Below are 115343 nucleotides of genomic sequence, written 5' to 3'. Positions count from 1 at the left end.
GCCTTGGCGTAGCGGTCGTAGCTCTTATATTGCCGAGTGGTACGCCGGCGTTGATTGCCATCCCGCTTGCGTTGATTGGTGGTATGATTATGGGCGCGATCTTCATCTCGCTCCCGATTTTTCTCCGCGTAAAACGCGGCGTCAACGAAGTTGTCGTAACGCTGATTATGAACTACATGGCGACGCTGATTGTAAGCGCGCTGGTTGTAGGTCCGTTGGGAAAGGTAGGAGCAAGTTATCCGTGTACAGAAAACTTTGGCGAACAATATTCATTATTTAACTGGAAATCTGTAGGCCATCTGCATGTCGGTATCTTTATTGCGATCGCGGTAGCGATTCTGGCCATCTACATGTTCTGGGTAAACCCGATTGGCCTGAAGGCGCGTGCGGCAGGGTCTTCTCCGGCAGCCAGCTTAACGGCAGGCATCAATCCGACGAAGGTATTCATTATCGGTATGCTGGTAAACGGTGCGTTCTGCGGCCTGGCAGGCGGCGTGGAACTCTTAGGACGTTATAACAACCTGCGCGGTGGTTATGCGGATGGAATCGGGTGGGATTCTCTGATAGTCGCCCTGCTTTCCGGTATGAATCCAAAGGGCGTGATCCCGGCAGGTATTTTCTTCGGAGCGTTGTTTACCGGCGTGAGTTCTTTGCAGCGTTCCATTGGTGTGCCAAGCGCACTGCTCTCCCTGATTAAGGGAATTATCATTGTCTGTGTGGTAACTGGAACCGCCATCGAGAAATATCATCTGAACAGATGGCTCACCAAGAAGAAAACTGTGAAATAAGGGGGGTTTAGAAAATGTCAGGAATTATTCTTTACTTTAATACGGCAATCGCACTGGCAGTTCCGATTCTCATGGTTTCGATTGGTGTATGTTATCAGGAGAAAACAGGCGTCTATGGCATGGGATCAGATTCCTCCATGCTGCTTTCATGCTTTACCAGTATTGTAACGCTGATTGCAACAGGCAATTATTTTGTCGCGATCGTTGTAGGTATCCTATCCGGCGGCCTGATGTCACTGTTCTTTTCCATCTTTGCCGTTCGGCTCGGTACGGATCAGACGCTGACCGGACTGGCTTGTAACTTTGCGGTTATGGGTCTGACCAGCTCTCTTCTGCGCCTGCTATGGGGGGTTGATGGGATTCCGATGATGGAAAAACCAGCGTCTGTACCAATTCCTCTGTTAAGCAAGATCCCGATTGTCGGGGAGATACTTTTTGACCAGCCGATCGTTAATTATCTGGTATACATCATTATTCCGATCAGCTGGTGGATTCTGTACAGAAGCACCGTTGGCCTGAAGGTTCGCGCTGTAGGTGAGAATCTGGAGTGCGCGGATTCTGTTGGTATCAATATCTTAAAAACACGTACGCTTGCCTGTATGGTAGCCGGTATGTGCTGCGGCTTTGGCGGGGCGATTCTCGCGGTACAGCAGGTTGGTACGTTTGCCGATGAGATGACCGGTTCCAAAGCATGGATGGGTATCATCGCCGCTTACTTCGGCGGCTGGAGCCCGATTGGGGCAACCGGCGCGGCCATGGTATTCGGCCTGGCGATGGCGCTGGAGAAGAGAATCCAGCTTATGAGTTTTATCAGCCTGAATTCTTATACGGTCCAGCTATTCCCGTATATCGCCGCGATTCTGGTTATCTGCCTGACAGGCAAGAACCGCAGGCATCCGGCGAATATGATGCATTACTATCAGAAACAGTAGCTTTTGTGGGGTAGGTGCAGATTTATAGCGATGCAATATAAATCTGTTCTATAGATTATTACAAAGAAAAGGAGAGGGAAAAATGAGAAAGAGAGTATTAAGCATTCTTATGAGTGTAACACTTGTTGGCAGCATGGTGCTTGCGGGCTGCGGAGAGAAGAAAGATGCAGCAACAGGCAATTCAGCTTCGTCCGGCGCTTCTTCAGCTTCATCCGGCGCTTCTTCAGCTTCATCCGACGCTTCTTCAGCTTCATCCGGCGCTTCCTCATCTTCATCCGGCAGCTCAAGTTCAGCAGATAAAAAGGATATGTCAGATATCAAAGTCGCGTTTATCCTGCCGGGCGAATACAACGACGGCTCCTTTAATCAAAAGGGTTACGACGCAATGCTTTACTGCCAGGAGAACTTAGGCGTAGAGGCTACTTATGTTGACAGAATCGATACTTCTCTGCAGAGCGAGACACTGTATGATTATGCAGAACAGGATTATGACATTATCGTTTCCTGGGGCGCTCAGATGGAGGATGATGTCGTCGATACACTGGCGGAAGAGTTCCCGGATACTCAGTTTGTGATCGCTTCCGGTACAAAAGCCAATGAAACAAACGTTGTAAATATCCAGATTTCAGGCAAGCATCTGGGCTATGGATATGGTTATATGTCCGCTATGAAATCTAAAGCGAACAAGGTCGCGTTCATCGGCGCGGGCCAGGGTTCCCAGGCTTATACGGATGAAGTCGGCGGCTTCATCGACGGCGCAAAAGCATACAATGAAGACTGTGAAGTTACGATCATGTATCTGAACAGCTTCAACGATATTGACGAGTGCGCGCAGGCTGCCGAGTTTTGCGCAGAACAAGGCTGTGACGTTATGTTCGCGGACGTTTCCGGAGCTTACAAAGGGTTGTTCGATGTTGTAACCAAATCAGAGGGCAAGATCCTGACCTTTGGACGTAACGCAGATCACACCAAGGAATATCCGGAAGGCTGCCTGTCCTACATTGAGAACGACTGGGGCATTAAGATGGCTGATGTAATCACCAACTATGCGGAGAACGGCAAATGGGGCGAGAACGTATTCTGCGGATTTGGCAGTATTGTTTCTGGCTGGACATACAACTTTGACGGTGAGCCTGGATGGAATCCCGCGCTTGTTTCCGAAGAGGAAGTCGCTGATTTCCAGAAGAACGTGATTGATATGATCGCTAACGGCGGCTGGGACCCGACCTTCACAACTGAGGATGCGAACCCGGGCACTTATTAATTGATTCTGTTTCACTCCTATGGGGTATCAGAAAAAATGCATCAAAGCAGTGGATTCATAAGTATTGACTTATGAAGTATCCGGCGGCGGCGCCGAATCACGCCGCCGCTGGAGCCCACTGTGAATCACTATACACAAGACGGGATAGTCTAACAGGCAAAAGAGGTGTGAAAAGTGGAGAAGTCAACACGTTATATCATGGCGCCTTCCTATTTATGGGACGGGACTGCCGACGAAGCAGAAACAGGTGTGTGTCTTTTGATTGAGGATGGCAAGGTTATCTGTAAAGAAACGTTGGGGCAATGCCGCCGCCAGGCGCCTGACGCGGAGGTATATGCGGGTGACTATCTGATACTTCCGGGTTTTACCGATGCGCATGATCATGGAAGAGGAGTTTCTCCGACGGGATATGGAGTAGCGGACAGGCCTTTAGAACTGTGGCTGCAGGATTTATGGAAAATTCCGGCAGTGAGCCATTATACGGCTGCTTATTATGATGGAATCCAGCTGGCCTCTTCCGGTGTTACAACTGTACTGCACAGCCATAATCCGAATGATTTCGGGCGTTTATATGAAGAGGTTATCGACGGCGCTAAAGGATATAACGACGCCGGTATCCGCTGTATTATGTGCCCTCTTTATATTGATCAGAATAAGGGGGTTTATGCGGAGAGAGATGAGTTTATCAAGTCATTGCCGGAAGATATCGGCGCGGCTTTTAGAAATAGTATCCACGATAAACTTTTTACAATAGATGAGTATCTGGAATTAATAGATGCGCTCAGGAAGGCGTTACAGAATGAAATTTCAGAAGAGCTCGTGGAACTTCAACTGCATCCAAACGGGGGACAGTGGTGCTCGGACGAAGCTTTGTTACGTATGAAAGAATACGCGCTGGCCCATGGCATGAAGATACATATGCACCTTCTGGAGACAAAATATCAGGCGATCTATGCACAGAAAACATGGGGCTGCAGTTTTATCGAACACTATGAAAACATTGGTTTTTTAGGGCCGTGGCTCAGCTGCGCACATATCATCTGGATCACTGAAAAGGATCAGCAGCTATTGCAAAAATACGGAGTTCTTTCTGTCAACAATCCCTCTTCTAATATTCGGCTCCGAAGTGGAATCTTCCCTTTACGCGGAATGGCAGAGAAAGAGGCGCTTGTGGGATTAGGGCTTGACGGCTGTGCATTCGATGATGATCAGGATTATCTCCGCGAGATGCGGGTTGTCTTTTATAACATGGAACAGGTCGGAATGGGCAGTATGATTGAACATACGATCCCCCTGAAGATGGCGACGGTGTGGGGAAGCCGCATTACAGACGGCCGTCTTTCGCCGGGCAGCCTGACGCCGGGTGCTGACGCTGATTTTGTCTGTATTTCCATGGAAGAGCTGCGCAGGCCGTATGCGGATGATTTTACCGATGTAATGGATTTGCTTTTGCATCGGGGGCGCCGGGAAACGGTAGCGATGACGTTTGTGAAAGGCAGAAAAATTTATGATAAGCTGGAGAGTCAGAAAAAACTGGCAGAAGCAGAACAGAAGATCGCTTCAGAAATCAAAATGCTTCGCAGAGAACAGCCGTTCCGGGATATCCCCTGGAAAAGGACTTTGATATCCAAAGCTGAAGATTTTTATAAAGGATGGGAAATGGAATATGAGAATTACAGTAATTGCACCAATTGCGCTGAAAAGAAAATCCTCGTATGAATCAAAACCCTGCTGTAAAGCGCTGCCTTGTGAGTTTGCCTTCACTTTCATTGATAAAGGGCCAATGCTTGTTTTGAATTCTTATGATCAGGCATTTGCCACACCGGGTGTTGTATTGAAGGCACAGGAGGCAGAAGCGAATGGGGCTGATGCAATTGTCATTAACTGTGCGGCGGATACAGGATTGCAGGCGTGCCGTGAAGCAGTCTCTATTCCGGTGATAGGTGTTTTTGAAAGTACAATGCTGTTTTCAGCACAGTTTGCGGATCAAGTAGCCGTACTGACTTTTTCAGACCGGATTAACGGCCGGTATCAGAATACCATAAGAAATATGAACATGAGCCATCGTCTGGCATGTACCCGCACGATCGCGCTTCCGGAAGGAAGCGGTAAGAGCCAGGAAGATGTGATTCATGCGATGTATGAAAATATCAAAGATATTTATGATCATACCCTCTGCGACAGCTTTATTCTGGGCTGCAGTGATTTTGAGGGGGCAGGTCTTATGATGGGATGCACCAGCGTGGCAGGCATTGATGAAGGATTGCAGGCAAAACTTGCGGAAAATAGTTTAAAGGTTAACATCTATAAGCCTTTTGATATAGGAATTCATACAGCTTACATTGCGGCACTAATGCATGTGCAGAACAGCCGGAAAACATATCCGGCGCCCCACACAGTTTTTAATAATTTTTAACAGCTTCATGTAAGGAGGAAGAATCATGAGTGAAAAAGTGTTTGATCTTTTGATCATTAACGGCAAAATTGTAAGTCCCGAAGGCATCAGGGAAAATTATCTGGCTGTTAAGGACGGAAAGATCGCAGAGGAGGGGGTAAATCCGGAAGGGTTGAAAGCCACTCGTGTCATCGATGCGAAAGGTAAATATATACTTCCCGGTGGAATTGACGATCACGTGCATTTCCGTGACCCGGGTGACGACCTGACCTATAAAGAGGATGCCCTGACCGGCTCCAGAGCCGCGGCGGCGGGCGGCATTACCACTATCTTTGATATGCCGAACGTGCATCCGTCCTGTCTGAATGTGAAAAATTTTGAATTTAAGAAATCCATCTATGAGGAAAAATGCCTGGTGAACTATGGGCTTTACGCATTTCTGGTGGAAGACCCGGAGCTGGTGGAGCCGCTGATGGACGCTGGCTGCGCAGGTTTTAAATGGGATATGGGCACGCCGGACAACGTGCTGCCGGATCATCACAGAATGCCGACCAACTCGGAAGCGGCAGTAGCTTTCCAGAAGATCGCGGCAAGGGATTACTGCATAACCATCCATGCCGAGGATATGGATCTGGTTAAATTCTATACCGCAGAACTGCAGAAATCCGGAAGAGATCCGAAAGACTTTCTGGCACATGAAGAAGCGCGTCCCGACGTGGTAGAGCTTTCAGCAATTGCGCGTTCGCTGATCCTGTCGGATCTGACGGGCTGCCGTATCAACATTACCCACCTGTCCTCCAAGAAAGGGTTGGAGATGATCGTTGACGCGAAGAGGAAAGGCTCCAAGATTACCTGTGAGGTTGGTCCGTCCTGGTATACATTCAGCACAGATGATTATCCAAAATATGGCGGAGCGATCCGCGTCGTTCCTGCAATCCATCATCCGGAGGACCGGGATGCCCTGTGGGAGGGCCTTGTAAACGGCGATGTGGATATGGTAGGCACCGACCATGCGCCCCACTCTCTGGAAGAAAAATTCGAGAAGTCCTGGTGGGATACCCTTCCCGGAACCATCGGAGTTCAGACCAGCCTTCCGCTGATCCTGGACCGCGCCAATAAAGGCCAGATTTCCCTGGAAAGAGTCGTAGAGGTGATGTCTGAGAAACCGGCTAAGGTGTGGGGGCTGTATCCGAGAAAAGGATGCCTGCAGGTGGGTTCGGATGCAGATATCACGATTGTGGATATGGATCTGGAATGGACCGTTACCCATGCGGAAATGAAATCTAAAACCCAGTACACACCCTTCGATGGTTTTCAGTTGAAGGGCAAACCGGTGATGACGATCGTTATGGGGCAGGTTGCTTATGAAAACGGTGAAGTTGTTGGGAAACCAGGCGTTGGCGTCATGGTGAATCCGAAGAAAGAATGGTAATTTGGAGGAAAGACGATGAAGATAATTGATAATCACAATCATCTGTGGGAAGGCAAAAAAGTAGATGGTTTTACAGATGCCAAAATGGGAATTAAAAGACTTTTGGAGGATATGGACGAAGCCGGCGTGGATATGGCCGGAGTCTGTACAATCGCTCAGTCTATGAATAATGAGTATGTGATTGAGTGCGTGAAGGCACATCCGGACCGCCTGTTTGGATTTGCTTTTGTAGACGCGACAGATCCGAATGCTGTAGATCAGTTAAAACGATATCTGGACCAGGGGTTCGTGGGCTTGAAGCTGCATCCCAGGCTTCACGGCTATCTCCTTGGCAATCATGATCTGGTAGATCCGCTGATGGAAGTATGTCGTGAGTACAAAGTTCCGATGTTCGCTCACGGAGGCTCTGAGGAGATGAACCATCCCTTCTATTTTGAAGAGCTGGCGAAGGCATTTCCGGACGTCACAATCATCATGGGACATATGTGCACACCTAATTACTGTACGGACGCGAAAATGATCGCAGCCCGTAACCCCAATATCTATCTGGACAACTCCGCAGCGGAGTACCTGAGCTGCAAGACCGGCGTCATGATGGAAGGAGTCGGCCCCGAGAAGATTCTCATGGGTTCTGACTGGCCGGGCAGCCATTTTTCACTTTCGATTCAGAAGACGAAGCTGTCAGCAAACTACGCGAAGGATCCTGAAAAGGCCTTTGAAATGATGGCTGGAGGGAATATTGCGAAGATTCTGAATCTCAAAGTGTAATCAGTGGATAGTACTAAGTGGGCGCTGCGGCCCGGGCCCGATGGTAAACAACGCTCCTTACACAGCCATTGCCAGCGCCCTGCATGCCCACTTAGATATTATTAATATATTTCATATAAGAAAAGGAGAAACGTTATGAACAAAAAACTATCTGTCGATGAAATCTTACAGATGAACCAGGATTATCAGTTTTTTACCTGGACACCACAGAAGAGTTCCCTGGAGCGTATTGCAGTTGCAGGTGGCAAGGGATGCTATTTCTGGGATTTTGACGGCAACAAGTATCTGGATGCAGGCTCACAGCTTGTAAACCTGAACATCGGATTCCAGGACGAAAGAGTTGTCAACGCTATTAAAGCTCAGGCGGATGAACTCTGCTACATCGCTCCGTCCTATGCGACTGAGATTCGCGGTCGCCTTGCTAAGAAAATTATCACCGACTGCGCACCCGGAATGGGTAAGGTTCTGTTTACCCTGGGCGGCACAGATGCTAACGAATATGCGCTTCGCATCGCGCAGGGATATACCGGACGCTACAAAGTATTTTCACAGTACATGTCTTATCATGGTTCGACCTATGGTTCCTCAACCCTGAACGGACAGGCTGCGCGCGGCAATATGGACCCGGGCATTGCGGGCTTTGTTCATTTCCTGGGACCGTGGTGGCGTGATCACGGACTGAAGTTCGAGACAGAGGAAGAGTATACCGAGTTCCTGCTGAAGATGCTGGAGCGCCAGATGATTCAGGAGAATCCGGACAAGATTTCCTGCCTGGTTACTGAGACCATGCAGGGCGGCGGCGGCGTCATCGAGATGCCGAAGGGATACCTGAAGGGTATTCGTGACCTGTGTGATAAATACGGCATCCTGATGGTCTGCGACGAGGTTATGGTTGGCTTCGGACGTACCGGAAAATGGTTTACTTATCAGCATTATGACGGAGTGATGCCGGATATGATCACTTTTGCAAAGGGCAGCACCTGCGGCTATACTCCTTTCGGCGGCGTTATCGTATCGAAGAAAATCGCAAAATATTATGATGATGTGGCGCTTCCTGCAGGACTTACGTATAACTCTCATCCGATCTGCTGTGCTACGGCACTGGCGACAATCGGCGTTTATGAAGAGGATAACCTCTTAAAGAACAGTGAGGAGCGCGGAAAAGAACTGCTCGCCGGCCTGATTGAACTGGATAAAAAACATAAGAGTGTAGCCAATCCGAGAGGCAAAGGGCTTCATACGGCACTTGATCTCGTTGGCGGAGCCGCTACCGGGGCAGCGCATGAAAAACTGAAAAATATGTACATCGACAAGGGTGTGATTCCATACATCCTTCCTCCGAGAATCGTTCTGTCACCGCCGCTGATCATCACGAAGGAAGAGGTTCAGAAGATTCTTGAAGTTACTGATGAAGTTCTGACATTCGCGGATACTCTGGTGTAATCCGCAATTGACGCCGTCCGCAGTACAGACGGTTTGACGCTCGGACTAAGAGCTCACGTTGCCGGGCCGGCGTCTTCAGACGCTGGCCCTGTTTCGATAAATGGAGTTGGTTTCCACGGGGCCTGTGATTGCGGAGGTTAGTGAAGCGTCTGGAAAACATCAGGTCAGAGACAAATACAAGAATATATATGGGGGATTTTATGGAAGAGAAGGCATATTTACTGGTACATTATAAAAGCCCAAACGCCAGGATTGAAGAACAGGTACATTTTGCGGTCAGCAGGGACGGCTATCAATGGGAAGCCGTGAATGGCGGCGCTCCTGTGTTCATAGCTGACAAAGGAGAACGGGGGGTGCGCGATCCATCGATTATCCGGACACAGGATAACCATTTCGTAATTCTAGGCACAGACCTGTGCATGTCGGAGAATTTTGAAAAAAAGTATCAGAAGCAGTGGGCGAATATGGGGCGGTACGGCAGCCGGAGTATCAGCATGTGGAAATCAGAAGATCTTATACACTGGTCCGGGCAGCGTCTGGTGCAGCTTTGTGATGAAAATTTTGGATGCTGCTGGGGGCCGGACGTTCTGTACAATGCCCATACCGGGAAATACATGGTCTATTGGGCCTCGTCTCACTCTTCCAACGATTATGGGGCTAAATCGATCTATTATGCGGAGACGGCAGATTTTGAAAGTTTTGGAGAAGTAAAATTCCTGTGCGCAAAGGAGGATGCCAGCGTGGTGGACCCGCAGATCCATCAGGTGGGCGGGACATACTTCCGTTTTCTGAAAAGCAGGAGCAATCCCTTTGCGGTCATTCTCGAGAAGGGGAAGACCATTGACGGTGCCTATGAACGTGTGAGAGGGTTTGATGAGTGGATGGGCAGGCTGACTGCCAATGAATATGAGGCGCCGTCGATGTACCAGCTTCCGGACGGGCAGTGGTGCCTGCTCTTGGATTATTTTGGAGAGAAGCGCAAATGTAAGGGGTATGTCCCCTTTATTGCAACAGATTTTGAAAATGGGGTTTTTGAAGAAGCATCTGACCGGTTCTCTTTTCCATACGGGATGAAGCACGGAAGCGTGCTTGAAATTACTGCGGAAGAATATGAACGGATCAGGGATTATTGGACGTGGGTTTAATCTTGAAAAATGGATAGGAGGCCAAATGATGAAATTTGATTTCAGCGGAAAGACTGTCGCCATCACAGGCGGAGGTTCGGGAATAGGAAAGTTATCCTGCCAGCGTTTTGCCGAAGCAGGAGCCAGAGTTGCAGTCATCGACATAAACAGCACGACGGCGCAGCAAACGGCAGACGAGATCACGAAAGCAGGGCTGGCAGCTCATGCGTTTCAGGCGGACATCACGGATGAGCAGGCGGTTGAGACGACGTTCCAGGCGATTGCCGATTGTTTCGGCAGCATTGATATACTGTTCAACCAGGCCGGCATCAGCCCCATGGGCAACCTGGAGACCACTTCCTATGAAGATCTCAAGAAAGTTTTTGCCATTGATACATTTGCTATATTTCTCACCTGTAAATACGCGCTTCCCTATATGAAACGGCAGGGAGGGGGAGTGATTGTCAACACAGTGGGGACCTATGCACTCCGGTATGTGCAAAATAAACTGGGTTACTGCAGCTCCAAGGCAGCGGCTCTCAGCATCACCAAGTCGGTAGCGGTTGACTACGCGCGAGATAATATCCGCTGCAATGCTATCTGTCCTGGATTTGTAGACACGCCGATTAACAAGGAGGTTCCGGAAGACAGGCGTGCCCGTTTCCTGGACAGAACGCAGCCGATGGATATTCTGATCAACGCAGAAGATATCGCACAGACGGCCATGTTTTTGGCCAGTGACGCTTCACGCGCGATTACAGGACAGGCCATAGTTACAGATGGAGGCACGGAAGCCACGCTGTTCTATACTAGCCCGAATCTGTAAGATTATCATGATTCAGACGGCGGGTCATCAACTTTATCAGGGGGAAATCATGGATATATCACAATTTAACCCGGGAATGGAATTAAAGGAGAAAAATCATCTGAGTGTCAGCAGAACCAGGAAAGAGCCGGGCGTGGTCTGCCAGATGCCTAAGATGTTTATTTTCTCTGATGAATTGCCGGGGTGGGACAAGACGGAAATATGGAATTATACAACCCGGAGGATGGATGCCTGTTTTGTAATGACGCGGATAGAGGTCCGAAAGGGCGGCGGAACTATGACGCCGGTGAATAACGGATGTGAGAATTTTTTTTACGTGGTATCAGGCACTGTGACGGTTAGCCTTCCCACAAAAAAATGCAGGCTGGAAAAGGACGGATATTGCTGGATTCCGCCGCAGATGAATTTTGAGATGTCACAGGAAGAGGAGGAGACGGCGACAGTCCTGTGGATTAAAAAGATCTATGAGCCTCTGGAGGGAATTGCAGTGCCGGAGGCGGCGTCCGGCAATGCAAAGAATCTGAAGGCAGAGGAAAGTACCGCAGAATTCACGAAGGAATGTCTGCCGGCCAGCTCAGACTTTGGGTTTGATATGAGCGTGAATATTCTCATTTATTATCCCGGAGTAACATCTGAGCGCACAGAGGTACATATGAGCGCCCATGGAGCATACATACTTGAGGGCAGAGGAGATCTGGCGGTGAATGGCACGCATTATGAGGCTCATGAAAATGACTATTTTTATATCGCTCCCTGCGCCCCTCATTATACGGCGGCGTATGCGCCGAAGCCCCTCTGTATCCTTCTTTTTGAAGAAGTGAACAGGGATTATGCCCTTTAACAGCTGCCGTCCCTTATCCGCAAGTCTGCGCATGCGGGCATGCTCCGCTTCACGGCTGCCGCACGGGTCTTTTATAGTAATGGAGGTAATAATATGGATGTTTCCAATCTCAATTTAAGCAACAGACAGATAGAAGAGGAGCATCATCTTGCTAACGCGAGAGCTTTCCTAGAGCCGGGAAAAGCATGCCTGATGCCTTATGCAGTCAGAGTGGGAAAGAAAATCCCCGGATGGAAAAAAACGCTGGCTGCTCACATGATCACGCCGAGGCTCGGAGCCGAATTCCTGGAATGTGAGCTCTGCATCGCACCGGGCGGAGGTGCGGAAGGAGCTGTAGTCAATTCCTATGAAAATTTCATGTTCGTAGTGGCAGGCTCCATTGAAGTGAAGATTTTAGGAAGACGATATGCGCTCGAACAGGAAGGGTTTTTCTGGACGCCTCCGGGGGCTGATTTTGAAGTGGACAATAAAAGCGGAGATGACGCAAGGGTTCTCTGGGTGAGAAAAAAATACATAGAATTGAATGGTTACCGGGTTCCGCGGCCGGTGGTGGGAAATGTAAAAAATCTGGACGGAGTCCAGTCGCCGGCGGACTATGAGCAGCATTGTCTTCCCTTCGACAATGATTTTGGTTTTGATATGGCCATGAATATCTGCACTTATTATCCGGGAGTGACCATGCCTCGTACGGAAACCCATATCTGTGAGCATTGTAATTATGTCATAAGCGGCAGAGGATTCATATGGATCAACGGCATCTACCATGAGGTATTCCCGGGAGACGCCTGGTATGTGGCGCCCTATACGCCTCATACGGCGACAGGGCTGGCGCCGGCGGCGCTGCGTTATCTGCTGTATAAAAACATAAACAGGGAATTCATGCTCTGATATACCAATATTCCCATGACGGACGCCTGCCGGCCGGGATAAAATCCGCTTATTGACTCTCTAGTAACTTGATACGTTACGATAATTCCGTAAGGGGCACAGCCGCTGATACCATTCAGGCGGCTGAAAAGCAAACAAAACTAAGGAGGTTTTTAGCATGCAGGATTTCTATTATTCTGTACCAACAAAGGTATATTTTGGCAAGGGTGTGGCTGGCAAGGCAGGAGAACTGGCGCGTCAGTACGGCACTAAGGCAATGATTCTTCATTACGGTGATGGCGTGGTGGAGAAGATCGGCCTGTATGACACGGTTGTTAAAAGTCTGAAAGAAAATGGCGTGGACTTTGTCGAACTGAAAGGCATCCTGCCGAACCCCAGAATTACAAAGATTGACGAAGGCGTGGCCATCTGTAAAAAAGAAGATGTCAAGGTGCTCATTCCGCTGGGCGGCGGAAGCTGCATCGATACCGCGAAGGCCATTGCCTCCTGCGTACACTATGACGGTCCGGCATGGGACGTTGTGCTGGATTCTTCTCTGGCGAAGGATAATCTGCCTGTGATCGCGATTCCGACACTGGCAGCCACCGGATCAGATATGGACAGTGACGCCATGGTGTGCAATGAGGCCACCAATGACAAAATGTCATTAAATATTCCGGAACAGTTCCCGGTGTATTCACTTTCAGATCCTACATACACCTGTACAGTTCCGCGCAGGCAGACTGCCGCCGGGACAGCGGATATCATGTCACATATTATGGAAGTGTATTTTTCTAAAACCCCGGGCGCTTTTTTCTCTGACAGGATCATGGAAGCCATGCTGAAAACCTGTGTAAAATATGGCACCATCGCCTGCTGTGAAGACCCGTCTAATTATGAAGCCCGCGCGAACCTTCTGTGGGCCGCATCCTGGGGCTGCAACGGTTTCTTTGACTGCGGCAAAATCGGCAGACGCTGGTCGGTACATCCGATGGAGCATCAGCTCGGAGCATATTATGATGAGACCCACGGCATCGGCATCGCAATTCTGACACCTCACTGGATGAGATACATTCTGAACGAAGATACCAAGGATATGTTCGCTACCTTCGGAATCAATGTTCTCGGACTGAGCGCGGAAGGCGATACTATGTATACTGCAAAGAAAGCAATTGATACTTTGGAAGCGCTGTTCCGTTCCTGGGGCATTCCGGAGAATCTCCGCGAAAGCGGTATCGGCATTACCGACAAATCAAAATTTGAGATCATGGCCGAAAAAGCCCTCGGTCCTGCAGGCAGAATCAACGGATTTGTTCCGCTGGACAAGCAGGATGTAATCAATATCTATGATGCAGCCTTTTAAATAACAGATCCTGGCAGCGTCCGTCCTGTACAGGGGCGGGCGCTGGTACACTCTGAAAGGAGTTTTTCATGAAACGTCAGTATTGTATCGGAATAGACAGCGGAACACAGAGCACCCGCGCGATGATGTTTGACTTAAGCGGAACATTTATCTGCGGTGCCACTGTCAGGCATAAACCGCTCATACACGGCGCCGACGGCGGTATCTATATGGATGAGGAAAATCTCTGGACATCCCTCTGCAAAGCGACACAGGATATGATGTCGCAATTTAAGGGGGATAAGAGAGAGATACTCGGCGTCGGGCTTTCGCCTCATAATGGTACCGTGTTTTTTATGAAAAATGACGGCACGCATCTGATGCATCCGATCTGTTATCAGGATTACCGGACTGCGGACCTGGAGCCAATGCCCGATGACTGCCCTGCCTGGGAGGCATGGCAGCACTTAAATTCCAGAGCCAATTTGCTGAAGTGCATTGCGCCGGACATTTTCGGCCAGGTGGAGAAGTATGCATCGGTGGGCGGCTATCTGGGATTCATGCTGACGGGCAATTTTGTGGACACGGTCAGCAACACGATTGGGAGCATGCCGCTGGACCGGGAACATTTCTGCTATGAGAAGAGAGAATGGGTGTATGACTGCGTCGGAATGAGGAAGGACCAGCTTTGTGAAGCTTTTTTGCCGGGACAGGTCATGGGCCACATTTCTTTGAAGGCGGCGGAGGCTACGGGCCTGCCGGCAGGCATTCCCCTGGTGGCCGGCGCCAGCGACAAACAGACAGAAGCCTTTGGAGCCGGAGCAATTCATGATGGCGATGCGTTCATCAGTTATGGAACGGAGGCCAATCTCACATTTGTATCCAACAGCTTTTATACCATGACGCGGTCACATTTCTTTTACAGTCTGCTGAGCGCCGTGCCCTATCAATGGAACTATACGGTGCCCATGGCCAGAGGATACTGGCTGATCACCTGGTTTAAGGAACAGTTTGCCCAGGACCTCATTCAGAGGTCGGAGCAGAGCGGGTTGGGGCGCTATGGCGCCGAGGATTTCCTCACGGAGGAGGCGATGAAGCTTCCGGCCGGCAGCGAAGGCCTTCTGGTGATGCCGGACTTTCTGGCGCCGCGGTCCCGCCCTTACAGCAGCGGAACAGTGATCGGGTTCCGGCCCATACATACCAGAGCCCATCTGTTCCGGGCGTTCATAGAAGGGATAGCGATGACGCTCCGGCTGAATTCGGAGTCTCTCAAAGAGAGCATGCCGGGCCTAGCCCCCATAAAATCTCTTTATGTGGGCGGCGGCGGTTCCAGAAGCGACCTGGGCATGCAGATTACGGCCGATATATTCGGCGTTCCCGCCACAAGAGCCGCTTATCATGAGACGGGCTCTCTCGGGGCAGCCATCTGTGCGGCTATAGGCGCAGGAGCATTCAGCGGGCCAGAGGACGCCGGGAAAATGACCGGAGGCAAAGCCCAGACTTTCGAGCCGGATGAAAAGAACCGGGAGCTGTATGAGGAAATATATCAGAAAGCCTTCAGTAAGCTGTATGCTTCCTTATTGCCGACTTTTGAAACAATGGATCAGTTGTATAAGTAAAAACATAAAAGAGGTGTAAAAATGAAATTATCTAAATATCTGACAAGCATGCCGGCCTATAGTCCTGCGCCTAATACCTATAAGGTTAAGTTGAATACGAATGAAAGCCCTTATGACTTGCCGGAAAATCTTCGTAAGGAAGTGGTCAGGAAGCTGGGCGAGATGCAGTTTAACCGCTATCCGAATCCAAGGGCTGTTGAACTCAGGGAGGTTGCCGCAGATTTCTTTGGCATTGATTCTTCCATGATTATGCCGGGCAACGGTTCCGGGGAATGGCTGAAAATGCTGATTTCAGATTTGATGGAGCATGGCAGCAAGCTTTTATTCCTCGACCCTGATTTCTTTATCTACCGCAGAAACGCAGGGTTTGCGGCCGTTGAGAAAAGTATCGTCTCCAAGGGGGAAGACGGTTTCATTACAGTGGAAGGTATGATAGAGATCATCCAGGCTGAGAAGCCGGATCTGTTCATGTTCTCCAATCCCTGTAACCCGACGGGACAGGGCTTTAATAAAGAGGAAGTAAAACGAATCATCGCTGCCTGCGGAGATGCAGTTGTCATCGTTGACGAGGCGTACAATGATTTCTATGGCGAGAGCATCATTGACTATGCGGTAACCACAGAAAATGTCATTGTTTTGCGCACCTGTTCCAAAGCAATCGGCCTTGCGTGCGCAAGAATCGGATTTGCCATCGCGAATCCCAGGATGATCGATCTTATCAATCACATCAGGTCTCCGTACAGTGTGAGCCAGTCCGCCCAGGTCATCGGGCAGGTGGTGCTGAAGGACAAAGAGTATCTGAGGTCAATTACTGCAAGGGTAGTGGAAGACAGAGAAATTACTTACAAAAAGCTTGCAGCGCTTGCGGAAAAATATCCGGAGGAGATGAAGATCAAGCCTTCTGTCAGCAATTTCTTCTTTGTACGCTTTAAAGATTCCAAAAAGATCTGTGATGCGCTGAAGGATCAATACAGCATCGCTGTCCGCGATTTCCCCACAGCACCCATACCGCACACAAGAATCACAGTCGGGACGTCAGAGGAGAATCAGGCGCTGGTAGAGGCACTTACAGAAATTCTTGCAGAGCAGAAATAATCAGGAGGAGATAAGAAAATGAAGGGTATTGATATGATAAAAGGAACAAAGGCTGTAGTAATGCTGACGGATAACGACCTGACGGTAGATCATGCCGCAGAGTTTTTTAATTCAGCAAAAGACGCGCCGATTCAGAACTGGGGCTTCAAAAGTGTGGGACAGCCCCATGACGTGATGTATGCGCTTGCTGAGACCATCAAAAGCGCCGGCAAGAATCTGTTCCTGGAGTCCATTACATATACAGAGGAAGAATACAAATTCCTTGCTGAGTTTTCCAGAAAGGCAGGCGTGGACTGTGTGCTCGGCACAATCTATAACCGGGGGCTCCATGACGCGCTGAATGAGGCAGGCGTGCTGTACTGCCCGTTTATCGCCAAAACGCCGGGCCTGCCGGGCACGATCATCAAGAGCCGGGAAGAGATCATGGCAGACCTGAAAGAAGCGACCGACAACGGCGTGGGGGGCGTTTCAGTTCCCGCCTACATGCATGACAAGATGAGCGGCAAGGAAATTCTGACGATGATCCGTGAAAAGGCCCCAGAGCTTCCGGTACTTGTAGCAGGCCGCGTCAAGACTCATAAACGTATTGATGAGATGTTTGAACTGAAGACCAGCTTTACCATTGGCGGCGCTCTGTTCAGAGCAGAGCTGGCAGAAGGCTCTTTCAGCGACAACGTGACCGCTCTGGGCAATTACATGGAAAAGAGCCGGTAAAAGGCATTGATGATGAAGAAATACGCCCGCATCAAATATGAAGGAAAAGTATATTTTGCACTCATGAGCGGAGAGGGAAAATGGCAGCTTCTTGAGGGGAGCGATCCCTGTACGTTTACAGAAACCGGCATCTTCCCGGAGAACCCTGATATCCAGCTCATTCCCTGTACCCCGACAAAAATTGTCGGGGTCGGGTTGAATTATAAGGACATGGATCTGAAGCCCGGTGAAAGCTTCCCCAGGAGGCCCAAGATGTATATCAAGCCACTGTCGGCCATGATCGGGGACGGTGAGGATATCATACTTTCGCCTATGGTTCACGATCCCTGCAGCGAAGTAGAGCTGGCGGTGGTCATGGGAAGGTACTGCTCCCATGTGAGCCAGGAGGACGCGGAAAAATACATCTGGGGATATATGCTTGCCAATGATATGACGGCCAGCGACCTTCAGAAAGAGGACGGCGTCTGGGGCAGGGCGAAGACCTTTGATACCTTCTGTCCGGTCTCGCAGTACATCGTTTCAGAGGTTGACGTATCAGATCTGGAGATTTCCACAAGGATTAACGGAAAGCTGGGACAGCACGGTTCCACAAAGGATATGCTGAAAAAAATTCCCTGGCTCATTTCCTATATTTCTTATGTTTATGCCCTTCAGCCCGGAGACTTGCTGCTCACTGGCACGCCCACCGGATACGGAGACAAGGTCCGGGCGGGAGACCTGCTGGAGATGGAGATAGAAACTATAGGGAAAATGCATAACAGAATCAAAGCAGCAGATTATAGCTGCGAGTTTTGATAAAACAAATATCTAAGGAGGTATTAAGATGGCTGTCAGAAGAACTGATCTTTATTTACCGGCTAATAACGAACACATGATTGAAAAAGCTCCTACGCGGGGGGCAGATGTAATCACCCTTGACCTGGAGGACGCGGTCCCGCTGTCCGAGAAAGCGGCTGCCAGAGAAATCGCAAAGAGATGGATACCTAAAATGAGCGTAAACGGCGCTGAATCATGGGTCAGGATTAACGCATGGGATACAGATCTCACGATGGATGATCTGGATGCGGTGGTGATGGAAGGGCTGGATGGAATTACGCTGCCCAAGTGTTCCGGCCCCGACGATGTCAAAAGGCTTGACTTTATGCTTACAGATCTTGAGAAGAAGCGTGCCCTTCCAGTAGGAGGGATCAAGATGGCGATTCTCATTGAGACGGCGATCGGCATCATGAATGTGGATCAGGCTGTGTGGTGTTCTGACCGGCTGGTAGCCGTGATATTTGGAGCAGTTGATTATACCCGTGATATGCGCGTGACCAGAACGGACGAGGCGGACGAGCAGTTTTTCGCCAGGGGAAAGATCGGCGTTGCAGCGAGAGCCGCAGGGCTTGTCGCAGAAGATGCGCCGTTCCCGAACTATGCGGACGATGCGGCGTTTGAGGCCAATACCCGCAGCGGAGCGCAGTTGGGCTTTGAGGGACGGCAAATCATTCATCCGCGCCAGATTCCTATTGCACACAAGGTGTATTCTCCCACTCCTGAGCGCGTAGAATGGGCGAAAAAGATCACTAAGGCGTTTGAAGAGGAAGGGCTTGCGAAAGGATCTGCTTCCGTGGGCGTGGATGGACAGATGATCGATACCCCGGTGTATCGTGACGGGTTGAATATTCTCGCCAGAGTAAAAGAAATTGAGGAAAAAGAGGCTGCCAAGAGAAAATAATATCTGAAAGGGACAGGAATTGATACGATGGATTATGCAAAAGAATCTCTTAAAATGCATTATGAGCTCAGAGGAAAGATCGAGGTAACTCCCAGAGCAGAGGTTAATACCCAAGAAGCACTTTCCCTCGCGTATACTCCCGGTGTTGCACAGCCCTGTCTGGAGATACAGAAAGATATCAGCAAAAGTTATGATCTCACCCGCAGATGGAATACTGTCGCAGTCATCACGGACGGAACGGCGGTGCTGGGACTCGGAGATATCGGTCCGGAAGCGGGGATGCCCGTAATGGAAGGAAAATGCGTGCTGTTCAAGGCTTTTGGTGATGTGGACGCCGTTCCGCTCTGCGTGCGCAGTAAAAATATGGACGAAATTGTTCAGGCTGTCTCTCTGTTTGCAGGTTCGTTTGGGGGTATTAATCTGGAAGATATCTCCGCGCCCCGCTGCTTTGAGATTGAGAAAAAACTCATAGAGAGCTGCGATATCCCTGTTTTCCACGACGACCAGCACGGAACGGCAGTCATCACTCTTGCCGGGCTGATGAACGCGCTCAAAGTCGTGGGAAAGAAGATTGAGGATATAAAAATTGTAACCAGCGGAGCCGGAGCCGCCGGAATAGCGATCATCAAGCTTCTGATCAGCTATGGGCTGAAAAACGTCATTATGACAGACCGAAGGGGCGCTATCTATGAAGGAAGAGAAGGGCTTAACCCGATCAAGGAAGAGATGGCGGGGCTTACTAACCCGGAACACATTGCTGGCTCTCTCGCGGATGTTATAAAGGGTGCGGACGTGTTCATCGGTGTTTCTGCCCCGGGCACTCTGACAGGCGATATGATCCAGTCTATGGCAAAAGATCCGGTGATTTTTGCGTGCGCCAACCCCACGCCTGAGATCTTTCCGGATGAGGCGCTGGCGGCCGGCGCCAAGGTGGTGTCCACAGGGCGCAGCGATTATCCGAATCAGATCAATAATGTTCTCTGTTTTCCCGGCCTTTTCAGAGGCGCGCTTGACGTCCGTGCCAGCCGCGTCACCGAGAACATGAAATTTGCCGCGGCTAAAGCGCTGGCCGGCCTGGTCAGTGAAGAAGAACTCTGCGCGGAATATATCATCCCCAAAGCGTTTGATCCGCGGGTGAAAGACGCAGTTGCAGCGGCAGTCGCTGAAGCGGCACGCAAAGACGGGGTGTCGCGTATCTGAAGAACGTGTTTCTAAACTCGAAGGAGATTGGAATGAAAAATATACTTGGTCGTGAAGTTCCGGACTTTATAGAAGGTTATGGCAGTGTGAAACATTACGAAGGCGCATTTGCCAGAGCCGGGAAACCTTCAAAACGTGCGGAGGTCCGGATTCCTAAAGGCGCTGCGCCCGGCGGCAGAAAGCTATGTGAAAATCTCGGAGAGGCGCTGGACAAGCTGCCCCTCAGGGATGGGATGACCGTATCCTTCCACCATCATTTGAGAAACGGTGATTTTGTAACAAATATGGTCATGGAGGAAATCGGGAAAAGAGGGTATAAGGATATTCATGTGGCGGCCTCCGGCCTGTTCGCCTGTCACGGGCCGCTGGTACCCCTGATCGAAGACGGGACGATTACCCAGATCTCAGTCAGCACCTTCGGAGCCGGCCCCGTGCCTCAGGCGATATCGGCCGGCAAGCTAAAAAAGCCGGTGATCCTCCGCAGCCACGGCGGACGGCCCAGAGCGATAGAAAACGGAGAAATGCATATAGATATAGCGTTTATCGCTTCTCCCAGCTGTGACGAAATGGGAAATATCAATGGCAGCCAGGGAAAGAGTGCCTGCGGATGTCTTTCCTACAGCTATGCAGATGCGGAATTCGCAGACTATGTGGTGGCTGTCACTGACACTCTCGTGCCTTATCCGAATACGCCGGTGGAGATTTCTCAGAACCTTGTGGATTATGTGGCAGTGGTAGATGCGATCGGGGACCCGGCAGGCATCGCCAGCGGGGCTACGAAGGTCACAGAGGATCCTGCCAAGCTTGCGGTTGCGGAGACGGCGGCTGAGCTGCTGGACAGAGCCGGCTATATCCGCCAGGGTATGAGTTTTCAAACCGGCGCAGGCGGAATCAGCCTGGCAGTGGCTGCCGGGATAAGGAAACGAATGCTCCGCGACGGAATCAGCGGAAGCTTCGGCTCAGGCGGCATACATGGGTATTTCACCCGTATGCTGGAGGAAGGGCTGCTTCGGGCGCTCTGGGATGTGCAATGTTTCGATCTTGAAGCCATAGAGCACCTTGCCAGACATGATCCCAGGCATCTGATCATGAGCGGCAGCCTTTACGGCAACCCAGAAAACAAGGGCTGTGTGGTGAATAATCTGGATATCATGATTCTCGGCGGCTTTGAAGTGGACACAGATTTTAATTTGAACGTCATTACCGGTTCCAACGGCGTGATCATGAGCGCTTCCGGAGGCAATGAGGACTGCGCCGCGGGAAGCAAAATTTCACTGGTAGTGAGCAGCCTCATGAAAAAAGGCGGACGCTGCATCATCCGGGAGAAGGTGACCACGATTACTACGCCCGGAGATACGGTGGACGGTATAGTGACCGATAAAGGAATTGCTATTAATCCCCGGCGGGCGGATCTCGTGGAAAAACTGAAAGACAGCGGACTTCCCATTGTCGATATTCATGAATTGCTGCGGATGGGCGATGAACTGGGAGCAGTGAAGGATCATCCGGAATTCGGTGAGCGGATTGTAGGCGTTGTAGAATACCGGGATGGCACAGTGATCGATGTGGTGCATCAGGTACTTTAACAGATATAGAAGGAGCATATGATGAAAGTAACATTTTTGGAACCCCTCGGCATTCCGCAGGAACAGCTGAAGGCTATGGTAGAAAGTTCTCTGGGAGAACTTGTTGAAGCTACATATTACGACACTCGCGCAGAGGATGCAGAAACCCTCACAGAGCGCAGCAAAGGAGCAGACTGTGTGGTACTGTCCAATATCCGGTATGGAGAGGATATTATCAGCCAGCTTCCGGACCTGAAAATGATCTGCGTGGCGTTCACCGGCGTAGATCTGATAGATGTGGAATACTGCAGGTCCAAGGGAATTATGGTATGTAACTGCGCCGGATATTCCACGGTGGCAGTCGCAGATCTTGTATTCGGATTCGCGATCAGCCTTTCCAGAAATATTCCCGCCTGTGACCGTGCAGTACGTGAAGGCGGAACAAAGGCCGGACTCGTGGGATGGGAGCTGGAAGGCAAGAAATTCGGGGTGATAGGGGCCGGAGCTATTGGCGAGCGGGTACTTCGGATCGCCCAGGCTTTCGGCTGCGAGACTTATGCCTACAGCAGGACCGTCAAGGACATCCAGGGGGTAACCTTTATCTCCCTGGAAGATCTGCTCAGCACCTGTGATATCATATCCGTCCATGTTCCGCAGAATCCCCAGACAATCGGGATGATCGGAAAAGAACAGTTTGACCTGATGAAGAAGGATGCCTTGTTCATAAACTGCGCCCGCGGCCCCATTGTTGACAGCGAAGCACTGGCAGATGCCTTGAACAGCGGCAGGATAGCCGGAGCGGCGGTGGATGTATTTGAAATGGAACCGCCCGTACCCCAGGATCATGTTCTGTTCCAGGCAGACAACCTGATCGCTACCCCTCACGTCGCATTTGCGTCTGCCCAGGCGTTTGAGAAAAGGGCTGTCATCGTCTGCGAGAATATTAAAGGCTGGCTGCAGAACAAGCCTGTGAATGTGATCTGCTGATGAAAGATAATCCAACCAGATCAGCGCTGATTGTAATAGACATGGAGAAGGGGTTTATCAGCGCTGAATCTGCCCAGTGCATCAGGAATGCGGAAAAGACGGTTCCCGCGTGTGCAGCCGTGGTGAACACTGCCCGCCAGAAAGGAATCCCGGTATTTTTCGTCAAGAGGATCTACAGGAACGATGGAAGCGACGTGGAAATGACGAGATATGAAGCGTGGAAAAACGGCGGCCGCGGCATGGGGCCTTCCAGCCGCGGCCCGATCAGCGCAGAGGCGCCTGAAGGCCTCCGTCCACAGGATGGCGACTATACGATTATCAAGCCCCGATGGAGCGCTTTTTTCCATACGGAGCTGGACCTGATCCTTCGCCGGCTGCACGTGGAGACTGTCATACTGATTGGAACTACAACTCCGAACTGTATCAGAACCGCCTGTTATGACGCGAACTCACTGGAATATCAAGTTGTGATCCTGGAAGATTGCTGTTCGTCCCAGACGGAAGAGATACAGCGGGTGAATATCGAGGATATGCGGCGTATGGGGGCGGTCATTTCCAACTCGGAAGAATTCCGGTCCTACGGCCCGGATACGGTGCCGCCGCTCAGCCGTAATATTTTCCGGGAGATCCTGCAGGGCAGCCAGGCGCCGGAGTATTTCACCAGCGATGGAGAGAGTACGGGATGGTTTGACAGATGGTAATTTTTTTGCTTATTTTGCCCTTGACTCTAAATCCACTGGAGATATTATACTGAATTTAAAATAAAACAAGGAGGTAGCGCATACATGAAAAGAAACCTATCGGCCGGCTTAAATGACATTACAGGCGCCAGGCTGGACCTGTTCAGCGAAGACAGCCTGGATCAGCTGCATCGGGCGACGCTCGAAGTGCTGTCTGAAGTCGGCATGGAAATCGGCAGCAAAGAAGCCCTGGAATGTTATGAAAAGGGCGGCTGCGCAGTGGACTATGACAAAAAAACGGTAAGAATTCCCCAGTATGTAGTGGAAGAAGCCATCCAGTCATGTCCTTCATCTTTTACACTGTATGGTAAAAGTGAGGAGTTCAATATGGAGCTGGGCGGCGGAAGAGTGTACCATTCTCCGTTCGGCTGTGCGCCGCAGATTGAAGACATTGAAACCGGTGAAGCGCGTATGGCGGTGAAAAAAGATATCATAGACACCGCGACACTGGTAGACCGGCTGCCAGAGTATGATTTCTGTTTTTCAACGCTGACAGCGAGCGATGTTAAAAGAGGGTTTACGAATATACATAGCTTTGAGATGCATTATACACATCTCCGTAAGCCCATGATGGCATCCTCCAGCAGGAAGTGGAACGTCGAGTATGATATTGAGATGGCGAGCGTTGAGCGCGGAAGTCTGAAGGCGCTTCAGGAGAAGCCGACAATCTTTTTTGGAGAATGTACGATCAGCCCGCTGTTCCTTCCGGAAGAGGCGTGCGAGGTGCTCATGACGGCGGCAGAATATGATATTCCCGTCGCAAATATGACAATGTCGATGGCAGGAGGTATGGCTCCGGTCACCCTTGCAGGATCGGCTATCATCGCCAACGCGGAGAATCTCGCGACTCTGGTTCTGTCGCAGCTGGTTCGTAAGGGAGCCAGATTTATCTGCGGAGGTTCTCCGGGAATCTCTGACATGCGTCACGGCTCCAGCGCTCTGGTAGGCTGTCCGGAGGCAGGTATTTTAAGCGCTACCATGGCTGCGCTTGGAAGGAAATACGGAATACCGACTCTGATCGGCGGGACATAGACGGAGTCAAAATTCTGTGACTTCCAGGCAGGTCACGAGAAGACAATGACGGGTTTACTTCCGGTGCTCGCAGGGGCAAATATTATCTATGGCGGCGGTATACTGGACAGCGGTATTGTGATGAGCTTAGGACAGCTCGTTGCTGATGCCGATGTGATCCGTATGTACCGTAAGGCACAGGAAGGAATACCGGTTAACGATATTACAATGGCGCTGGATGTGATCCGTGAGGTGGGAATCCGTGGAAACTTCTTAGGTGAGGAGCATACACTGGACCACTACAACGAGCAGAGTAAACCAGAAATATTCCAGCGTGGCGTTCCGACTGCCAATGCGAAGGACCTGAAGGAACTTGCTGATGAGCGGGCGCTTAAGATCCTGGAAGAGAACAGGGATAAGCTGTCAGTTTCACAGGAAGTGGCGGATAAGATCCATCAGATGGTTCTGGAAGCAGAGGAAAAACAGCTCAATATGAAATACGGAAAAGTTGATTAATAGCCGTTGCCTGCGGCAGGGGCGTTAAATCGATGTAAGCAGGAGCGCTGAATGATTTCAGCGCTTCTGTTTTCAAGTACGTTTTCGGCGTGCTTGCGAGGGCTGTGCTGCGGAGCGCCTTTTGCCGCGCAGCTCTGCGATCCGCCGGAAGTCATATACAGAGGGGAGTCACATTCCCTCCGATGTGAAGGACAATAGAAAAAGGAGCTTAGGAGATGGAAGTAATCAGTTTGATTGGAATTATAGCTGGAATTGCGTTCTTCATTCTGTGCTGCTGCAAGGGAATTCAGATGTTTTTGGCTGCGCTTCTGGCCTCTGTCATCATCATCGTATTCTCCGGCATGCCGGCCCTGGAGACTCTCACCGGAGCCTGGGCGAGTTCGGCAGGCGGTTTTATTACCAGCTATATTTTGATATTTGTCGGCGGCTGCCTTTATGGGCAGACGATGGCAGCCGGAAAAGGATCGCGCAGCATAGCGGTAGCATTTGCGAATGTCATCCGGAAGAGTAAGCGGAATCAGAAATTTATCTGTGTCATGTTTGTTCCTGTGATGTATATGATACTGACTTTTGTGGGGATCAATAGCTTTGTCATTGTCTTTACAGTATTATATACGGCAAGGGATCTGTATCAGGAAATCGATGTCCCATGGCGGCTGTACTGTTATGGAGGCGCCTGCAGCACAGCAACCTGCATCCTGGGCGGTTCCCTGCAGCTTGTGAATATCCAGCTATCTGAAATGTACGGAACGCCTCTGACGGCAGAAATGGGTCTGTCCATCGTTGGATTTGCCGCGTTCTGCCTGGTATTCGCGGTTCTGGCCAAGTTCGATATCCGGAAGGCAGAGCGTGCGGGTGAGACATTCATGGACAGCGGAGCCGCCTTTGCAAATCCGGAAATAGGCAAAAAAAGCGATGAGCAGGAGGATATGCCCAGCGCCTGGTATGCACTCATTTCCATGGCCGCGGTGGTCGTATGCGCGGTGACGTTACATGTGTTGGCGGGCATACTGATCGGCATATTGCTGAACCTGCTGTTTTTCAGAAAATATATGACAGATTTCAATGACAGTATAACCACCGGCATAACCTCCAGCTTTGGTCCGGCTCTGAACGCGGCGGCCACAGTGGGGCTTTCGACGCTGGTGGCCACAGCCCCCGGTTTTCAAATTGTGACAAACGCTCTGTCTAACCTGTCTCCCCTGTACTTCGGGCCCACTGTAATTGCCCTGGTGACCTTCCTGACAGCGGCGCCTCCCGGAGCAGTGAGCGCGTTCGGCACACAGATCCTGGAATCCATGACGGCAGCCGGATATTCTGCCGGAGTGACACACCGGATACTCAGCGCATCGATCTTCGCCTGTGTAGGTCCCCATTCACCAGGCGTTGTCAACACAACAATGCTGGCGCGCCTGGCATATAAAAAAGCGGTGCCCGTTTATCTGAAAATAAGCCTCATTCCCGGAGTGTGCAGTTTATTAGTTATGATACTCTGCGTGCAGTTCGGACTGTTTGTATGAATACGTTTTGCTTCCAATTTGGGCGGTGAGGGTATCCATTCCCGTCTCACTCTCCATTATCGGTTGACTCTCAAGTTACCTGAGGGTTTATGATTATTTTATATGGGGGGTGAATCGCAGTGATTATGCGGACTCTAAATCCGTACAGCCCGGGGCAGCACCGGGACTCTCCGTGACTAAGCTTTTTGAGAAGGTATCAGGTATGTCTGAAAATCTTGATAAGATATTAGAAAAAAGCATAGAGAAACAGGCGCTATCGGATGAAGATCTGCTTTGCCTGCTGCATAGTGAGGATGAGGACAGCCTGCAGAAAATCTTTTCGGCAGCCCGTGAGGTGCGCTGCCGTGAATTTGGCGACGGGATCTTCCTGTATGGATTTGTTTATTTTTCTACCTATTGCCGCAATGACTGCAATTTCTGTTATTACCGTTCTTCTAACCAATTACCGGAGAGATACAGGAAAAGCAGGGAAGAGATCATCAGGACCGCAGTGGACTTAAAAGAATCGGGTGTGCATTTGATCGATCTCACCATGGGTGAGGATGATTATTATCTAAAAGACGGAGAACGTCTTGCAGAACTTGTCAGTGAGCTGAAAGCAGCCTGCGGTATTCCGGTCATGGTTTCACCGGGGGTTGTGCCTCCGGCGCTGATCAGGCGGCTGGCAGAGGCGGGAGCCGACTGGTATGCATTATATCAGGAAACTCACAACAGGGATAGGTTCAAGGGACTGCGTCTGCATCAGGATTATGATACCCGGATGCAGGCCAAGCAAGCGGCAGCTTCCTGTGGGATGCTGATTGAAGAAGGGCTTCTTTCCGGGATAGGAGAAAGTGCCGAAGACGTGATACATTCACTACATATCATGAAAGAGATGGGGGTCTCCCAGGGCAGAAGCATGACGTTTGTGCCGCAGCAGGGAACGCCCATGGAAGGCCGGCAGCAATCGGGTTTCCTGAATGAATTAAAGATGATAGCGGTGCTGAGACTGTATCTTCCCGATATTCTGATCCCGGCATCGCTGGATGTGGACGGTATCCGGGGACTGGAAGAACGGCTGATGTCTGGCGCCAATGTGGTGACATCGATTATTCCTCCTGCTAAGGGATTTGCAGGGGTTGCCAACGCTTATCAGGATATTGACGAAGGGTTCCGGACGGTGCCGGGTGTAGCAAAGATATTAGATGAATGCGGACTTCGCCGGGCTTCTCTGGAAGAGTATGCAGAATGGATCGAAAAAAGAAAAAAAAGAGGATTTTAGTAGCCGGCGGAAGACTACAGGGGACAGAGATTGTCTATCTGGCTCGTAAGGCCGGTTATTGTGTGATTCTGATTGACCGCTCAGAGAATGCTCCCGCAGCCGGATTGGCTGATTTATTTGTGAGGGCTGATCTGTTTGAGGAGCAGATTGTGATGGATGCGCTGTGGGGAATCGATTACGTGATCCCGGCAATAGAGGATCTGGCAGTTCTGGACAGGCTCGGAGAGTATTGTGAGAGAGCGGGAGTAAAATATATTTTTGACAGAGAGGCATATACGGTTTCCAATTCCAAGAACAGGACGAACAGATTATTGAAAAACCTGGGGATCAGCCTTCCGGGGGAGTTTCCGGGATGCGGATATCCGGTGATCTGTAAGCCGGATTCTTCGAGCGGCAGCAGAGGCGTCAGAAAAATTGAAACGGAGGAGGAACTGGAACGCTGTGGAGGGTGCGGCCTCGTCGTTCAGCAATACCTGGACGGGCCGTCTTATTCATTAGAGGTATTGGGCAATGGCAGCGATTCGGTGTTTCCAATGATTACTGAAGTGGTGACAGACGCAGAATACGATTGCAAAAGAATTCTGGCACCTGCGGCAGTGAGTGACGAGCTGGCGGATGAGTTTTTGGGTATTGCAGAGAAGATTAACAGTGTGATAAGGATTCATGGAATCTTTGATATCGAGGTGGTGCTGAATGGCGGCCGCCTTTATGTGCTTGAGATTGACGCAAGATTTCCCAGCCAGACGCCGATAAGCATCTACCATGCGGCGGGAATCAATTTTGTGGAGCTTCTGACCGGGTTTGCCGACAGAAAAGCGGCTGCAGACGTGATGAAACGGTGCGCGGCGGGAAATGCAAGGACATGTGTCTATCAGCAGATTCTGGTTGATGAGGATACTGTCAGAGTATGCGGAGAGCATATCATGAGCGGTGCCGGGCTGCTTCAGATCATTCCGGGATTTTGCGGTGCGGACGAAATGATTACGGATTATCTGCCGGGTTCAAAACGCTGGCGGGCGATCGTGATTCTGACCGGAGCGGATGAAAAAGAGGCCGGCAGGAAATGGGAGCGCTGTATGCGCAAAATCTCCGGCATCCAGGGTTTCAGACAGATGAAATGTATAGAAGGGTGAATATGTCAAGATTAGTAAAGGATGATATCAAATCGATAAGCGGTGAAATCGAAGCGTATGATTTGCGGTTTAAAGAACAGACCGGATATTTTATGGATGAGGTGGCAAGGAAAACGGTACATCTGAGTGATGTGCCGTTACCGTACAGGACAGCTGTCATATCGGTCACAAGCGGGTTGGGGGTGATTTCCGGATTTGCGGAAGCGGTTTGTGCCATATTGAGGCATTGTTCCGCAGACGCTTTTGTGACTAAAGCCAGTGATGTGGACGGCATTTATGAAGGAGTTATGAAGGGGGCGGATATACTGTTTCTGGCAGATGACGCCAGATTCGTGGCATTGAGCGTTTCTGCCAGGGCGTTGGCCGAGAACGGAGAGTGTACAGGCGTGGGATTCGCGGAAGCGCTGGCATGTTGCATGGGCTGCCGGAGAGAAAAAGTCCTGGTGCTCGGCGCCTCTGAAGTGGGTGGTGCGGCTGCCGCCTATCTGGCGGGCAGAGGAATTCCTGTTGATGTATTTGATACGAATCCCAACGTGCTGAGGGGGATGAAGATACCTGGCGGTAAGATAACAAAGCTGGATGCCGCTCCCAGGCTGAGGGAATACAGATATCTGTACGATGCGACGACTGCGGCCGATCTCATAACGGCCGGAGATGTCAGAGGAGATACTGTGATAGCGGCGCCTGGAATGCCGCGCGGAATCACAGAAGAAGCCTGCAGGATCGCTACAGTCATACATAATCCTCTGGAATTGGGGGTTATTGCCATGTATTACAAATGTGCGAGTATTATGGAATCACGTAAAGGGGAATGTGACTGCTGATGGACGCGGATAAAATTAAAAGATATGTGTATAAAAATCAGCGGCTCTCGGGCATGGTCGGGACTATAAAGCTGTGGCCGTCAAGGAGCGGGGTCCTGCACGGAGTGAAGCAGGTGGAACTGAAGGGAAGCAGTATTGAGATCACCACATATTGTGGAGAGACATTCACTATATGGGATTCTAAAGAAAGCAGGAGCGCCAGATGGCTCAGAAACCGCTGGTTCCGGAAGCCGTGCCCCCATTGCAGAATTCCGGAGTGGAAGCTGGAGAAGTATTCTTCAACCGTTTTTACGGGAGACGTACGAAAGCTATAAAAGGAGGGAATATGAAGGTTGGTCTGACAACGGCCCAGCTGAACAGGCTGATTGAATTAGGGGCATCCCCGGCCCAGCTGTCGGAACAGTTTTGCGATGCCGGGACATGCAATCGGTACTTTCAGAAAACAGAGGAAGCGCTGATCAGAATAAACAGGGAGAAACTGCAGACACTGGTAAAAAGCCGGCGGCGGCCATCCCTGTGCAGTCTGGAAGAGGCCTTGGCAGCCGCTCTGCGCAGGGAAGGTTTTCTGCAGGTAACAACGCCGGTTATTCTGTCAGGGAAGTTTTTGAACAGAATGACGATTGACGGCTCACATCCCCTGAACGACCAGGTATTCTGGCTGGACAAGAATTCCTGTCTCCGGCCCATGCTGGCTCCAAATTTATATGATATATCCAAAAAGCTGATGCCGGTGATTCCGCTGCCGCTGAGGGTCTTTGAGATTGGCTCCTGTTTCAGAAAAGAGTCAGAGGGCAGGTCGCATCTGAAGGAATTTACGATGTTGAATCTGGTGGAATGGGGATTGAAGGAAGAAGACAGGATAGACCGGCTGAAAGAGCTGGCAAAGCTGGTACTGGACGCGGCGGAGATCACAGGTTTCCAGATGACGGAGGAAGATTCAGTCGTCTATGGAAGAGGCCTGGATGTTGTAGATGCGGATGGCCTGGAGCTGGCTTCAACATCGATGGGCCCTCACAGGCTGGATGCGGCCTGGAAGATATCCTGTACCTGGGTGGGACTGGGATTCGGCCTGGAGCGGCTGTTGATGTCCAGAGAAAAAGCGAATGGCATCCGCCGGTATTCCAAAAGCTTATCTTATCTGGACGGCGCTTGTCTGTCCATGAAATAGCACACGTTATTTTTCAGCAAAAGGGAAAAGTATGTATCAGGATGAGAAAAATGAGATAAAAAACGGTCTGTATTCAATTGGCGCGATTTCGGAGGTGACAGGCCTGTCGGTCACGGCAATACGGTATTACAGTGAGAAAAAGTTGATTGTACCCAGCTATATAGATGAAAGTACAGGATACCGGTATTTTTCAAGCCGGCATATCTGGAAGCTGGAAGTCATTAAAATGTATAAGCAGCTTGGCTTTTCATTGAGCGATATACAGGAGCTGCAGGAAACCAAACAGCTCAGGATACTGGAACAGATCATAGAGAAGAGTGAGCAGAGTATCTGGGAGAAAATAGAGGAATATAACGAAACGCTGGAGAATCTGAGCTGGCTGAAGGACCAGTGCAGCATTTACCAGCATGCTAAGTCTGAAAGCGGGTTCATGATACGGAATATTCCGGAGAGACGGGTTTTATATGCGCCATCCAGGTCGGAAACGGATATGTGGGACCTGGCCATGATTCATCAGAAAAAAATCACAAAAGAGCTGCAGATGCAGAAAACTATCCACAGATGCTATGGCTATGTGCTGAAGAATAATTTCCTGCAGCAGGGAGGGCTGAAAATAGAGGGGGAATATATTAAACTCGATAACTATTATTCCTGCAGAGAAGAAGAATTAAAGATACTGCCTGCAGGAAATTATCTGTGTTTGATTAAAACCTTCGTGGAATGGAATCAGGAAGATTGGATTCAAAAGATGTCGGAGCAGATCAAGATGCTGAAAATAGAACCGGATATTATGATATTAGAGGAAGTATCCCTCTACCTGCTGAGTCTGGAAGACACAGTCTATGAGCTTCAGATACGGATACCAGAATAGGACATTGCGGCGGAACAACAGATCGACGGTCTATTTCCCGATTGCCCCTTTTTGGGGCTTTCTCTTTTGTTATCAGAACAGTGGGGCAGTATACTTTTACTTGCTCCGGAACATTTTATATGCGTCATGCAGTTAAAAATACGGGATAATCAAGGACACAATCTGAATGATGACACGGTAAATCGCTGTCAGATAAAAATTTGCGCATGCTGCCGGGAATAGGCCTGATACAGCAGCAAAATCTGAAAAGAAACTTGCCTGGAAGAAAAGCTTATCCAGTTCGGAAAAGCCGCCCGGTAAGTTTTTAGCTCCTAAAAATGTTGTTTCATGTAAGAAAGTCGCCCATTTTTTGTATACTATAAGTGTTGAAAGGTGGGATGAATATGGCTGCTGTATATTTGAAACGAAAAATTGACGGGTATCTGGCAGCGTGGAAGTATGATCCGAACAGAAAACCGCTGATTGTGAAAGGACCGAGACAGGTCGGTAAAACCGAATCTATCTTGCGTTTTGCTGAAGATAGTTATAAGAATGTTGTATATATCAATTTCGTAGAGGAGCCGAAATACAAGCTTATTACGGAGGATGGATATAAGACGGATGATATTATCCGGAACATTTCACGGATGGATCCGTCCAAGCGGTTTGAGCCGGGAGAGACAATCATTATATTCGATGAATTGCAGGAATATCCCGAAATTGCCACCTCACTCAAATTTTTCAAAATGGATGGACGGTTTGATATAATCTGCTGCGGTTCTCTGCTGGGGATCCATTACAAACGAATTGAAAGCAACAGTGTGGGATATAAAACAGATTACGAAATGACCTCCCTTGACTTTGAGGAATTTTTGTGGGCCAAAGGGTATGACAGAACGGCAATCGAAGATATGCTGTGGCACATGGAAACACTGAAACCATTTAATCAAACTGAGATGAAGGTTTTTGGCAACTTGTTTTTGGACTTCTGTATATTGGGTGGTATGCCGGCAGTTTTAAGGGAGTATATCCAAAAAGGCACCTTTGAGGGTACGCTTGACATTCAAAAGCAGCTTTTAGAGGACTACCGGGAGGATATCCGGAAATATGCGGACGGAATGGATCAAACGAGGATTCTGAATGTGTTTGAACAAATTCCGGTCCAGCTGGCAAAAAATAATAAGAAGTTCCAAATTTCAAAGGTTGCAAAGGGTGCGCGGTTCAAAGATTATCGCGGCTGTATCGAATGGCTTAGAGATGCCGGTATCATTCGGATATGCTACTGTCTGAACTTCCCCGAACTTCCCTTGAAAGGAAATCATGGCGATACAAAATACAAAATTTATTTTTTTGATACCGGTCTTTTCGTTGCCCTGCTGGATGATGAGGCGCAGGAGGATTTGCGTGCAAACAAAAATCTCGGTGTCTATAAAGGGGCGTTGTATGAGAACATTGTCGGAGAAGCTTTATCCAAGTGCGGCTATGGATTGTATTATTACAAACGAGAGGATTCCACCTTGGAAGAAGATTTCTTTGTCAGAACGCAGCAATCTCTGATGCCGGTCGAGGTGAAAGCAAAAAGAGAAACTGCAAAATCGTTGAGGACACTGATTGAAAGTGATAAATATCCGGATATCCAGTACGGATTGAAGTTCACGGCTGGGAATGTGGGAGTTAGTGACAACATTTATACACTCCCGTATTTCTGTACATTCCTTTTGAAAACCTACCTGAAGCGTGCAGAGGAGCATCTTCCTGAACAGGAATATGCTGACGGTACCCCATAACAATTGAATATTAAGAAGTTATCTATTCTGTTAAAGATTCTTTTGATTTGAGATGTTGGGAGAAAATGTTTAACCGACAGACAGCTCCTTTATATTCAGAAACTGTCAAAGATGGAATTATAACATGGAACGGAGAAAAGATGGTTGTCGTTAGCCATCTTTTTCTTTTCCAGTGAAAAAACGCAGGAATCTGTCACGGAATTACATTTTGCAATCTGGGTGTATGAAGGAGAAAGATGTTGTATACTGTGTATGAATGGAAGCTGTATCTATGTAAGCGGCAGCGGATACAGCCGCAGCGCTGTTATTTTGAAAACAGACAGATTGTGAATTTACCCTGAATGTGTTATAGTTGCATCAATATTGTTTGTATTTAGAAAACGTGAATGAGGAGCGTACAGGATGTTATCTAAATTTAGTGTGAAGAAGCCGTATACGGTAATTGTCGGGCTTGTGCTGATTGTAGTGCTGGGGATTGTGTCTTTCCAGAGGATGACGACAGATTTACTGCCGGACATCAATCTTCCCTATGCTATAGTCATTACTGCTTATCCGGGAGCCAGCCCTTCCCAGGTGGAGGAGGCGGTGACGAAGCCGGTGGAACAATCCATGGCAACCGTCAGCAACATCAAGAAGGTGCAGTCTGTTTCCCAAGAAAACATGTCTATGGTTATTCTTGAGTTTGCCCAGACTACAGATATGGATTCTGTCAGCCTGGAAATGAGGGAGCTGCTGGATCAGATCGGGAGCTATTGGGATGATTCTGTGGGAAACCCGATCATCATGAAGGTGAACCCTGAAATGATGCCCGTCATGGTCGCGGCCGTGGAAAAGGACGGATCGGACAGCCTGGCGCTGACAGAATATGTGAAAAGCAGCCTGGAGGGAGATATAGAAAGCCTGGAAGGCGTAGCCTCTGTGGAAAGTTCCGGTGAAGTAGAGGAAAGCGTGCAGGTAATCCTGCGTCAGGAGAAAATAGATCAGGTGAACCAGAAAGTACGGGAGGCTGTTGCCAGCCAGTTCCTGGAGGGCGAAGCCCAGCTGCTGGACGCACAGACAGAATTGAATGATGCAAAGGACCAGCTGGAATCTGGAACGAGCCAGTTAGAATCCGGACGGGAAGAGGCGGGCAGCCAGCTGGCGGGAGCCCAGAGCCAGCTTTCTGCCAAACAGAATGAGCTGCTGAAGACGGAGCTGGATCTGGACAATAAAATTAGTGAGGCGACGAGTAAGAGATCGGAGCTGCAGGCGCAGAGAGAGAGCCTGGCTGCGCAGAGGGAGACTCTGCAGGATTCCCTGGCCGCGCTGGACGCTCTTCCGGGACAGATCACAGCCCTGGAGGAGCAGCTTGCGGCTCTGGACGGCGGAATCGATGCGATTGACAGCCTTTTGTCAGACCAGTCCCAGATCAGCCAGCTTGCGGCCCTGAAGGGAGAAATAGACGCTCTGAAGGCGAAGGGTGACAGTCTGACTCCGGAAGAGCAGGCCAGGCTGGCAGCGCTGGAGGAGCAATATGCCGCTGCCTCCGGGATTCTGTCCCAAATGGGGATCGGTGATTTTACAGATGCGGCTTCACTGAACGCGGCTTTACAGGCAAAGCGGGCGGAGATGACAGCTTCCAGGACAGTTCTTCAGGGAACTCTGGAGCAGATGCTGGAGCTGAGCCAGGACACGGAAAAGAGACAGCAGCTGGTGGACGGCATTGGAAAGACGGATGAGGGACTGGCGGCCCTGGACACCGGTCTGGAGCAGCTGAATTCAGCGCTGGGCCAGATGGAATCGGCCAAGCAGCAGATATCCGGCGGGCAGACAATGCTGAGCGACGCGCTGGGGGAACTGAACCGGCAGCAGATATCTGCGGTTGTGGAAATGGCCGGAGCATCTGCCCAGCTCGCGGTGGGGCAGGCTCAGCTGGAGGAAGGGCAGAGTCAGCTGGATACCGGCAGGGAACAGCTGGAGGAACAGAAAGAGGCGGCTCTGGACGGGGCAGATCTCAGCTCGAAGATCACTGTGGATATGATCACGCAGATTCTCACCGCGCAGAACTTTACGATGCCGGCGGGATATGTGACAGAGAATGGCATCCAGTATCTGATCCGGGTGGGAGATAAATTCCAGAGCCAGGAAGAAATGGAGAGCCTGGTGTTGATGGATCTGGGCCTGGACGGACTGGAGCCTGTCCGCCTGACTGATGTGGCGGATGTGGTGCTGACGGATAATTCTTCCGAGGTCTATGCGAAGATTAACGGGCAGGACGGCCTGCTGCTGACGATTCAGAAGCAGACCGGGTACTCGACCGGGGATGTGTCCGGAAGGCTGAACGACTTTTTCCGGGAGCTGCAGGAGGAAGATCCGGCCGTACACGTGACGGCTTTGATGGATCAGGGTATCTACATCGATATGGTGGTGAATTCTGTCCTTCAGAATCTGGGCATGGGCGCGGTCCTGGCGGTGCTGATCCTGTTTCTGTTTCTGAGGGATATCCGGCCGACGGCGGTGGTGGCGTGTTCCATACCAATTTCTGTGCTGACGGCCGTCGTGCTGATGTATTTCTCAGGCATTACCCTGAATGTGATCTCCCTTTCCGGCCTGGCCCTGGGTGTGGGAATGCTGGTGGATAATTCCATCGTTGTGATTGAGAATATCTACAGGCTTCACAATCTGGGTATCCCGGTGAGAAAGGCGGCGGTTCAGGGGGCAAAGCAGATGAGCGGAGCGATCATCGCTTCGACGCTGACCACAGTCTGTGTGTTTCTGCCAATCGTATTTACGGAGGGGATTACCCGGCAGCTTTTTGTGGATATGGGCCTGACAATTGCCTATTCGCTTCTGGCCAGCCTGGTGATCGCCCTGACATTCGTTCCGATGGCGGCCTCCGGCATCCTGAAAAAACAGAAAAAGAAAGCGCCGGGCTTTATGGAGAAGCTTCTAAAGGTGTACGAAAAAGCAGCCTGGTTCAGCCTGCGCCACAAGGCCGTAGTGCTTCTGGGAGCGGTAGCCCTGCTGGCGGTGTCCATGTATGCGGCTGTTTCCAAAGGCTTCAGTTTCATGCCTGAGATGGAGAGCACTCAGGCCAGCGTGACAGTCACCATGCCGAAGGGCACCTCAACAGAGGATATCGGAAAGATGACCGACGAAGTGATGAACCGGCTTTCCTCCCTGGAAGATGTGGAAGAGATCGGCGCCATGGTGAGCAGCGGAGGTTCCATGTCCATGATGGGCGGCGGAAGCTCTTCTGCGAACACCTCCATGCTGTATCTTATTTTAAGCGAACAGAAGCAGTTATCCGGGGATGAGCTGGAACAGGCCATACTGGATCAGACGCAGGATCTGGACTGCGAGATCGAGGTCAGCGCTTCCATGATGGATATGTCGGCTCTGGGCGGAAGCGGGATTTCCGTGGAGATCAAGGGAAAGGATCTGGATACGCTGCAGAAGATTGCCGGGGATGTGAGCGCCCTGATCGAAGCGACAGAGGGCACCCGGGAGGTAGACGACGGCCTTGAAGAGACTACAGATGAGCTGAGAGTGTCTGTGAAGAAGGAGGAGGCTGCGAAGCATAATCTGACAGTGGGGCAGGTATATCAGCAGATCCGGTCGAAGCTGGCTGAACAATCGGCGGTCACGTCGCTGTCCACGGATTCAGACGAATATGATGTGAATGTATATGATGAAGCGCAGAAGCAGTATGGGAGGGAAGATATCAGGAAGCTCACGGTTACTGCCGCGAAGCCTGACGGTACGACGGAGGAAATACCGATTCTGGAGCTTGCGGATTTTACTGACGGGAAGGGCCTGGCATCTATTACCCGGGACAGCCAGAGCCGCTATCTCACGGTATCGGCCATGGTGGATGAGGAACATAATGTGACCAAGGTATCTGAGGCGGTTCAGAAGGCACTGGAAGATTACGAAATGCCTGCGGGCTATACGTATGAAATGGCCGGCGAGGACGCGACGATCAGCAGTGCGATGGATGACATGATACTGATGCTACTGCTGGCGCTGGTATTCATGTATCTGATTATGGTGGCGCAGTTCCAGTCACTGCTGTCTCCGTTCATTGTGATGTTTACCATACCGCTGGCATTTACAGGCGGTTTCCTGGCACTCCTGGCCGCCCGGATGGAGGTGAGCATCATTTCCATGATCGGTTTTGTCATGCTCTGCGGCATCATCGTAAATAACGGCATTGTGCTGGTCGATTATATTAACCAGCTGCGGGCGGCCGGCATGGAGAAGCGTCAGGCGATAGTGACAGCCGGAAAGACCAGGATGCGTCCGATCATGATGACTGCGCTGACAACGATCCTGGGTCTGGCCACGATGGCTGTCGGTTTCGGGATTGGGGCTGATATGACCCAGCCCATGGCGGTGGTGGTCATCGGCGGCCTGCTGTACGGTACGCTGCTCACCCTGTTTGTGGTGCCCTGCATTTATGATATTTTCAACAGGAAGAGCTATCAGGTCATCCGGGACGAGGAACTGGACGCGGCCGATGAAGAGCTGGATATGATGAGCGAAATCAATCTGGCTGGGTATCTGGACGGCCAGGGCCGGAAGGAATAGGATCGTGCCCGGGCTGGGTCCACTTGCGCCGGAAATGTCTTTTCCGGTATTCGGTGGGCGTACAGCCGAAAGAGGCGCGGAACTGGCTGCAGGAACGGCTGTGGGAAGAGAAGGCCAGATATGCGGCGATTTCCTGGCTTGAATAATCAGAATGACACAGCAGGCTGCTGTGCTCATATCAGTTTCACGTTTAAACAGCGCACAGTAATAGGTGGGAGTCAGATGGATTTCCCGGCACAGTCCGGCCAGTGTGAGCCGTTCGTGAAGATGATTCTGAATATAGTCCATACCATAACGGACAGAGGGAGGCAGAGTTTTTTCTGCCTCCTTTTTTCGGCAGCTGCGGACTTGTGCGGCAAATGTGCGGACCATCTGATCCAGAAGCTCTTAAATCTCTTCCTGGGTGCCGCAGAGGTCCATGCGCTGGATAAAGAGGTCGCTGATGTTATAGGCTGTTTCCATGGGAACGCCGCCTTCGATGGCAAAACGGGTCGCCATGGTGGCATTGACGACAAAGAGGTATCTGGAATTCCGGAGGGGATTCCTGGAAAGATGGCTGTAGGTGTTCGAGCGGAAGGTGTCCAGGATCGGCTGTGTTCCGTCCGGCTCCCCTGCCCGGATGGCCGAGAAACGTGCCAGCTCCTCTTCATAGCTTTCATTAGTTTCCGCGGTTTCCCGCTGGAGGAACGTTGAAAAGCCCTTTACGCCGACAGCGGCAGAGGCGGAAGAGATTTTTACCCTGGCCAGGGAAAAGGGGCTTGTCTGTATGCCGAACCAGAACCGCCGGTTTGACGCGGATTTTCTTGCTCTGAAGAGTGTCATTGACAGCGGGAAGCTGGGAGAATTGGTGCGGCTGGAAAGCCATTATGATTATTTCCGCGAAAATGGCTGGTATGATCACCTGGGTACGCTGTATAATCTGGGTGTACATACCGTTGACCAGGTGATCAGTCTCTTTGGCTGTCCGGACTGGACGCATCTGGACGTCAGGAGCATTCACCATCCCGGACAGGGCGATGACTGCTATGACCTGGAATTCCACTACGGGAAGCTGAAAGTGTCGATCAACACCAGCATGTGTGTCATGATTGATTATCCCAGGTTCACACTGCACGGGACGAAGGGCAGCTTCACCCTTCCGCCGGTCATCCATAACTCCGGTCAGAAGAAGGCGCCGGGCCGCCACAGAGTCCAGCGGGAAATGGCGCCTGAAAGCCGCTGGGGCACGCTGCGCTGCCAGGCAGAAAACGGATGTATAAAAGAATTTCCGTTGGCTGCGCCCATTATGAGCGGGTATACGACAGTCTGGCAGAGGCAATCTGTGCAGGAGGAGAAAAAGGTATTCAGGACTGGGAGGTTCTGGAAGTCCTGGGGATTCTGGAGCAGGCCACGGAGGTAGCGAAAGGAGAGAGAAAGCCATGAGAATCGGAACCATTGGATCGGGAGTGATTGTCCAGTCTATATTGAATGGGGTGGCGGCTACGGAGGGCATCAGCTGTGAAGCTGTCTATTCCAGAAGCCGGGAGAAGGGGTGCGCCCTCGCGGAGAAATATGGCGTGCAGAAGGTCTATACGAAGCTGGAGGATTTGATGCGGGATGAAGCGATTGATTTTATCTATGTGGCTTCACCCAACAGCCTGCATTACGGACAGGTGAAGATGGCGCTGGAATATGGGAAAAACGTCATATGTGAGAAGCCCTTTACGCCATCTGTGGAAAAAGCCAGGGAACTGGTAGAGCTGGCGCGGAATAAGAGCCTGTATCTGATTGATGCGGTTCCGACGGGATTTCTTCCCAACCTTCAGGTACTGAAGGAGCAGCTGCCGGCCATAGGACGGCTCAGGCTGGTGATGTGTAATTACAGCCAGTATTCCAGCCGGTACGACCTGCTGAAGGAGGGCAGGGTGACGAATGTGTTCAGCCCGGAATTTGCGGGAGGCTGCCTCCAGGACATTAATTTCTATAATGTCTATTTTAATGTATACCTTTTTGGAAAACCCTGCTCCGCGGTTTACTATCCCAACATATATCCGGGGCTGGTCGATACCTCCGGTGTGCTGATGATGCAGTATGACGGCTTTGTCAGCAGCAATTCAGGGGCCAAGGATACCTGGGGCGTGAATTTTATCCAGATAGAGGGCGAAGCGGGATATATCTACGGCCGGGACGGAAGCAACGGGCTGACAGAGATACGGGTAGTGACAAAACAGGGGGAAATGGTGTATAATTTACAGGATCATCCAGACCGTTGGCTCTATGAAGTACGGGCTATTGCCAGGATGGTGGCGGAGGACGATTATGAGGACTGCTGCCGCCGCCAGGAAGTGATGCTGGATGTTGTTGATACTATAGAGAGCAGCCGTAAAGCGGCAGGCATTTATTTTTCAGACGAGAAAAGGTGAAGAATTATGATTTATGGTAATCCTAAAATAGACCCGGATGCCAGAATCGCCCGTGAAGCGGTGATCCTGGGAGACGTAGCCATCGGAGCGGGGAGCAGCGTATGGTATTTCAGTGTAATCCGCGGGGATGAGGCCTCCATCACGATTGGCCGTGGAACGAATATTCAGGAAAACAGTACGGTACATGTGACTACAGGATGTCCGGCTGTGATCGGAGATGGAGTCACGGTGGGCCACAACGCCGTGCTGCACAGCTGCACCGTTGGGGACGGCAGTCTGATCGGCATGGGCTCGGTGGTTCTGGACCAGGCGTCCATAGGAAAGGACTGCCTGATAGCGGCGGGGAGTCTGGTCACGAAAGGAATGCAGATTCCAGACGGTTCCCTGGTGATGGGAAGCCCGGCCAGGGTTAAGAGGCAGCTCACAGAAGAGGAGAAAGAGGATATGCGGAATAACGCGCAGGTCTATCTGGAAATTTCCAAAGATATGAAAGGCGAAAGAGGATGTTATATACCGCGCTGAAAATTATGAAACGGCAGATCACAGGGAGACTTTCAGAATGCCAGAGAAACTGAAGACCGTTGTTACACGGTGGATAGAAAATTTTGTTTTGGATTATCAGGATAAAAAGGGGATAAATTTTTGGAGGAAGCCGCTGGTGGGTTTTGCAGATGCTGAGAATCCATATATCCTCCGTTTGAAAGAGATCGTCGGGCCAGAACATGGCCTGCCGAAGGACGTGCTTCCGGCTGCGTCAATCGTGATCGCCTGCTTCGTGCCGTTTACCCGTGATCTGGCGAGGACAAACCTGGTGGGGGAACCGTATGCTTCGGAAGAATGGGCCCTGGCTTATGAGGTTACTAATGCCATGCTGGGTGAACTGAACCAGGCCCTGATCGTTTTTCTGGAAGGAAAGGGATATCAGGGGGCTGTATCGCCTGAAGCATTCACGTTCGATCAGAAACAGCTAAAAAGCAACTGGTCCCATCGGCATATTGCCTATGCGGCGGGGCTGGGGACCTTCGGCGTCAATAACATGCTGATTACAGAGGCCGGATGCTGCGGACGGTATACAACCGTAGTGACAAACCTGGATGTGGAACCGGATTCCGTTTGCGGTGAAGAGCAGTGCCTCTATAAAAAAGATGGCAGCTGCGGGGTCTGTGTGAAGCATTGTCCGGCAGGGGCGCTGACGCTGGAGGGCTATGACCGCCATAAATGCTATGATCTGCTGAAGCTTAATGCTCTGAAATATACGGAATTTGGCAGCTCTTACGTCAACCAGTACGGGGAAGCGAACAGCGTGGGCAGCGAAGTATGCGGTAAATGCGTGGTCTATGCGCCCTGCACCTGCAGGGGGGAAGAGAACCTCCGAAGAAGCTGACGGGAAACGGCGAGTGAAAGGAAACAAAGAGATTTTGAGGGGAAAGCACGGGAGATATAGAAGAATAAGGACGGCTATCTGTATGATGGCGCTGTCAGCCGCAGTCCTGAAGGGAACTGCGGCCGATTGCCGCGCAGAAATTGCGGGAGATGAAGCGTTCTCCCATATCACCTGGGAAAAGCTATTTGAAGACGCGCTGCTGACCCCTAATGGCGTGATGCAGTCTGTATGTGTCACAGAACATTATATTATCAGTATTGAAAATACCGCCGACGATCCGGGCCAGCCGGATACTGTATCGGCGTACTACCGGAATTCTGTAGATGAGAACGGCCAACCAGTCCAGCAGTATTCCCTGGCGAAGCGAGTGGCGGACACCGACTGGGAGCATGGCAACGGAATGGCCTACAATCCCAATACCGGGGAAATCTATGTGGCCCTGTATACAAATACACATGGGGACAACGGGGGGTGCCTGTATGTCATGGACCCCAATACGCTTGCTCTGAAGGGGAAAATCAAGGTGAGCGACAGCTACAATATCCTGGGAATCGGATACCGGAGGGAAGAAAATCAATATGTGATACAGACAGACGGGACGGGCGGCTACAGCATAAAAATACTGGATGAAAATTTCCAGCTGCTGGATGATCAGGGACCGGCCGATCCCTCGCCGGGATATAATTTTCAGGATCTCTGTGTGAGCGGGGATTATGTGATCAATTTTCCTCTCACTTATGGAATGAATATTGGAGAATATATGCATGTTTATTCCCTTTCCAGGAGAACGACAGTGGCATCTGTGCCTCTGGATTTTCAGCTGATGGACTATATCCAGATTGAGGCGGAATCTATCTGCGAGCTGGAACAGGGGGTTTTTCTGACGATAGTCAACGTGGTAGATAGCTCTGGCGGCAGAAGATGCTGTTTTTACCGGACAGTTTTGCCCTACTACTTCACGGTGAATGTGACTGGAGATAAGGGAACGGTCACCGAAGGCTCCACCCGGGTTTCCAGAGGAGAAAGCTATCCCATCACTTATACGCCGAATCCGGGTTATGAATTGTCCGCCCTCGCTGTGGACGGTACGCCTGTGGATATTGCCGCCTATCCGGACGGATATACGCTGGAGAACATTCAGTCAGATCATACGGTGTCAGTAAATTTCACTCCGGAACCGGTATCGAGCGAACCGGTTCCCACGGGAGCCGGGGAAGGGGAGGGAGATGATTCCGGAAAATCCGGCCCCCGTGTGCAGATGGCTCTGAAACCGGCAGATGCGGAACGGGGCTGCAAGGGAAGTCTGATTTTACCGGCTGTAGTCGTGTCCATAGCAGTATTAGTGATTTCTTGGTATTTGTTTGTGCTGCATGTGAGAAGAGAAAGGCGGCGCAAACAGGCCAGAGCGAAGCTGGCAAGACAAAGGCTGCAGTGGGAAATGGCTGCCGAAGAGGATTAGAGGAGGGTATATGGTACAGCTTTTATAAATTGGCTGAATGTGTAAGCCGTTTAATTTTTAAAATCCCTTGCTTTCCGGAGGGTTTTATTATATAATACAAAGCGTATGGAACGCAGATTCGATTAGAGTTTCCATGCAAATATTTTGGCAACAGCGTTGCCTTATTGATTGAGTTAGAAGCTCAAATTTTATAAGTTGGTTACTTCATAACCGGTGTTGGATGCAACACATCAACTTGTGAAACGGTCAATAAGAGTATTAAAAGTGAAATATTTGCTATATAGACTCTAATGAAAATATATCTGCATATCCGCCGGAGGCGGAAGGTCTCTATATGTCTACGGTACTCTGCCGCAGGCACAAGACCTTTTGATAGATAGATAATCAGAACGCAAGCAAGAATGTTGTCAGCATTCCTGCCTGCGTTTTTTTTACTATAAAAGCCCCGGACGGGCAAGCCGGTATGGCCGTGCGTCCGATATGGAAAGTGAGGGAGAAAATCATGTCTGAATTATCACAGAAGAAAGCGCCCATTTACGAGGCACTGGAACGTTTCCGCCGGATGCGGGTGGTGCCTTTTGACGTACCGGGACATAAGCATGGTCGGGGGAATCCGGAGCTGGTGGAGCTGCTGGGGGAGAAGTGCGTGGGGATCGATGTGAATTCCATGAAGCCTCTGGACAACCTCTGCCATCCGGTGTCGGTCATCCGGGAAGCGGAGGAACTGGCGGCAGAAGCTTTTGGCGCCAGCCATGCTTTTTTGATGGTGGGAGGGACCACCTCAGCCGTGCAGGCCATGATCTTATCCTGCTGCAAAAAAGGCGACAAGATCATACTGCCCCGAAATGTCCACCGGAGCGCCATTAACTCGCTGGTACTCTGCGGAGCGAAGCCCATCTACGTGAACCCGGACGTGAAGCCCAGCCTGGGCATTTCCCTGGGCATGAAGGTTTCTCAGGTGGAACAGGCCATCCGGCAGAATCCGGATGCTGTGGCGGTATTTGTGAATAATCCCACCTATTACGGGGTCTGTTCTGATCTGAGGACGATTGTCAAGCTGGCCCATGCGCACGGGATGAAAGTCCTGGTGGATGAGGCCCACGGGACACATTTCTATTTTGGTGAAAATCTCCCTGTCTCTGCCATGGAAGCGGGCGCCGATATGTCTTCTATCAGCATGCATAAGTCAGGCGGAAGCCTGACGCAGAGCTCACTGCTTCTGATCGGGAAAGGGATGAAGGAAGGATATGTCCGGCAGATCATCAATCTGAGCCAGACTACCAGCGGCTCCTATCTCTTGCTTTCCAGCCTGGATATTTCCAGGAGGAATCTGGCGCTCCGGGGGAGAGAGTCGTTTCAGAGAGTGGCAGCTCTGGCGGAATATGCCCGGGAGGAGATCAATAAGATCGGCGGATACTATGCGTTTTCACGGGAACTAATCAACGGGAACAGCATTTATGATTTTGATACAACGAAGCTTTCTGTACATACGCTGGAGATCGGGTTGGCCGGCATTGAGGTTTATGACATTCTGCGGGATGAGTATGATATCCAGATTGAATTCGGGGATATCGGGAATGTTCTGGCCTATCTGTCCATTGGCGACCGCCGGCAGGAGGTGGAGCGGCTGGTCAGTGCTTTGTCTGAGGTCAAACGGAGATATCAGAAGGATAAGGCCGGCATGCTTTCTCAGGAATATATCGATCCTCATGTGGTGACCACACCGCAGGAATCCTTTTACGCGGAAAAGGAGGCTGTGCCGCTGGAGCAGGCGGCGGGCAGGGTCTGCAGCGAGTTCGTCATGTGCTATCCCCCGGGTATACCGATCCTGGCTCCGGGTGAGGCGATCACACAGGAGATTTTGGATTATATCGTGTATGCCAAGGAAAAGGGCTGCTCCATGACGGGGCCGGAGGATTCTGACATCCGTTATCTGAACGTGCTGAAGGGAGTCATGAGCGCGGCGCGGTGAGAAGACTGTGAAATGGAAAAAGAGGAGGACTGACTATGGAAATGTGGTTTTCCGATATGCATACGGAAAATGTGAAGCTGTCCATCAAAATAGACAGGCAGCTATTCTCGGCCCAAAGTGAATATCAGCGCATTGATGTGCTGGATTCCCGAGAATTCGGGAAAATCCTTGTGGCCGACGGCGACCTGATGCTGACGGAGATGGATGAATTCATATACCATGAGATGATCAGCCATGTACCCATGGCTGTACATCCCAATGTGGAGCACGTCCTGGTAATCGGCGGCGGGGACGGCGGAGTGGTGCGGGAGCTGGTGAAATACGACGGGATTCAGCAGATCGACGTGGTAGAGGTGGACCCTCTGCTGGTGGAGGTATGCAGGAAATATTTTCCCCAGATGGCCTGCAGCCTCAATGACCCAAGAGTGCAGATTTACCACGAAGACGGGCTGAGATTTGTCAGGTCGAAGGCAGATGCCTATGACCTGATTATCATAGATTCACCCAATCCCTTTGGCCCGGGGGAAGGACTGTTTACGAAGGAATTCTATGGGAATTGCTACAATGCTCTCCACGAGGACGGGATCATGGTCAACCAGCATGAAAGTCCTTTTTACAGGGAAGAAGCATTCCAGTGCCAGCGGATGCATAAGCGGATCATAGAATCCTTTCCCATCAGCCGGATCTATCAGGCGCATATCCCGTCCTATCCATCCGGACACTGGCTATTCGGGTTCGCCTCCAAGAAATACCATCCGCTGGATGACATGGACGGCGTGCGCTGGAAGCTTCTGGGCATCCGGACGAAATACTATCTGCCGAGGCTGCATGCAGGTGTCTTTGCGCTTCCGGCATACGTGGAGGAGCTAGTAAAAGATGTTGAATAAAAATGTGCTGAACTTTATCGGCTGTGACTGTGGATATGATGAGGCGGAAACTGTACTGTTCGGCGCGCCCTTTGATTCCACCACCTCTTTCCGGCCCGGAGCCAGATTCGGCTGCCAGGCGGTCAGGATGGAGTCCTTCGGGCTGGAAACCTACAGTCCCTATCAGGACAGGGACCTGTCTGAGGCCGGAGTCTTTGACAGCGGGGATCTGGAGCTGCCGATGGGAGATACCGGCCTGTCCCTGGAGCTTATTGAGGAGCGGTGCGGCCGGATCCTGGAGGACGGAAAACGTCCGTTTATGATCGGGGGCGAACATCTGGTGACACTGGGAAGTATCCGCGCAGTCAGGCGGAAATATAGTGATCTGAGAATCATCCACCTGGACGCCCATGCGGATCTGAGGGATGATTATCTGGGAGTAAAATATTCTCATGCCTGTGTGATGCGGCGCTGCTGGGAGCTGCTGGGAGACGGGCATATCTTTCAGTTTGGAATCCGGTCCGGTGACCGGGAAGAGTTTGAATGGGCCAGAGGAGGCCATGTGGAGATGCATCCGTTCCGTCTGGAAGGAATCGGAGACGCTGTCCGGCGTCTTTCCGACTGTCCCATTTACCTGACGCTGGATCTGGATGTCCTGGACCCGTCAGTATTTCCGGGTACCGGTACGCCGGAGGCCGGAGGCGCGGGTTTTATGGAATTGTTGGAAGCGTTGCTGGAAATCTGCGAAAACAGCACGATCGTCGGCTGCGACGTGGTGGAGCTTAGCCCTCATTATGATGCCAGCGGGGTTTCAACGGCGGCTGCCGGAAAGCTGATCCGGGAACTGCTGCTCGGAATGCAGCACTGAATAGTAGAATAAGAAAGAAAAAGCTAAAATAGAGATAGAAAGCCTGTAACAGGCGAAACAGAATGAGAAAGGATGGATGAAGATGGGAAAAGCGTTGATTATCGGCTGCGGGGGCGTGGCAAGTGTGGCGATTCATAAGTGCTGCCAGAACAGTGGAGAATTTACAGAGATCTGCATAGCCAGCCGGACGGTGGCCAAATGTGAAGCGTTAAAGGAGAAGCTGGAAAAGACAACGGATACGAAGATTACCACTGCTCAGGTAGACGCTAACGATGTGGATGCCCTGATCCGGCTGATACAGGAGGTAAAGCCCGACGTGGTGCTGAATCTGGCGCTGCCGTACCAGGATCTGACGATCATGGATGCCTGTCTGGCGACAAAGACTCATTATATTGATACGGCTAATTATGAGCCGGAGGATACGGCGAAGTTCGAATATAAATGGCAGTGGGCGTACCGGAAGCGGTATGAGGAGGCGGGGATCACTGCGCTTCTGGGCAGCGGCTTTGATCCAGGAGTGACAGGGGTGTTCAGCGCGTATGCGCTGAAGCATTACTTTGATGAAATAAATTATATTGATATTCTGGACTGCAATGCGGGAGACCACGGTTACCCCTTCGCGACGAATTTTAATCCGGAAATCAACATCCGGGAGGTTTCAGCCAAAGGCTCTTACTGGGAGGATGGACGCTGGGTGGAGACGGAGCCCATGGAGATCAAGAAAGTCTACGATTTCCCTGAGGTGGGGCCAAAGGATATGTATCTGCTCCATCATGAGGAGATAGAGTCTCTTGCGCTGAACATACCAGGCATCCGGAGAATCCGTTTCTTCATGACCTTCGGGCAGAGTTATCTGAATCATTTAAGATGCCTGGAAGATGTGGGAATGACCTCCATTGAACCAATCCTTTACGAGGGCAAAGAAATCGTGCCGCTGCAGTTCCTGAAAGCAGTGCTGCCGGACCCCTCATCTCTGGGGCCGAGGACAAAAGGGAAGACCAACATCGGATGCATTTTCCGCGGGAAAAAGGACGGGAAAGAAAAGAACATCTATATTTATAATGTCTGTGACCATCAGGAATGCTACCGGGAAGTAGGTTCCCAGGCAGTTGCTTATACCACAGGCGTTCCGGCCATGATCGGAGCCATGCTGGTGATGAACGGAACCTGGAGAGGGCCGGGAGTTTATAATATCGAAGAGTTTGATCCCGATCCTTTCATGGATGCGCTGAACCGGTTCGGGCTGCCCTGGAAGGTCAGCGAGACGCCGGAGCTGGTAGAGGACTGACAGCGGATGAGAAGAGAGGAACTGCCAACACCCTGCTATCTGATATCTGTAAAAAAAATCCGTGAAAACCTGGAGATTCTGAACGGAGTCATGGACAGGACCGGATGCCGGATACTTCTGGCGCAAAAAGCCTTCTCCCTGTATGCGCTCTATCCTCTGATCGGGAGCTATCTCTCAGGGGCGACGGCCAGCAGCCTGTTTGAAGCACGGCTGGGGGCGGAAGAGATGGGAGGGGAAAATCACATATTTTCCCCCGCTTACCGGGAAGAAGAATTCGATGAAATCCTGAAATACTGTGACCATATCGTGCTGAATTCTCCGGGACAGGCCAGGCGGTATAAAGATCGGGCGCGGAGGGCCGGAAGGAGTGTGGGCATACGGATTAATCCGGAATGTTCTACCCAGGAAGGCCACGCGATCTATGATCCCTGCGCCCCTGGTTCAAGACTGGGAACGACAGCGGGACAGCTGTCGGAGGAATTGATGAAGGGCGTTGAGGGAATCCATTTCCATACGCTCTGCGAGCAGAACGCCGATGCGCTGGAGCTGACGCTCCGCTCAGTAGAGGAAAAATTTTCCCCATGGCTTTCAGGGGTAAAATGGATCAATTTTGGCGGCGGCCATCACATAACCAGAGCAGATTATGACCGGGAGCTGCTGGAACGATGTATTCGCAGGGTCCGGCAGCGCTATGGAGCGGAAGTCTATCTGGAGCCGGGAGAAGCGATCGCCCTGAATGCCGGGGTCCTTCTCACGAAAGTGCTGGAGCTGGGCAGAAACGGCCTGGATATCGCCATTCTGGACGGCTCCGCTGCCTGCCATATGCCGGATGTGCTGGAGATGCCCTACCGTCCTCCACTCCGGGGCGCCGGAAAGCCGGGGGAGAAAGAATATACCTTCCGCCTGGCCGGACCTACCTGTCTGGCCGGAGATGTGATCGGCGACTATTCCTTCAGCCATATACTCACGCCGGGTGAAACGCTGGTATTCGAGGATATGGCCATCTATACCATGGTGAAAAATAACACTTTCAACGGGATCGGACTTCCGGCCATCGCGCTGGAAGAAGAAGACGGGGACTGCAGGGTCTGGAAGCAGTTCGGTTATGAGGATTTTAAGAAGAGGTTATAATTATCTGAGATTAAAAAAATCCACAGTATATCGCAGAAAATGTACTGAACAGGGAATTTACAGCGGAAGCGCCAAATCAGAAATGGCTGACGGATGTAACAGAATTCCACTAGTATATCGGGATTGAAAAACACAAGGTTTATCTTAATGCGATTGTGGATTTATATGACAGAAAGATTGTCTTCTTGGCGATCCGTGATCACAACGATAATAAGTCGGTTTTTGAAAGATTCGATGCTGCAGTAAAGTCTAACCCAGATGCGTAACTTCTGTTTCACAGTGACAGGGGATATGATTATGGAAAAAAATTACCGGAAGAAAGTCTCTGATTGGGATGATAGATGATTATATCGAATATTACAACAAAAGGCGGTTACTAAGAAATTTAGGAGTAATAACACCAGAGGGAAAGCACGAGATGTACAATTTGCAGGTAGCATAAAACTGCCAGCAGGAAGACCTGCTGGCATAAAAAACTTATATTTTTTGGATTGTCTACTTGACAGGGAGCGGTTCACGCAATTCAGTGATAGCCCCAAAATGAAAATTTGTTATTAATATTGATACTGTTCAGGAAATGCGTAAACTTGATACTTTGCAATATCAGCTGTTGTTATCGTAGTTGGCAGGTCGCTTGCAGATATGTCAAAACCTCTTGTTTCTCCAGGTTGGAGCGTTTCGCTTATCAAATCATAAGCTTGGCCGATACTATGTCCTTCGCTGTCAAAAAACACAATCATGATATCCAAATATTCATGAGCGACATCACTTGTATTGGTTACTTCTCCGTGAACATCTATTCCACCATACTCTTTATCAAAAATAGCGGTATTGCTTATTTCCAAACGATAATTCTTTAATTTGGAAGTTTCCGGAGTGATATACGGCGTAATGGAAATCCCTTCCGTAGGAGTGCCTTCGTCCATATATACATTTTCAAAATAATATCCTGTTTTGCCAGGGGCAATTATCTGAGGTGCCGGACGGAAAAATTTTGATGAATGAACAATGCTTCCGTCTTGTGTTTTGAGATCATATGAACCATATGGAAGATATAAATCAGCTTCGCCTGTGTTTTTGACCTCTGCAATTGATCTTGTGGTAATGTATCCATATTCATCAGTATGAAAAATAGCGTTCTGGTAAGTGATTTCATAAGAAGGTTCATCAGCAGTTTCTGATTTTTCATCTGTTTCTTCTTTTGTAATTTGTTCTATCGGGGCATCCTTATTTTCAACAGTGTGTTCCTCAGCCGTTTTTTGCGCAGCCTTTAACTCTTCTTTCAATGCATCATAGTCTTCCTGAAGCTGATCGAGCTGTGCGGTTAACTCTTCGACCTGCTGTTGTGATTCAGAGTTTCCACAGGATGACATGGATAAAACTAAAACTGATGTTAATAAAATTGCTGTAATTCTCTTTTTCATTTGTGATTCCTTCCTTATAGTGATAATTTATTAAAACGCCAGCGGCGAATTAATACATTCTCTCGGCGAGTATATTATATGGTTTTATTGTATATGATAAAGCAAATTATGTAAATATTAGATATACGGAAAAACGGATAAATACAAAACTCAATCTAAATCATGACGGTAAAGTCCGGAATAAAGATTGTTATCTGGTGCATTTACGAAACGGAACTATGGTGTTATAATGGTTCAAAATAAGGAGAGGAGGTTATCATCATGAAATACGCTATGTTTTGTTCATCGGCTACCGGAAACACCGGAATGCTGGGGCAGGTGATTGAAGAATTGCTGGCCGGAGAGACGAAGGTAGAGAATCCGGAGGAGGCAGACTTGGTATGTGTGGGATTTTGGACCGACCAGGGAGGTGCGGATGAGTCATCCCGGAAGCTTTTGAAGACACTTCATAATAGAAAAATCTTTTTATTTGGCACTGCCGGCTTTGGAGACAGCCAGACGTATTTTGACGGTGTGCTGGATGCGGTGGAGGACAACCTGAACGATTCCAATGATGTGATCGGAAGATTTATGTGCCAGGGGAAGATGCCTCAGGCGATCAGAGACAGATATAATAAGCTGAAGGAGGAGGTGCCCAATCAGGGAGCACATTATGACCTGATGATTTCTAACTTTGACAAGGCGCTGACTCATCCGGATCAGGAGGATCTGGTGCGATTGAAGGCTGTTTTTAAAGAGGCCGCTGCAAAGCTGTAACCGGCAGACAGTCAGTTCTGTTAAGAAAGAATTGAATAAGCAATCAGATTGACGCGGCACTGGACTAAACTGGTGCCGCGTTGAATTGACACAGTTAAGGGGAAACCGATATACTGTATAATAATTGCGGGCTGCCGGGAGGTTTCCGGACCGTCTGCGGTAAGACTTGAATATTAAGGGAGAAACTAAAGATGGAGAGGGAGAAGTTTAGTTCCAGGCTGGGATTTGTTCTGATTTCAGCCGGGTGCGCAATCGGCATCGGAAACGTGTGGAGGTTCCCCTATGTGGCTGGCAACAGCGGCGGGGGGATATTTGTACTGGTGTATCTGTTCTTCCTGGTGGTGCTGGGAGTTCCGATACTGACCATGGAGTTCGCGGTCGGACGGGCCAGCAGGAGGAGTGCGGTGAAAGCCTGCCAGCAGCTGGAGAAGCCGGGCCAGAAGTGGCATTTGCATGGGATTGTGGCCGTGGCCGGTAATTATATCCTGATGATGTTCTATACAGTAGTGGCTGGTTGGATGCTCCACTATTTTTACCTGATGGCCAGCGGTAGATTCGAGACTACGGAGACGCCAGAGGCTGTGGAAGCAGTGTTCGGTGAAATGACAGGAAGCCCACAGACGATGGCTTTCTGGATGGTGATCGTAGTAGTCCTGGGATTTTTCATCTGTTCACTGGGATTGAAAAAAGGTGTGGAAAAGATCACAAAGTGGATGATGCTTGCGCTGCTGGCGATCATGGTGATCCTGGCGGTGAGAAGTATCGTTCTGCCTGGCGGAGCAGAAGGGCTGGCATTTTATCTGGTTCCCAGCGTAGAGCGGATGCAGGAAACCGGGGTGGGCAACGTCCTGGTGTCGGCCATGAACCAGTCATTCTTCACTCTGAGCCTGGGCATTGGCGCTATGGCTATTTTCGGCAGCTATCTCGGCAAAGACAGGACGCTGATGGGGGAAGCCGTTACAGTTTCCGCACTTGATACCTTTGTGGCGATCGTTTCCGGCCTTATCATTTTTCCGGCATGTTTTGCCTATGGTGTGAGTCCGGACAGCGGTCCCAAGCTGATTTTTGTGACGCTGCCCAATATCTTCCATTCTATGCCCGGCGGAAGAGTTTGGGGAAGTCTTTTCTTTGTCTTTATGGCATTTGCGGCGTTTTCTACGATCATCGCCGTATTTGAGAATATACTCGGCTTTTGGGCGGATCTGTTTGGGTGGAGCAGGAAAAAGGCGGCGCTCTTCAACATCGTGCTGCTGATCCTCCTGTCCCTGCCTTGTGTGCTGGGCTTCAATCTCTGGTCCGGATTTGAGCCTCTGAAAGCCGGCAACGGGATCATGGACCTGGAAGACTTCCTGGTGAGCAATCTGCTGCTGCCTCTGGGATCACTGATTTATGTGCTGTTCTGTACCAGTCGTTATGGATGGGGCTGGAAGAAATTCCGGGCGGAGGCCAATGAGGGGAACGGACCAAAGATACCTGACTGGCTCCGGAGATATTGTGCCTATGTGCTGCCCTGCATCGTAGCCGCTATCTTTATATACGGTTTGGCTACTTATTTTTGATTGTAATTGTTTTGTGGTGTGATTTTGTGCCGGGAGGAAATAATGGAACAGGAGAGTTTCGTGATCCGCCGGCTCGCAGCTCTGTATAAGGCAGAATTCGTCCCACTGCAGGATGTGCTGGACCGGGCGGCAGAGCAGTACGGGATCAGAGAGATGACAGTGGACGGGATTCATCTGACAGGCCGGGGGGACAGGATTCTGGCGGAACAATGGTATCGCAGCTTCACAGATCAGGCGGTTAAGACTTAAGAGAACGGGCGGTTAAATACCGCAGCAATAGAAAACAGTAAATAATCAGGGGTGTTACCCGGGCGCTGAATATCAGTGACCGGGCAACACCCCTTTAAAGATCAGTCTTTTCTGGAGAAGTGATCTTTGTCCCAGAGCTTTTCTGCAACGGGTTTCCACTCTTCCGCGTAATGGGAACATTTGCCGCAGAGATGTTCACAGGTCTCGGGCGCTTCCAGGTCGGTGGATTTGGCGCCTGTTGCGTGTACCATTTCCTGAAGGCGTTCCGGGTTCTCAAGCATTGGGCAGGGCCGCAGGTGGTTGTCGTTAAAGGGCTGGTTGGCCTGGTATTCCAGGAACAGGGGCTGCTGGAGACACTCAAGCAGGGATTTTTCCTTGATGTTGGCGCTGGAATAATGTATGAATACGCAAGGCTCCACGTCGCCGTTGGGGTTGATATGGCAGTAATATTTACCTCCGGCCACGCAGCCGCTGACGAATTCACCGTCATTCTGGAAATCCAGGGCGAAGATTGGTTTTCCGCCCTCGAAATCACGGATTTCCCGCACTCTGTGGTACATGTATTCTCTCTGCTCCGGGTTCAGAAGCAGGTCGGTAGAGGCGTCGTTGCCTACGGGCATGTAGTGGAAATACCAGGTGTAGCGGACGCCCTTTCCGATGATCATATCCAGGAATTCATCAGAGGTGACTGTCTTATAATTCTGGCTGGTATAGCAGATGGAAGTGCCAAACAGCAGCTTGTGCGCTTTGAGAAGGTCCATGGCGTGCATGACTTTGTCAAAGGTGCCTTCCCCTCTTCTGGCGTCATTTTCAGCCCTGAAGCCTTCGAGGCTGATTGACGGAACGAAATTGCCCACCCGGCGCAGCTCTTTGCAGAAATCTTCGTCAATCAGCGTTCCGTTAGTGAAACAGTGGAACGCGCAGTCCTGGTATTTTTCGCAGAGACGGATGATATCGGCCTTGCGTACTAACGGCTCGCCGCCGGTGAAAAGGTATACATGGATTCCCAGGTCACGGCCCTGGGCTACGATGCTATCCATCATCTCGTAGCTTAGGTTCATCTTGTGGCCGTATTCCGCCGCCCAGCATCCGGTGCAGCGCAGGTTGCAGGCGCTGGTCGGATCCATCAGCAGGACCCAGGGGATGCTGCAGCCGTACTTTTTGGCGTTTTCCTGTGTGATATGGAAGCCCCGGAAGCCTGCCTCATATCCCAGATTGAGAGCAGCCAGCTTGATCAGCTTGGGGTCGGTATTGTCAAAGAGGTCATTGGCAAACTTCATCCACTTGCTGTTCTCGTCCCTGAAGATCTCACGGAGTTTCTCATAAGCGCCCTTGCTCCAGGTGTCTCCCAGAACTTTTTCAGCCAGGTCCACAAACTGGACCAGTGCCTTCTGGCGGTCTTTATTGGTGTGTTTGATTGCAGCATCGATTGCGACTTCAAATGCTTTCCTCTCGGCTTTGTGTAACAGTGAATCAGCCTTAGCCATTTGTGTGTTCCTCCATTTCTTTCCTATGTCAATTTTCATTTCACGGTTTCCTTGCAGTTTCGTCTCAGGGCTGAACTGTAATATTCTAACCGTTTACAGGTATCTGAATGCATGATATAATATCTGAAACCGGGGAACAAGCCCCGATTTTTTAAATGTGTACAGATTTAGACAGATTATGGAAAGTGTCGCCGGACAAAATCAGGCGAATGGGAAATTTAGGGACAAATCTCTATGAATGGGAAACCAAAGGAGCGACAGTATGAAACTGGATGCGAGAAAGAGAAAAACTATGGCTGCCAGGCGGACCTTGAAGATCCTGACGCTGGCACTGACACAGCTTTTGCAGGTGAAGCCGTTTGAGAAGATCAGCGTCATTGATATCTGTGAAAAAGCATTGGTCCCAAGGGCTACCTTTTATAATTATTTTGATGACAAATACGATCTGCTGCAGTATTACTGGAGCACGCTCCGGGAAATGCTGGTGCCGGAGCGCAAGGATACAGAGCCTTACAGACCGGAACGGATCGTAGAGATCATGGGCAATATACTGGAATATGTTCAGAGTCAGTATGAGGTCTGCCGGGTCATCTGTGAAGTAAACCGCAGCAGTTATTTTCTGGATTCCCTCCACGCCTATGTGGCGGGCTTGCTGGAGGATGGACTGAAGGACGTTCCGGTAGAGGAACGGGAGTACTCGGTTCCGGTTTCGCTGGAGGGGGAGCTGCTGGCCGGCGCGATCATCAGAACTGGCGTTTGGTGGCTTCACCACAGGAATGAGTGTGAGCTGGAGGCGCTGGAGGTCTATCTGCAGCAGATTGTGATGGATATTATGACGTCGGCTAGACGGGAACGCCGCTGTAGGAAGGGCGAGGTGGAGATATGAAGATTACTTTTTTAGGGCACAGCGGGTATGCGGTGGAGATTTCCGGCCTGCTGCTGGTGTTTGATTATGAGACAGGCTGCCTGCCGCTGGATTCAGATCCCGCGGAGGCAGTGTTTTTTGTGAGCCATCAGCACCAGGATCACTTCAACCCTCAGATTTTTTCCATGGAACCCCTGGCGGGCCGGGCGGCCTATGTGCTTTCCAGGGATACCAGGAGGAAAGTGCGGAAGATCGGAGGGCCGGAAGAGCGCATCCATTATATGACGGCCGGAGAGGAAGTCTGCCTGGATGCGGGGGACAAAACCCTCCGGATCCGCACGCTGTGTTCTACGGACTGTGGAGTTGCCTTTCTGGTCGGCTGCGGGGAATATCAGATCTATCACGGCGGTGATCTGAACTGCTGGTCGTGGCCGGGAGATTCTAAGCAGCACCGGAATCAGATGGTGGCGGAATACCGGCGTGAGATTCAGAAGCTGAAGGGTGAGAAGATTCACGTGGCCTTCTGCCCGCTGGACCCCAGGCTGGAAGAGTGGTATGCGGAAGGCTTTCGGTATTTTCTGGAGCATGTGGATGCAGATTATGTCTGGCCTATGCACATGTGGAAGGAATTCGGCACGGTGGGCCGTTTTCTGGATTCGTTGGAGGATGAGAAGCAGAAGGGCCGGGTAGTATCTGTCTCCCATGACGGGCAGCAGTGGGAATGCGGCCGGGTAGCGGAGATTGAAGAGCCTGATTTCGGATGTGAGGGACGGCCGGATGGAGAAGCAGCACAGGACCGCCTGCTGGTCCGGATGGAGGACGGGAGCACCAGGGTCAGGTGGGAAGCTGACAGCAGCCTGTATGACCGTGGTGTGGACGAGGGGAGCCTCCTGACCTGGGAAGTATGAATTAGAATCATCAAATAAGGCTATACTTTGCATGAGAGAATGGAAAAGTGAGGGATAAAATATGCCATCAACTTATGCACACTACCGGTTTGGATGCGAAGTATACTGCCATTTGCCTGAAGAAGTGTCCGCACGTATTTCTAAATACCGGACACTTTATCTGACAGGTCTGCACGGGCCTGACCTAATGTTCTATTACCGGCCCCTGTGCGCCAATCCGGTGAACCAGATCGGCTATCAGCTTCATGATTGGACAGGAAGAGCTTTCATTGAGCGGGGAGCCCGCGTGGTGAAGGAGAGTTCCAGCTATGGCGGCGCCTGGGCGTATCTGTGCGGAGTGGTCTGTCATTTTACCCTGGACAGCCTCTGCCATCCCTACGTGGAAGAGAAAATCCGCCGGAGCCATGTCACGCATACGGAGATCGAGGGCGCCTTTGACCGAGCGCTGATGGTCCATGACGGCATTAATCCTATTTCTCACCGCCTGGCAGATCACATCATTCCGTCGAAGGAAAGCGCGGAGATCATCGCCCCCTTTTACGCGCCTGCTACTGTGGAGCAGGTGTATCAGGCCATGGGTTCTATGATAAAAAATTGTAATTTACTCACAGCCCCCTCGGCCGGCAAGCGGCGTCTGGTGCGGGCGATCCTGAAGCTTTCGGGAAATTATCCGGAGATGCACGGCATGATGATCACCAGGGAAAGAGACCCGCAGTTTTCCGACAGTGACCGGGAACTATACCGTCTGTACCGGAAAGGGATCCGGGAAGCCCCGGCCATGATAGAAGAGATGACAGAGCACCTGGAACGGGGACGAAGACTGGGAAAAAGGTTTGACCACACCTTTGGCGTGAAATGAGAGGTGGGGGCATGAACAGACAAAAGCTGTCAAAAAGTGAAAGAGCCTGGATACTATATGATGTAGGCAACTCGGCCTTTATCCTTCTGGTATCTACTATCATCCCTGTTTATTACGACACGCTGGCAGGAAATGCCGGCATATCCTCCGTGGATTATCTGGCAACCTGGGGCTATGCAGCTTCTATTGCGACGCTGATCGCCGCCGCCGCCGGTCTGGTGCTGGGCGGGATGTCTGACCAGAAGGGTTATAAGAAGCGGCTGTTTGCCGCTTGTATGGCATTGGGCGCCGCCGCCTGCGGGGCGCTGGGGCTTGCCCGCACCTGGCAGTGTTTTCTGGTGATTTTCGTAATCGCGCGGATCGGCTATGCGGACAGCCTGGTCTGCTATGACGCGATGCTTCCGGATATTACGGTTGGGGAACGGATGGACCGGGTGTCATCCTATGGCTATGCCTGGGGCTATATCGGAAGCTGTATCCCCTTTGGGGTCTGCCTGTGGCTGAGCCTTGGGCATGGAACGCTGGGGATACCGCTGGTGGCTGCCATGGCAGCGGTATTTCTGATCACTGCGCTCTGGTGGGCAGCGTCATCGATTCTGCTGCTGAAGCAGTACCGTCAGGTACATTTTGCCGAGGAGGGAGGTCGTCCTGTCAGGGACAGCCTGAAGCGCCTGGGCCAGACCTTTCTGCAGGTGAAGAAACAGAAGCATATCTTCGTGTTTCTCCTGGCGTTTTTCTTTTTCATCGACGGAGTATATGCGATCATAGATATGGCGACGGCATACGGAACGGCGCTGGGGCTGGACACAGCAGGCCTGCTGATCGCTCTGCTGGCCACCCAGTTTGTGGCGTTCCCGTTCTCGATCCTGTTCGGGCGGCTGGCAGGCAAATATCCGGCAGGCCGTCTGATCGCCGTATGCATTATCGCTTATCTGGGGATTGCCGTTTATGCAGTGTTTTTAAAAACTCAGGCACAATTCTATGTGCTGGCTGTCTGTGTGGGGATGTTCCAGGGCGGAATCCAGTCACTGTCCCGTTCTTATTACGCGAAGCTGATACCGGCAGAGCAGGCTGGGGAATATTTCGGACTGTTCGACATCTGCGGGAAGGGAGCTTCTTTTCTTGGAACCTTTTTGATCGGTTTAGTCAGCCAGATGACCGGAAGCATGAACCTGGGAGTGGGGGCGATGGCGGTTATATTCGGGATAGGGCTGGTCCTGCTGCTGCGGGCGGACAGGCTGGCGAAGGATTGGAGAGAGGCAAATCAATAGACAAAAGGAATTTTCCGAAAAATCTGTAAATCTGGAAAACTTGCTTGACTTTAGTAATCATTACTGATATTGTAAAAGTAATATTACAGATAAGGGGGTTTGAAAATGGATCAATGGAAATGTAGCGTCTGCGGTTATGTACATGAGGGTGAAAATCCGCCGGAGCATTGCCCGGTCTGTCATGCGCCGGCAGAGAAATTTTTCAGACTGGAGAAGGAAGCGGAGCCGGACGGAAAGGCTGAGCAAGCGGCGGCGCCTGCTGCTAAAGGGCCGGAGCTCCGCTATGATCCGGCATATGCGAGAGTCGACCCGGAATGCCGCTATATGGATGTGATTCATGAGATGGCTGTAAGCGGGAAGACGATCGGGGGAGCTATGGGCACCAGGATGGCCATGCCGGACTGGGACGATATCCTGATTCTGGGAGCGCAGCTGAATCCGCCGCCGCTGAATGACGGAGACCCAGTGATTACGACGACAGTGCTCGGAAGGAATGCCAAGAAGCCTCTGATTCTGAATAACCCGGTCTATGTATCCCATATGTCCTTCGGTGCGCTCTCGAGAGAAATTAAGGTGGCGCTGGCGAAAGGGAGCGCGGCGGCCAGGACCGCCATGTGCAGCGGAGAGGGCGGCATTCTGCCGGAGGAAAGGGAAGCGGCCTACAAGTACATATTTGAATATGTTCCCAACAAATACAGTGTGACGAGAGAAAACCTGCAGCGGGCGGATGCCATCGAAATAAAGATCGGCCAAGGGACGAAGCCAGGTATGGGCGGCCATCTCCCGGGGGAAAAGGTGACGCCTGAGATCGCGGCTCTCCGGGGCAAGGAACCGGGGCAGGATGTCCAGAGTCCTTCCAAATTTCCGGAGATCAATGGCAGAGAAGATCTGAAACAGCTGGTTGACCGTCTGCGGAATGAGTCTGACGGGCGGCCTATCGGAATTAAGATCGCCGCCGGGAGAATCGAAAGGGATCTGGAATTCTGTGTGTACGCGGAGCCGGATTTCATCACGATAGACGGGCGGGGAGGGGCCACGGGGTCCAGCCCGCTGCTGCTGCGGGAGGCCACCGGCGTCCCGACGGTCTATGCCCTTCACAGAGCCAGAAAGTATTTGGACTCCATACACTCAGATATTTCTTTGGTAATTACAGGAGGCCTGCGGGTGTCGGCCGATTTCGCGAAGGCGATTGCCATGGGGGCTGATGCGGTGGCAGTGGCATCCTCCGCTCTGATCGCGGCCGCCTGCCAGCAGTACAGGATCTGTGGGTCGGGGAATTGTCCGGTGGGCGTGGCAACCCAGAAGCCGGAATTGAGGGAACGTCTGAAGGTGGAGGCTGCGGCAGCCAGGGTGGCCAATTTCTTCAATGTGTCCCTGGAAGAACTGAAGACTTTCGCCAGAATCACCGGCCATGAGAGGCTGCACGACCTGAGTGTGGACGATCTCTGTACGATCAGCCGGGAAATCTCTGAATATACCAGCATCCGGCATGCGTAGTCAAACCTGTTCATCTGTACAATGAGGGGAAAATATGATAGAATACATTCGTAGCTCTGTTGACAGAAGTAAAAAAGGAAAAATCTATGAAGCTGGATAAACAGACAATGTTTAAAATCGGAGGCCTGATCGTATTTACTGTGCTGGTAGTGGCCTGCTGCTTCCGGTTTGATGTGGTGATCTCTATCATAACTGGCCTGATCGGGCTGTTCACACCGTTTTTGATTGGCCTTGTGATGGCATTTATTGTAAATATACTGATGCGGTTTCTGGAGCGCGTGATTTTCGGCAACCGGTTCGCCAAAAAGAAACGGTTATTGCAGAAAATAAAACGTCCAGTCAGCATTGTCTTGGCTATCCTGCTGATACTGGGTGTTGTGCTGGCAGTTTTCTGGATTGTGGTGCCCCAGCTGGGAGATGCGGCGACCAATGCGATTTCCAACCTGGAATCCGCCGTGCCGAGGCTGAAGAGCTGGCTCCATGTACAGTTGTCCGCATATCCGGATATATTGGAAAAGGTGGATACCATTTTCGGCAAAGAACCCAATTGGCCTATGCTGTTTTCCAACGTGATCACCTTCCTGAAATCCGGAAGCATCGGCGGACTGGATGAGATGTTTTCCACGGCCTCTGCCATGGTGGGAGAACTGATCACTTCAGTTTCGACATTTGTGATCGCATTTGTATTCGCCTGCTATATCCTGGGACAAAAGGAGAAGCTGCGCGGGCAGACCGCCCGGGTGGTCCGCGCGTTTTTGCCTAAGCCGGGAGCTGACTGGCTGGCGAAGCTGTATCACCTCTGCTCCAGGACATTTTCCAGCTTTATTACGGGACAGTGCCTGGAAGCGTGTATTCTGTTCATGATTTATTTTGCAGTCCTGGCGATCGGGGGATTCCCCTATGCGGTCCTGATTGCTGTGATTGTAGCTTTTATGTCCTTTATCCCGATTTTCGGATGCTATCTGAGCTGCATCATCGGGGCGCTGCTGATTCTGACAGTCAGTTCTTTTCAGGCGATTGTCTTCGTGATCTTATTTATCATCATTCAGCAGATTGAGGGCAATATGATATACCCCAGAGTTGTTGGCGGGTCCATCGGCTTGCCTGGCATCTGGGTGCTGCTGGCGGTGTCAGTGGGCGGAAGCCTGTTTGGCATCGTGGGCATGCTGGCCTTTATCCCGCTGACTTCCGTGGTCTATACACTGGTGCGGGAAGAAGTGCATAAAAGGATGGAAAGGAAACAAATGATTTCATGATTCAGGACATAGGACCAAAGAAATATTATAACGAATACCATGACAAAGCGCCTGATGAGAAGGGAAGGATTCTGGTTTACCGCGGGAGTGAGGTACTGATTTCCCATAAGGAGGATGGGCAGATTTTTTTTCCTGCATTGTCTGACTTTTCTGGATGCGAGATGAATTATACATACCTGTTTGCGATTAACGAGGAGGAGTTTTATCTGGGAGAGCCTGTGGAATGGACGATACCGGAGACGTACCATTTTGAACATGTCCGGCAGTTCCGCCTGGCAAGGCCCAGGGAACTGGCGTTTGCGGGAATCACAGGGCATCAGCTGTATGAGTGGTACCAGAGACATATTTACTGTGGGGCCTGCGGCGTGAGAATGCACAGGGATCACAAGGAACGTATGGTGAAGTGTCCCTCCTGCGGGAACATGGTTTATCCGGTCATCAGCCCGGCGGTCATTATCGCAGTGACGCACAACGGAAAGTTACTGATGAGCAAATATGCCGGACGGGAATATAAGAAATATGCCCTGATTGCCGGCTTTAATGAGATCGGTGAGACGATTGAAGAGACCGTACACCGGGAAGTGATGGAAGAAGTGGGGCTGAAGGTCAAGAATCTCAAATACTATAAAAGCCAGCCCTGGCCTTTTACGGGAACGCTGCTGATGGGATTTTTCTGCGAGCTGGACGGAGAGGACGACCGGATCACGCTGGAAGAAGAAGAGCTTGCGGAGGCAGGCTGGTATTCGCCGGAAGAGGTTCCGGAGGATGAGGAGCGTATTGCTTTAACGAGAGAGATGATGACGAGATTCAAAAAAGGAGAATATATGCTGTAGTTTTTCGGAAAGCCTGCTCTGCTGCCCGGTCTGCCAGGAGCCTTGCCGGTTCTGCAGGCCATCATTGTATCACAGAAGAGGGGGATACAATGATGGCGCGGCTGCTTCCGTGCACGGCGGAGTGCAATTTAAGGTTTTCGTCTTGATGAGGTATAAAATCTCGTTCCTGCGAAAGCGACGATACATTCTGTCAGCGGATAGGCACACCATACGCCAGTCATTTTGAAAGCGGCAGAAAGTAATAACGCCATAGGAATTAGAACGATGAAACCCCGTAACAGAGAAATAACCTGCGCCGGCAGTGGTTTTTCTGTTGAAATGAAGTAGGTGGAATACACAATGTTCAATCCGATCAAAGGGCAGGCAGCAAAATACAGTTTTAGCCCTGTTACCGCATAGGCCTGCAGCGCTTTATTCGCTTCGCTGTTGAAAACAGAAACTAATGTGTCAGCTCCGAAACAAATTATAGAATAAATCACAGCTGACAGAAGCAGCAGGGTATACATGGCATATTTCAAGATAGCTTTAACATTCTCTGTATTCTGTGTTCCATAGTTTCTGCTGATAAGTGGCTGGATACCCTGCGATAACCCGGTGTAGATTGCGATGACTACAAGAGAGATCACTGTAATTACTCCAAAAGCAGCTACGCCTGTATTTCCCGCAATGCGGAGAATGATGAAATTAAACAGGAACATGACCACGCCCGAGGTGGCTTCCGTAAGAAAAGGCGGCACACCGCCGGACAGTATCTCTCCCGCGTTTTTTCCGCTGAGAACGGATTTTGCAAAGTGAAACCCATTTTTCCTGCCGGTAAGATAAGGCGACAGGACCATGATACTGATAACAGGCGCAAGACCTGTCGCGAAAATAGCACCGGATATTCCCATGTTCAGCGGGAAGATAAAAATGTAATCAAGCACAATATTTGATAAGCTTCCTGTAATCATGGCTGTCATTGAAAGCGACGGTCTCCTGTCGTTACGTATAAAGCACTGCAAGAGATTATTGGTTAGGAACGCCGGAGCGAATAACATCATAACCCGCAGATAAGTATTTGTCATGGAAAATACAGTCTCATCTGCGCCTAATAACTTTACAATCATTCCCGAAAAGAACAAGCCCCCAAAAATAAACATTGCTGCAAATAATGCTGTAAGATAAACAGCATTTGTAAAGACTTGGTTTGCTTTATGGTCTTCGCCGCGGCTCTTATGGATTGAATACTTTGTGCCGCCGCCCATACCGATCATAAGCCCGGTTCCGTTTATTAGGCAAAATATTGGAAAGGCAAGGTTAAGGGCAGTTAAACCATTTGTTCCCAGTTTAGCAGACACGAAAAATGTGTCCGCCAGCGTGTAGCAGGAATACGCCGTTTGCCCCAGAATGTTCAGCGACACATACTTCAGAAAATCTTTGAAAATATATTTTTTTCTCATATTTCCTCCCGATTATAAATTAAACAACTTGTAGAATACCGTTTTTATTCAGTTGAAACAACAAAAAACACCCGTACACAAATAGCCTTTGTGTACGGGCGCGTTTCAAACCGTATTCATATTGTAGCATAAGGCAAGGCATAGTTCAATTCTTTGTAATCAAAAATACTTTCGTAACACTTCTCCCAAATGAATCTGTAAAATAAAAATAAAAAACCTATTGACATACTGGGAATAATAGGTTATAGTTACTTTAAAATTAAATAACCTACTTAATAGCTAGGAATAATATGATAAAGGAGCGGCTGTTATGAAAAATCAGCAGATCTGTAAACCCTGCCACGGAATATATTCTTTAAGAAATGAACGAATGTGCGGTTGTTTCTGCCGCAGCAGACAAAGACAGATAACAGGTTAAAAGGCAGATAATTTGATGAGATAAAAGGAGATTGATAAAATGAGTAAAAAAGCTTACGCAGACAGGAAACTGAAATTTGAGACTTTGCAGCTGCATGTGGGACAGGAGCAGCCTGATCCTGCTACTGATGCCCGGGCGGTGCCGATCTATGCGAGTTCTTCCTATGTGTTTCATAATTCTGATCACGCGGCGGCCAGATTCAGCCTACAGGACCCGGGGAATATCTACGGGAGGCTCACAAACCCCACCCAGGATGTGTTTGAACGGAGAATTGCGGCCCTGGAGGGCGGGGTTGCCGCTCTGGCGGTGGCTTCCGGTGCGGCAGCGGTGACTTATACCATACAGAATCTGGCGCAGAACGGCGATCATATCGTATCTGCCAATAATATTTACGGGGGCAGCTACAATCTGCTGGAACATACCCTCCCTGCGTACGGTATAACGACTACGTTCGTAGATCCATCAGACAGTTCTAATTTTGAAAAAGCCATCCAGGATCATACAAAGGCTCTGTACATTGAAAGCTTTGGAAACCCTAATTCTGATGTTACGGATATTGAAGCGGTTGCTAAAATTGCTCACGCTCATAAGATTCCGCTGGTGGTGGACAGTACCTTTGCCACGCCGTATCTTCTGAGGCCCATTGATTTTGGCGCTGATATCGTGGTGCATTCTGCGACTAAATTTATCGGCGGTCATGGAACGGCCATCGGCGGGGTGATCGTTGACAGCGGGAAGTTTGACTGGGAAGCTTCCGGAAAATTTCCGTCTCTGACAGAGCCGAATCCCAGCTATCACGGCATCAGTTTTACAAAAGCCGCGGGGACGGCGGCGTTTGTGACGAAAATCCGGGCCATCCTTCTGAGAGATACGGGAGCTACCCTTTCCCCCTTCCATGCGTTTCTGTTCCTGCAAGGGCTGGAGACGCTGTCACTGAGAGTGGAGCGCCATGTGGAAAATGCACGGAAGGTCGTACAATATTTGAATAGTCATCCTCAGGTGGAGCGGGTGCACCATCCTTCTGTATCTCCTGACCCTGTGCAGCAGGAGCTGTATAAGAAATATTTCCCGAAAGGCGGCGGTTCGATTTTCACCTTTGAAATCAAGGGAGATGATGAAACGGCTAAAAGGTTTATTGATAACCTGGAAATATTTTCTCTGCTGGCAAACGTGGCGGATGTGAAGTCGCTGGCCATCCACCCTGCGTCCACGACCCATTCACAGCTAAATGAACAGGAATTAAAGGAGCAGGGGATCTATAAGAACACAATCCGGCTGTCAATCGGCACGGAGCATATCGACGATATCATTGAAGATCTGGAAGAAGCATTTCAGGCGGTTAAATAAGGGAGGGTTTTAGTATGTCTGGTATTTTTAAAGGGACGTTGGGACTGATCGGAAACACCCCACTGGTAGAGGTGAGCAATTTTGAAAAGAAACATGCTTTGAAAGCGAGAGTGCTGGTGAAGCTGGAATATTTTAACCCGGCCGGAAGTGTAAAGGACCGGATTGCAAAAGCTATGATTGAAGACGCAGAGGAAAAGGGAAAGCTGAAGAAGGGCTCTGTTATCATTGAGCCAACATCAGGCAATACCGGAATCGGGCTGGCGGCCATCGCGGCTGCTAAGGGCTATCGGATCGTACTGACCATGCCGGAGACGATGAGCGTGGAGCGCAGGAATATTCTGAAAGCTTACGGTGCTGAGCTGGTGCTCACGGACGGGGCGAAGGGGATGAAAGGGGCAATTGCCAGGGCGGAAGAGCTGGCGAAGGAGATACCGGACAGCTATATTCCGGGGCAGTTTGTGAACCCGGCCAATCCGGAGATCCACAGAAAAACCACTGGCCCGGAAATATGGCGGGATACAGAAGGAAAAGTGGATATTTTTGTGGCCGGAGTAGGAACGGGCGGAACGGTCACAGGCACGGGAGAATACCTGAAGTCGCAGAATCCAGGCATCCGGATAGTCGCGGTTGAGCCGGAGGATTCCCCGGTGCTTTCCCAGGGGAGAAGCGGCCCGCACAAGATACAGGGGATCGGGGCCGGTTTTATTCCAGACACACTGAATACAGAGGTGTATGATGAAGTAATGACTGTATCCAATGAAGAGGCGTTCCGGACTGGAAAGGAGATTGCCAGGACAGAAGGTGTCCTGGTGGGGATTTCCTCAGGGGCTGCCCTGTATGCGGCGCTCCGGCTGGCACAGAGGCCGGAGAACGAGGGGAAGACAATCGTTGCTCTTCTGCCTGACAGCGGTGACAGGTATTATTCTACGCCGCTGTTCGTTGAATAAGAACAGAAAATATTTTGTGTTTGGCAAAAGGCCGCCGGATAGTTCACCCCAGGATCTGTGCTGATCTTCTATGGCTGGAATGTAAATGTATCCTGGCTGAACATACTTCTGAAGCTCCTTTACCAGGCTGTCAGGAAGAATCATATCTGCATTAATATATTTCATACAGGCTTCCTCCTTGAAATCAGGTGTCAAGCAGCAAAGCCAGCAGAAAGCCAGCGACTGTCAATCACTCCATGCAAACGTCGCTGGTCAGACTGGCCTTGCATGGAGTCCTGCGTCGTTGTGTCTTTTTTTGTTCATACACATGTTTATCACCGCCCGTTGTCTGTTTTTCTTAAGTATACCACTCCTTTCTATATTTGAAAATATGAGGTATAATGAAACCAGAAGATTTCCGGGGACGGCGGAAGTCTGCAGCCTGGATAATGGGGGATTGACTGGCAGCAGGCCGGTGGGATAAAATGAAAAGATCTTTGAAGCGATTGGGAAAGGGACAGAAAGCGGATGGAAGAAGAACGGATACAGAAAGCATATGCTGGTGTAATTGATTATTTCCGGGGCCAGATCATGGCAGGAGAACTGAAAGCAGGAGAGCGGATACCTCCGGAACGGGAGATCGCAGCTCTGTTGGGGGTGAGCCGGAATTCCGTCCGGGAGGCGATCCGCATTATGGATATGATGGGGATCATTTCTTCAGTACAGGGCTCAGGAAATTACATTACCTGTGATTTTCAGAAAAGCATAACGGAGACCATGGCCATGATGCTGGCGATGGACAGGCTGGATTTCCGTCAGATCGGCCAGGTGCGCAATTCCCTGGAGACTCTGGCGTATTCTCTTGCTGTCTGCCAGGCCACGGAAGAGGAGATTCGCCAGATGGAGGATTACGTCCGGAAGATGGATAAGAGCACGGATTCTCAGGAAAGTGTCATGTTAGACAAGAAGCTTCATTATGCGTTTGCGGCAGCATCCCGCAATGTATTGATTATAGACATTCTGGAAGCATGTTCGGCAGTGGTTCACACTTTTATTGAGAACATGCGCTATGAGATTCAGCAGACGGAGGAGCGGAAGGGAATGCTTCAGAAGTGTCATCATGACATGGTGCTGGGACTGAAGACGAGAGATGAGAAGCTGGGGTTAGAAGCACTGGGAACTCATTTTAAGCTGGTGAACCAGGTGCTGGACGAAGACAGAGTGGACAGTTTCCCGGGAGAGGGACAGGAATGATGTGAAAAAATAAACAATTATTGACATAAGAATGCCGGGAACCTATACTAACCATAGAAAGATTGGTACTACCAATTATGCCCCGAGTTGCTGCTTCCTGCCAGTCAGAAAGCGACGAAACAGACTGTGGAGCAGAAGAAAGTGAATGGAAGGTTAAAAGGAGGCGGAACGGATGAAGATACTCGTATGTATCAAGCAGGTGCCGGAAAGCAATAGGGTAGAGGTAGACCCGGTAACCGGCGTTTTGAAAAGGGATGGAGCAGCGTCCAAAATGAATCCCTATGATTTGTACGCGATTGAGACAGCGCTCAGGATCAGGGAAGAGAAGGGAGGCACCGTGCAGGTGATTTCTATGGGGCCGCCCCAGGCGCAGCAGGTGATCCGGGAGGCATTTGCCATGGGGGCGGACGGAGGGGTCCTTCTGTCTGACCGTAAATTCGGCGGAGCCGATGTGCTTGCCACCAGCTATACCATCGCTCAGGGGATCAGAGCCTGTGGGGAATTTGATTTAATTCTGTGTGGAAAGCAGACCACAGACGGGGATACGGCCCAGGTGGGGGCGGAGATTTCAGAATGGCTGAAGATTCCCAGCGTAGCCAACGTCACCCGGATACAGAAGGTGGAAAATGACGGAATCACTGTGGCGATGGATCTTCCGGGGGAGCTGGAGATTGTAAAGGTGAAATACCCCTGCCTGTTGTCCGTAGATAAAGACATTTTCCAGCCAAGGCTTCCTTCCTATGTCCGGAAGATGAATACGAAGGACAGGGAGATAAAGGTGCTTTCACTTGCCGATATGGAAGACAGGGACGAGAAACATTACGGGCTGAACGGCTCTCCTACTCAAGTACAGAAAATCTTTCCTCCGGCGTCCAATGACAGGAAGGAGACCTGGGAAGGCTCCGGAGAAGAGCTGGCAGACCGCCTGTTTATCCGGCTCGGGGAGCTGAAATTCCTGGCTCCCGGGCCGCAGGGCGGCGGTAATTCTGAGCTGGTGGCTGCAGCGGCCGGTGAAAAAGACAGGAGGGAGTCATGATTATGGCAAAATTAATTGTACATCAGGACAAAATCCCGGACCCTCAGAAGCTGATAGCTCTGTGTCCCTTTGGCGCGATGGAGGAACAGGACGGGAAAGTGGTGATCGGCAGCGGCTGCCGCATGTGCCGCATGTGCGTCAAAAAAGGGCCGCAGGGGGCAGTTGAATACATTGAAGAAGAGGAAGGGCCCAAGATTGATAAGTCGGCCTGGAAGGGGATTGTGGTTTACGTGGACCACGTGGACGGCGATATCCATCCGGTTACTTATGAGCTGATCGGAAAGGCAAGAGAGCTGGCCGGCGTGACGAAGGAGCCGGTCTATGCCCTGTTCATGGGACAGGGAATCAGTGAGAAGAGCCGGGAACTGCTTCACTATGGAACCGATCAGGTGTATGTGTATGATGAGCCGGAGCTGGCAAGATTCCAGATCGAACCCTATACGGCTGTTTTTGAAGATTTCATACGGAAAGTCCGGCCGTCCACAGTCCTGGTAGGCGCTACGACGGTGGGCCGCCAGCTGGCTCCCAGGGTTGCCGCCCGGATGAAGACAGGGCTGACTGCTGACTGTACGGTTCTTGAGATGAATGCGGATACGGATTTGTCCCAGATCCGTCCGGCTTTTGGCGGAAATATTATGGCACATATTAAGACGCCGAACCACCGCCCTCAGATGGCGACAGTCAGGTACAAGGTCATGAACGCGCCGGAGCGCATGGAGGAAGTTTCAGGGGAGATCGTACCCTGCAAAATCAGCCGGGAAAAGCTCGGCTCCCATGTGGAGGTGCTGGACATTGTCAGAAAAGAAAAGGAAAAATTTATTGAGAATGCTGACGTGCTGGTGGTGGCCGGACGGGGAGTAAAGAAGGCAGAGGATCTGGACATGCTGCGCGAACTGGCGGGGCTTCTGGGCGGCCAGCTGGCCTGCACCCGTCCGCTGGCGGAAGCAGGATGGCTGGATGCAAAGTACCAGATAGGGCTGAGCGGCCGTACCGTCAGGCCGAAGCTGATGATTACTGTGGGTGTCTCAGGCGCTATTCAGTTCGTGGCAGGCATGAATCACGCAGATCACATTTTCGCGGTCAACAAGGACCCGAAGGCACCGGTTTTCAAAACTGCGCATTACTGTCTGGTGGGAGACCTGTATGAGATAATCCCCCGGCTGATTGAAAAGCTGAAAGGAAAGAGGGGGGCGTAACGATGGGATATAAAAAATTCGATGAACAGGATTTGGCTTATCTGAAAGAACTGATCCGGGATGAGGAACGCGTACTGGCGGGGAATGAGATTAATGAGGAATACAGCCACGATGAGCTGAGCGGCACCAGCAGCTATCCGGATGTGGTGATAAAAGTAAAGTCTGCCGGGGAAATTTCAGAAATTATGAAATATGCCGGCAAACACAGGATTCCTGTGACGCCCAGAGGCGCCGGAACGGGTCTTGTGGGGGCCTCTGTGGCTATGGAGCACGGGATTATGGTTGATACGACACTGATGAACCATATCCTGGAGCTGGATGAGGATAACCTGACAATCACGGTGGAGCCTGGGGTGCTACTGATGGAGCTGGCGGCCTATGTGGAGGAGCATGACCTGTTTTACCCTCCGGATCCGGGAGAAAAATCCGCAACTATAGGAGGAAATATCAGCACCAATGCCGGAGGAATGCGGGCTGTAAAATACGGTGTGACCAGGGACTATGTCATGGGGCTTGAGGTGGTGCTTCCGGACGGTAAAATTACCTGGTTTGGCGGAAAAGTAGTGAAGAATAGCTCCGGATATGATCTGAAGGATCTGATGATCGGTTCGGAAGGCACTCTCGGCTTCATCACGAAGGCGATCCTGAAGCTTCTGCCGCTGCCGAAGAAAATAATCAGCCTTCTGGTTCCTTTTCCCTCGCTTCAGAAAGCCATCGATACGGTCCCGGAGATTATCCGGTCAAAAGCTCTGCCCACAGCTGTGGAATTCATGCAGAGAGAGGTCATTGAGGACGCAGAGGAATATCTGGGCAAGAGCTTTCCGGATAAGCAGTCGGATGCTTACCTGCTGCTGAAATTTGATGGGAATACGACAGAAGAAGTGGAACGGCTCTATGACCGGGTTGCCCGCTTGTGCTTGGAGCAAGGCGCGCTGGATGTTCTGATCTCGGACACGGAGGAACGGGAAGAATCCATCTGGAAGGCCAGAGGCGCTTTTTTGGAAGCAATTAAGGGTTCCACAACTTATATGGATGAGGTGGATATGGTCGTGCCGAGAAGCCATGTCAATGAAATGGTCACTTATCTCCACAGCATCCAGAAAGAGGTGGAGATACGGATCAAGAGCTTTGGGCATGCGGGCGACGGGAATCTCCACGCATATGTCTTGAGGGATGGCCTGAGCGATGAGGTCTGGGAGCAGCGGATGCACGAGGCTATGGAGAAAATATACCAGAAAGCCAGGAAACTGGGCGGCCAGGTATCGGGAGAACACGGCATCGGATTTGCCAAAAAGCCTTATCTGAAAGAATCTCTGCCGGAGGCCAGCCTTCGCCTGATGAACGGGATCAAAAAGGTATTCGATCCGGAAAATATATTGAATCCCCATAAGATATCAGAAGAATGACCGGGAAAGCCGGTTCATATATTGGTGCAGCCGCCCGGCAGGACTTTTGCAGAGGCGGGAGATAAAAAATCCAAAAAGAAAGGTACGCGTCCATGACAGACGCCGTACCTTTCTTTTTGAGCTTTAATATTCCCGTATTCTGAAGGTCAGGCTTTTTCCCGGATTTCCCCATGCCATTCCTGTAGGGACTTCAGCTCTCCCTGAGTATGCGTTTTCACATAATGGATGCCTTCAGCGGTGGCTTTGGCGGCCGCAATAGTGGTGATATAAGGAATTCTGGACTTGACGGCTGCCTTGCGCAGGTAGCTGTCGTCGTGTACGCTTTCCTTGCCCACCGGAGAGTTGATGATGAGCTGGATCTTTCCGTTGGTGATCAGGTCGAGGATGTTCGGGCGTCCCTCGTACAGCTTTTTCACCCTTTCAGCGGGGATACCTGCCTCGCGGATGATCTCATAGGTAGTTCCGGTGGCGATGATCTGGAAGCCGTTCTCAGCAAAGCTTCGGGCCACCTCTGCTACCTCTGCCTTATCCTTGCGGTTGACGGAGATCAGGACAGTTCCTTCCAGAGGAAGCTTCGACTGGATGGCCTCCTGAGATTTATAGAAGGCCTCCCCGTAGGATCGGGACAATCCCAGGACTTCTCCGGTTGAGCGCATCTCGGGTCCGAGCACCGGGTCGACCTCCTGGAACATGTTGAAGGGGAATGCGGCTTCCTTGACGCCGTAATATGGAATTTCCTGATCCCTGAGTCCCGGCACCGGAGATGGATTCCCGGTCAGCTCAGAGGTGACGATGTCTGTAGCCAGCGGCACCATCCGGATATTGCAGACCTTGGATACCAGCGGGACAGTCCGGGAGGCTCTGGGATTAGCTTCCAGCACGTATACCTTACCGTTTTCTATGGCATACTGCATGTTCATGAGTCCTTTTACATGCATTTCTTCCGCGATCTTTTTCGTGTACTCTTTGATAATTCTCACATTTTCCGGTGAAATATGGACGGAGGGGATGATACAGGCCGAATCTCCGGAGTGAACGCCAGCCAGCTCAATGTGCTCCATGACCGCGGGAACAAAGGCGTTGGCGCCGTCGCTGATGGCGTCGGCCTCACATTCCAGCGCGTGGTTCAGGAAACGGTCGATCAGGATGGGCCGGTCCGGGGTCACACCTACAGCCGCTTTCATGTATCCGGCCATGCTTTCATCATCATACACAACTTCCATGCCGCGGCCGCCCAGCACATAGGAAGGACGAACCATGACCGGATAGCCGATTTTTCCGGCAATCTCTATGGCTTCCTCTACCGTAGTGGCCATACCGGATTCCGGCATGGGGATTCCCAGCTTTTCCATCATGGCGCGGAACAGGTCACGGTCCTCCGCAAGGTCGATGACAGAGGGAGAGGTGCCTAGAATCTTCACTCCGTTTTTTTCCAGATCAGAAGCCAGGTTCAGAGGTGTCTGGCCGCCAAACTGTGCGATGACACCCAGGGGTTTTTCCTTTTTGTAGATGCTGAGTACGTCTTCCAGGGTCAGCGGTTCAAAATAAAGCTTGTCAGAAGTGTCATAGTCTGTGGAAACGGTCTCCGGGTTGCAGTTGACGATGATCGTCTCAAAGCCCAGATTTTTCAGGGCCAGCGACGCATGAACGCAGCAATAATCGAACTCGATACCCTGTCCGATCCGGTTGGGACCTCCGCCCAGGATCATGATCTTAGGCTTGTCGTTAGATACCGGGTTCTGATCGGGAGCGTTGTAGGTGGAGTAGTAATAGGCGCTGTCTTCTGTGCCGCTCACATGGATGCCCTCCCAGGCTTCTTCCAGCCCCAGGGCCAGGCGGCGATCCCGGACTTCGTCCTCAGGTATTGCCAGAAGCTGGCTCAGATATTTGTCCGAAAAGCCGTCTTTTTTTGCCGAGATGATCTGCTCGTCGGCAGGAAGGCCGCCTTTATGACGCAGAAGCTCTTCTTCCTCCGCCACCAGTTCTTTCATCTGCTCTATAAAATATTTTTTCACCCGTGTGATCTCGAAAATCTCGTCGATAGTAGCGCCCTTTCTCAAAGCCTCGTACATGATGAAATGGCGTTCACTGGAAGGGGTGATCAGAAGCTGAAGGAGCTGGTCCTTGGTCATCGTATCAAAGTCCCTGGCGTGGCCCAGGCCGTAACGGCCGGTCTCGAGGCTGCGGATAGCTTTCTGGAAGGCTTCCTTATAGGTCTTGCCAATGCTCATGACCTCGCCGACGGCACGCATCTGCGTACCCAGCCTGTCTTCCACGCCTTTGAATTTCTCGAATGCCCAGCGCGCGAATTTAATGACTACGTAATCGCCGTCTGGGACGTATTTGTCGAGGGTTCCGTATTTCCCGCAGGGGATATCCTTGAGTGTCAGGCCGGTGGCGAGCATGGCGGATACCAGGGCGATGGGGAAACCGGTGGCCTTGGAAGCCAGGGCGGAGGATCTGGAGGTACGGGGGTTGATCTCGATGACGATAATCCGGTCGGATACGGGGTCGTGGGCAAACTGTACGTTGGTACCGCCGATGACCTGCACCGATTCCACAATCTTATATGCCTGTTCCTGAATCCGTTTCTGACATTCTTCGGAGATTGTCAGCATGGGCGCCGCGCAGAAGGAATCGCCGGTGTGTACGCCCAGAGGATCGATATTCTCAATAAAGCACACTGTAATCATGTTGTTATCGGCGTCACGAACCACCTCCAGCTCCAGCTCTTCCCAGCCCAGTATAGATTCCTCTACGAGAACCTGTCCTACAAGGCTGGCCTGGAGGCCTCTGGCGCATACAGTCTTCAGTTCTTCTTTATTGTAAACCAGGCCGCCGCCGGCGCCGCCCATGGTATAGGCAGGGCGCAGGACTACAGGGTAGCCCAGCTGGTCTGCGATGGAGAGCGCTTCATCTATGCTGTAAGCGACTTCACTTCGGGCCATCTCAATGCCCAGTTCATTCATGGTTTTTTTAAATTCGATTCTGTCTTCCCCGCGCTCTATGGCATCCACCTGCACTCCGATGACTTTTACGCCATATTTGTCCAGGATTCCTGCTTTATTCAGCTCTGCACACAGGTTCAGACCAGATTGTCCTCCCAGATTGGGGAGCAGGGCGTCCGGACGTTCCTTCTGGATAATCTGCTCCAGCCGTTCCACGTTCAGAGGTTCAATGTAGGTGACGTCAGCAGTTTCCGGGTCCGTCATGATGGTGGCGGGATTGGAGTTGACAAGTACAATTTCATACCCGAGCCGGCGGAGTGCTTTGCAGGCCTGAGTTCCGGAATAATCAAATTCACAGGCCTGGCCGATCACGATCGGGCCGGAGCCGATGATGAGTACTTTGTGAATATCTGTTCTTTTGGGCATAAAAATATCCTCCTTTGTTCTATAGATAATTATATAGAAAAAGATGAAAAGCACAAGAGTTTTTGTGATGCAATCCAAAATAATCTTATGCTCAGAAATGGAGAAGGTAATATCCGGGAATTCAGAGTTATATGGCGCCAGCTAAGAGAATAGGAAAATACCGGCCCAGTTACGGGCCGGTATAACAAGACAGGAATTGGTGTTATTTCGCTTTCCTTTTTTTCGCATAGACAGCTGTACAAGCCAGGGCGCATGCGGCTGCGGCCAACAGGATCAGCCAGGGAATGGGGCTGTTGCTGTCGCCCGTTGAAGGGCTTTTTGTTGTCTGTGCGGACACTGGTTTCTGAGAAGGAGACAGAGTCACTGTCACAGGTGCAACGGCCGTCTTTTTCACAAGCCCTGAGATTGCAGCCTCAATCGCTTTTGCCATCGCGTCCACGGCATTCTGTTCCGTAATGTTCTTTCCGGGGACGACGGCCTTGAGCGCATTTTCAACTGCCGTGAAGTCTTTGTAATCGTTTTTATTCAAGGCGTTCGCTTTTTTAACGGCTGCGTCTACCGCAGAGTAATCGGCGTCTTTATACTCAAGTGCTGTGATTGCATCCTCTATGGCTGCCGCATATGCGTTAACCGCGGCCTGTTCTGTAATGTCTTTACCGCGGATGACTGCGCTGAGGGCTGCTTCAACTGCAGAAAAATCCTTATATTCCTGCGGGTTCAACGCATTAGCTTTTTCAGCGGCTGCGTCTACGGCAGAATAATCAGCTCCTTTATAAATAAGGCCGGAAACAGCCGTCTCTATGGCAGCAGCCATAGCCGTAACCTCGGACTGCCGGTCTTTGGTGAGACCTTCCGTGATATTGTTCAGCGCTTCATGTAACTGGCTGACTGTTGCATCCGTGTAAAGGGTCAGATCAGAAGGAATTTTACTCCTGGCTGCTTCCACGGCGGAATAGTCTGCCGGGATATGGGGATCATCATGGGAAAATGTCGGGTGTGTCAGGCCGGCCACCCAGATGACGCCGGGAGCGGCATTAGCGTTCAGGCTGTCCAAAATCTCTGGCGCTTGAAAATTTTCAACAGGGATGCCGCAGACAGACTGATCGAAGGCCGGGTCCGGGTCTGCAGTTCCTGCGTCCCAGTCCACAACAAGTTTCACGACAGCAGCAGGCTGCGTGGGCAGAGCCGTATTAACAGGCCAGTAACAATCAGAGACAGGCCCGTTGACTACCGCTGCAATCCAGGTAATGTTGTCGGGATTCGCACAGGTGATGTCTGTGGTTGACACGAAACAGTTCCGGATGGTTACTCCCGGCTGATCGTCGTCAAAATCAAAGTTGGCTCCCATTATGCCGCCCACAGCGGTGTCGTCGTATTCGCAGCTGATGCTGCCGCCGAACCAGCAGTCTGAGATCAGGGCATCGGCTGTGGCGTTTTCCCATTGACCGGTGATCCCGCCGACCGTATCGCAGGAATCAGCCTTCTGGCTCACTACGGCGGCGGTGGAATAGCAGCCGGTGATTTGAGTGCCGGCTGTGCACTGGCCGACGAGGCCTCCGAGCAATTTATCACCGGTGGTGCTCATGACAGTGCCGGTGGTGTATGAGTTGAGAATGGAGGCGGCATTTGCCCAGTCCGCCAGAACCCCCAGGCGCAGAGAAGTATCCCCGGCGCCGGTTGTTATGTATGCGTCTGTTACTCCTATATTTTTGACGGTTCCGCCCTGGGAGACGACCCCGAACAGGCCGTGATAATAATTGGGCGAGGCCGTTGAGGTTAAATGGCTGATGGAATGGTTCTGGCCGTCAAAGACGCCCCCAAAATACCGTCCCACGTTGTTGCCGTCGCCTATAGACACCCATTCGTGGCCGCTGAGATCCAGATCGGCCTCCAGATAGACGGTTTTTCCGGCAAAGGTGTCACTGCTGTCCGGAGCATTGACGAGAGCAGCCAGGCCGGCCAGCTGCTCCGCCGTGCTCAGATGAAATTCCGTATCTGTCCCGTTGTACCAGGAAGTGTCTGCCGTCCCGTCCCAGCCGTCCGGCGTTTCTGCCGCCGCGGCAAAGGGGAACAGGCAGAAGGCCATAACGGCTGCCAGCAGTAAAGAAAGAAATTTGCCTTTTGTTCTTTTGGTTTTCACTGAAATACCTCCTTCTTTTTGCAAAAAACGTCCATTGTACTGTATAATAATTTTGAAAAGTGTACCTTTTCAATAAGAGTGCTGAAGGAATGAATCAGAACAGAAAAGAGGCAGATGGAATAAAATTTCGGATAAAGGTCTGTTAAAACAGGAAAGGAACTTGATAAAAAGCTGAAATTCCGTTATACTGGAAAAAAGTGTTATTATCGGCATTCGAAAAGGTACACGTTAATAAATTTACCGATAGATTATGTATGATTTTCGTATTTTACCGCTTTTGAATAAAAGGTCCCCGGAGGCATTTCGCAGGCTTTTGCTGCCTGTTGAAGTGTTATTTTTTTGCCCCGCCATGCTTTGTGGACCGCACAGAAATTTGGAGGAAGAGGGCGGGGCGGCCTGCCGAATCTTACACCTCTGGCCTGGGCCGCCGCGATTCCCTCGGCCTGACGCCTGCGGATGTTTTCACGTTCATTCTGGGCCACGAAGGACAGAATCTGGAGAACCAGGTCGGCAATGAAGGTTCCCATCAGGTCTTTACCGCTGCGGGTGTCCAGAAGAGGCATGTCCAAAACACAGATATCAATTTTTTTTTCCCTGGTCAGGATGCGCCATTGTTCCTGTATTTCCATATAGTTGCGGCCCAGGCGGTCGATACTCAGGATATACAGCAGATCGCCGGGCTTCAGGCGGCGGATCATTTTTTTGTAAGAAGGCCGTTCAAAGTCTTTGCCGGATTGCTTATCCATGAACAGGTTTTTCCCGGGCACATTTCTTTCTTTCATGGCGACAAGCTGACGTTCTTCATTCTGGTCGGTGCTGGATACGCGGATGTAGCCGAAAACATTTCCTGTCATACAGAATTTCACCTCCTTTCTACTACAATATATTTATGGGTAATATCCCTTACAGCCAGTAAGGAATTATCCATCTTGTTGCTTAAGCTGTATAATGATGGAGCAATCGGTATGTCGGCTTCCTTTCTTGGACTTCGCGTCCGTAAATTAGACTGATAACCAGCTCCTCATTCGCAGCGTTCGTTTTATGCAGGTTGAATCGTCATAGGCGCATTCGTGTCACACCACAGTAGATTGAATAGGCAATGAGTAAAACTGGTTTTAACCATTGCAATAATTCTTAAGGAGTGACAAATTTTATGAACGCAGTAGGTATCGATGTTTCTAAAGGAAAAAGCATGGTGGCAATCATGCGCCCATTCGGCGAAATTGTCTCTGCACCTTTTGAAATCAAACACACAGCCAGTGATATCAATTCACTTGTAGAACTCATCCACTCTGTTGAAGGCGAATCTCGAATCGTAATAGAGCATACAGGACATTATTACGAAGTCCTTGCCCATCAGCTTTCCGAGGCAAATCTTTTCGTCAGTGCCATTAACCCAAAGCTTATCAAGGATTTTGATAATGATTCCCTTCGCAAAGTCAAATCTGACAAAGCTGACTCCGTTAAGATTGCCCGATATGCACTTGACAAGTGGCAAAATCTCAAACAGTATAGTGTTATGGATGAATTACGAAATCAGCTTAAAACTATGAACCGTCAGTTTTGCTTTTACATGAAACATAAGACGGCTATGAAGAATAACCTCATTGGAATCCTTGACCAAACCTATCCTGGTGTGAATGCTTACTTTGACAGTCCTGCACGCAGTGACGGCAGCCAGAAATGGGTCGATTTTGCATCTACATACTGGCATGTGGACTGTGTCCGTAAAATGTCTCAAAATGCCTTTATCTGCCATTATCAAAACTGGTGCAAACGTAAGAAGTACAACTTCAGCCAGTCAAAGGCTGAAGAAATCTATGGAAAAGCAAAGGAACTTGTTCCTGTACTTCCAAAGGATGACATTACAAAGCTTATCATCAGGCAGGCTGTTGACCAGCTTAACAGTGCCTCTGCAACCGTTGAGTCGCTGCGTACCTTAATGAATGAAACCGCATCGAAACTCCCCGAATATCCTATCGTTATGGCTATGAAAGGGGTTGGACCTTCACTTGGTCCTCAGCTCATGGCTGAGATTGGCGATGTTTCCCGGTTTACTCATAAAGGCGCTATTACTGCATTTGCCGGTGTAGATCCCGGCGTGAATGAGTCCGGCACTTATGAACAAAAAAGTGTTCCAACTTCAAAGCGTGGTTCTTCTGACCTCAGGAAAACCTTATTTCAAGTAATGGACGTTTTAATTAAAACAAGACCACAGGCTGACCCTGTATATCAGTTCTTGGACAAAAAACGTGCTCAAGGTAAACCTTACTATGTCTACATGACAGCGGGTGCCAATAAGTTTCTAAGAATCTACTATGGTCGAGTGAAAGAATATCTTTCATCTCTTCCAGAATCCTAAATATCCACTACTATTTTCAGGCCAGCACTGGTGTGGTGGTCTTATTTTGATACCTAATTTTGAACCTGTATAAAATTTTCAATGTTCTTTCAATTTAGCCTTGACTTTTTATTTGCAGGCTACCTTAATTATTCTACCTCTGTATATTGCTGAGAGGATTTCCAAATAATACCAATTATACTAAAGAAGGTGCCCTTTTCTTCGCGGTTGGGTGGCAGACAGTGCATCGGTGTTGTTGTGTCAACGATGCAGCCCCGGACTGTGTGCCTATGGCGAAAGGCGTTTGTTTGGAGGAAAAATGGTATCCTGGACTGGAAATATCGTTGGCTGAGGCAGGTTTTTTGAGAATCAATGAGATGCAGGGAGGAATACTCTGGCTGCATGTGAGAAAGCTTTAGATGGTGTATAAGCGCTTTTGCTGGAAATATCCCCGCATGTACGCTATAATGATAATTATTCATGTAGTTGTTTTAGGTGGATTGAAAGAGATGGCGGAGTGAACAGAGATTAAAGACATTTACGCAGAAGTATGAGAGGTAAAGATGGAAGCGGATATTTTAAAAATGGAAAATAAGGTTAAAAAGTTCTGTGAAGAAAGAGACTGGGACCAGTACCACAGTCCGAAGGAGCTGGCAATCGGGCTTTCCACGGAGGCCAACGAGCTTTTAGATTTATTCCGTTTTAAAACGGATCAGCAGATGAAAGATATGATGAAAGATTTAAAGAAAAGGGAACGGATTTCGGAGGAGCTTTCTGATGTGTTTTTCTTTTTGCTGAGATTTTCACAAATGTATGAATTTGACCTTGCCGGCGGGCTGGAGGACAAAATAAGGAAAAACGGAGAGAAATATCCGGTAGACAAGGCTAAGGGCAGTAATAAAAAATATAATGAATATGAGTAATTGAGGGAGAAACGTACCTTTACGAATAGGAAGATGGAATGTACTGATAGAGAAAAGAGGAACTGAATTGGAACCAATCATACATAAAATAGATGACAACATGCGCAGCCTGGAAGCTTTTCGGGAAAAATTAGAGAATCATTCATCGGATAAGGAAAAAACTGTTTTGCTGGATTATCCCATCGTTTATATCCATAACTGGAAAAGCGGCGAGGAATATGAAATCTATATTGGTGAATCGAATGATGTGGTTAGGAGAACGAAACAGCATTATGACAAAGCCAGAGATAAAGGCTGCTGGCAATATCAGTTGAAAAAGAATTCAGCAAGTCTGTATATCATTGGTCATGAGCATTTTAATAAGTCTTTAACTCTGGATATTGAAAACCGTCTTATGCTCTATATGATGAGCGTTGAAAATGTTAAGAAAATACATAATAAAAGAAGCAACCGGCAGAACAGATATTACACGGATGATGAATTAAATGAAATTTTCCGGTTCATTTGGAGAAACCTTAGAAATACAGATTCTTTGCTGTTTCCCAAAGAAAGTGTCATAAAAGATTCTGCATTATTTAAGGCATCCCCATTACATAAATTGACCCAGGAACAGGAAGATGTTAAGGACAGAATCATAGAAAAGGTTTTTCACGCGCTGAAGAAAAATGAAAGGGGGCAGCTTATCTTCATAGACGGGGAGGCAGGCACAGGTAAAACCGTTCTCAACAGCAGTACCTTTTATGAACTGTATTCAGAGGCAGAAGAACAGGGGAGGGAGGATCTGCAATGTTATCTTCTCGTAAACCATGACGAACAGATTACAGTCTACGAGCAGATTGCGGAAAAACTGGGGCTGAATGACAGGTATGGAAAAGTTGTGTGTAAACCAACTACTTTTATTAATCATCATTCGGCTGACAATCCTATAGACGTTGCATTTGTCGACGAGGCGCACTTATTATTGACACAGGGGAAGCAATCCTATAAGGGAAATAATCAGCTGGAGGATATTCTGAACAGGGCGAGAGTTACTGTGGTTATGTTTGACGAATATCAAATTTTAACGACAGAGCAGTATTGGGAAGCTCAGATATTGAACCATTATAGAAAAATTGCGAAAGACAACGGCAATCATTTTGAACTGAGAAAACAAATGAGAATGGCAGCCTCAGAAGAAACAATTTCCTGGATCGATGATTTCACTAAGAATAAAAAAGTCACTAAGCTTCCAATGGATGGAACAGGATATGAGATAAAAGTATTTGACGGGCCGTCTGAACTGGAAGCGGCAATTAAGAAAAGAGCCGGAGAGGAAGAACATGAATTATCCAGAATGATAGCCACGTACGACTGGGAATACAGCAAGAATTCATCGATGGAGGAAAGAATGCTGGCTTACTGGGAGGTGAGGATCGGGGACTGGCATAAGCCCTGGAACCGTGAACTGAAAAAAGAACTGGGCAGGAAGGAAAAACGAAGAAGTAAAACTCTTTCCTGGGCGGAGCAGCCGCAGACCATTAATGAAGTAGGGTCTACATTTACCATTCAGGGTTTTGATTTGAATTATGCCGGAGTTATTCTCGGGCCGTCTGTGAAATACCGCGATGGAGAAATTGTTTTTGACGCTTCCGCGAGCTTTAATGCGAAGGCAACAAGAAATCGTACACTTTCCGACGGGACGAAAAGAAAGTTTGGTGAAACGCTGATCCAGCATGAAGTCCGTGTCCTGATGACGCGCGGTGTTAACGGGCTGTACCTGTACGCGTGTGATGATGAATTGAGAAGGGCGCTGAAGGAGGCCGCAGGATCACAGGGAAAACATGAAACCTTATTAATAAAAAGAAAGTAAGAGGTCAATTATGAAAAAGTGGTATGACGAAGAGTATGAATTTGAAATAGAGGTGACAGGATTTCTCCGGAGCGATCATACGGAGAGATATTGCCGAAATGGAGAGGAAATTGGCGATAAATATACCTGCACCTATGGATGCCCGGTAAATGCAGAGGGGCAGGGTATCTGCTCTAAGGTAATGACGGTGTTGTTCCCGGTCATGGAGGCTGTCAGAAGCGGCGGGGATTTGGAGAATATTGGGGGGAATGATAAATATAGCAAGGATATTGTGTGCCCGGATGGTTGTGTGATGTTCAGGCTGACGGCAAGAAAGCTTGGCAATGAGAATTTCTTTAAAGGGAAGTTTTTTGATTAAATTTAATGTGGTATTGGGTTTAATTAGGTGTATGACCCAGTGCTGCCTCATATGACAGACAATATTTTTGCGCAGAAAGCATGTCTGGGAATGTCTGTCCGGATAAGTAGAAATTCAAGGAAAAGATTGATGAGGCGGTGGCTACGGTTATAGCAATTGAAAGGGTGATGTGCAATGGCAGAATTTCGAGAAGCGGGTATGATGACATAGGAATCCAGGTATTAGAATCAGGAACGGATTATGGTATTTCGGGAGAAAGAAATACTTGGGCCGGCCGAGCAGAGCGAGGGATGTTTTTTGAACGATGTTCAAGAAGATGGGAAATGCAGCAGCTTTTAATTTGTAGAGGTAATAAGTTTTGAATACACCTGCGTTAGAAACAGAACGATTGATTTTAAGGAAATTTACAGAAGAAGATATGGAAGCTCTTTTCCTTATCCTGAAAGATGAAGAGGTCAACAAGTTTTTACCATGGTATCCTATGAAAAACATTGGAGAAACCAGGAAATTTTATGAGGAAAGATACGCAGCAAAGTATGAACAGCCCCAGGCATATGCTGATTCGATTTGTCTTAAAAGTGACAATTTTCCTATAGATTATGTCAAAGTTGATATGGAGGAACACCATGATTTTGGTTATGGGCTTCGTAAGGAGTTTTGGCATCAGGGGATTGTTACGGAAGCGGGTAAGGCTGTTGTTGAGCAGGTAAAAAAAAGACGGGCTTCCATATATCACGGCAACGCATGACAGAAACAATCCGAGAAGTGGAAAAGTTATGCAGAAAGTAGGGATGAAATACTGTTACTCATATGAAGAGCAATGGCAGCCGAAAGATTTCCCAGTGATTTTTAGAATGTACCAGCTCAATTTTGATGGTAATCATGATTTTGTATATAAAAAGTATTGGGATATGTATAGTAACCATTTTATCGAGATACTGTAACTAGATTGAAGCGTCAAAAAACAGTTTGATTTAGCCTGGGCCGGAAGAGGGAAATGCTTGACTGGATCGGCACACTGTCCCATGTAATTCCAGTTTTCTGCAACAGAAACTGATGTAATGCCTGTCCCTTTAGCTACTGCTTGGTGTTGACGCTCCGGTAATAAATAGTATTCACCTTTGTAGTTGATGGGATAGCTGTTCGAATTTACACAAATTTATAATTATTATCAAAAAGCACTTTCTGACGGTTTGCACATTGAATAATTAGTATTTGATGAAAGGCCTTTTGTAGATGCTGGAAGTGTCAGTTTTTTATATCATAGGAAAGTGCGTCCTATGATATAAAACCTTCCGGGGGATGCGCAACACGATGTGGGCTTGTTCACTAAGCTCATTTCATTCGCTAAGTGAGCCAATGCCTCCGCGCTAAGGAAATATGGCTGCTGGGGCGGTAGCGCTCCGGCGCGGGAGTCCGGCAGACCGGATTCTTTGTACGAGTAATGCCTACATATCACAATCCTTAGTGGAAATGATGTGGGCGTTATTATATTCAGTCGGCCTATGCGATTCCCGACCAGGCAAAGATGAAACAAGAGCAGCGGTCCTTGATGCTGACCGGCGCTTTCTTTAAGAAAATCATCATTACGAAAGACGCACCTGCGCCTTATTACAATGACGATGGAGTGTTGGTTATGTGGATTTATGATTTCCTGCTGAATGAGAATAGTTTGGATAACTGTTAGGTGGAAAAGCGCAAAAAAATAGTTGGTAAAACAGAGTAGAATATGGATTTTCAGGAGGATTTTTAAATATGATTAAGATACTATTCGTCTGCCACGGCAGTATCTTGAAAAGTCCCCAAAAAGCCAGTAAAATCAATGGTTTCACGAAGCGGAAAGGCATTTACTACACCACTACTACACCATTTTTGAAAGAGCCTTGATGTGGCAAGAAAAACCCGTTGAAGGATACTTAGAGATAATAATTTATAAATTGAAATTCTTTGCTTTGAAGAAAGGATACAATATGAAAATTATAAATTCAAAAGGTTCAATTTGGAGAAAATGGGATTTACATTTACACTCAACAGCTTCAGATGGAAAATGTACACCAGAAGAATTAGTTGATGAGTCTGTCGCTAAAGGAATTAAAGTTATTGCTCTTACGGATCATCATACTGTGAATAATATTGATAAAATTAAGAGATTAGGTAAAGAAAAGGGACTTGGTGTCATCGCGGGAATAGAATTTCGGACTGAATATGGGCAAAAATCAGTACATATGATTGGATTATTCCCAGATAAATTTGAATCAACAATTCTTGATGAAGTAGCCTTAAATGATTTGGTTTTGGCTCCACTAGGCCTATCAAAAACTGAAATTATTCGTGCTGCCCGTTCAACAGGAAAGACATTTAGAGATGATAGTGCCGCTTATAAAGAAGGATTACTTCAAGTACAGGTTGACTTTAAAAAGGCCGCAAACTTAATACATAAATATGGTGGACTAGTATCTGTGCATGCGGGTAGCAAAGCGAACAGTTTTGAAGAAGAAATGAAGCATGAAGGTCCAGGACCCAAGAACGTATCTGATTTGGCAGATTCACTTGGCACTGTAAAAGAAGAACTACTACGAGAGTATATCGATATTTGTGAGGTGAGAAATAGCAAAGAAGCACCATTTTATCAAGATAATTTTAATAAACCTGCTATTGCCGCATCGGATGCTCATAATAAAAGTGAAATTGCACGAAATTACGTATGGATTAAGGCAAATTTTGTTTGAACCCCATAATCGAGCAAAAATTCAAGTAAGTGAGCCAGAACAGAAGAATGATTATTTGGTAATTGATTCGCTAAAAGTGAAGCACAAGGATTTTGGAGAACAAGTTGTACCATTTAATCAGGGATTAAATACGATTATTGGAGGCAGGTCTTCGGGAAAATCGATTTTATTAGGATGCTTAGCAAGATTGTGTGGGGATTTCACTCCAATTAAAAAAAGTAAATCTAGTTATGACGATTATATTGCTGATATAGTAAAAAGTATGAGTCTTGATTGGAGAGATCATTCGGAGACTGGAAATAGGAAAGTTGACTTTTTTCCACAGAGTTACATTATTGATCTTGCCACAGATAAAAAGAAAATTTCAGAATTGGTAGTTAGAATTTTACGTTCAGAAGAAACATTTAATGAAAAACTTTCTGAGATAAAGGATTTCTTATTAGAGCAGACTGGTAAGATTCGCTCGCTTTTTGCACAGTACAAATCGGTAAAACAAGAAAAAGAAGTTTTATATGAGGAATTATTAGCATTAGGTAATAAACAAGGAATACAGCAGGAGATAGATAAAATTAAATGTGGCATGGCAGAATTAAAGTTATCAATGCTAGAGGGACTGTCTGAAACGGAAGAACATGATTATGAATTGAAAAAGGAACAGCTGGCTGATTTTGAAAGGCAGAAAAAACGCGCTATACACGATATTAAAGTGTTAGACGGAATTAAGAATTTGCGATTGCTGATCGATATTTCTGACAAGTTGTTTGATTTGGATAAGCCCCTTTCAGATATTATTGAGAAAAGTTATAGTCAATTGTGTTCCGAAGCAAGTGAAGCATGGAAAAAAAGAGTAGGGACATTTATCACTCAGCAAGAAGAAAAAATTAAAGATTTAGAAAAAGAAATTAAATTTATAGAAGAATCGTCTGAATATCGTAAGGCACAAGGCTTGTATGCTAAGAATCAAGAATACATGGGATATGCAGATAAATTAAAGGTAGAAAATAAACGATTGGAAAACATATTGCAGAAAGAAAAAAATATTGAAGGCAGAGGTGTAAAAGTATATCCATATATATCATTTAAACATACGGAATACATAGAGTTGATTAACAGATATTTGGACGGTAGAGCTTCAGTTAATCAGGATGTAATAAATTATCAATACAAAAACAGCGAAGAATATACTGCTTTTATTGATTCTGTGTTTGATAAATTGTATTCAAGGCAATATATATTAAAAAGAGGGATTGATATAGAAGAAGCAGTCGAACATGTAATTACATTTAATGGTTTTGCGATTAATTATAATATACAGTACCAAGGGGATGATTTAGAATCTATGTCTGAAGGGAAAATGGCATTTGTTATTTTACGTTTACTTCTGGATTTTAGTAAGAGTGATTATCCAATATTAATTGATCAACCAGAAGACGACCTTGATAATAGAGCAATTTATGCAGAACTAGTACGGTATTTAAGAATCAAGAAGAAGGTACGTCAGATTATTTTGGTAACTCACAATCCTAACATTGTGGTAGGCGCGGATGCTGAAGAAATAATAGTGGCGAATCAACATGGAATTAATAGTCCTAATCCCGATGAAATTAAATTTGTATATCGTTCAGGCGCATTAGAAGAAAGTTTTAAAAACAACAATTCAAATATCCTTTTGTGTCAAGGAATAAGAGAACATGTATGTGACCTTTTGGAAGGTGGTAATGCAGCGTTCCAAGAGAGGGAAAACAAGTATCATTTATAAAGAAGAAATAACGGAGTGATTAACGCTCCGTTATTTCTTGTCATAAAACGTAAAAAAATCAGTAAAGCATTAGTCATCTCTTACGGAAATCCAACAAGCCCTACTATTTCAAATTATAAACTGAACAAAAGCCTTTTCCTATATTCCGTTTGAAGTGAATGCTAAGACATAGTATAATGTAAGAAAAAGCAAAGGCGGTACAGGTGATTTAGACAAATTATAAGATTAAGCGAATATTTTTTACAACAGGTTTACAACTTTTGAAGGGTGTTCCGATGTGACATAATATATGGATTGGAGAAGCCAATGGATAACAAAAATGAAATTATTTTATTTGAGACAGAGGATAGAATGATATCTTTGCCAGTTATGGTGAAAGAGGAAACAGTTTGGCTCAATAGAAATCAGTTGTCAGAACTGTTTGAACGTGACATAAAAACGATTGGTAAGCATATTAATAATGCTTTGAAAGAGGAATTGTCCGAGCAAAATACAGTTGTCGCAAAATTTGCGACAACTGCTTCTGATGGTAAAAAATACATGGTAGAACACTATAATTTGGACGTTATTATTTCTGTCGGTTATCGAGTAAAATCAAAACGAGGCATCGAATTTAGACGTTGGGCAAATGGTATCTTAAAGGAATACATAATCAAAGGATACGCTGTGAATCATAATCGTATGAATCAATTAAATGAGGTAATACGAGTTATGAAAAGAGTAGAAAACAGCCTGGATACAAAACAAGTATTAACAGTAGTAGAAAGATATAGTCAGGCACTAGAACTGTTAGATGCCTATGATCATCAGAATATGGCACGACCAAAAGGAAATAGAGCAACGTATATTCTGACATATGAGGAATGTAGAAAAGTAATTGATAATATGAAATTTGGTGACAGCAGCTCATTATTCGGTAATGAAAAGGATGATTCATTTAAAGGAAGCATTGGAGCGATTTATCAAAGCTTTGCAGGAGAAGACTTATATCCTACTTTAGAAGAAAAAGCTGCAAATCTATTATATTTTGTCACGAAGAATCATAGTTTTTCCGATGGAAATAAACGAATAGCGGCAACAATGTTCTTATATTTTTTGGATAAGAATGGCGTTTTATTTAAGGACGGAGAAAAACTAATTGACGACCACACACTTGTTGCACTTACGATTATGATTGCGGAATCAAATCCAGAAGAAAAAGAAATGATGATAAGTGTGATTATGAATTGTATAAAATAGTAATTCATAAAGGTAAAAATATCAGAAAGTGAGTTGAAAGATATGAAACTATTAAATCTAGCAAGTAATCGATCTTTTTGGAGAGGAATTGAGTATCACCACGAAAAGCGTGTCCTTTCTTGGAACGAAATTGATAAAAATTGTTATCAAGGAAAAGTAAAAGACAGTAATGAAGCAGTATACAATGTAAAGATTGATTTGGAACATCCTAAAAAATCGACGTGCGACTGTCCATTTGCTGCTGGACGCAAAGTTATTTGTAAACACATGGTTGCGCTTTGTCTTGGAATTTTTCCTGAAAAAGAGCAGCAAATGTTGGATTATATCGAAGAACAGAACCAATTGTATGAGCAAGCCTATGAACAGGAAATGAAAGAACGAGAAGTAAAGGAATATGTGATGGGCTTGACAAAAGCAGAACTGCGAGAAAAATTAATCCGGCGAATGATTGACGATTTATACGACTGAAATTATTAAAAGAAATGATGATACGTGATAATTTTATAGAACAACTTATTTTACAACTTTTGACTGCCAAAACATGAGAATTTATAAGAAGTTACAGAAACTACAAGAAAAATGAAAGTTGTAAAAAGCCTTTAAATACAAGGAAATACGACGATTTAAGGAGACATAAAAACATGATAAAAATACTTTTCATCTGCCACGGCAACATCTGCCGTTCCCCCATGGCGGAATTCCTGCTTCGTGACATGACCGCCAAACTAAATGTTACGTCAAATTTCCACATCGCCTCCGCCGCCACCAGCACCGAGGAAATCGGCAACCCCGTGCACCGGGGCACCCGCGCGGTTCTGCAGGAACTGGGCATCTCGGCCTCCGGAAAAACCGCCGTTCAGATGACCCGCAGGGACTATGACAAATACGATTACCTGATCGGCATGGATCAGTGGAACATCCGCAACATGATGCGGATACTCCGGGGCGATCCCGAACACAAGGTATACCGTTTACTGGCATTTACCGACAGGCCGGACGATGACATTGCGGATCCCTGGTACACCGGTGATTTTGAGACCACATACAGGGATATCCGAGAGGGCTGCACCGGCCTTCTCAAATACCTGGGCTATCCCGGGGCATGCCGTTTAAACTGAACCCAACAGCAAAGGAGTGAGAAGTCATGGGAATGAATGAAACGCCGTCTTCCGACCGGATACATATCGGTTTCTTCGGCCGGAGAAATGCAGGCAAATCCAGCCTTGTCAACGCGGTTACCGGCCAGGAGCTGGCCGTTGTATCTGAGATCAAAGGCACAACCACCGACCCGGTCAGCAAATCCATGGAATTATTGCCTTTGGGACCCGTGGTGATTATCGATACGCCTGGTTTTGACGACGAAGGCCGCCTGGGCGGGCTTCGTGTGAGGAAGACCAGACAAGTTCTGAACCGCACAGATGTAGCAGTCCTGGTGGTAGATGGCACAACGGGCAGGACAGAGGCCGATGAAGAGCTGATTTCCATATTCCGGGAAAAAGAAATTCCCTATCTCATCGTTTACAATAAATCTGATTTGAACGCCGGCCCTCTGGCGGAGCTGTCAGAGGAGGAAATATGGGTCAGTGCCAGGGAGGGCTGGCAGATTCAGGAACTGAAGGAGCGGATTGGCCGTCTGACAGTCACCGGTGAGCCGAAACGCAGGCTGGTGGGCGATCTGCTGGCACCAGGGGATTTTGTCGTACTGGTCGTTCCCATCGACAAGGCTGCTCCCAAAGGCCGCCTGATCCTGCCCCAGCAGCAGGTCATACGGGATGTGCTGGAAGCGGGCGCCGCTGCAATCGTGGTGAGAGATCACGAACTGAAAGCCACGCTGGCAGAGCTGGGCAAAAAGCCACGGATGGTCATTACGGACAGCCAGGTATTTGCCAGAGCCAGCGCAGACACCCCGGGAGATATCTGGCTGACATCCTTTTCCATCCTCTTTGCCAGATACAAGGGAAATCTCCGCTCCGCGGCGGCAGGGGCCGCGACGCTGGACAGGCTTTGTGACGGAGATAAAATCCTGATCTCAGAGGGCTGCACCCACCACCGGCAATGTGATGATATCGGAACCGTTAAGCTCCCCGGATGGATAAGGAAGTACACAGGCAAGGAATTGAACTTTGAATTTACATCTGGTCTGGAATTTCCGGAAAATTTAAGCGGGTATCGTCTGATCATCCACTGCGGGGGCTGCATGCTGAACGAAAGAGAGATGAAATACCGGATCAAGTGTGCGGCTGACCAGAAGGCGCCCATGACTAATTATGGAATTGCGATCGCCTATATCCAGGGAATTTTAAGGCGGTGCGTGGAAATGTTCCCTGACGTCCGGGCGGAGCTGTCAGAGAAACCCTGATGGAATCAACTGTAGAGGAGAGAGCAGATGAACAACGATCATTCAAAAAAAGAAAAGCTTTATATAACCGCATATGAAAGTCCGGCCGGATGGCTCACTATCGTGAGTGATGGGAAGGCAGTGACGGGGATCAGTTTTGGAAGGCCGGAACAGCCGGTAACAGAAGAAAACGGGCTGAACCGGGAGGTGATCCGTCAGCTTAAGGAATATTTTGCAGGAAAGCGCAGAGAATTTTCCCTGCCTCTCTCACCCGCCGGAACTGAATTTCAGAAGAAGGTCTGGTCCGTTCTGCAGGAGATCCCATATGGGGAGACCCGCACTTACAAGGAGATCGCCGGACGGTGCGGCAATGAAAAAGCCTGCCGGGCGGTGGGCATGGCAAACCATGTAAATCCTATAGGCATTGTGATCCCCTGCCATCGTGTGGTGGGCAGCAGCGGCAAAATGGTGGGATATGCGGGAGGGCTGGACAAAAAACAGTATCTTCTGGAGCTGGAAGGAGGGAACAGCCTGAGATGAGAATGTATGATCTGATCCTGAAGAAACGAAACGGAGGAACACTGACAGAAGACGAAATTACATACATGATTGACGGCTACACCCGGGAAGAGATCCCGGACTATCAGATGGCAGCCATGATGATGGCCATATACTTTGTGGGAATGAATGACCGGGAAACACTGGATCTGACGCAGGCCATGGCTGCCAGCGGAGACAGGCTGGACTTGTCTGCCATTCCAGGAATAAAGGTGGATAAGCATTCTACCGGGGGCGTAGGCGATAAAACCTCTATGGCGCTAGGGCCGATGGTTGCGGCCTGCGGGATTCCTGTTGCCAAGATGAGCGGCCGCGGGCTGGGCCATACGGGAGGGACCATCGACAAGCTGGAAAGCTTTCCGGGATTTACAACGGATCTGGCAGAGGAACAGTTCATACGCCAGGTACGGGACATCGGAATTGCCATCATGGGACAGACGGCAGATCTGGCGCCTGCGGATAAAAAGTTGTACGCGCTCAGGGATGTGACAGGAACTGTGGACAATCTGTCCCTGATCGCCAGCTCCATCATGAGCAAAAAGCTGGCCGCCGGAGCGGACGCGATTGTTCTGGATGTAAAAACGGGCAGCGGAGCATTTATGAAACAGGAAAAGGATGCGAAAGCCCTGGCCCGCGAAATGGTTTCAATCGGCAGACGGGCGGGAAGAGCGATGGTCGCCGTGATTTCTGATATGGATCAGCCGCTGGGCCAAGCCGTGGGCAACGCGCTGGAAGTAAAGGAAGCGATTTCCACTCTGCGGGGAAGAGGCCCGGAAGACTTTACGGAGCTATGCCTGACCCTCGGCAGCCAGATGCTGGTCTGCGGAGGCAAGTCATCCTCGCCGGTGGAGGCCAGGGAGATGCTGCTGGAAGCCGTGAGAAGCGGCCGCGCTCTGGAAAAGCTTGCGGATCTGGCAGAGGCCCAGGGCGGAAGGCGCGAAGATGTCTATCATCCGGAACATCTCCCCCAGGCATCCATCCAGGAAGAGATTCCGGCGCCTGCAAGCGGGTATATCCGCAGGATTCTCTGTGATGAAGTCGGAATGTCCTCCCTCATTCTGGGAGGCGGCCGGGAGAAAAAGGGCGATCCGGTGGATCTGGCTGTCGGGTTTCAGATCTATAAAAAAGCAGGTGATTACGTGGAAAAGGGAGAACCTCTGGCCGTTATGCATGCCAATGATGAGACGAAGGCGGCGGCAGCCAGAGAACGGTTTCTGAACGCCTATGAGATTGGCTGTGAACAGCCAGAAAAACGGCCGCTGATTGTAGATATCATCAAAGTATAAAGGTGTAATCTATTTGATTCCGGGAATTGTGGTATTTTGCGTACATTATTAACCTGTGTTGGCCGGAAAGCCCGGCGGGATGTGGGGCGGATGTCCAGGATAGGAAAAGGACATCCGGCATGGATCCCGCCGGGCTTTTGTACGGATAGTTACCATAATGCCATATACACTGTGTCCGGTGCCGGTATACAGTGTTCAGTGCCCGGATGGAGCAGCTTCTCAGTCTTCAGGATAAGTCAGGCGTTCCGGCTTTATATCATACAGAACCTCCTTCAGATACTTGTCCGCAAGGTATTTTGCCATACCCAGATTCATGTCCAGATAATTGCCGCAATCCCTGGGTGAAGCGCCCGGGATCTCTCCTTCAAAATCCCGTATAAACTCAAATGTGCGTATGACGAGCGGGACAATCTCCTTCGATTCATAATCCCCCGCCAGCAGCAGATAGAAGCCGGTACGGCATCCCATAGGTCCAAAATAGACAATCTGATCAGCGAATTCAGCGTCATTGCGCAGGCAGGTAGCGGCCAGATGTTCGATGGCGTGGACCTCCGCCGTATTCATGACAGGCTCTTCATTCGGAGAGGTCATCCGCAGGTCAAAGGTGGTTACGGTCTCAGCGCCGATATGGTCCTTTCTTGATACATAAATTCCCGGCTGAAGTTTTATGTGATTAATAGTAAAGCTCGCGATTTTTTTCATGGCAGTCTCTCCTGTTTATATTTTAAACTGATGTGCAGCTGGTTTCTGCATCTCATTGTAAACAGGTTTTGAAAGAAAGTCAACATACCATCAACAGCCAAGCTTCGGCGGGCGTAGCTGCAGCCATCACGTGATGCAGGAGTTAAATCAGAAATTGACTTTCGCAAACGATAATGCTAAACTGAAAATTATGGCAGGCCGGCAGGACGGAAGGCTTAAGGCGGCCTGTAAATATTGGTTTGGATTAAAAGAGGGCAGAATTATGATGAACGATAAGAAAGTATTGTTTTCCGGAATGCAGGCTACGGGCAGCCTTACGCTGGGGAATTATCTGGGTGCGCTGAAAAACTGGGTTACCCTGAGTGATGAATATGAGTGCTTTTACAGTGTGGTTGACATGCATTCCATAACAGTCCGCCAGGACCCGGCCACGCTGAGAAAGCGGGCGAGAAAGCTGCTGACCATTTATATAGCCGCCGGCCTGGACCCGGAGAAAAACTGTATCTACTACCAGTCCCACGTATCAGGCCATGCAGAGCTGATGTGGATCCTCAGCTGCTTTACCTACATGGGCGAATTGAACCGCATGACCCAGTTTAAAGACAAAGCCGCAAAGCATGCGGATAATATCAACGCGGGACTGTTCACCTATCCGGTACTGATGGCAGCCGATATTCTGCTGTATCAGGCGGATGTGGTTCCTGTGGGGATCGACCAGATGCAGCATCTGGAGATCACCAGAGATATTGCGGAGCGGTTTAACAATCTGTACGGAGATGTGTTTACCATGCCGGAAGCTTATGTGGGGAAGGTGGGAGCCAAGATCATGAGCCTCCAGGACCCGTCAAAGAAGATGTCCAAATCCGATGAGAATCCCAACGGGAGCATTTACCTGATGGATGACGCGGACACCGTTATCAGAAAATGTAAACGCGCGATCACAGATTCCGAGGGAGTGATCCTTTACCGGGATGAGCAGCCGGGGGTTAAGAATCTGATTGATATCTACTGTGCCTGTACCGGCAAACAGCCCGGCGAGGCTGTCAGAGAATTTGAAGGCCAGGGCTACGGGGTATTAAAGGAAGCGGTGGGAGAGGCGGTCAATTCCATCCTGCAGCCCCTTCAGAGCCGTGTGGCAGAGATTGAGAAGGATAAAACCTATCTGGATTCCATCATTAAGAACAATGCGGAGAAGGCACAGTATTTTGCAAATAAAACGCTGCGCAAGGTTCAGAAAAAAGTGGGCTTCCCGGAGCGGCCCCGCTGAGTTCCGGGGCAGAGCATCCGGATAAAATAAGCATTTAAAGAGGAAAGGGTGGTTTTATGACAATTGAGGAATTGCTGAAAGTGCTGGAGATGCAGGAAGAGATCCTGCAGTTCAGTCATTTTACCAATGGAGATGCCTGGGAGCTGGGCAATCTGATTGTCCTGGAGGCCAGAAGGCGGAATACGCCGGTAGCCCTGAAGATCCAGCTGAACAACGGGCAGACCGTATTTCAATATGATTTTGACGGAACCACGCTGTATACGGAAGACTGGGTACAGAAAAAGATCAACACGGTCCGCAGGATGGAACGCAGCAGCCTGCATCTGCACATGCTTCTGCGCCAGAATGAAAAGAATCTGGAGCTGATGGGGCTGGACCCGTCGGAATGCGCAGATATGGGCGGAGCTTTTCCGATCCGTGTGGAAGAGGTGGGCGTTATCGGTGTGATAGCGGTATCCGGGCCGAACCATGTGGCTGATCACGATCTGCTGGTCAAAAGTATCAGCAAATACCTCCATATTGACGAAGTGCCCAGAATCCGGGCGGTCTGACAGGCCAGGTCTTTATTCAAAGATGTGGCTGTATTCTGCAGCAATGTCTGGGTTGGCCTGAAACAATACTGACATCATATCATCGGGAAGCGGTGCGGTAAAACGCATCGCTTCTTTTGTGAGAGGATGGCGGAATTCCAGCCGCCAGGAATGGAGCGCCTGGCGGAGAATAGGCGAGTGGGGCGCATCGGGGGCATAGAGCGTGTCGCCCAGGAGCGGGTGGCCGGAGGCGGCCATGTGAACACGGATCTGATGGGTCCGGCCGGTTTCCAGCTGCAGCTTCAGCAGTGAAAAATCTTTTCCCTGCCACAGCGTCTGAAAATGGGTGACCGCCGGTTCCCCGTGCTCTGGGTCTACCCAGCGTTCAATGATGGAGCCGGGTTTTCTGGCAATGGGGCGGTCTATGGTTCCCTCCGGAGGCGTTAGGCCCGTTACTATGGCACAATAAGTTCTGTGTATCCGGCGCCGGGTCATCTGGGCGGAGAGGACAGAGGCGCTGAGAGCGTGCCGGGCCACCAGCAGCAGCCCGGTGGTGTCACGGTCCAGCCGGTTGATGCACCGGTATACAAAAGGTTCTCCTCTGCTCAGAAAATAATCAGCCAGGCCGTTTGCCAGCGTGTTGTCATAATTGCCCTGGGAAGGGTGTACCGGAGTGCCGGCGGGTTTATCAATGACCAGCAGGTCCTCATCCTCATAAACCAGGGTAAACGGCACCGGGGCCGGCAGAATATTGGGTGAGGAAACAGATTCACGAAGGCGGATTTCCAGCAGGTCTCCGGCTGCCAGGATGTGGTTTGTGAACATCCGGCTCCCGTTCAGGCAGATCCCGTTTTCCGAGTGCTTCAGAGAAATCAGCAGGTGATGGGAAAAGCCCTGTGCCCTCAAAAACTGTTCAATTGTCTTTCCGGCGTCTGGCGGTAAAATCCTGTAAGAAAATAGTCGTTCCATAGGGTATCCTTTCTGTACCTTACCATGGTATAGGGAATCAAGAAAAAAGTCAAACCGATTTTTCTAATAAGGCTTGCGGCGTCCCGCATCAGGGCATTATAATGGACAGGTGGGCCGGAAGGCATGCGCGTTTAGAAGTCAAACGGCAAAGACAGGAGGAACTGGATATATGGAGAAAATAGAGATAAGAGGAAAGGAATATAATCTGCTGATCAGGGGAAAATGGGAAGGAAGCTATCTGAAGGGATATATTGATCTGGCATATCAGGCTTTCCATCAGGATTTTACTCCCTGGTTTGAAGGCGGATATTTTGATGATACATACATCCCATATACGCTGCTGGACGGCGAACGTCCGGTGGCTAATGTCGCAGCCAGCACCATGGATTTCATCTGGGACGGGAAATCCAGGAAATATGTGCTGATTGGCACGGTTATGACAGATCTGGAGTACCGGAACAGAGGGCTGATCAGAGTATTGATGGACCGGATATTTCAGGAATGGCAAGGGCGGTGTGATATGATCTATCTGTTCGCCAAGAACGCAGTTGTGGACTTTTATCCTAAGTTTGGCTTCCGGCAGGCGGACGAGACCCAGTGGGCAGGCGTTTTTACAGGGAAAAAACACGGGAAAAGGCTGAGGAAGCTGGATCTGAATGTCAGGGAGGATCAGGAGCTGTTCCGTTCCGTGGCCTTCCGGGGAAATCCTTATTCCCGGATACAGATGAAAAATATGAACATACTCTATTTAAACGGCGACGACATGATGAAGGGTAAAATCTATTATCTGGAAGAGCCGGAGGCTGTGGTCGTGCTGAGCAGGGAGGAAAAACGCCTCAGATTCGAGGATATCTACTGCGGACCGCAGATCCCCATGGAAAAAGTACTGGAGGCAGTTCTTTCTGAAGACAGGCCTGGCTATGTACTGCGTTTTCCGGTCAGAGACAGAGAAGGGCTGACGGCTGAAGTCTATCACGAAGAACAGTCCACCTTATTTCTGATGGGTCCGGACGCGCAGATGCTGATCAGGGAGCAGATTTGCTTTCCGGCAATGACCCACGCCTGAAGGCAGGGCAGAAGGGCAGGCACAGGAGGCGGGCCGATGTATTTTCAGGAAATTCATTGTCCAGGGTAAAATAACGTGTTATAATGTTCAGGTAACGAGAGGCAGGAAGAAGCTTCAGGCCTGTCCGGCCGGGAAGAGAAGAACGGCAGGAGGCAGGGCTGCGGCGGGACAGAAGAGATTTTAGGGAAAGGATCATCCGATATGAGTGATAATAAATATGTCGCATATGTGGGCACTTATACCCACGGAAGCAGTATTGGCATTCATCTTTATGATATTAACTTGGAAGAGGGGACGCTTGAGGAACGCAAGGTCGTTCCGATCAACAACTCTTCCCACATCTGCCGTTCACTAAACGGAAAATACCTGTATTCCATCGCAGATGAAGGAGTTGCGGTATTTGCCGTGGAGGCCGACGGCGATCTGACGCTGATTAACAAGGTAGACATTGACGGGATGAGAGGATGCTATCTGTCTGTGGACCAGACGGGTAAATACCTGTTTGTTGCCGGATACCACGACGGGAAGGTAACCGTTGTCCACACCCATCAGGACGGCCGTCTGGGCAGCGTGATGGACGGGGTGTTCCATAAGGGTCTGGGCAGCGTGGCAGAGCGGAATTTCCGCCCCCATGTCAACTGTGTGGTTCCCACTCCTGACAACAGGTTTCTCTGTGCGGTGGACAATGGGATTGACCAGGTGAAGGTATACAGGATCACAGAGCACAACAGGCTTTCGCTGGTGGACATCCTCCGTTGCGCGAGAGAGTCAGGCCCCCGTCTCCTCCGTTTCAGCGCGGACGGGAAATATGCCTATTTGCTCTATGAGCTGTCCAATACGGTAGACGTCTTTACTTACCAGTGCGGCTCCAAGGACAAGAACCCTGCGTTTGAGAAAATTCAGACCGTCAGCACCACATCAGACAATGTGGACAGGATGCATGACGCGGCTTCAGGGATGTGTCTGTCAGAAGACGGCAATTATCTGTTCACTTCCACGGCCGGGGACAATACGGTTGCCATGTTCCGGATTGATCCGTCCACAGGGATGCTGAACAAGGAATTCGCCCTCCCGGTCAGCGGCGAATACCCCAAGGATATAGCCCTGTTCCCGGACGGCAAGCACATTGCTGTAGTCAACCATGAGAGCAATTCCATCACTACCTTTACCATTGATTATGAGAAAAAAGTGCTGGTGATGAAGGGAAAGCCAATGAAGGTTGAGACACCGAACTGCATATTAATCACCCCCATGGGATATTAAATACGGCAATACCAGATCTAACGATAAGCGCCGTTCCGGCAGCAGGCAAGCGAAACTGCCCTGCTGCCGGAACGGCGCTTCTGATTTTATTACATTTAAGAAAGTCCTCCGTACTTCATTACTGAATTTTTCCTAACCCTTTTCCGTAAGCCAGAAACAATTTTCTATCTTCTATGCTCAGCCGTCCATACAGCTCCAACACCTCCTGCTGGGGTTGTGTCAGGTGGACCTCTGACACCTCGTCCAGGAAAAAGTCAGAAAGCGTTATACCGAAACCGTCGCACATTTTCTGCAAAGTCGGGATGGTTGGGATATTCGTTCTGTGGATCATGTTGCTGATTGTAGAATAGGGAATACCTGCTTCCTGGGCAAGGCGATAGTAGCTCCAGTGCCTTTCAGTACAAAGGTTTTTGATGTGTTGAATTACGTCTGTGTCTCTCATAAGTCATATACCTCATTCCTGCAGTATCGCTGTTTTCTAATTCCATTGTAACGGGGAAATGAATTCCTAATAGATGTTAAAGAGAGATTTATTCTTATGGTTCAAAAGAAATCTTAAAAAATTAAAGAAATTTGCAAATTTATATTGAAAAAATATGCATATTAGTGTATGATTAAAAAAATGTTTGTTATTTTCTTGACAATGGGAAAAGTATAGACATTTTCGTGTAAAGAGTGTATAGAGTAGAACGAAAGGAATGGGCAGACACATGACAGAATCACACAAGAACAAAATTGTTGTCGTAGGTGCTGGGAACGTAGGCGAGGCCATTGCGTACACGCTGATGGTGAGAAAACAGGCGAATGATATTGTGCTGGTGGACCTCAACGAAGACAGGGCAAAGGGAGCTGCGCTGGATATCGCCCAGGGCACCAGCTTTTTTAAGCAGGTCTGGGTGCGCAAAGGCGGATATGAAGAATGTGCGGACGCGCAGCTGATTGTCATCACGGCCGGAATCGCGAGAAAACCGGGTCAGACGCGGCTGGATCTGGCGAAGACAAATGTTTCAATTGTGAGAAGCATTACCAGAAGTATCATGGAACACGCGAAAAACCCCCTGATTTTGGTGGTTTCCAATCCGGCGGACGTTACGACGGCAGCGGTGACCGAGGAATCCGGACTGCCGGCAGGCCGGGTGATCGGGAGCGGGACTTCGCTGGATACGGCGCGCTTCCGCTACTTTATCAGTGAGGCTCTGAAGGTTAACATAGAAGACGTGAATGCATATATACTGGGAGAGCATGGCGACAGCCAGGTGCCTGTCTGGAGCGCTGCTAATATTGGCGGCGTGCCAATCGATGAATATGCTGCCCAGGTAGGTGTTAACCTGGACAAGGCGGCCATATCCAAACGTACCAAGGAAGGCGGGGCAGAGGTTATCCAGATGAAGGGGGCCACCTTCTATGGAATAGCCATGGCGGTGTCTAACATCGTGGAGAGAATCATGAAGGATGAAAGCGCCATTCTTCCTGTGGCACACGTTCTGGGTGAAGAATTCGGCAGCTGGGCGGGAGTCGCGATTTCCATGCCCTGTATTGTCAGCTGGGACGGTGTGGAGAAGACTCTGGAACTTCCGATGACTGAGGAAGAAAAAGAGGCCATGGAGCTGTCTGTGAAGACACTGAAAGAGTTCCAGGAAAATGTAATTGTATAAATCATCAAATAAAAGGAGAATAAAGATGGACGTAAAGCAGAAAGCATTGGAAGAACATGAGAAATGGCAGGGGAAAATCGAGGTGATCAGCCGCGCAAGGCTGGAGACACCGGAGGATTTATCCATTGCCTACACTCCGGGAGTTGCAGAGCCCTGTCTGAAGATTTCGGAGGATGTGGATCTCTCTTATAAATATACACGCCGCGGCAATATGGTGGCTGTCGTCACTGACGGAACAGCCGTACTGGGCCTGGGAGATATCGGACCGGAAGCCGGGATGCCGGTCATGGAAGGGAAATGTGTCCTGTTCAAGGTATTCGGCGGAGTGGATGCGTTCCCTCTCTGTGTGAGAAGCAAAGAAGTAGATGACATTGTGGAGACTGTTGCGATGCTGGCAGGCAGCTTCGGCGGCGTCAATCTGGAGGATATTTCAGCCCCCAGATGCTTTGAAATAGAGAGAAAGCTGAAAGAGCGCTGTGACATCCCGATCTTCCATGATGATCAGCATGGAACGGCAGTCGTAACCACGGCAGCCATGCTGAACGCATTGAAGCTGACGGGAAGGAAGCTGTCTGATATTAAAGTGGTGACCTCCGGCGCCGGCGCGGCAGGCATCGCGATCATCAAGCTGCTGGTGAGCCTGGGGCTGAAGGAAGTGATCATGTGCGACCGCAGCGGGGCAATTTATGAAGGAAGAGAAGGGCTGAATGCGGAGAAACAGGAGATGGCGAAAATTTCCAACCTCCAGAAGAAAAAAGGCAGCCTGGCTGATATGCTGGTGGGAGCAGATGTGTTTATCGGTGTGTCCGCGCCTGGAACAGTCACTCCGGAGATGGTAAAGACCATGGCTCCGAACCCGATTCTTTTCCCGATGGCGAATCCGGTGCCGGAAATCATGCCGGAACTGGCGAAGGAAGCAGGGGCGGCCGTGATCGGAACCGGAAGAAGCGACTTCCCGAACCAGATTAACAACGTGCTGGCTTTCCCGGGAATCTTCCGCGGAACGCTGGATGTGAGAGCCAGGGATATCAACGATGAGATGAAGGTTGCGGCAGCCTATGCGATCGCGGGTCTGATCGATGAACAAGACCTGAATCCCGATTATATTATACCGAATCCTTTTGACAAACGGGTGGCGCCGGCCGTTGCGAAGGCAGTGGCAGAGGCTGCGAAAAAGACAGGAGTCGCGAGAATTTAACAGTCTGATTTAACAGAGCACAGGAAGAGAACCGCTGAACCGGGGGAATAGCGATGAAACGATTAGAAAAGCTCTATGCGGGAGATTACCTGCGGGATAAGTATGATATTACCATACAGAAGGCCGTAGTTGAGGATCACCGCCCGAAGCATTTTCATGATTTCATAGAGATCGCCTACATTGCTTCGGGAAGCGGTTCTCATACTGTAAATGACCAGGAATTCCGGATCGCCAAGGGAGATCTGTTCATATTGGGAAAGAACACGGTCCATGAGTTCCAGGCAGACAGAGAGACGGAGCTTCTGGTGTATAACTGTATTTTTCAGCCGGATTTTATCGAGGGTTCTTTGGGGAGGGATGATGAATTTGTCCAGCTCATCTACCGGTATCTGATTCAGAGCGCCGGGAACTTTGACAGCCGGAACGGTTATCTGAAGCTAACAGGGACGCCGTCCCAGGAAATCGAACAGATATTTGAGGAAATGTTTGAGGAATATGAGAAACGGGAAATCGGCTACATCCATCTGATCCGTTCCGATCTGGTCAAGCTGATGATCCGCGTGTTCCGGCAGCAGGGAAAGCTTTCGCCTGACAGCCAGGGGCCTTCGGCTCTGAACCGGCTGATGGTGCAGAATACCATTGAGTATATGGAGGAGCACTATGCCGGGGAGATCCAGGTGGGAGATCTGGCATCCAAATATTATCTGAGCCCCAGCTATTTCAGCCGGATCTTTAAAGATGTGACAGGGACCACGCTGGTGGCAATGCTTCAGTCGATACGCATTCAGAAGGCCTGTGAGCTGCTGAAAAGCACTTCCCGGTCAGTGACGGAGATCGCCTATGACGTTGGGTATCAGGATATGAAATATTTCTATGGCCTGTTCCGTAAACAGAAAGGCACCTCTCCCAAACAGTATAAAAAGACCCACATGACAATTACAGAGAACGAAGAGGATCAAAAAGTACAGGATACCCCTATAAAATAGCCGTTCTGCCCAAAGAATTCCGCCGCACATTTGCTATAATAGACGTATAGAAACGTAAGAACAATTGTGCGGAGGTGTTTTTATGACAAACAGAGAAAGAGAACGGATGACCCTGGATTTTCAGAAGCCGGACAGAGGATCGATTGAGGAGACGTTTTATCCCTGGGTTTTAACCACGCAGAGATATAAACAGGAAGGCATTCCGGCAGAGATTGCCGACGGTGCGAAGGATATCACCAATGATATCGTAGGAAAGCATGAGAATGATAATCCGGAAAAGTATCTGCCGGTGAGCTGGGGCGAAGGCGTCATGGAATATGAACAGTATCTGGGTTTTGACCCGGTCAGGAGAGCGCATTTTGTGCTTCCGTTCCGCCGTTTTGAAGAAAAAATCATCGAAGAGACAGACGAGCATATTATCAAGCAGGACGTTTTCGGCAGGCAGAATATCAGGAAGCTTCCTAACGGGATCGAAATTCCCTATAAGCCGATCATCTCGACAGAAGATGACTGGAAGCGGATGAAGGAGCACGGTGATATTGAGCTTGAAAAACACTTTACAGATGCGGCCATCGAAGCGGCCTATCTGCCGCTGAAGGAACGGCATGACCGCGGGGATTTCCCGATCCGCCTGAATATTGAAGGATTCTTCTGGGTGCCCAGAGAGCTTCTGGGAGATGAAGAGCATCTGTATTCCTTCTATGAAGATCCGGAGTTGCTTCACGATATCTGCGATTACATGCTGGGTGTGTACACGACAAAGCTGATGAAGGTGATCGAACTCATTCAGCCGGATATCGTATATATCATGGAAGACCTGAGCGGAAAGAACGGCCCGATGATTTCAGGGGCTATGTTCGACGAGTTTGTGGGCTCCTACTACAGGAAGCTGATCCCGATGCTCAAGGCGAGAGGCGTCGGTAATGTGTTTGTGGATACCGACGGAGATTTCATGATGATGATACCCAACTTCATGGACGCGGGCGTAGACGGATTCCTGCCGATGGATGTGAATGCCGGCATGGATATCGTAAAAGTGAGAGAAAACTTCCCCACTTTGAAATTTATCGGAGGCTATAATAAGCTTCGCATCGCCGATGGAAAAGAAGCTATTGACGAAGAATTTAACCGGATCCTTCCGGTCGTGCGTCAGGGCGGTTATATCGTCGGAGCGGACCACCAGGTCCCGCCGTCGGCGTCCCTGGAAAATTACAGATATTATATTGAGCGTCTGAAAGATGTCATGGCTCAGTGCGGCGCTGATCTGTAAACAATAGCCTGCAAGTAATTTTCATACATTGAGGGTGGTCTGAATTTCAGAGCACCCTCGCCATCCTTGTACAAAGAGTCCGGCTTGCCGGACTCCCGCACCGGAGCGCGGCCGCCTCAGCGGCCATATTTCCTTAGCGCGGAGGCATTGGCTCACTTAACGAATGAAATGAGCTTAGTGAACAAGCCCACATCGTGTTGTGCATCCCTCGGAGGGTTTTATTTCATAGGATGAACTTTCCTATGACATGAGAAAGAGTCTGCTGTTTGCAGGCTCTTTTTCATGCCGGAAAAGCGGAAGAATATCCGGAGACGCGCTTGACGAATTTGCCGATTTTGCTTATGATAAGGAAGGTAGAAAGGAAGTGCGCATGAAAAGCAGAGTGATTTTGATACCCTGTCCGTCCTATGAAGAGGGGCAGGTGTACGAAGGGATGAAAGAGGGGCTGAGGCTTCTGGGAGGCCTTCGGTCTGTGATAGATACCAAGGAAAGAGTGCTGCTGAAGCTGAATCTGGTGCGCAGCGCGCCGGCAGACCGGGCAGTGATCACGCATCCGGCGGTAGCCGCGGCGCTGGCCCGCCTGCTGAGGGAGGAAGGCTATGAGGACGTACATGCCGGGGATTCCTGTGGCTTCGGTTCTCCGCTGAAGATCATGCAGGAGTCGGGAATGGCGGCAGCCTTTGAAAAATATGGAGTTTCCTTGGCGGAATTTAAGGAATCTGTGCGTGTCAGTTATCCAAAGGGAGTTCACGCGAAGGAATTTATGATGGCCAGGGATGTATGTGAAGCGGACGCTATCATCAGTGTCAGCAAGATGAAAACCCATGCGCTGGAGCATATTACAGGCGCGGTGAAAAACCAGTATGGCTGCATCCAGGGCCTGAACAAGGCTAAGGGACATACCGCATATCCCAGCCCCGAAAGTTTTGCCAGGATGCTGGCGGATCTGAACCTGAAGGTGAAGCCCAGGCTGTATGTGATGGACGGAATCGTGGCGATGGAAGGCAACGGCCCCACGTCGGGCGACCCGGTACCGATGAATGTTCTGCTGTTCTCGACAGATCCGGTAGCGCTGGACAGCGTGTTTTGCCGTCTGGTCCATCTGGCCCCTGATCTGGTGCCAACGAATGTATGCGGTGAGCAGATGGGACTGGGCGTTTGGCGGGAGGAAAAGATAGAGCTTGTCACGCCGGAGGGGACAGTCAGCCTGCAGGAAGCTGCAGAACGATATGGAAACCCGGATTTCCGGGTGAACAGAAAGAAAGAGAAGATCAAAGGCTGGATGGGAGCGGTGAGCTTTTTCAGGATCTTTCAGAGAAAACCCCGGATACTGCCCGAACAGTGCAAAAAATGCGGTGTCTGTGTGGAAAGCTGTCCGGTGGAAGGGAAGGCAATTTCTTTTGCAAACGGCAGAAATCAGCCGCCGGTCTATGACTACAGAAAATGTATCCGCTGTTTCTGCTGTCAGGAAATGTGCCCGCATAAGGCGATTAAAGTGAAGTGAGCAACGGAAAACCCATGAGACATAACAAACGCATGTCTCATGGGAACTAATGACGCCGGATGTATAACTAAAATAAATTAGACGGCCGGGAGTGCTCGCTGTCTTTGGGTAAAAAGTTATCATTTGATATATGAATTGTCACGCCGTACGAGCATGTAAAATGATCGTACAATAATCTTAAAGCATTTTCAGAGTCTCGTTTTCTTAAAATATCCACAAGCGTAAGGTGCTGCTGCAGCCCGGAGAGCAGCGTTTGGCTGTCGGTGATCCGGGAAGCCTGCCATAGCTGGACTAATAATTCAAGACGCTGCTGTAAGTTATAAAGTATCGTATTTTTCCCTATTTCATACAATTTGAGATGAAACTTTGCGTCATATTTATTGCGCAGATTTAAGTCGTTTTGAGAATTATAGTATAAACATTGCCGGGCGAGTTCTTCCAAACTATCAAAATCTTTATTACTCCCATTGTATGTGACCAGCGGTATATTTAGTTTTTCGTGCTGCCATCTGACGGTAGCGAGGTCGCTGATCGTCGCTTCATCGAGTATGCGGACACTGGGAGATTTATTCGTCTCAGTTACGATAAGCCCTTCCCATGAAAGCTGGCGGATCGCCTCTCTGACCGGTGTTTTACTCACGTTTAAAGCGGCGGCTATGGCAGCTTCCGGAATCCGGTCTCCCTGCTTAAGCTGGCCGGTCAGAATCAGACTGCGAATATACTTGTAGATAGTTGATTTGATTGCTACATTTTTTACTTTTGACATAATTGATCCATTCTTTAACTTCGCACAGGACAAAAACATTGTGAAGATGGTTGTCCCGGGCGATTTTTTTATGACTTTTTCTGTAAAATCCCCATGCCATCCAAATAGTGGAGGATTCCGTCTTTGTTGGGCTTCTCTGGAATCTTCCGCGTACTTTGTTCAACATTGTTTTGCCTTCAGTTTAATAGTTTATTATTATATTCAAGTGAATTTTAAATAAAAATGCTTTTAATAATTATATATGGAAAATATTCCTTGTGTCAATCCTTTTAATTTTTAATTATTATAAAGATACAGGATGGATTGTTTGAATGATCATCGGAGATCTTGTTAATGTTAACAAAAAATAAAGGAAAAAATTAGTTGAAATATAGAAACTTTGCATCGAAGCAAAAATAGATTGACGGTAAAGTATGGTGATGATAATATAAAAATATAATTATAAAATACATATAAGATTATATAATGTGCGGGTGAGGTTAGAGAATATGAAAATAATGAAAGAAGAGTTTGTAAAAGAATTTATTCCTGAGAATGTTGCCCCTGCCATCAGAGGATGTATATCTGCGTGCAAATTTCCCATCGTAGTATTTGCAGGTGAAAGCGAAGCCACAATTGAAGAAATTGAGGATCAGACTTCATTGAAAGGTTTATACATCGACCGGGCCGAGAGTATTTTAGAGATATATGAAACGCTCAGCAGAGCCAGGGGGCTAATTGATCATGTGGATTTGTTGAAAATAGAAAAAATGGGTATTTTTGTCTGGGCCGAATCAAAAGAGGAGGCAGATAAAAAAGCCCATTGCATTACTGGCCATATACAGTATATCCATCCCAGCACAGTATGCCCTGTAGTGGATAAAAGGCTGGAGGGCCGTATTGTGGCTGTCACAGGAGGGGCACAGGGATTTGGAATGGAGATAGCGCGAATCTTAGCTGACAATGGGGCGCAAATAGTCATAGCAGATATAAATATTGCGAAAGCGGAAGCGGTTGCACTGGAAATAAATAATAGTACAGGCTGCAGAAATGCTTTGGCAGTGGCATGTGATGTATCAAAAGAAGAATCTGTAAGAAAAATGGTTAATTTGATGATACGGGAATACGGCGGCATAGACGTTATGTGCAGCAATGCCGGTATCAGCGAAGCAGGCAGCTTGGAGCAGCTTTCGTTGGAAGTATTCAGAAGAGTGACGGACATCAACTATACGGGCTTTTTTATTGTGACCAAATATGCGTCGCGTCCTATGAAGATTCAGCACAGCTTTAATGAAGAATATTATGCTGACATAATCCAGACTAATTCCAAAGCTGGATTAAAGGGTTGGCTGAACAATTCCGCTTATTGCGGAAGTAAATTCGGCGGTATCGGACTGGTTCAGAGCATTTCGCGTGAACTGGTGAAATACCGGATAAAAGTAAATGCAGTATGCCCTGGGAATTATTATGACGGACCGATGTGGGGTGATCCGGAAAATGGCTTGTTTGTGAAATATTTTAAGGCAGACAAGGTAGAAGGTGCCAGGAACCCGGATGATGTACGGAAATGGTACTTTTCACAGGAAATATTTGAGAGGGGATGTCAGCCGTTAGATGTGGCCAGGGCAATGATGTACTGTATAGAACAGCAGTATGAAACGGGTCAGGCAGTACCTGTAGCCGGCGGGCTTGAAATGATTCATTAGCAATAATGAAGAAACAAGATTGATTATGCTTAGAATGAGTATAATAAAAAAATTAATTAAAGGAGAATGTGTATGAAAGTCAAAAAAGTGTTGGCAATGGTAGCGTCATCAGTTATGTTGGCGGGGGTAATTGCAGGTTGTGGTGACAGCGGCAGTAGTTCTGCTACATCAAGTGCAACAACAGGAAATGTAAGTAGTGAATCATCGGGTAGTGAGAAAACTTCCTCGTCGAGTAAAGGAAATACAGGAGAAGCGGATATGGATTCGGTTACCATTGGTGTCCTTCTTCCACTTACTGGTGACACATCGGCAATGGGCGTCAAAACAAAAAACGCTATTGAAATGTTTTTTGAAGATTATAATGAAAATGGTGGAATTAAATCCATGGGAGGAGCTAAGGTAAACCTTGTAGTTGCAGATACAACCAGCTCTTCTGAGGTGGCTGTTACTGAGATTGAACGTTTAATCCAGCAGGAAGATGTGGATATCCTCATTGGGCCATATCAGAGTGCGGCAGGTGCAGCTACAGCGCCAATCGCTGAAAAATATGGAGTTCCCTATCTGCTCACATCATCTTGTGCAGATGAGATTATGAAGAATAATTACAATTATGTGTTCCGGGCAAATGTATGTATTGATGATGCAGGCTCTACTATCTTTGATTTCTTCAACAGTTATAATGATGTATATGGATATATGCCTCAGAAATACGCAGTTGTTTATGAAAATACTGATTGGGGTATGAGCTGCTATGATATGGTAAAAAGATATGTTGAACAGAATGGCGGGGAATTGGTGGTAGAAGAAGCATTTACATCGAATAATTCGGATTTTAGTTCGATTATTAATAAAGTAAAATCCTCGGGCGCTGAAATTGTATTTCCCATGTGCTATTTGAATGATGCGGTATTATTTACTCAGCAGATGTCAGAATATCAATGTGATGCTACTATTGTCGCATGTGGCGGTGGATTTACATCTTCAGATTACATTGCTAATGTTGGTGAATTATCCAATTATGTAATTGCAGAGGCAGGGTGGAGCCTTGGCGTTCTTGATTATAAAGGTGAAGAAGGTGCGGCAATTAACGAAAAATACAGTTCACTTTATGGTGAAGAACTTGATGAGTACAGTGCTTTTGGATACTTTAATTCAGGAATCCTGGCTAATGTTTTAGAACGTGCGGCATCAACGGATGCAGATAAGATTGTAGAGGCATTTTTGGCAACGGATCTTGATTCTGATGATCCTGAGCTTTCATTGATGCAGTATGATGGTGTATATTTTGCAGATGAAAGAAGCGATGGTCAGACCCATCAGAATACAAAATGCAGCAACGTTATGACGCAGATCATTGATGGCGAATATAAAGTAATAGGACCAGTATCAATGGTGGGAGAACCAGAATGCGAATTCCCGGCACCGGCATGGGCTGAAAGATAAATGAATATAGGAGTTCGTTTTAATAAAGGAAATTAGAATGAACTCCTATAATTTATAAATCTTGACCTAAATGTTTAGCATTTTCAAATTGAAAGGAAATGATTATATGTTAGTACAATCAATAATAGATGGTCTAATGCTAGGCGGTGTATATTCTGCGGTAGCAGTTGGACTTAGTCTGTCCTTTGGGGTAATGCGTGTTTGTAACTGGGCTCATGGAGAAGTTTTAATGATAGCTATGTATATTGCGAATGGCGTAGTGACTGGATTAGGAATAGACCCTTACCTGAGTTTGATAATAACGGGACCTGTAATGTTCTTGATAGGATTTGGCCTTCAGAAAAGCCTGGTTAATAGACTTATTGAGCGTGATTCGGCTCGGGAACCTATGAGTGTTATGATGCTTTTTATTGGTTTGGGCGTAGTGCTGACAAATCTGGCACTTCTTATTTTCTCAGCTAATATTCGGGTTACAAATACAATTTATACGGGTAAAACATTTAATATTGGTGAAATTATTTTCTCATTGCCACGTTTTATTTCTTTTGTTATCGCACTTATAGCTACAGGAGTTTTGTATGTTTTTCTTATGAAAAGTGAAACTGGACGTGCTTTGCGGGCAACCTCTCAGAACCGGGTAGCTGCAAGATTAATGGGAATTAATGAAAAATGGATTTACAGCATTGCTTTCGGATTATCCTGCGGGCTTGTTGGAGTAAGCGCGTCCCTGACTGTCCCATTTTTTTCTACGTATCCTACTTTGGCAGGCGTTTTTGGATTTAAGTCATTTGTAATTGTAGTATTAGGCGGGAAAGGAAGTGTACCTGGAGCTCTGTTAGGTGGTTTGATAGTTGGGCTAATAGAAAAAGTAGGAGGATTTTATTTCTCTGATACTTATGCGCAGATCGCTTTATTTGTAGTGTTTATTCTTATTTTGCTGTTCCGTCCAAGAGGTCTCTTGGGTAAAGAAGCTGAAGATTAAGGAGAATGTTGATGGAAATATTGAAAAAAAATCCTAAAAAAACGATCTTGGCAATTATTGCAATAATAATATTAGTATTTGCTCCTGTGTTGATCTCAAGTGGATACATTCTTCAGGCCGTTATCTTAATCGTCTTATATGCTTATTGGGCTATGAGTTGGAATTTTATTGGGGGTTTTGCGGGTCAGGTTTCCTTAGGTCATGGCGTATATATTGCAATTGGAGCATATGTTACAAGTATTCTGTATAACCAGTTTAGTTTAACGCCGTGGATTGGAATGCTGATAGGAGGATTAATCGCTGGTTTATTAGCTATTCTGATCAGCTATCCATGCTTTAAACTTTCAGGTACATATTTTACGTTATCAACTCTGGCATTTTTGCATATTGTTAGGTTACTTATTACAAGCGATAATTATCTGTTTGGAGTAATAAAAACAAATGGTGCGCAAGGCATGCAGATTAAATGGCTGGGTAATAATTTTATTAATTTACAGTTTATGGATAAAACCGGCTACGTATATGTCGCCCTTGTATTATTGGTAATAGTAATCGGAGTGTCATATAAAGTGAAGCATTCAAAGATGGGATATTATCTATCGGCCATCAAGACAAATCAGAAAGCAGCAGCATCTTTGGGAATTAATGTAACATCCTATAAACTACGTGCAATGTTTTTGAGCGCATTTTTTACAGCCATTGGCGGAGCAGTTTATGCGTTTGTTATCCAATTTATCGATCCGGCAACTGTTCTGGGACCAAACATGTCTACACAAATTCTTATATTTGCTGTAATAGGAGGAGTTGGAACTATTTGGGGGCCCGTTATTGGAGCGGCAGTATTAGTCCCTATCAATGAGATTACTAGGGTTGCATTAGGAACAGAGTTTACTGGCCTTTCAGGTTTAATTTATGGTTTGATTTTTATGGTGGTAGTATTTTTTATGCCAAATGGTTTGGTTCCATTTTTTAAGGAAAAAATGTCAAATCGGAATAAAAACAAATCAGACTCAATATCTTCCGGTTTTGAAGAAAAAATTCGAGAGTGAGGGTATAGATATGAGTGAATGTTTATTAAAAATAGAAAATCTTACAAGGAAATTTGGAGGACTTACAGCGGTAGATTCTGTTAATATGTATGTTAATCAGGGCGAAATAATTGGTCTGATAGGGGCTAATGGAGCAGGCAAAACGACAGTATTTAATATGATTTCAGGTTCATTTCGACCGACAACAGGTAAAATTATCTTTAATAATATAGAAATTGAACATAAACCAGCACATTTAATATGCCGTCTGGGTGTCGGAAGAACTTATCAGATAGTACAGCCTTTTACAACTTTAACAGTTCTTGAAAATACCATAGTCGGAGCATTATTAAAATATCCGGATGTTTCAGCAGCAAGAAAGAAATCAATAGAGATTTTGAAGCTGTTGGACATGGAAGAGCGCAGGGATGTAAAGGGCAGTAATTTAAGTCTTCCAGAATTAAAACGAATGGAAGTAGCACGGGCCTTGGCAACAGAACCGAAGCTTCTATTATTAGATGAGGTAATGGCCGGACTTAACCCTACAGACAGTGCTGAGTTTGTAAATATTATCAGAAAGATTCGTGATACTGGAGTGACAATTATCCTGATTGAACATGTAATGAAAGCAGTAATGTCCCTTTCTGACAGAATATATGTACTTAATCAGGGAAAATTAATTTCCGAAGGTACGCCGGAGCATGTATCTAATGACCCGGTGGTTATAGAATCATATCTGGGTTCAAGAAAAATAGCATCAGAAACTATTCCAAATAAAGAGGAGAACGTAAATGCTGAAAGTTGATAATATATATGTAAATTACGGTAATTTTGAAGCTCTTTCAGGCGTTTCTCTTGAAATTAAGGAAGGAGAAATTGTAGCCCTGCTGGGGAGTAATGGAGCTGGGAAAACAACAACAATTAACACTATTTCAGGTAATTCTAAACTTATGAGTGGAGATATAGTCTGGAAAGGCAGATCCATAAAAAATATGCCCATGTACAATAGAGTATCCCTTGGAATCGTTCAGGTTCCCGAAGGGCGTAAGCTGTTTCCATATATGAGTATTCAGGAAAATCTTTTCATTGGTTCTTATCTGAAACAGGCGAGAAAGCAAAGAAATAGAACTTTGGAAATGTGTTATGAACTATTTCCAAAGTTAGCAGAAAGAAAACATCAATTGGCTGGTTCGCTTTCCGGAGGAGAACAACAGATGTGTGCAATTGCCAGAGGATTAATGCAACAGCCCGAACTGTTAATGCTAGATGAGCCATCTCTTGGACTTGCGCCTGTTGTAGTGGATCAGATTTTCAGTGCCTTGAAAAAGATCAATGAGATGGGAACTACAATATTGCTGGTAGAGCAGAACGTTATGCTATCTCTGGAAATCGCAACGCAGGCATATGTAATTGAGTTAGGTAAGAATGTAATGCAGGGTAATTGTGAAGAGCTTATCAACAATCCTGATTTAAAAAAAGCTTATCTCGGATTATAAACATCCGTATTAGTTCAACAAATGTTATGGTGTAGTAATTAAAGCATAAATAAGAATGCCTATTAAGGCTTTGAAACTATAAGGAATTAAAAGTCAAAGCCATAGGTATTCATAATCTTTAAGAAGATTATTTAAGCGTATTATTATATTTTTTTTGCCTAAAAATATATAATTTTAAAATTAAAATATAATTATATATTACAAAAAAGAAAGGAAGGATAAGAATGGATCAGATATCCAAAGAGCTTGCAGTTGAGTTTTACACCAATATGTATAAGATCCGAAGATTTGAAGAGGAGGTCTTTGAATTTTATAAAAATGGGCAAATGGCCGGACTGGCGCATCTGTATATCGGTGAAGAGGCGGTCGCGGCCGGCGCGTGCGCAGCGATTCAGCCGCAGGATTACATCGGTTCCACCCATCGCGGGCACGGCCATCTGGTGGCGCGCGGAGCAGATATGAAGAAGATGATGGCGGAGATCCTGGGAAAAGCTACCGGCTATTCCAAGGGCAAGGGCGGTTCTATGCACATCATGGCCATGGACATTGGGATTCTCGGCGCGAACGGCATCGTGGGCGGCGGTATCCCAACGGCGACAGGAGCGGCCTACAGCTCGAAATACAGAGGAACGGACCAGGTGACCCTGTGCTTCTTTGGAGACGGAGCGGCGAATGAAGGCACCTTTCATGAATGCATCAATATGGCCGCCGCGTGGGATCTGCCGATTGTATATATTATTGAAAATAATCTGTATGGAATTACTGTAGACAGCAGGCGCGTGACGAAAGAGCATGATTTGGCGAAGCGGGCCGCCGGCTACGGGATTCCGGGATATACCATCGACGGGAACGATGTAGAGGCGGTCTATGAAACCGTGTCAAAAGCGGTGCAGGATGCCCGCGAGGGGAAAGGGCCGTCGATTGTCGAGTGCAAGACCTACAGGCACCACGGCCATAACGGAAGCGATAACTGCGCTTACCGTCCGGCCGGAGAACTGGAAGAGTGGAAGAAGAAGGATCCGCTGAAGGTATTTCTGGAGAGGGGATATCTGACAGAGGAAGAGCAAAAAGAGATAGAAACCAGAACAGATCTGGAACTCGAAGAAGCATGCAGGTTCGCAGCAGAGAGTCCCTATCCTGACGCCTCTGAGCTGATGACTGATATTTTTGTGGATTGAGGAGGGAAGATCGATGAGAAAAATATATTATCGCGACGCAATACTTGAGGCTCTGGACGAAGAAATGGCCAGAGACGATATGGTTATGATGATCGGAGAGGATATTGGAGTCGGTGACGGCACCTGGAGATGTTCCAAAGGGCTCCGGGACAAATACGGCGATCTACGCATGAAGGATTCTCCGATCAGTGAGGCAGGTTTTACCGGGATGTGTATCGGTATGGCTTTGACGGGCATGAGACCCATAGCGGAGATTATGTTTGAGGATTTCATGCTGGTAGCAATGGACCAGATTGTGAATCAGATGAACAAAGTCTGCTATATGTCCGGCGGCCAGAAGAACCTTCCCATGGTTATCCGTACCACCATTGGGGCCGGGAGAGCGGCCGCCGCGCAGCATTCGCAGAATCTCACGGCGGCGGTCGCCCATTTTCCGGGAGCGAAGATCGTGATCGCTTCCGACGCTTATACCGCCAAAGGTCTGTTAAAAAGCGCAATCAGGGATAATAATCCTGTCATTGTCATAGAGCACAGAAAGCATTACAGCATGCAGTTTGATCTTCCGGACGACGCGGATGAAAACCTGCTGCTCCCCCTTGACCGCGCGGCGGTCGTACATGAGGGCGGCGACGTCACGGTGGCAGCCATGGGTTTTCAGGTGGGACAATGCGTGGCGGTCGCCAAACACCTGGAAAAAAAGGGAATCGGAGTAGAAGTCATAGACCTTCGCTCCATCGTACCGCTCGATAAAGAAACGATTATCAGATCGGTGAAAAAGACGGGACGGTTACTCATCGTCGATGAAGGCTGCGAGAGCTTTGGCATTGCGGCGGAAATCACGGCTTCCGTGATGAAGGACGTATTTTATGACCTGGACGCGCCCATCAGCCGCCTGTGCGCGCCGGACGTTCCGATTCCCTTCAGCCCTGCTCTGGAAAAGCTGATTGTACCGAATGAAAACACAATTCTCGAGGCTGTGAAAAAGCTGTTGTAATAAAGGAGGAATGATAAAATGGCCAAAGTTATAGTCATGCCAAAGCTGGGATATACCCAGGACACAGGTTCCATCGCGGAATGGCTGAAGCATGAGGGCGATACGGTGAAAAAGGGAGAGCCCCTGTTTGACGCGCATACAGACAAATCGGTGGTTACCGTGGAAGCAAGCTGTTCAGGTACGCTGTTAAAAATTGTATTAGAGGCGGGCGAGACCGTGCCGGTGCTGACTCCGGTTGCGGTGATCGGGGATGCTTCCGAGGACGCGGACGCAGCGCTGGCGTCCCATGTCACAGCGGCGGCGGCGGACGCGCAGGTGGAGGTGAGCTTCGATGACGAGGAAGTGGAACAGGAAGAGCTCTCCCCTGCAGCCCAGGAGCCTGCGGAGTTAAAGCTGACGCCCCGGGCAAAAAAGTATATTGAAGAAAATGAAATAGACATCGCTTCCCTGTCAGGAATCGAAGGAACAGGGCTTGAGAACGGGATTACGGAGAAGGATATCAAGGCCAGCCCACTTGCGAAAAAACTGGCGAAAGCCAAAGGGGTTGAGCTTTCCGGCGTGGCGGGGAGCGGCGCGAACCATAAAATCATGAAAAAAGATGTGCTCGCCCAGGCGGACACGCAGAAGGGCGGCGGACAGAGCGGCAGCGTGGACAGGCAGGTGGAGAAGACGGTACCCTATGGCGGCGTAAGAAAGATTATAGGCGACCGGCTGTCAGAGAGCAAGTTTACGGCTCCGCATCTCTACTTTACGGACAGCGTAGATATGACAGAATTCTTTGCATTCCGCAAGCTGTTGAATGAAAAAAGCGAC

At 48.9% G+C, this 115343-nt stretch carries 102 protein-coding genes and 2 pseudogenes (2 of these 104 cut by a window edge); 92 read left to right on the top strand and 12 right to left on the bottom strand.

All coding sequences use genetic code 11. The features are described from left to right. The 32 genes and pseudogenes from H9Q79_RS07490 to H9Q79_RS07335 form a co-directional block, all read left to right on the top strand. Positions 1–788, top strand: partial view of an ABC transporter permease gene (locus H9Q79_RS07490; protein ID WP_118645592.1) — the 3' portion only. It extends 298 nt beyond the left edge of the window; 788 of the gene's 1086 nt are visible here — the last part of the coding sequence; its start codon lies beyond the left edge, outside the window; the stop codon is at positions 786–788. Between the two features lie 14 nt (positions 789–802). Then, the gene (locus H9Q79_RS07485) at positions 803–1720 is read left to right on the top strand and encodes an ABC transporter permease (protein ID WP_118645594.1); all 918 of its coding nucleotides are present in this window, start codon (positions 803–805) and stop codon (positions 1718–1720) included. A gap of 82 nt (positions 1721–1802) precedes the next feature. Continuing rightward, positions 1803–2984 (top strand): BMP family ABC transporter substrate-binding protein, encoded by a 1182-nt coding sequence (locus H9Q79_RS07480; protein ID WP_118645596.1) that lies wholly within the window; start codon positions 1803–1805, stop codon positions 2982–2984. A 174-nt stretch (positions 2985–3158) separates the two neighbouring features. Then, positions 3159–4703, top strand: a complete 1545-nt coding sequence (locus H9Q79_RS07475; protein WP_118645598.1) for an amidohydrolase family protein — start codon at positions 3159–3161, stop codon at positions 4701–4703. Further along, positions 4651–5400 carry an aspartate/glutamate racemase family protein gene (locus H9Q79_RS07470; protein ID WP_118645600.1) on the top strand — a complete coding sequence of 250 codons (750 nt, stop codon included), beginning with the start codon at positions 4651–4653 and terminating at the stop codon, positions 5398–5400. The genes H9Q79_RS07475 and H9Q79_RS07470 overlap by 53 nt, the downstream gene beginning before the upstream one ends. A 25-nt stretch (positions 5401–5425) precedes the next feature. Beyond that, positions 5426–6811 carry a dihydroorotase gene (locus H9Q79_RS07465; RefSeq protein WP_118645602.1) on the top strand — a complete coding sequence of 462 codons (1386 nt, stop codon included), beginning with the start codon at positions 5426–5428 and terminating at the stop codon, positions 6809–6811. A gap of 15 nt (positions 6812–6826) precedes the next feature. Beyond that, positions 6827–7579, top strand: a complete 753-nt coding sequence (locus tag H9Q79_RS07460) for an amidohydrolase family protein (protein WP_118645604.1) — start codon at positions 6827–6829, stop codon at positions 7577–7579. A gap of 135 nt (positions 7580–7714) precedes the next feature. Continuing rightward, positions 7715–9022, top strand: coding sequence for an aminotransferase class III-fold pyridoxal phosphate-dependent enzyme (locus tag H9Q79_RS07455; RefSeq protein ID WP_118645606.1), 1308 nt, complete (start codon positions 7715–7717; stop codon positions 9020–9022). Between the two features lie 200 nt (positions 9023–9222). Continuing rightward, entirely contained in the window at positions 9223–10167 is a 945-nt protein-coding gene (locus H9Q79_RS07450; RefSeq protein ID WP_249329555.1) for a glycoside hydrolase family 43 protein, read from the top strand. Between the two features lie 25 nt (positions 10168–10192). Continuing rightward, positions 10193–10972, top strand: coding sequence for an SDR family NAD(P)-dependent oxidoreductase (locus tag H9Q79_RS07445; RefSeq protein ID WP_249329554.1), 780 nt, complete (start codon positions 10193–10195; stop codon positions 10970–10972). A gap of 49 nt (positions 10973–11021) precedes the next feature. Then, on the top strand, positions 11022–11813 hold the full coding sequence (locus tag H9Q79_RS07440) for a cupin domain-containing protein (protein WP_249329553.1): 792 nt from the start codon (positions 11022–11024) through the stop codon (positions 11811–11813). Positions 11814–11906: 93 nt separating this feature from the next. Further along, complete coding sequence (locus H9Q79_RS07435; RefSeq protein WP_249329552.1) at positions 11907–12701, top strand: cupin domain-containing protein; 795 nt, start codon at positions 11907–11909, stop codon at positions 12699–12701. A 157-nt stretch (positions 12702–12858) separates the two neighbouring features. After that, positions 12859–14043 carry an iron-containing alcohol dehydrogenase gene (locus H9Q79_RS07430; protein WP_249329551.1) on the top strand — a complete coding sequence of 395 codons (1185 nt, stop codon included), beginning with the start codon at positions 12859–12861 and terminating at the stop codon, positions 14041–14043. Between the two features lie 68 nt (positions 14044–14111). After that, positions 14112–15641 carry an FGGY-family carbohydrate kinase gene (locus H9Q79_RS07425; RefSeq protein WP_118645614.1) on the top strand — a complete coding sequence of 510 codons (1530 nt, stop codon included), beginning with the start codon at positions 14112–14114 and terminating at the stop codon, positions 15639–15641. Positions 15642–15662: 21 nt separating this feature from the next. Continuing rightward, on the top strand, positions 15663–16736 hold the full coding sequence (locus H9Q79_RS07420) for a pyridoxal phosphate-dependent aminotransferase (RefSeq protein WP_249329550.1): 1074 nt from the start codon (positions 15663–15665) through the stop codon (positions 16734–16736). Between the two features lie 18 nt (positions 16737–16754). Further along, positions 16755–17450 (top strand): hypothetical protein, encoded by a 696-nt coding sequence (locus H9Q79_RS07415; protein WP_118645620.1) that lies wholly within the window; start codon positions 16755–16757, stop codon positions 17448–17450. Positions 17451–17459: 9 nt separating this feature from the next. Further along, on the top strand, positions 17460–18245 hold the full coding sequence (locus H9Q79_RS07410; protein WP_118645622.1) for a fumarylacetoacetate hydrolase family protein: 786 nt from the start codon (positions 17460–17462) through the stop codon (positions 18243–18245). Positions 18246–18273: 28 nt separating this feature from the next. Continuing rightward, a complete protein-coding gene (locus H9Q79_RS07405) occupies positions 18274–19167 on the top strand; it encodes an HpcH/HpaI aldolase/citrate lyase family protein (protein WP_249329549.1) in 894 nt (297 codons plus the stop codon). 27 nt (positions 19168–19194) lie between these two features. Then, complete coding sequence (locus H9Q79_RS07400; RefSeq protein WP_249329548.1) at positions 19195–20367, top strand: NAD(P)-dependent malic enzyme; 1173 nt, start codon at positions 19195–19197, stop codon at positions 20365–20367. 32 nt (positions 20368–20399) lie between these two features. Continuing rightward, the gene (gene citF, locus H9Q79_RS07395; protein ID WP_118645626.1) at positions 20400–21953 is read left to right on the top strand and encodes a citrate lyase subunit alpha; all 1554 of its coding nucleotides are present in this window, start codon (positions 20400–20402) and stop codon (positions 21951–21953) included. 21 nt (positions 21954–21974) lie between these two features. Further along, positions 21975–22919 (top strand): NAD(P)-dependent oxidoreductase, encoded by a 945-nt coding sequence (locus tag H9Q79_RS07390; protein WP_118645674.1) that lies wholly within the window; start codon positions 21975–21977, stop codon positions 22917–22919. Then, complete coding sequence (locus H9Q79_RS07385) at positions 22919–23620, top strand: cysteine hydrolase family protein (RefSeq protein ID WP_249329547.1); 702 nt, start codon at positions 22919–22921, stop codon at positions 23618–23620. Before H9Q79_RS07390 ends, H9Q79_RS07385 begins: the two co-directional genes overlap by 1 nt. Positions 23621–23704: 84 nt before the next feature. Continuing rightward, positions 23705–25186, top strand: a pseudogene (locus H9Q79_RS07380) (trimethylamine methyltransferase family protein). Between the two features lie 215 nt (positions 25187–25401). Further along, a complete protein-coding gene (locus tag H9Q79_RS07375; protein WP_118645632.1) occupies positions 25402–26706 on the top strand; it encodes a hypothetical protein in 1305 nt (434 codons plus the stop codon). Positions 26707–26908: 202 nt separating this feature from the next. Beyond that, on the top strand, positions 26909–27967 hold the full coding sequence (gene pylB, locus H9Q79_RS07370) for a methylornithine synthase PylB (protein ID WP_118645634.1): 1059 nt from the start codon (positions 26909–26911) through the stop codon (positions 27965–27967). After that, positions 27934–29100 (top strand): 3-methylornithine--L-lysine ligase PylC, encoded by a 1167-nt coding sequence (gene pylC, locus H9Q79_RS07365; RefSeq protein ID WP_249329546.1) that lies wholly within the window; start codon positions 27934–27936, stop codon positions 29098–29100. Before pylB ends, pylC begins: the two co-directional genes overlap by 34 nt. 2 nt (positions 29101–29102) lie before the next feature. Further along, positions 29103–29924: a 3-methylornithyl-N6-L-lysine dehydrogenase PylD gene (gene pylD / locus H9Q79_RS07360; protein ID WP_249329545.1), complete on the top strand. Its 822-nt coding sequence runs from the start codon at positions 29103–29105 to the stop codon at positions 29922–29924. Then, positions 29924–30238, top strand: a complete 315-nt coding sequence (gene pylSn / locus H9Q79_RS07355; protein ID WP_118645642.1) for a pyrrolysine--tRNA(Pyl) ligase small subunit — start codon at positions 29924–29926, stop codon at positions 30236–30238. The genes pylD and pylSn overlap by 1 nt, the downstream gene beginning before the upstream one ends. Before the next feature lie 11 nt (positions 30239–30249). After that, a complete protein-coding gene (pylSc, locus tag H9Q79_RS07350) occupies positions 30250–31092 on the top strand; it encodes a pyrrolysine--tRNA(Pyl) ligase large subunit (RefSeq protein ID WP_118645644.1) in 843 nt (280 codons plus the stop codon). Positions 31093–31123: 31 nt separating this feature from the next. Further along, a complete protein-coding gene (locus H9Q79_RS07345; protein WP_249329544.1) occupies positions 31124–31963 on the top strand; it encodes a MerR family transcriptional regulator in 840 nt (279 codons plus the stop codon). A gap of 383 nt (positions 31964–32346) precedes the next feature. Continuing rightward, positions 32347–33729 (top strand): ATP-binding protein, encoded by a 1383-nt coding sequence (locus H9Q79_RS07340; RefSeq protein ID WP_118645648.1) that lies wholly within the window; start codon positions 32347–32349, stop codon positions 33727–33729. Positions 33730–34131: 402 nt separating this feature from the next. After that, positions 34132–38298: an efflux RND transporter permease subunit gene (locus H9Q79_RS07335; RefSeq protein WP_249329543.1), complete on the top strand. Its 4167-nt coding sequence runs from the start codon at positions 34132–34134 to the stop codon at positions 38296–38298. Here H9Q79_RS07335 and H9Q79_RS18635 read toward each other — a convergent pair. After that, complete coding sequence (locus H9Q79_RS18635; RefSeq protein ID WP_408646475.1) at positions 38255–38458, bottom strand: helix-turn-helix domain-containing protein; 204 nt, start codon at positions 38456–38458, stop codon at positions 38255–38257. The two genes, H9Q79_RS07335 and H9Q79_RS18635, sit on opposite strands and share 44 nt — an antisense overlap. A 227-nt stretch (positions 38459–38685) precedes the next feature. Next, positions 38686–39120: a hypothetical protein gene (locus H9Q79_RS07330; protein WP_249329542.1), complete on the bottom strand. Its 435-nt coding sequence runs from the start codon at positions 39118–39120 to the stop codon at positions 38686–38688. On the opposite strand from H9Q79_RS07330, the gene H9Q79_RS07325 reads away from it, so the two are divergent. The 11 genes from H9Q79_RS07325 to H9Q79_RS18630 all read left to right on the top strand — a co-directional run bounded on the left by H9Q79_RS07325 (position 39065) and on the right by H9Q79_RS18630 (position 50110). Beyond that, on the top strand, positions 39065–39697 hold the full coding sequence (locus H9Q79_RS07325; protein WP_249329541.1) for a Gfo/Idh/MocA family protein: 633 nt from the start codon (positions 39065–39067) through the stop codon (positions 39695–39697). The genes H9Q79_RS07330 and H9Q79_RS07325 overlap by 56 nt on opposite strands. 19 nt (positions 39698–39716) lie before the next feature. Next, complete coding sequence (locus H9Q79_RS07320; protein ID WP_118645656.1) at positions 39717–40700, top strand: Gfo/Idh/MocA family protein; 984 nt, start codon at positions 39717–39719, stop codon at positions 40698–40700. Between the two features lie 6 nt (positions 40701–40706). Next, positions 40707–41222: a gamma carbonic anhydrase family protein gene (locus H9Q79_RS07315; RefSeq protein WP_118645658.1), complete on the top strand. Its 516-nt coding sequence runs from the start codon at positions 40707–40709 to the stop codon at positions 41220–41222. 37 nt (positions 41223–41259) lie between these two features. Next, the gene (locus tag H9Q79_RS07310) at positions 41260–42084 is read left to right on the top strand and encodes a hypothetical protein (RefSeq protein WP_330596961.1); all 825 of its coding nucleotides are present in this window, start codon (positions 41260–41262) and stop codon (positions 42082–42084) included. Between the two features lie 13 nt (positions 42085–42097). Next, positions 42098–43543 (top strand): InlB B-repeat-containing protein, encoded by a 1446-nt coding sequence (locus H9Q79_RS07305; RefSeq protein ID WP_118645660.1) that lies wholly within the window; start codon positions 42098–42100, stop codon positions 43541–43543. 502 nt (positions 43544–44045) lie between these two features. Further along, positions 44046–45515 carry an aminotransferase class I/II-fold pyridoxal phosphate-dependent enzyme gene (locus H9Q79_RS07300; protein ID WP_249329540.1) on the top strand — a complete coding sequence of 490 codons (1470 nt, stop codon included), beginning with the start codon at positions 44046–44048 and terminating at the stop codon, positions 45513–45515. Between the two features lie 35 nt (positions 45516–45550). Then, positions 45551–46402, top strand: a complete 852-nt coding sequence (speE, locus tag H9Q79_RS07295; RefSeq protein ID WP_118647780.1) for a polyamine aminopropyltransferase — start codon at positions 45551–45553, stop codon at positions 46400–46402. Further along, positions 46392–47249, top strand: coding sequence for an agmatinase (speB, locus tag H9Q79_RS07290; protein ID WP_249329539.1), 858 nt, complete (start codon positions 46392–46394; stop codon positions 47247–47249). The genes speE and speB overlap by 11 nt, the downstream gene beginning before the upstream one ends. 82 nt (positions 47250–47331) lie before the next feature. Then, positions 47332–48537 (top strand): saccharopine dehydrogenase family protein, encoded by a 1206-nt coding sequence (locus H9Q79_RS07285; protein ID WP_118647823.1) that lies wholly within the window; start codon positions 47332–47334, stop codon positions 48535–48537. 6 nt (positions 48538–48543) lie between these two features. After that, entirely contained in the window at positions 48544–49668 is a 1125-nt protein-coding gene (gene nspC / locus H9Q79_RS07280; protein WP_118647782.1) for a carboxynorspermidine decarboxylase, read from the top strand. A gap of 307 nt (positions 49669–49975) precedes the next feature. Then, positions 49976–50110, top strand: a complete 135-nt coding sequence (locus H9Q79_RS18630) for an IS3 family transposase (RefSeq protein ID WP_408646474.1) — start codon at positions 49976–49978, stop codon at positions 50108–50110. Between the two features lie 112 nt (positions 50111–50222). Here H9Q79_RS18630 and H9Q79_RS07275 read toward each other — a convergent pair whose 3' ends face one another. Then, a complete protein-coding gene (locus H9Q79_RS07275; protein WP_249329538.1) occupies positions 50223–51092 on the bottom strand; it encodes an FxLYD domain-containing protein in 870 nt (289 codons plus the stop codon). A 261-nt stretch (positions 51093–51353) separates the two neighbouring features. Here H9Q79_RS07275 and bilS point away from each other — a divergent pair, with 261 nt between their 5' ends. The 3 genes from bilS to H9Q79_RS07260 all read left to right on the top strand — a co-directional run bounded on the left by bilS (position 51354) and on the right by H9Q79_RS07260 (position 53656). Further along, positions 51354–51848 (top strand): flavodoxin family protein BilS, encoded by a 495-nt coding sequence (gene bilS / locus H9Q79_RS07270; RefSeq protein WP_118647789.1) that lies wholly within the window; start codon positions 51354–51356, stop codon positions 51846–51848. Between the two features lie 191 nt (positions 51849–52039). Then, positions 52040–53407, top strand: coding sequence for a sodium-dependent transporter (locus H9Q79_RS07265; protein WP_118647791.1), 1368 nt, complete (start codon positions 52040–52042; stop codon positions 53405–53407). 42 nt (positions 53408–53449) lie between these two features. Beyond that, the gene (locus H9Q79_RS07260; RefSeq protein WP_118647793.1) at positions 53450–53656 is read left to right on the top strand and encodes an SGNH/GDSL hydrolase family protein; all 207 of its coding nucleotides are present in this window, start codon (positions 53450–53452) and stop codon (positions 53654–53656) included. Positions 53657–53757: 101 nt separating this feature from the next. On the opposite strand, the gene H9Q79_RS07255 is transcribed toward H9Q79_RS07260, so the two are convergent. Then, positions 53758–55143 (bottom strand): radical SAM/SPASM domain-containing protein, encoded by a 1386-nt coding sequence (locus tag H9Q79_RS07255; protein WP_118647795.1) that lies wholly within the window; start codon positions 55141–55143, stop codon positions 53758–53760. A gap of 262 nt (positions 55144–55405) precedes the next feature. Here H9Q79_RS07255 and H9Q79_RS07250 point away from each other — a divergent pair, with 262 nt between their 5' ends. The 7 genes from H9Q79_RS07250 to nudC all read left to right on the top strand — a co-directional run bounded on the left by H9Q79_RS07250 (position 55406) and on the right by nudC (position 62632). Beyond that, on the top strand, positions 55406–56029 hold the full coding sequence (locus H9Q79_RS07250) for a TetR family transcriptional regulator (protein ID WP_249329537.1): 624 nt from the start codon (positions 55406–55408) through the stop codon (positions 56027–56029). Further along, on the top strand, positions 56026–56916 hold the full coding sequence (locus H9Q79_RS07245; protein ID WP_118647799.1) for an MBL fold metallo-hydrolase: 891 nt from the start codon (positions 56026–56028) through the stop codon (positions 56914–56916). The genes H9Q79_RS07250 and H9Q79_RS07245 overlap by 4 nt, the downstream gene beginning before the upstream one ends. A gap of 61 nt (positions 56917–56977) precedes the next feature. After that, positions 56978–57775 (top strand): zinc dependent phospholipase C family protein, encoded by a 798-nt coding sequence (locus H9Q79_RS07240; protein ID WP_118647801.1) that lies wholly within the window; start codon positions 56978–56980, stop codon positions 57773–57775. 11 nt (positions 57776–57786) lie between these two features. Next, positions 57787–59046: an MFS transporter gene (locus tag H9Q79_RS07235; RefSeq protein ID WP_249329536.1), complete on the top strand. Its 1260-nt coding sequence runs from the start codon at positions 57787–57789 to the stop codon at positions 59044–59046. Positions 59047–59151: 105 nt separating this feature from the next. Then, entirely contained in the window at positions 59152–60543 is a 1392-nt protein-coding gene (locus tag H9Q79_RS07230; RefSeq protein ID WP_118647803.1) for a glutamate synthase-related protein, read from the top strand. Positions 60544–60629: 86 nt separating this feature from the next. Continuing rightward, the gene (locus tag H9Q79_RS07225; RefSeq protein WP_249329535.1) at positions 60630–61799 is read left to right on the top strand and encodes an AI-2E family transporter; all 1170 of its coding nucleotides are present in this window, start codon (positions 60630–60632) and stop codon (positions 61797–61799) included. Then, on the top strand, positions 61796–62632 hold the full coding sequence (gene nudC / locus H9Q79_RS07220) for an NAD(+) diphosphatase (protein WP_118647807.1): 837 nt from the start codon (positions 61796–61798) through the stop codon (positions 62630–62632). The genes H9Q79_RS07225 and nudC overlap by 4 nt, the downstream gene beginning before the upstream one ends. Positions 62633–62760: 128 nt before the next feature. On the opposite strand, the gene H9Q79_RS07215 is transcribed toward nudC, so the two are convergent. Beyond that, a complete protein-coding gene (locus H9Q79_RS07215) occupies positions 62761–64071 on the bottom strand; it encodes an MATE family efflux transporter (RefSeq protein WP_118647809.1) in 1311 nt (436 codons plus the stop codon). Between the two features lie 457 nt (positions 64072–64528). On the opposite strand from H9Q79_RS07215, the gene H9Q79_RS07210 reads away from it, so the two are divergent. From H9Q79_RS07210 to H9Q79_RS07185, 6 genes are all read left to right on the top strand, one after another. Then, positions 64529–65836: an O-acetylhomoserine aminocarboxypropyltransferase/cysteine synthase family protein gene (locus H9Q79_RS07210; protein WP_118647811.1), complete on the top strand. Its 1308-nt coding sequence runs from the start codon at positions 64529–64531 to the stop codon at positions 65834–65836. Positions 65837–65850: 14 nt separating this feature from the next. Next, the gene (gene cysK / locus H9Q79_RS07205; RefSeq protein WP_118647813.1) at positions 65851–66783 is read left to right on the top strand and encodes a cysteine synthase A; all 933 of its coding nucleotides are present in this window, start codon (positions 65851–65853) and stop codon (positions 66781–66783) included. Between the two features lie 507 nt (positions 66784–67290). Next, a complete protein-coding gene (locus H9Q79_RS07200) occupies positions 67291–68016 on the top strand; it encodes a FadR/GntR family transcriptional regulator (protein WP_118647815.1) in 726 nt (241 codons plus the stop codon). A 172-nt stretch (positions 68017–68188) separates the two neighbouring features. Then, positions 68189–69052, top strand: a complete 864-nt coding sequence (locus tag H9Q79_RS07195) for an electron transfer flavoprotein subunit beta/FixA family protein (RefSeq protein WP_249329534.1) — start codon at positions 68189–68191, stop codon at positions 69050–69052. Between the two features lie 2 nt (positions 69053–69054). After that, complete coding sequence (locus H9Q79_RS07190) at positions 69055–70248, top strand: electron transfer flavoprotein subunit alpha (RefSeq protein WP_118647825.1); 1194 nt, start codon at positions 69055–69057, stop codon at positions 70246–70248. Positions 70249–70250: 2 nt separating this feature from the next. Then, a complete protein-coding gene (locus H9Q79_RS07185) occupies positions 70251–71654 on the top strand; it encodes an FAD-binding oxidoreductase (RefSeq protein WP_118647817.1) in 1404 nt (467 codons plus the stop codon). A 146-nt stretch (positions 71655–71800) separates the two neighbouring features. Here H9Q79_RS07185 and carB read toward each other — a convergent pair whose 3' ends face one another. The 3 genes from carB to H9Q79_RS07170 form a co-directional block, all read right to left on the bottom strand. Beyond that, the gene (carB, locus tag H9Q79_RS07180) at positions 71801–75028 is read right to left on the bottom strand and encodes a carbamoyl-phosphate synthase large subunit (RefSeq protein ID WP_249329533.1); all 3228 of its coding nucleotides are present in this window, start codon (positions 75026–75028) and stop codon (positions 71801–71803) included. Positions 75029–75230: 202 nt separating this feature from the next. Further along, the gene (locus H9Q79_RS07175; protein ID WP_118647819.1) at positions 75231–77168 is read right to left on the bottom strand and encodes a hypothetical protein; all 1938 of its coding nucleotides are present in this window, start codon (positions 77166–77168) and stop codon (positions 75231–75233) included. 248 nt (positions 77169–77416) lie between these two features. Beyond that, entirely contained in the window at positions 77417–78022 is a 606-nt protein-coding gene (locus H9Q79_RS07170) for a recombinase family protein (protein ID WP_118647821.1), read from the bottom strand. A gap of 299 nt (positions 78023–78321) precedes the next feature. Here H9Q79_RS07170 and H9Q79_RS07165 point away from each other — a divergent pair, with 299 nt between their 5' ends. The 15 genes and pseudogenes from H9Q79_RS07165 to H9Q79_RS07100 all read left to right on the top strand — a co-directional run bounded on the left by H9Q79_RS07165 (position 78322) and on the right by H9Q79_RS07100 (position 92548). Beyond that, entirely contained in the window at positions 78322–79530 is a 1209-nt protein-coding gene (locus H9Q79_RS07165) for an IS110 family RNA-guided transposase (RefSeq protein WP_118648870.1), read from the top strand. Between the two features lie 542 nt (positions 79531–80072). Beyond that, positions 80073–80432 (top strand): nucleotide pyrophosphohydrolase, encoded by a 360-nt coding sequence (locus H9Q79_RS07160; RefSeq protein ID WP_249329532.1) that lies wholly within the window; start codon positions 80073–80075, stop codon positions 80430–80432. Between the two features lie 67 nt (positions 80433–80499). Next, positions 80500–82281: a DUF2075 domain-containing protein gene (locus H9Q79_RS07155; protein WP_330596958.1), complete on the top strand. Its 1782-nt coding sequence runs from the start codon at positions 80500–80502 to the stop codon at positions 82279–82281. A 10-nt stretch (positions 82282–82291) separates the two neighbouring features. Further along, positions 82292–82639 (top strand): TIGR04076 family protein, encoded by a 348-nt coding sequence (locus H9Q79_RS07150; RefSeq protein WP_118648780.1) that lies wholly within the window; start codon positions 82292–82294, stop codon positions 82637–82639. A gap of 358 nt (positions 82640–82997) precedes the next feature. After that, positions 82998–83387, top strand: a complete 390-nt coding sequence (locus tag H9Q79_RS07145; protein ID WP_330596957.1) for a GNAT family N-acetyltransferase — start codon at positions 82998–83000, stop codon at positions 83385–83387. Positions 83388–84167: 780 nt separating this feature from the next. Then, positions 84168–84326, top strand: coding sequence for a hypothetical protein (locus H9Q79_RS07140; RefSeq protein WP_249329531.1), 159 nt, complete (start codon positions 84168–84170; stop codon positions 84324–84326). A gap of 68 nt (positions 84327–84394) precedes the next feature. Further along, the gene (locus tag H9Q79_RS18270) at positions 84395–84526 is read left to right on the top strand and encodes a hypothetical protein (protein WP_283245098.1); all 132 of its coding nucleotides are present in this window, start codon (positions 84395–84397) and stop codon (positions 84524–84526) included. Further along, complete coding sequence (locus H9Q79_RS07135) at positions 84526–85368, top strand: PHP domain-containing protein (RefSeq protein ID WP_249329530.1); 843 nt, start codon at positions 84526–84528, stop codon at positions 85366–85368. Before H9Q79_RS18270 ends, H9Q79_RS07135 begins: the two co-directional genes overlap by 1 nt. A gap of 1309 nt (positions 85369–86677) precedes the next feature. Then, a pseudogene (locus tag H9Q79_RS18625) lies at positions 86678–87127 on the top strand (TrlF family ATPase); the annotation flags it as partial. 306 nt (positions 87128–87433) lie between these two features. Continuing rightward, entirely contained in the window at positions 87434–88366 is a 933-nt protein-coding gene (gene rhuM / locus H9Q79_RS07125; protein ID WP_118648784.1) for a virulence RhuM family protein/type II toxin-antitoxin system death-on-curing family toxin, read from the top strand. A 42-nt stretch (positions 88367–88408) separates the two neighbouring features. Next, positions 88409–88834: an SWIM zinc finger family protein gene (locus H9Q79_RS07120; RefSeq protein ID WP_118648786.1), complete on the top strand. Its 426-nt coding sequence runs from the start codon at positions 88409–88411 to the stop codon at positions 88832–88834. Positions 88835–89007: 173 nt separating this feature from the next. Next, on the top strand, positions 89008–89484 hold the full coding sequence (locus tag H9Q79_RS07115) for a low molecular weight protein-tyrosine-phosphatase (protein ID WP_249329528.1): 477 nt from the start codon (positions 89008–89010) through the stop codon (positions 89482–89484). A 26-nt stretch (positions 89485–89510) separates the two neighbouring features. Continuing rightward, the gene (gene hydF / locus H9Q79_RS07110; protein WP_249329527.1) at positions 89511–90725 is read left to right on the top strand and encodes a [FeFe] hydrogenase H-cluster maturation GTPase HydF; all 1215 of its coding nucleotides are present in this window, start codon (positions 89511–89513) and stop codon (positions 90723–90725) included. Between the two features lie 27 nt (positions 90726–90752). Continuing rightward, positions 90753–91244 (top strand): methylated-DNA--[protein]-cysteine S-methyltransferase, encoded by a 492-nt coding sequence (locus H9Q79_RS07105; RefSeq protein WP_249329526.1) that lies wholly within the window; start codon positions 90753–90755, stop codon positions 91242–91244. Further along, positions 91241–92548, top strand: coding sequence for a pyrimidine-nucleoside phosphorylase (locus H9Q79_RS07100; RefSeq protein ID WP_118647532.1), 1308 nt, complete (start codon positions 91241–91243; stop codon positions 92546–92548). The genes H9Q79_RS07105 and H9Q79_RS07100 overlap by 4 nt, the downstream gene beginning before the upstream one ends. Before the next feature lie 219 nt (positions 92549–92767). Here H9Q79_RS07100 and H9Q79_RS07095 read toward each other — a convergent pair whose 3' ends face one another. After that, the gene (locus H9Q79_RS07095) at positions 92768–93250 is read right to left on the bottom strand and encodes an S-ribosylhomocysteine lyase (protein WP_118647530.1); all 483 of its coding nucleotides are present in this window, start codon (positions 93248–93250) and stop codon (positions 92768–92770) included. Between the two features lie 262 nt (positions 93251–93512). On the opposite strand from H9Q79_RS07095, the gene trpS reads away from it, so the two are divergent. Together trpS and H9Q79_RS07085 are read left to right on the top strand one after the other, a co-directional pair. Then, positions 93513–94517 carry a tryptophan--tRNA ligase gene (gene trpS / locus H9Q79_RS07090; RefSeq protein WP_118647540.1) on the top strand — a complete coding sequence of 335 codons (1005 nt, stop codon included), beginning with the start codon at positions 93513–93515 and terminating at the stop codon, positions 94515–94517. 56 nt (positions 94518–94573) lie between these two features. After that, positions 94574–95068, top strand: coding sequence for a heme-degrading domain-containing protein (locus H9Q79_RS07085; protein ID WP_249329525.1), 495 nt, complete (start codon positions 94574–94576; stop codon positions 95066–95068). A 12-nt stretch (positions 95069–95080) separates the two neighbouring features. On the opposite strand, the gene H9Q79_RS07080 is transcribed toward H9Q79_RS07085, so the two are convergent. Beyond that, positions 95081–96016 (bottom strand): RluA family pseudouridine synthase, encoded by a 936-nt coding sequence (locus H9Q79_RS07080; RefSeq protein ID WP_118647526.1) that lies wholly within the window; start codon positions 96014–96016, stop codon positions 95081–95083. A 169-nt stretch (positions 96017–96185) separates the two neighbouring features. On the opposite strand from H9Q79_RS07080, the gene H9Q79_RS07075 reads away from it, so the two are divergent. Next, positions 96186–97082: a GNAT family N-acetyltransferase gene (locus H9Q79_RS07075; protein ID WP_249329524.1), complete on the top strand. Its 897-nt coding sequence runs from the start codon at positions 96186–96188 to the stop codon at positions 97080–97082. Positions 97083–97283: 201 nt separating this feature from the next. After that, positions 97284–98345, top strand: a complete 1062-nt coding sequence (locus tag H9Q79_RS07070; RefSeq protein WP_118647520.1) for a lactonase family protein — start codon at positions 97284–97286, stop codon at positions 98343–98345. Between the two features lie 118 nt (positions 98346–98463). Here the strand turns inward: H9Q79_RS07070 and H9Q79_RS07065 are convergent, their stop codons facing one another. Next, positions 98464–98787 (bottom strand): helix-turn-helix domain-containing protein, encoded by a 324-nt coding sequence (locus H9Q79_RS07065; protein ID WP_118647518.1) that lies wholly within the window; start codon positions 98785–98787, stop codon positions 98464–98466. Positions 98788–99055: 268 nt separating this feature from the next. Here H9Q79_RS07065 and H9Q79_RS07060 point away from each other — a divergent pair, with 268 nt between their 5' ends. The 5 genes from H9Q79_RS07060 (at position 99056) to H9Q79_RS07040 (ending at position 104958) form a co-directional block, all read left to right on the top strand. After that, the gene (locus H9Q79_RS07060) at positions 99056–100000 is read left to right on the top strand and encodes an L-lactate dehydrogenase (RefSeq protein ID WP_249329523.1); all 945 of its coding nucleotides are present in this window, start codon (positions 99056–99058) and stop codon (positions 99998–100000) included. A gap of 25 nt (positions 100001–100025) precedes the next feature. After that, entirely contained in the window at positions 100026–101198 is a 1173-nt protein-coding gene (locus H9Q79_RS07055) for an NAD(P)-dependent malic enzyme (RefSeq protein WP_118647514.1), read from the top strand. Positions 101199–101251: 53 nt separating this feature from the next. Continuing rightward, positions 101252–102184 carry an AraC family transcriptional regulator gene (locus tag H9Q79_RS07050; protein WP_118647512.1) on the top strand — a complete coding sequence of 311 codons (933 nt, stop codon included), beginning with the start codon at positions 101252–101254 and terminating at the stop codon, positions 102182–102184. A gap of 82 nt (positions 102185–102266) precedes the next feature. After that, positions 102267–103454 (top strand): uroporphyrinogen decarboxylase family protein, encoded by a 1188-nt coding sequence (locus H9Q79_RS07045; protein WP_118647510.1) that lies wholly within the window; start codon positions 102267–102269, stop codon positions 103452–103454. A 247-nt stretch (positions 103455–103701) separates the two neighbouring features. Next, entirely contained in the window at positions 103702–104958 is a 1257-nt protein-coding gene (locus tag H9Q79_RS07040) for a DUF362 domain-containing protein (RefSeq protein WP_249329522.1), read from the top strand. A 67-nt stretch (positions 104959–105025) separates the two neighbouring features. Here H9Q79_RS07040 and H9Q79_RS07035 read toward each other — a convergent pair whose 3' ends face one another. Then, entirely contained in the window at positions 105026–105724 is a 699-nt protein-coding gene (locus H9Q79_RS07035; protein ID WP_249329521.1) for a GntR family transcriptional regulator, read from the bottom strand. Between the two features lie 488 nt (positions 105725–106212). Here H9Q79_RS07035 and H9Q79_RS07030 point away from each other — a divergent pair, with 488 nt between their 5' ends. The 9 genes from H9Q79_RS07030 to H9Q79_RS06990 all read left to right on the top strand — a co-directional run. Then, positions 106213–107409, top strand: coding sequence for an SDR family NAD(P)-dependent oxidoreductase (locus tag H9Q79_RS07030; RefSeq protein WP_118647506.1), 1197 nt, complete (start codon positions 106213–106215; stop codon positions 107407–107409). 72 nt (positions 107410–107481) lie between these two features. Continuing rightward, positions 107482–108852 (top strand): ABC transporter substrate-binding protein, encoded by a 1371-nt coding sequence (locus H9Q79_RS07025; protein ID WP_249329520.1) that lies wholly within the window; start codon positions 107482–107484, stop codon positions 108850–108852. Between the two features lie 106 nt (positions 108853–108958). After that, complete coding sequence (locus tag H9Q79_RS07020; RefSeq protein WP_249329519.1) at positions 108959–109834, top strand: branched-chain amino acid ABC transporter permease; 876 nt, start codon at positions 108959–108961, stop codon at positions 109832–109834. Between the two features lie 11 nt (positions 109835–109845). Beyond that, positions 109846–110883 (top strand): branched-chain amino acid ABC transporter permease, encoded by a 1038-nt coding sequence (locus tag H9Q79_RS07015; RefSeq protein ID WP_249329518.1) that lies wholly within the window; start codon positions 109846–109848, stop codon positions 110881–110883. Between the two features lie 10 nt (positions 110884–110893). Continuing rightward, positions 110894–111667, top strand: a complete 774-nt coding sequence (locus H9Q79_RS07010; RefSeq protein WP_118647498.1) for an ABC transporter ATP-binding protein — start codon at positions 110894–110896, stop codon at positions 111665–111667. Continuing rightward, positions 111654–112358 carry an ABC transporter ATP-binding protein gene (locus tag H9Q79_RS07005; RefSeq protein WP_118647496.1) on the top strand — a complete coding sequence of 235 codons (705 nt, stop codon included), beginning with the start codon at positions 111654–111656 and terminating at the stop codon, positions 112356–112358. Before H9Q79_RS07010 ends, H9Q79_RS07005 begins: the two co-directional genes overlap by 14 nt. 224 nt (positions 112359–112582) lie before the next feature. Next, positions 112583–113536 carry a thiamine pyrophosphate-dependent dehydrogenase E1 component subunit alpha gene (locus H9Q79_RS07000; protein ID WP_118647494.1) on the top strand — a complete coding sequence of 318 codons (954 nt, stop codon included), beginning with the start codon at positions 112583–112585 and terminating at the stop codon, positions 113534–113536. 13 nt (positions 113537–113549) lie between these two features. After that, on the top strand, positions 113550–114530 hold the full coding sequence (locus H9Q79_RS06995) for an alpha-ketoacid dehydrogenase subunit beta (RefSeq protein ID WP_118647492.1): 981 nt from the start codon (positions 113550–113552) through the stop codon (positions 114528–114530). Positions 114531–114548: 18 nt separating this feature from the next. Continuing rightward, on the top strand, positions 114549–115343 hold the 5' portion of the coding sequence (locus H9Q79_RS06990) for a dihydrolipoamide acetyltransferase family protein (RefSeq protein ID WP_118647490.1). Its footprint extends 540 nt past the window's final position; only the first 795 of its 1335 coding nucleotides appear in the window; the start codon lies at positions 114549–114551; its stop codon lies off the right edge, out of view.

The organism is Wansuia hejianensis, from assembly GCF_014337215.1.
In the GTDB taxonomy this organism is placed as follows: Bacteria; Bacillota; Clostridia; order Lachnospirales; family Lachnospiraceae; genus Scatomonas; species Scatomonas hejianensis.
This window is presented reverse-complemented; position numbering and strand designations above follow the sequence as displayed.

Excerpts from the sequence above, each read along its gene's own strand:
- cysK (WP_118647813.1), top strand. The coding sequence starts at position 65,851 with ATGTCTGGTATTTTTAAAGGGACGTTGGGACTGATCGGAAACACCCCA.
- H9Q79_RS07095 (WP_118647530.1), bottom strand. The coding sequence starts at position 93,250 with ATGAAAAAAATCGCGAGCTTTACTATTAATCACATAAAACTTCAGCCG.
- H9Q79_RS07190 (WP_118647825.1), top strand. The coding sequence starts at position 69,055 with ATGGCAAAATTAATTGTACATCAGGACAAAATCCCGGACCCTCAGAAG.
- H9Q79_RS07245 (WP_118647799.1), top strand. The coding sequence starts at position 56,026 with ATGAAGATTACTTTTTTAGGGCACAGCGGGTATGCGGTGGAGATTTCC.
- H9Q79_RS07140 (WP_249329531.1), top strand. The coding sequence starts at position 84,168 with ATGAAACAAGAGCAGCGGTCCTTGATGCTGACCGGCGCTTTCTTTAAG.
- pylC (WP_249329546.1), top strand. The coding sequence starts at position 27,934 with ATGGATCGAAAAAAGAAAAAAAAGAGGATTTTAGTAGCCGGCGGAAGA.
- H9Q79_RS07325 (WP_249329541.1), top strand. The coding sequence starts at position 39,065 with ATGCCGAACCAGAACCGCCGGTTTGACGCGGATTTTCTTGCTCTGAAG.
- H9Q79_RS07310 (WP_330596961.1), top strand. The coding sequence starts at position 41,260 with ATGCCAGAGAAACTGAAGACCGTTGTTACACGGTGGATAGAAAATTTT.
- H9Q79_RS07115 (WP_249329528.1), top strand. The coding sequence starts at position 89,008 with ATGATAAAAATACTTTTCATCTGCCACGGCAACATCTGCCGTTCCCCC.
- H9Q79_RS07315 (WP_118645658.1), top strand. The coding sequence starts at position 40,707 with ATGATTTATGGTAATCCTAAAATAGACCCGGATGCCAGAATCGCCCGT.
- H9Q79_RS07170 (WP_118647821.1), bottom strand. The coding sequence starts at position 78,022 with ATGACAGGAAATGTTTTCGGCTACATCCGCGTATCCAGCACCGACCAG.
- hydF (WP_249329527.1), top strand. The coding sequence starts at position 89,511 with ATGGGAATGAATGAAACGCCGTCTTCCGACCGGATACATATCGGTTTC.
- H9Q79_RS07260 (WP_118647793.1), top strand. The coding sequence starts at position 53,450 with ATGGAACAGGAGAGTTTCGTGATCCGCCGGCTCGCAGCTCTGTATAAG.
- H9Q79_RS07485 (WP_118645594.1), top strand. The coding sequence starts at position 803 with ATGTCAGGAATTATTCTTTACTTTAATACGGCAATCGCACTGGCAGTT.
- H9Q79_RS07240 (WP_118647801.1), top strand. The coding sequence starts at position 56,978 with ATGCCATCAACTTATGCACACTACCGGTTTGGATGCGAAGTATACTGC.
- H9Q79_RS07135 (WP_249329530.1), top strand. The coding sequence starts at position 84,526 with ATGTGGCAAGAAAAACCCGTTGAAGGATACTTAGAGATAATAATTTAT.
- H9Q79_RS07445 (WP_249329554.1), top strand. The coding sequence starts at position 10,193 with ATGATGAAATTTGATTTCAGCGGAAAGACTGTCGCCATCACAGGCGGA.
- H9Q79_RS07400 (WP_249329548.1), top strand. The coding sequence starts at position 19,195 with ATGGATTATGCAAAAGAATCTCTTAAAATGCATTATGAGCTCAGAGGA.
- H9Q79_RS07015 (WP_249329518.1), top strand. The coding sequence starts at position 109,846 with ATGGAAATATTGAAAAAAAATCCTAAAAAAACGATCTTGGCAATTATT.
- pylSc (WP_118645644.1), top strand. The coding sequence starts at position 30,250 with ATGAAGGTTGGTCTGACAACGGCCCAGCTGAACAGGCTGATTGAATTA.
- H9Q79_RS07255 (WP_118647795.1), bottom strand. The coding sequence starts at position 55,143 with ATGGCTAAGGCTGATTCACTGTTACACAAAGCCGAGAGGAAAGCATTT.
- H9Q79_RS07480 (WP_118645596.1), top strand. The coding sequence starts at position 1,803 with ATGAGAAAGAGAGTATTAAGCATTCTTATGAGTGTAACACTTGTTGGC.
- H9Q79_RS07045 (WP_118647510.1), top strand. The coding sequence starts at position 102,267 with ATGACAAACAGAGAAAGAGAACGGATGACCCTGGATTTTCAGAAGCCG.
- H9Q79_RS07050 (WP_118647512.1), top strand. The coding sequence starts at position 101,252 with ATGAAACGATTAGAAAAGCTCTATGCGGGAGATTACCTGCGGGATAAG.
- H9Q79_RS07080 (WP_118647526.1), bottom strand. The coding sequence starts at position 96,016 with ATGGAACGACTATTTTCTTACAGGATTTTACCGCCAGACGCCGGAAAG.
- carB (WP_249329533.1), bottom strand. The coding sequence starts at position 75,028 with ATGCCCAAAAGAACAGATATTCACAAAGTACTCATCATCGGCTCCGGC.
- H9Q79_RS07300 (WP_249329540.1), top strand. The coding sequence starts at position 44,046 with ATGTCTGAATTATCACAGAAGAAAGCGCCCATTTACGAGGCACTGGAA.
- nspC (WP_118647782.1), top strand. The coding sequence starts at position 48,544 with ATGAGAAGAGAGGAACTGCCAACACCCTGCTATCTGATATCTGTAAAA.
- H9Q79_RS06995 (WP_118647492.1), top strand. The coding sequence starts at position 113,550 with ATGAGAAAAATATATTATCGCGACGCAATACTTGAGGCTCTGGACGAA.
- H9Q79_RS07165 (WP_118648870.1), top strand. The coding sequence starts at position 78,322 with ATGAACGCAGTAGGTATCGATGTTTCTAAAGGAAAAAGCATGGTGGCA.
- H9Q79_RS07390 (WP_118645674.1), top strand. The coding sequence starts at position 21,975 with ATGAAAGTAACATTTTTGGAACCCCTCGGCATTCCGCAGGAACAGCTG.
- pylD (WP_249329545.1), top strand. The coding sequence starts at position 29,103 with ATGTCAAGATTAGTAAAGGATGATATCAAATCGATAAGCGGTGAAATC.
- H9Q79_RS07450 (WP_249329555.1), top strand. The coding sequence starts at position 9,223 with ATGGAAGAGAAGGCATATTTACTGGTACATTATAAAAGCCCAAACGCC.
- H9Q79_RS07030 (WP_118647506.1), top strand. The coding sequence starts at position 106,213 with ATGAAAATAATGAAAGAAGAGTTTGTAAAAGAATTTATTCCTGAGAAT.
- H9Q79_RS07250 (WP_249329537.1), top strand. The coding sequence starts at position 55,406 with ATGAAACTGGATGCGAGAAAGAGAAAAACTATGGCTGCCAGGCGGACC.
- H9Q79_RS07425 (WP_118645614.1), top strand. The coding sequence starts at position 14,112 with ATGAAACGTCAGTATTGTATCGGAATAGACAGCGGAACACAGAGCACC.
- pylB (WP_118645634.1), top strand. The coding sequence starts at position 26,909 with ATGTCTGAAAATCTTGATAAGATATTAGAAAAAAGCATAGAGAAACAG.
- H9Q79_RS07235 (WP_249329536.1), top strand. The coding sequence starts at position 57,787 with ATGAACAGACAAAAGCTGTCAAAAAGTGAAAGAGCCTGGATACTATAT.
- H9Q79_RS07075 (WP_249329524.1), top strand. The coding sequence starts at position 96,186 with ATGGAGAAAATAGAGATAAGAGGAAAGGAATATAATCTGCTGATCAGG.
- H9Q79_RS07225 (WP_249329535.1), top strand. The coding sequence starts at position 60,630 with ATGAAGCTGGATAAACAGACAATGTTTAAAATCGGAGGCCTGATCGTA.
- H9Q79_RS07160 (WP_249329532.1), top strand. The coding sequence starts at position 80,073 with ATGGAAGCGGATATTTTAAAAATGGAAAATAAGGTTAAAAAGTTCTGT.
- H9Q79_RS07265 (WP_118647791.1), top strand. The coding sequence starts at position 52,040 with ATGGAGAGGGAGAAGTTTAGTTCCAGGCTGGGATTTGTTCTGATTTCA.
- H9Q79_RS07215 (WP_118647809.1), bottom strand. The coding sequence starts at position 64,071 with ATGAGAAAAAAATATATTTTCAAAGATTTTCTGAAGTATGTGTCGCTG.
- H9Q79_RS07460 (WP_118645604.1), top strand. The coding sequence starts at position 6,827 with ATGAAGATAATTGATAATCACAATCATCTGTGGGAAGGCAAAAAAGTA.
- nudC (WP_118647807.1), top strand. The coding sequence starts at position 61,796 with ATGATTCAGGACATAGGACCAAAGAAATATTATAACGAATACCATGAC.
- H9Q79_RS07275 (WP_249329538.1), bottom strand. The coding sequence starts at position 51,092 with ATGAAAAAGAGAATTACAGCAATTTTATTAACATCAGTTTTAGTTTTA.
- H9Q79_RS07065 (WP_118647518.1), bottom strand. The coding sequence starts at position 98,787 with ATGAGAGACACAGACGTAATTCAACACATCAAAAACCTTTGTACTGAA.
- H9Q79_RS07420 (WP_249329550.1), top strand. The coding sequence starts at position 15,663 with ATGAAATTATCTAAATATCTGACAAGCATGCCGGCCTATAGTCCTGCG.
- H9Q79_RS07055 (WP_118647514.1), top strand. The coding sequence starts at position 100,026 with ATGGACGTAAAGCAGAAAGCATTGGAAGAACATGAGAAATGGCAGGGG.
- H9Q79_RS07025 (WP_249329520.1), top strand. The coding sequence starts at position 107,482 with ATGAAAGTCAAAAAAGTGTTGGCAATGGTAGCGTCATCAGTTATGTTG.
- H9Q79_RS07430 (WP_249329551.1), top strand. The coding sequence starts at position 12,859 with ATGCAGGATTTCTATTATTCTGTACCAACAAAGGTATATTTTGGCAAG.
- H9Q79_RS07285 (WP_118647823.1), top strand. The coding sequence starts at position 47,332 with ATGGGAAAAGCGTTGATTATCGGCTGCGGGGGCGTGGCAAGTGTGGCG.
- H9Q79_RS07470 (WP_118645600.1), top strand. The coding sequence starts at position 4,651 with ATGAGAATTACAGTAATTGCACCAATTGCGCTGAAAAGAAAATCCTCG.
- H9Q79_RS07185 (WP_118647817.1), top strand. The coding sequence starts at position 70,251 with ATGGGATATAAAAAATTCGATGAACAGGATTTGGCTTATCTGAAAGAA.
- H9Q79_RS07105 (WP_249329526.1), top strand. The coding sequence starts at position 90,753 with ATGAACAACGATCATTCAAAAAAAGAAAAGCTTTATATAACCGCATAT.
- H9Q79_RS07345 (WP_249329544.1), top strand. The coding sequence starts at position 31,124 with ATGTATCAGGATGAGAAAAATGAGATAAAAAACGGTCTGTATTCAATT.
- H9Q79_RS07385 (WP_249329547.1), top strand. The coding sequence starts at position 22,919 with ATGAAAGATAATCCAACCAGATCAGCGCTGATTGTAATAGACATGGAG.
- H9Q79_RS07200 (WP_118647815.1), top strand. The coding sequence starts at position 67,291 with ATGGAAGAAGAACGGATACAGAAAGCATATGCTGGTGTAATTGATTAT.
- H9Q79_RS07210 (WP_118647811.1), top strand. The coding sequence starts at position 64,529 with ATGAGTAAAAAAGCTTACGCAGACAGGAAACTGAAATTTGAGACTTTG.
- H9Q79_RS07195 (WP_249329534.1), top strand. The coding sequence starts at position 68,189 with ATGAAGATACTCGTATGTATCAAGCAGGTGCCGGAAAGCAATAGGGTA.
- H9Q79_RS07335 (WP_249329543.1), top strand. The coding sequence starts at position 34,132 with ATGTTATCTAAATTTAGTGTGAAGAAGCCGTATACGGTAATTGTCGGG.
- H9Q79_RS07120 (WP_118648786.1), top strand. The coding sequence starts at position 88,409 with ATGAAACTATTAAATCTAGCAAGTAATCGATCTTTTTGGAGAGGAATT.
- H9Q79_RS07100 (WP_118647532.1), top strand. The coding sequence starts at position 91,241 with ATGAGAATGTATGATCTGATCCTGAAGAAACGAAACGGAGGAACACTG.
- citF (WP_118645626.1), top strand. The coding sequence starts at position 20,400 with ATGAAAAATATACTTGGTCGTGAAGTTCCGGACTTTATAGAAGGTTAT.
- H9Q79_RS07000 (WP_118647494.1), top strand. The coding sequence starts at position 112,583 with ATGGATCAGATATCCAAAGAGCTTGCAGTTGAGTTTTACACCAATATG.
- H9Q79_RS07435 (WP_249329552.1), top strand. The coding sequence starts at position 11,907 with ATGGATGTTTCCAATCTCAATTTAAGCAACAGACAGATAGAAGAGGAG.
- H9Q79_RS18270 (WP_283245098.1), top strand. The coding sequence starts at position 84,395 with ATGATTAAGATACTATTCGTCTGCCACGGCAGTATCTTGAAAAGTCCC.
- H9Q79_RS07320 (WP_118645656.1), top strand. The coding sequence starts at position 39,717 with ATGAGAATCGGAACCATTGGATCGGGAGTGATTGTCCAGTCTATATTG.
- H9Q79_RS07070 (WP_118647520.1), top strand. The coding sequence starts at position 97,284 with ATGAGTGATAATAAATATGTCGCATATGTGGGCACTTATACCCACGGA.
- H9Q79_RS07340 (WP_118645648.1), top strand. The coding sequence starts at position 32,347 with ATGGCTGCTGTATATTTGAAACGAAAAATTGACGGGTATCTGGCAGCG.
- bilS (WP_118647789.1), top strand. The coding sequence starts at position 51,354 with ATGAAATACGCTATGTTTTGTTCATCGGCTACCGGAAACACCGGAATG.
- H9Q79_RS07035 (WP_249329521.1), bottom strand. The coding sequence starts at position 105,724 with ATGTCAAAAGTAAAAAATGTAGCAATCAAATCAACTATCTACAAGTAT.
- speE (WP_118647780.1), top strand. The coding sequence starts at position 45,551 with ATGGAAATGTGGTTTTCCGATATGCATACGGAAAATGTGAAGCTGTCC.
- H9Q79_RS07410 (WP_118645622.1), top strand. The coding sequence starts at position 17,460 with ATGATGAAGAAATACGCCCGCATCAAATATGAAGGAAAAGTATATTTT.
- H9Q79_RS07455 (WP_118645606.1), top strand. The coding sequence starts at position 7,715 with ATGAACAAAAAACTATCTGTCGATGAAATCTTACAGATGAACCAGGAT.
- H9Q79_RS07060 (WP_249329523.1), top strand. The coding sequence starts at position 99,056 with ATGACAGAATCACACAAGAACAAAATTGTTGTCGTAGGTGCTGGGAAC.
- rhuM (WP_118648784.1), top strand. The coding sequence starts at position 87,434 with ATGGATAACAAAAATGAAATTATTTTATTTGAGACAGAGGATAGAATG.
- H9Q79_RS07020 (WP_249329519.1), top strand. The coding sequence starts at position 108,959 with ATGTTAGTACAATCAATAATAGATGGTCTAATGCTAGGCGGTGTATAT.
- trpS (WP_118647540.1), top strand. The coding sequence starts at position 93,513 with ATGATGAACGATAAGAAAGTATTGTTTTCCGGAATGCAGGCTACGGGC.
- H9Q79_RS07005 (WP_118647496.1), top strand. The coding sequence starts at position 111,654 with ATGCTGAAAGTTGATAATATATATGTAAATTACGGTAATTTTGAAGCT.
- H9Q79_RS07230 (WP_118647803.1), top strand. The coding sequence starts at position 59,152 with ATGGATCAATGGAAATGTAGCGTCTGCGGTTATGTACATGAGGGTGAA.
- H9Q79_RS07040 (WP_249329522.1), top strand. The coding sequence starts at position 103,702 with ATGAGAAAGAGTCTGCTGTTTGCAGGCTCTTTTTCATGCCGGAAAAGC.
- H9Q79_RS07415 (WP_118645620.1), top strand. The coding sequence starts at position 16,755 with ATGAAGGGTATTGATATGATAAAAGGAACAAAGGCTGTAGTAATGCTG.
- H9Q79_RS07405 (WP_249329549.1), top strand. The coding sequence starts at position 18,274 with ATGGCTGTCAGAAGAACTGATCTTTATTTACCGGCTAATAACGAACAC.
- H9Q79_RS07150 (WP_118648780.1), top strand. The coding sequence starts at position 82,292 with ATGAAAAAGTGGTATGACGAAGAGTATGAATTTGAAATAGAGGTGACA.
- H9Q79_RS07465 (WP_118645602.1), top strand. The coding sequence starts at position 5,426 with ATGAGTGAAAAAGTGTTTGATCTTTTGATCATTAACGGCAAAATTGTA.
- pylSn (WP_118645642.1), top strand. The coding sequence starts at position 29,924 with ATGGACGCGGATAAAATTAAAAGATATGTGTATAAAAATCAGCGGCTC.
- H9Q79_RS07440 (WP_249329553.1), top strand. The coding sequence starts at position 11,022 with ATGGATATATCACAATTTAACCCGGGAATGGAATTAAAGGAGAAAAAT.
- H9Q79_RS07085 (WP_249329525.1), top strand. The coding sequence starts at position 94,574 with ATGACAATTGAGGAATTGCTGAAAGTGCTGGAGATGCAGGAAGAGATC.
- speB (WP_249329539.1), top strand. The coding sequence starts at position 46,392 with ATGTTGAATAAAAATGTGCTGAACTTTATCGGCTGTGACTGTGGATAT.
- H9Q79_RS07330 (WP_249329542.1), bottom strand. The coding sequence starts at position 39,120 with ATGACACTCTTCAGAGCAAGAAAATCCGCGTCAAACCGGCGGTTCTGG.
- H9Q79_RS07010 (WP_118647498.1), top strand. The coding sequence starts at position 110,894 with ATGAGTGAATGTTTATTAAAAATAGAAAATCTTACAAGGAAATTTGGA.
- H9Q79_RS07375 (WP_118645632.1), top strand. The coding sequence starts at position 25,402 with ATGGAAGTAATCAGTTTGATTGGAATTATAGCTGGAATTGCGTTCTTC.